At 46.7% G+C, this 109,391-nt stretch carries 85 protein-coding genes, 2 pseudogenes and 1 other annotated feature; of the genes and pseudogenes, 45 read left to right on the top strand and 42 right to left on the bottom strand.

Annotated features, from left to right (window positions below; genetic code table 11):
• Positions 1-399: 399 nt before the first annotated feature.
• From putP to MO387_RS11000, 9 genes are all read right to left on the bottom strand, one after another.
• Positions 400-1,851 carry a sodium/proline symporter PutP gene (putP, locus tag MO387_RS11040; protein WP_107950247.1) on the bottom strand — a complete coding sequence of 484 codons (1,452 nt, stop codon included), beginning with the start codon at positions 1,849-1,851 and terminating at the stop codon, positions 400-402.
• Between the two features lie 157 nt (positions 1,852-2,008).
• Entirely contained in the window at positions 2,009-2,713 is a 705-nt protein-coding gene (locus MO387_RS11035) for a DUF3379 domain-containing protein (protein WP_107948214.1), read from the bottom strand.
• Positions 2,706-3,269 (bottom strand): sigma-70 family RNA polymerase sigma factor, encoded by a 564-nt coding sequence (locus MO387_RS11030; RefSeq protein WP_006085483.1) that lies wholly within the window; start codon positions 3,267-3,269, stop codon positions 2,706-2,708. The genes MO387_RS11035 and MO387_RS11030 overlap by 8 nt, the downstream gene beginning before the upstream one ends.
• A 72-nt stretch (positions 3,270-3,341) precedes the next feature.
• Positions 3,342-5,051 carry a BatD family protein gene (locus tag MO387_RS11025; RefSeq protein WP_107948212.1) on the bottom strand — a complete coding sequence of 570 codons (1,710 nt, stop codon included), beginning with the start codon at positions 5,049-5,051 and terminating at the stop codon, positions 3,342-3,344.
• Positions 5,045-7,147 carry a VWA domain-containing protein gene (locus MO387_RS11020; protein WP_107948209.1) on the bottom strand — a complete coding sequence of 701 codons (2,103 nt, stop codon included), beginning with the start codon at positions 7,145-7,147 and terminating at the stop codon, positions 5,045-5,047. The genes MO387_RS11025 and MO387_RS11020 overlap by 7 nt, the downstream gene beginning before the upstream one ends.
• The gene (locus MO387_RS11015; protein WP_107948207.1) at positions 7,144-8,166 is read right to left on the bottom strand and encodes a VWA domain-containing protein; all 1,023 of its coding nucleotides are present in this window, start codon (positions 8,164-8,166) and stop codon (positions 7,144-7,146) included. The genes MO387_RS11020 and MO387_RS11015 overlap by 4 nt, the downstream gene beginning before the upstream one ends.
• The gene (locus MO387_RS11010; RefSeq protein ID WP_107948205.1) at positions 8,160-8,816 is read right to left on the bottom strand and encodes a DUF4381 domain-containing protein; all 657 of its coding nucleotides are present in this window, start codon (positions 8,814-8,816) and stop codon (positions 8,160-8,162) included. Before MO387_RS11010 ends, MO387_RS11015 begins: the two co-directional genes overlap by 7 nt.
• Positions 8,817-8,818: 2 nt before the next feature.
• Positions 8,819-9,772, bottom strand: a complete 954-nt coding sequence (locus tag MO387_RS11005; protein WP_107948203.1) for a DUF58 domain-containing protein — start codon at positions 9,770-9,772, stop codon at positions 8,819-8,821.
• Positions 9,773-9,796: 24 nt separating this feature from the next.
• Positions 9,797-10,753 carry a MoxR family ATPase gene (locus MO387_RS11000; protein WP_006082248.1) on the bottom strand — a complete coding sequence of 319 codons (957 nt, stop codon included), beginning with the start codon at positions 10,751-10,753 and terminating at the stop codon, positions 9,797-9,799.
• A gap of 262 nt (positions 10,754-11,015) precedes the next feature.
• Here MO387_RS11000 and fadI point away from each other — a divergent pair, with 262 nt between their 5' ends.
• From fadI to MO387_RS10985, 3 genes are all read left to right on the top strand, one after another.
• Entirely contained in the window at positions 11,016-12,326 is a 1,311-nt protein-coding gene (gene fadI / locus MO387_RS10995) for an acetyl-CoA C-acyltransferase FadI (protein WP_006082247.1), read from the top strand.
• A 5-nt stretch (positions 12,327-12,331) separates the two neighbouring features.
• Positions 12,332-14,452 carry a fatty acid oxidation complex subunit alpha FadJ gene (fadJ, locus tag MO387_RS10990; RefSeq protein WP_107948200.1) on the top strand — a complete coding sequence of 707 codons (2,121 nt, stop codon included), beginning with the start codon at positions 12,332-12,334 and terminating at the stop codon, positions 14,450-14,452.
• 377 nt (positions 14,453-14,829) lie between these two features.
• Complete coding sequence (locus tag MO387_RS10985) at positions 14,830-15,030, top strand: hypothetical protein (protein ID WP_107948198.1); 201 nt, start codon at positions 14,830-14,832, stop codon at positions 15,028-15,030.
• Between the two features lie 290 nt (positions 15,031-15,320).
• Here MO387_RS10985 and MO387_RS10980 read toward each other — a convergent pair whose 3' ends face one another.
• From MO387_RS10980 to MO387_RS10970, 3 genes are all read right to left on the bottom strand, one after another.
• The gene (locus MO387_RS10980) at positions 15,321-15,806 is read right to left on the bottom strand and encodes a hypothetical protein (RefSeq protein WP_107948196.1); all 486 of its coding nucleotides are present in this window, start codon (positions 15,804-15,806) and stop codon (positions 15,321-15,323) included.
• A 116-nt stretch (positions 15,807-15,922) separates the two neighbouring features.
• Positions 15,923-20,149, bottom strand: coding sequence for an EAL domain-containing protein (locus MO387_RS10975; protein ID WP_107948194.1), 4,227 nt, complete (start codon positions 20,147-20,149; stop codon positions 15,923-15,925).
• Positions 20,150-20,432: 283 nt separating this feature from the next.
• Entirely contained in the window at positions 20,433-23,222 is a 2,790-nt protein-coding gene (locus MO387_RS10970) for an insulinase family protein (RefSeq protein WP_107948192.1), read from the bottom strand.
• 169 nt (positions 23,223-23,391) lie between these two features.
• On the opposite strand from MO387_RS10970, the gene sixA reads away from it, so the two are divergent.
• On the top strand, positions 23,392-23,862 hold the full coding sequence (gene sixA / locus MO387_RS10965) for a phosphohistidine phosphatase SixA (RefSeq protein ID WP_006082236.1): 471 nt from the start codon (positions 23,392-23,394) through the stop codon (positions 23,860-23,862).
• A gap of 115 nt (positions 23,863-23,977) precedes the next feature.
• Here sixA and smrB read toward each other — a convergent pair whose 3' ends face one another.
• Positions 23,978-24,508, bottom strand: coding sequence for an endonuclease SmrB (smrB, locus tag MO387_RS10960; RefSeq protein ID WP_006082235.1), 531 nt, complete (start codon positions 24,506-24,508; stop codon positions 23,978-23,980).
• A gap of 80 nt (positions 24,509-24,588) precedes the next feature.
• Here smrB and prmB point away from each other — a divergent pair, with 80 nt between their 5' ends.
• From prmB to MO387_RS10930, 6 genes are all read left to right on the top strand, one after another.
• A complete protein-coding gene (gene prmB, locus MO387_RS10955; RefSeq protein ID WP_006082234.1) occupies positions 24,589-25,533 on the top strand; it encodes a 50S ribosomal protein L3 N(5)-glutamine methyltransferase in 945 nt (314 codons plus the stop codon).
• Positions 25,534-25,657: 124 nt separating this feature from the next.
• On the top strand, positions 25,658-26,752 hold the full coding sequence (gene aroC, locus MO387_RS10950) for a chorismate synthase (RefSeq protein ID WP_107948190.1): 1,095 nt from the start codon (positions 25,658-25,660) through the stop codon (positions 26,750-26,752).
• 26 nt (positions 26,753-26,778) lie between these two features.
• Positions 26,779-27,954: an MFS transporter gene (locus MO387_RS10945; RefSeq protein WP_012587326.1), complete on the top strand. Its 1,176-nt coding sequence runs from the start codon at positions 26,779-26,781 to the stop codon at positions 27,952-27,954.
• A 99-nt stretch (positions 27,955-28,053) separates the two neighbouring features.
• On the top strand, positions 28,054-29,232 hold the full coding sequence (locus MO387_RS10940) for an ATP-NAD kinase family protein (protein WP_107948188.1): 1,179 nt from the start codon (positions 28,054-28,056) through the stop codon (positions 29,230-29,232).
• A 5-nt stretch (positions 29,233-29,237) separates the two neighbouring features.
• Positions 29,238-29,522, top strand: coding sequence for a YfcL family protein (locus tag MO387_RS10935; RefSeq protein WP_006082230.1), 285 nt, complete (start codon positions 29,238-29,240; stop codon positions 29,520-29,522).
• Positions 29,512-30,276 carry an RNA methyltransferase gene (locus tag MO387_RS10930; protein ID WP_242326275.1) on the top strand — a complete coding sequence of 255 codons (765 nt, stop codon included), beginning with the start codon at positions 29,512-29,514 and terminating at the stop codon, positions 30,274-30,276. The genes MO387_RS10935 and MO387_RS10930 overlap by 11 nt, the downstream gene beginning before the upstream one ends.
• A gap of 95 nt (positions 30,277-30,371) precedes the next feature.
• Here MO387_RS10930 and mnmC read toward each other — a convergent pair whose 3' ends face one another.
• A complete protein-coding gene (gene mnmC / locus MO387_RS10925; RefSeq protein WP_242326273.1) occupies positions 30,372-32,501 on the bottom strand; it encodes an FAD-dependent 5-carboxymethylaminomethyl-2-thiouridine(34) oxidoreductase MnmC in 2,130 nt (709 codons plus the stop codon).
• A gap of 138 nt (positions 32,502-32,639) precedes the next feature.
• Between mnmC and fabB the strand changes: the two genes are divergently transcribed.
• The 9 genes from fabB (at position 32,640) to purF (ending at position 45,119) form a co-directional block, all read left to right on the top strand.
• Positions 32,640-33,851: a beta-ketoacyl-ACP synthase I gene (gene fabB, locus MO387_RS10920; RefSeq protein ID WP_037391053.1), complete on the top strand. Its 1,212-nt coding sequence runs from the start codon at positions 32,640-32,642 to the stop codon at positions 33,849-33,851.
• A 160-nt stretch (positions 33,852-34,011) separates the two neighbouring features.
• Positions 34,012-35,142, top strand: coding sequence for a 4-phosphoerythronate dehydrogenase (locus MO387_RS10915; protein ID WP_242326271.1), 1,131 nt, complete (start codon positions 34,012-34,014; stop codon positions 35,140-35,142).
• Positions 35,143-35,144: 2 nt separating this feature from the next.
• Positions 35,145-36,161: an aspartate-semialdehyde dehydrogenase gene (locus MO387_RS10910; protein ID WP_006085463.1), complete on the top strand. Its 1,017-nt coding sequence runs from the start codon at positions 35,145-35,147 to the stop codon at positions 36,159-36,161.
• A gap of 178 nt (positions 36,162-36,339) precedes the next feature.
• Positions 36,340-39,783 carry a FimV/HubP family polar landmark protein gene (locus tag MO387_RS10905; RefSeq protein ID WP_242326269.1) on the top strand — a complete coding sequence of 1,148 codons (3,444 nt, stop codon included), beginning with the start codon at positions 36,340-36,342 and terminating at the stop codon, positions 39,781-39,783.
• Positions 39,784-39,884: 101 nt separating this feature from the next.
• Complete coding sequence (gene truA / locus MO387_RS10900; protein ID WP_006085461.1) at positions 39,885-40,670, top strand: tRNA pseudouridine(38-40) synthase TruA; 786 nt, start codon at positions 39,885-39,887, stop codon at positions 40,668-40,670.
• 44 nt (positions 40,671-40,714) lie between these two features.
• Positions 40,715-41,986, top strand: coding sequence for a bifunctional tetrahydrofolate synthase/dihydrofolate synthase (gene folC, locus MO387_RS10895; protein WP_107948180.1), 1,272 nt, complete (start codon positions 40,715-40,717; stop codon positions 41,984-41,986).
• A complete protein-coding gene (dedD, locus tag MO387_RS10890; RefSeq protein ID WP_107948178.1) occupies positions 41,979-42,731 on the top strand; it encodes a cell division protein DedD in 753 nt (250 codons plus the stop codon). The genes folC and dedD overlap by 8 nt, the downstream gene beginning before the upstream one ends.
• A 115-nt stretch (positions 42,732-42,846) precedes the next feature.
• Positions 42,847-43,335: a CvpA family protein gene (locus tag MO387_RS10885; RefSeq protein ID WP_006082220.1), complete on the top strand. Its 489-nt coding sequence runs from the start codon at positions 42,847-42,849 to the stop codon at positions 43,333-43,335.
• Positions 43,336-43,604: 269 nt separating this feature from the next.
• Positions 43,605-45,119: an amidophosphoribosyltransferase gene (gene purF / locus MO387_RS10880; protein WP_006085457.1), complete on the top strand. Its 1,515-nt coding sequence runs from the start codon at positions 43,605-43,607 to the stop codon at positions 45,117-45,119.
• 185 nt (positions 45,120-45,304) lie between these two features.
• Here the strand turns inward: purF and MO387_RS10875 are convergent, their stop codons facing one another.
• A complete protein-coding gene (locus MO387_RS10875) occupies positions 45,305-45,592 on the bottom strand; it encodes a hypothetical protein (RefSeq protein ID WP_107948176.1) in 288 nt (95 codons plus the stop codon).
• Between the two features lie 166 nt (positions 45,593-45,758).
• Between MO387_RS10875 and MO387_RS10870 the strand changes: the two genes are divergently transcribed.
• On the top strand, positions 45,759-47,876 hold the full coding sequence (locus tag MO387_RS10870) for a DNA topoisomerase III (protein WP_107948173.1): 2,118 nt from the start codon (positions 45,759-45,761) through the stop codon (positions 47,874-47,876).
• Between the two features lie 205 nt (positions 47,877-48,081).
• On the opposite strand, the gene MO387_RS10865 is transcribed toward MO387_RS10870, so the two are convergent.
• Positions 48,082-49,371, bottom strand: a complete 1,290-nt coding sequence (locus tag MO387_RS10865; protein ID WP_012089581.1) for an alpha/beta fold hydrolase — start codon at positions 49,369-49,371, stop codon at positions 48,082-48,084.
• A 255-nt stretch (positions 49,372-49,626) separates the two neighbouring features.
• On the opposite strand from MO387_RS10865, the gene MO387_RS10860 reads away from it, so the two are divergent.
• The 9 genes from MO387_RS10860 to MO387_RS10820 all read left to right on the top strand — a co-directional run bounded on the left by MO387_RS10860 (position 49,627) and on the right by MO387_RS10820 (position 61,105).
• The gene (locus MO387_RS10860; RefSeq protein ID WP_107948171.1) at positions 49,627-50,271 is read left to right on the top strand and encodes an MBL fold metallo-hydrolase; all 645 of its coding nucleotides are present in this window, start codon (positions 49,627-49,629) and stop codon (positions 50,269-50,271) included.
• A 146-nt stretch (positions 50,272-50,417) separates the two neighbouring features.
• Positions 50,418-52,157, top strand: a complete 1,740-nt coding sequence (locus MO387_RS10855; RefSeq protein WP_107948169.1) for a methyl-accepting chemotaxis protein — start codon at positions 50,418-50,420, stop codon at positions 52,155-52,157.
• Between the two features lie 387 nt (positions 52,158-52,544).
• Positions 52,545-53,561, top strand: a complete 1,017-nt coding sequence (locus tag MO387_RS10850; protein ID WP_242326267.1) for an XdhC/CoxI family protein — start codon at positions 52,545-52,547, stop codon at positions 53,559-53,561.
• Complete coding sequence (locus MO387_RS10845; protein ID WP_242326265.1) at positions 53,561-54,298, top strand: nucleotidyltransferase family protein; 738 nt, start codon at positions 53,561-53,563, stop codon at positions 54,296-54,298. Before MO387_RS10850 ends, MO387_RS10845 begins: the two co-directional genes overlap by 1 nt.
• A gap of 3 nt (positions 54,299-54,301) precedes the next feature.
• The gene (locus tag MO387_RS10840; protein ID WP_107404264.1) at positions 54,302-54,820 is read left to right on the top strand and encodes a (2Fe-2S)-binding protein; all 519 of its coding nucleotides are present in this window, start codon (positions 54,302-54,304) and stop codon (positions 54,818-54,820) included.
• 1 nt (position 54,821) lies between these two features.
• A complete protein-coding gene (locus MO387_RS10835; RefSeq protein ID WP_242326264.1) occupies positions 54,822-57,068 on the top strand; it encodes a molybdopterin cofactor-binding domain-containing protein in 2,247 nt (748 codons plus the stop codon).
• Positions 57,069-57,279: 211 nt separating this feature from the next.
• Positions 57,280-57,771 carry a DUF1097 domain-containing protein gene (locus tag MO387_RS10830; RefSeq protein ID WP_012089576.1) on the top strand — a complete coding sequence of 164 codons (492 nt, stop codon included), beginning with the start codon at positions 57,280-57,282 and terminating at the stop codon, positions 57,769-57,771.
• Between the two features lie 104 nt (positions 57,772-57,875).
• Positions 57,876-59,330 (top strand): methyl-accepting chemotaxis protein, encoded by a 1,455-nt coding sequence (locus tag MO387_RS10825; protein WP_107948155.1) that lies wholly within the window; start codon positions 57,876-57,878, stop codon positions 59,328-59,330.
• Between the two features lie 848 nt (positions 59,331-60,178).
• Complete coding sequence (locus MO387_RS10820) at positions 60,179-61,105, top strand: hypothetical protein (RefSeq protein WP_107948153.1); 927 nt, start codon at positions 60,179-60,181, stop codon at positions 61,103-61,105.
• A 713-nt stretch (positions 61,106-61,818) separates the two neighbouring features.
• Here MO387_RS10820 and xthA read toward each other — a convergent pair.
• From xthA to MO387_RS21325, 10 genes and pseudogenes are all read right to left on the bottom strand, one after another.
• Complete coding sequence (xthA, locus tag MO387_RS10815; RefSeq protein ID WP_107404273.1) at positions 61,819-62,631, bottom strand: exodeoxyribonuclease III; 813 nt, start codon at positions 62,629-62,631, stop codon at positions 61,819-61,821.
• Positions 62,631-62,930, bottom strand: a complete 300-nt coding sequence (locus tag MO387_RS10810; RefSeq protein ID WP_006082200.1) for a YciI family protein — start codon at positions 62,928-62,930, stop codon at positions 62,631-62,633. Before MO387_RS10810 ends, xthA begins: the two co-directional genes overlap by 1 nt.
• Positions 62,930-63,475 (bottom strand): septation protein A, encoded by a 546-nt coding sequence (locus MO387_RS10805; RefSeq protein WP_012587356.1) that lies wholly within the window; start codon positions 63,473-63,475, stop codon positions 62,930-62,932. Before MO387_RS10805 ends, MO387_RS10810 begins: the two co-directional genes overlap by 1 nt.
• 120 nt (positions 63,476-63,595) lie before the next feature.
• Positions 63,596-64,714 (bottom strand): IucA/IucC family C-terminal-domain containing protein, encoded by a 1,119-nt coding sequence (locus tag MO387_RS10800; RefSeq protein WP_107948151.1) that lies wholly within the window; start codon positions 64,712-64,714, stop codon positions 63,596-63,598.
• 125 nt (positions 64,715-64,839) lie between these two features.
• On the bottom strand, positions 64,840-67,083 hold the full coding sequence (locus MO387_RS10795) for a TonB-dependent siderophore receptor (protein ID WP_199908731.1): 2,244 nt from the start codon (positions 67,081-67,083) through the stop codon (positions 64,840-64,842).
• Between the two features lie 78 nt (positions 67,084-67,161).
• Entirely contained in the window at positions 67,162-69,087 is a 1,926-nt protein-coding gene (locus tag MO387_RS10790; RefSeq protein WP_107948147.1) for an IucA/IucC family siderophore biosynthesis protein, read from the bottom strand.
• Positions 69,088-69,096: 9 nt separating this feature from the next.
• Positions 69,097-69,777: a GNAT family N-acetyltransferase gene (locus MO387_RS10785; RefSeq protein WP_107948144.1), complete on the bottom strand. Its 681-nt coding sequence runs from the start codon at positions 69,775-69,777 to the stop codon at positions 69,097-69,099.
• Positions 69,777-71,282, bottom strand: a complete 1,506-nt coding sequence (locus tag MO387_RS10780; protein WP_107948142.1) for a SidA/IucD/PvdA family monooxygenase — start codon at positions 71,280-71,282, stop codon at positions 69,777-69,779. The genes MO387_RS10785 and MO387_RS10780 overlap by 1 nt, the downstream gene beginning before the upstream one ends.
• 854 nt (positions 71,283-72,136) lie before the next feature.
• Complete coding sequence (locus tag MO387_RS10775; RefSeq protein WP_006082193.1) at positions 72,137-72,421, bottom strand: DUF2798 domain-containing protein; 285 nt, start codon at positions 72,419-72,421, stop codon at positions 72,137-72,139.
• 250 nt (positions 72,422-72,671) lie between these two features.
• Positions 72,672-72,899 (bottom strand): annotated as a pseudogene (locus tag MO387_RS21325) (glycerate kinase); the annotation flags it as partial.
• A gap of 227 nt (positions 72,900-73,126) precedes the next feature.
• On the opposite strand from MO387_RS21325, the gene MO387_RS10770 reads away from it, so the two are divergent.
• On the top strand, positions 73,127-74,083 hold the full coding sequence (locus MO387_RS10770) for an IS110 family transposase (protein WP_107948140.1): 957 nt from the start codon (positions 73,127-73,129) through the stop codon (positions 74,081-74,083).
• 20 nt (positions 74,084-74,103) lie between these two features.
• On the opposite strand, the pseudogene MO387_RS10765 reads toward MO387_RS10770, so the two are convergent.
• The 7 genes and pseudogenes from MO387_RS10765 to MO387_RS10735 form a co-directional block, all read right to left on the bottom strand.
• Positions 74,104-74,286, bottom strand: a pseudogene (locus MO387_RS10765) (glycerate kinase); the annotation flags it as partial.
• Between the two features lie 383 nt (positions 74,287-74,669).
• Positions 74,670-75,491, bottom strand: a complete 822-nt coding sequence (gene trpA, locus MO387_RS10760; RefSeq protein WP_107948138.1) for a tryptophan synthase subunit alpha — start codon at positions 75,489-75,491, stop codon at positions 74,670-74,672.
• 5 nt (positions 75,492-75,496) lie between these two features.
• Entirely contained in the window at positions 75,497-76,687 is a 1,191-nt protein-coding gene (gene trpB / locus MO387_RS10755) for a tryptophan synthase subunit beta (RefSeq protein ID WP_063884781.1), read from the bottom strand.
• Positions 76,688-76,883: 196 nt separating this feature from the next.
• A complete protein-coding gene (gene trpCF, locus MO387_RS10750; protein ID WP_107948136.1) occupies positions 76,884-78,371 on the bottom strand; it encodes a bifunctional indole-3-glycerol-phosphate synthase TrpC/phosphoribosylanthranilate isomerase TrpF in 1,488 nt (495 codons plus the stop codon).
• Positions 78,372-78,375: 4 nt separating this feature from the next.
• Positions 78,376-79,443: an anthranilate phosphoribosyltransferase gene (gene trpD / locus MO387_RS10745; RefSeq protein WP_107948134.1), complete on the bottom strand. Its 1,068-nt coding sequence runs from the start codon at positions 79,441-79,443 to the stop codon at positions 78,376-78,378.
• On the bottom strand, positions 79,440-80,063 hold the full coding sequence (locus MO387_RS10740; RefSeq protein WP_107948132.1) for an aminodeoxychorismate/anthranilate synthase component II: 624 nt from the start codon (positions 80,061-80,063) through the stop codon (positions 79,440-79,442). Before MO387_RS10740 ends, trpD begins: the two co-directional genes overlap by 4 nt.
• A gap of 9 nt (positions 80,064-80,072) precedes the next feature.
• The gene (locus MO387_RS10735) at positions 80,073-81,746 is read right to left on the bottom strand and encodes an anthranilate synthase component 1 (RefSeq protein ID WP_107950246.1); all 1,674 of its coding nucleotides are present in this window, start codon (positions 81,744-81,746) and stop codon (positions 80,073-80,075) included.
• A gap of 98 nt (positions 81,747-81,844) precedes the next feature.
• Positions 81,845-81,952, bottom strand: a sequence feature (Trp leader region).
• Positions 81,953-82,162: 210 nt separating this feature from the next.
• Here MO387_RS10735 and MO387_RS10730 point away from each other — a divergent pair.
• From MO387_RS10730 to MO387_RS10705, 6 genes are all read left to right on the top strand, one after another.
• Positions 82,163-83,023: a PHP domain-containing protein gene (locus MO387_RS10730; protein WP_107948129.1), complete on the top strand. Its 861-nt coding sequence runs from the start codon at positions 82,163-82,165 to the stop codon at positions 83,021-83,023.
• Complete coding sequence (locus MO387_RS10725; protein ID WP_006082184.1) at positions 83,020-83,640, top strand: L-threonylcarbamoyladenylate synthase; 621 nt, start codon at positions 83,020-83,022, stop codon at positions 83,638-83,640. Before MO387_RS10730 ends, MO387_RS10725 begins: the two co-directional genes overlap by 4 nt.
• A 159-nt stretch (positions 83,641-83,799) precedes the next feature.
• A complete protein-coding gene (locus MO387_RS10720) occupies positions 83,800-84,588 on the top strand; it encodes a ScpA family protein (protein WP_011847143.1) in 789 nt (262 codons plus the stop codon).
• Positions 84,589-84,591: 3 nt separating this feature from the next.
• Entirely contained in the window at positions 84,592-85,188 is a 597-nt protein-coding gene (scpB, locus tag MO387_RS10715; RefSeq protein ID WP_012089553.1) for an SMC-Scp complex subunit ScpB, read from the top strand.
• Positions 85,181-86,056 (top strand): 23S rRNA pseudouridine(2605) synthase RluB, encoded by an 876-nt coding sequence (gene rluB / locus MO387_RS10710; protein ID WP_006082181.1) that lies wholly within the window; start codon positions 85,181-85,183, stop codon positions 86,054-86,056. The genes scpB and rluB overlap by 8 nt, the downstream gene beginning before the upstream one ends.
• A gap of 100 nt (positions 86,057-86,156) precedes the next feature.
• A complete protein-coding gene (locus MO387_RS10705; protein WP_107948127.1) occupies positions 86,157-87,122 on the top strand; it encodes a hypothetical protein in 966 nt (321 codons plus the stop codon).
• A 143-nt stretch (positions 87,123-87,265) separates the two neighbouring features.
• On the opposite strand, the gene MO387_RS10700 is transcribed toward MO387_RS10705, so the two are convergent.
• Positions 87,266-88,003 carry a YciK family oxidoreductase gene (locus MO387_RS10700; protein WP_063884786.1) on the bottom strand — a complete coding sequence of 246 codons (738 nt, stop codon included), beginning with the start codon at positions 88,001-88,003 and terminating at the stop codon, positions 87,266-87,268.
• A 262-nt stretch (positions 88,004-88,265) separates the two neighbouring features.
• Between MO387_RS10700 and MO387_RS10695 the strand changes: the two genes are divergently transcribed.
• Together MO387_RS10695 and sohB are read left to right on the top strand one after the other, a co-directional pair.
• On the top strand, positions 88,266-90,788 hold the full coding sequence (locus tag MO387_RS10695; RefSeq protein ID WP_107948125.1) for a VolA/Pla-1 family phospholipase: 2,523 nt from the start codon (positions 88,266-88,268) through the stop codon (positions 90,786-90,788).
• Positions 90,789-90,899: 111 nt separating this feature from the next.
• The gene (gene sohB, locus MO387_RS10690) at positions 90,900-91,916 is read left to right on the top strand and encodes a protease SohB (RefSeq protein WP_012197295.1); all 1,017 of its coding nucleotides are present in this window, start codon (positions 90,900-90,902) and stop codon (positions 91,914-91,916) included.
• Positions 91,917-92,123: 207 nt separating this feature from the next.
• Here sohB and MO387_RS21320 read toward each other — a convergent pair whose 3' ends face one another.
• A complete protein-coding gene (locus MO387_RS21320; RefSeq protein ID WP_107948122.1) occupies positions 92,124-92,306 on the bottom strand; it encodes a hypothetical protein in 183 nt (60 codons plus the stop codon).
• Positions 92,307-92,515: 209 nt separating this feature from the next.
• Here MO387_RS21320 and mprF point away from each other — a divergent pair, with 209 nt between their 5' ends.
• Entirely contained in the window at positions 92,516-95,068 is a 2,553-nt protein-coding gene (mprF, locus tag MO387_RS10680; RefSeq protein WP_107948120.1) for a bifunctional lysylphosphatidylglycerol flippase/synthetase MprF, read from the top strand.
• Between the two features lie 7 nt (positions 95,069-95,075).
• Entirely contained in the window at positions 95,076-95,801 is a 726-nt protein-coding gene (locus MO387_RS10675) for an AcvB/VirJ family lysyl-phosphatidylglycerol hydrolase (protein ID WP_107948118.1), read from the top strand.
• A 90-nt stretch (positions 95,802-95,891) separates the two neighbouring features.
• Here MO387_RS10675 and MO387_RS10670 read toward each other — a convergent pair whose 3' ends face one another.
• Positions 95,892-96,959 (bottom strand): DUF3083 family protein, encoded by a 1,068-nt coding sequence (locus MO387_RS10670; RefSeq protein WP_107948116.1) that lies wholly within the window; start codon positions 96,957-96,959, stop codon positions 95,892-95,894.
• A gap of 145 nt (positions 96,960-97,104) precedes the next feature.
• A complete protein-coding gene (locus tag MO387_RS10665; RefSeq protein ID WP_014615324.1) occupies positions 97,105-97,662 on the bottom strand; it encodes an arylesterase in 558 nt (185 codons plus the stop codon).
• A 79-nt stretch (positions 97,663-97,741) separates the two neighbouring features.
• On the opposite strand from MO387_RS10665, the gene MO387_RS10660 reads away from it, so the two are divergent.
• The 3 genes from MO387_RS10660 to lepB all read left to right on the top strand — a co-directional run bounded on the left by MO387_RS10660 (position 97,742) and on the right by lepB (position 101,952).
• Positions 97,742-98,470 carry an ABC transporter ATP-binding protein gene (locus MO387_RS10660; RefSeq protein WP_006082172.1) on the top strand — a complete coding sequence of 243 codons (729 nt, stop codon included), beginning with the start codon at positions 97,742-97,744 and terminating at the stop codon, positions 98,468-98,470.
• A gap of 2 nt (positions 98,471-98,472) precedes the next feature.
• Positions 98,473-101,013: an FtsX-like permease family protein gene (locus MO387_RS10655; protein ID WP_107948114.1), complete on the top strand. Its 2,541-nt coding sequence runs from the start codon at positions 98,473-98,475 to the stop codon at positions 101,011-101,013.
• A gap of 276 nt (positions 101,014-101,289) precedes the next feature.
• Entirely contained in the window at positions 101,290-101,952 is a 663-nt protein-coding gene (gene lepB, locus MO387_RS10650) for a signal peptidase I (protein ID WP_107948112.1), read from the top strand.
• A gap of 119 nt (positions 101,953-102,071) precedes the next feature.
• On the opposite strand, the gene gltS is transcribed toward lepB, so the two are convergent.
• The 3 genes from gltS to folX all read right to left on the bottom strand — a co-directional run bounded on the left by gltS (position 102,072) and on the right by folX (position 105,167).
• On the bottom strand, positions 102,072-103,295 hold the full coding sequence (gltS, locus tag MO387_RS10645; RefSeq protein WP_006082169.1) for a sodium/glutamate symporter: 1,224 nt from the start codon (positions 103,293-103,295) through the stop codon (positions 102,072-102,074).
• A gap of 529 nt (positions 103,296-103,824) precedes the next feature.
• The gene (locus MO387_RS10640) at positions 103,825-104,718 is read right to left on the bottom strand and encodes a TIGR01777 family oxidoreductase (protein ID WP_107948109.1); all 894 of its coding nucleotides are present in this window, start codon (positions 104,716-104,718) and stop codon (positions 103,825-103,827) included.
• 86 nt (positions 104,719-104,804) lie between these two features.
• Positions 104,805-105,167, bottom strand: a complete 363-nt coding sequence (folX, locus tag MO387_RS10635; RefSeq protein ID WP_006082167.1) for a dihydroneopterin triphosphate 2'-epimerase — start codon at positions 105,165-105,167, stop codon at positions 104,805-104,807.
• A gap of 98 nt (positions 105,168-105,265) precedes the next feature.
• Between folX and MO387_RS10630 the strand changes: the two genes are divergently transcribed.
• A complete protein-coding gene (locus tag MO387_RS10630; protein ID WP_107948107.1) occupies positions 105,266-106,375 on the top strand; it encodes an AI-2E family transporter in 1,110 nt (369 codons plus the stop codon).
• 6 nt (positions 106,376-106,381) lie between these two features.
• A complete protein-coding gene (locus MO387_RS10625) occupies positions 106,382-107,299 on the top strand; it encodes a class I SAM-dependent methyltransferase (protein WP_107948104.1) in 918 nt (305 codons plus the stop codon).
• 263 nt (positions 107,300-107,562) lie between these two features.
• On the opposite strand, the gene MO387_RS10620 is transcribed toward MO387_RS10625, so the two are convergent.
• Positions 107,563-107,787, bottom strand: a complete 225-nt coding sequence (locus MO387_RS10620; protein WP_106650891.1) for a hypothetical protein — start codon at positions 107,785-107,787, stop codon at positions 107,563-107,565.
• Between the two features lie 628 nt (positions 107,788-108,415).
• A complete protein-coding gene (locus MO387_RS10615; protein WP_006082163.1) occupies positions 108,416-108,850 on the bottom strand; it encodes a hypothetical protein in 435 nt (144 codons plus the stop codon).
• Positions 108,851-109,391 lie beyond the last annotated feature (541 nt).

The following is a 109,391-nucleotide window of genomic DNA, read 5'->3' as shown; positions in this document are numbered from 1 at the left end:
ACCAGTACTCGTCTGTTAACATTGTTCTTGGCATGATGGGTTGTCATGGTTAGTTTTTGGCGAAAGTAATTATACCAGCCCATCATGCTGTCTAATAATCCATCACGAAAGATCAACAAGCCCTAGTCTTCGGCATCTTATGGACTGAATGTAGCCTCAACAAGTCCGACCAGATGTGAAAAATGTTAATTTTCAGTTAATTAAAAAACTTTAAAACAGAGGTTGAACTTTAGCATGCTTGAATGGTCTGGCCAGATGCTTGATATGAAGGGCTTTGGGTTTATCGATAGGTTTCAATTGACGTTAACGGTTTGTAATTTTGTGTTGAGTGTTTAAAAGGATACAAAATGTAAAAAGCGCACAAGTGTGCGCTTTTTAAGTGATACAAGCGTGTCAAAACTAGAGTGAAGATTTAAATTGCTCGAACTCTGTGGTTACATTTTCACTCGGTGCAGACAATTTACTCACCAAAATACCGGCAAATGTGGCGAATACAAACCCTGGGAGGATTTCGTATAGTTCGAAAATACCACCAGTGAGTTGCTTCCAAATCACGACTGTTAATGCGCCGACAATGATAGTGGCGATGGCGCCATTACGGCTATATTGCTTCCAAAACAGGGATAACAAGACTACGGGACCAAAGGCCGCACCAAAGCCTGCCCAAGCATAACTCACTAGGCTGAGCACGCTACTTTCAGGATTGAGTGCTATCACACCTGCAATCACAGCGATAGCGAGTACACCTAAACGACCTACCATCATTAGCTCGCGATCATCGGCTTTTGGGCGCAACCATTTACGGTAGAAATCTTCGGTGATGACACTTGAGCAGACTAAGAGTTGTGAGTCGATAGTACTCATGATTGCCGATAAAATAGCGGCAATTAATAGCCCACCAATCCATGGGTTAAACGCCGCTTGAGCTAAATGGATAAATACCGTTTCAGAATTGGCTAATGGCTCTTTGGCGAAATAGAGCGAGCCTGCGATACCTGTGGCTAACGCGCCAATGAGAGATAACACCATCCAGCTCATTGCAATACGGCGTGACAAGGGCAGGGCATCGGCACTGCCTATCGCCATAAAGCGCGACAAAATATGCGGCTGACCAAAATAGCCAAGACCCCATGCGAGTAAAGACAACATGCCTATCACTGTGGTTTTGTCGCTGACCAAGGCCAACATCGCAGGATCGATAGTTTCAATTCCGGCGTGGCTTTCAGGGTGAGAGAAAACGGCAAAGGGGACGATTAAGAGGGCGACAAGCATCAAACAGCCTTGAAAGAAGTCTGTCCAACACACGGCAAAGAAGCCACCAATAAAGGTATAACCGACTATGATGGCTGAGCCAATCACTAGTGCCACTGTGTAATCGAGACCAAAAACTTTTTCAAACAGAATCGCACCACCGACCATGCCTGAGGAAGCATAGAAAGTGAAAAACACTAAAATAGTGATTGCGGAGACGAGCTTGAGATAGCCCTGGGTATCGTGGAAACGTTTCTCGAAGAAATCCGGTAAGGTGAGGGCGTTATCGGCGAGTTGAGTGTAAATACGCAGTCGTCTGGCGACAAATAGCCAGTTTAGCCAAGCGCCAAAAATTAATCCTATGCCAATCCAAGCTTCACCTAAGCCGCCTAAGTAAACTGCGCCGGGTAAACCCAGTAACAGCCAACCTGACATATCGGATGCACCCACACTGAGTGCGGTCACAGCGGGGCCCATTTTGCGGCCACCTAAAATATAATCATCAACAGTATCGGTAGCACGGTAAGCCCAAAAACCTATGCCCATCATCAATACTAAGTAACCAACAAATGTGATTAAAATCGGGGTTTCAATCGTCATCTTGCCTTTTCCCATCTTGTTATTATTAAAAGTGGCAAGCATGCTACCAGATGTTTGAACAATCGCCCATTAGCAGATAGAAGTGTGATTAAAATCTAACCTCCGATTGCATTGAAATATCGGAGGTTAATTTAAAAATGGTAAATATAATATATGGTTAGATAAAGGTATTCTTGATTTCGTCTTTCACGTAGCTAAGGTCTGCTTTATCTTCACCTATGAGCAAAATAAACGCATCGGGTGTTTCAAAGCCCATTCCTTGGTATTTGCCATCGGCGAAGGTTTTGTCTAACACCATACGTTTTTCGAGTGGCACGATAAAGAGTGTAACCTTGCTTTGCTCGCCTTGTAGTACTAAGTGCAGGCTTTTCACCCCTTGAAAATCACAATAGGAGGTGTAATACACTTTGCCTGGTTGTTGGGTGAACTTTGCATTGCCAAAGTCTTTCATCGACGCGAGCTGCGCATTGACCTGATTAAAGTTGACGTTTTGATCCACCTGTAAGGCAACACCTTCATGGTAGACATGGGCCAGTGCATGTTCAGCTAAATCGATTGGCCCTAAACGCAATAGACTAAAACTGATCCCCACCACAAATGCCACCGAGGCCGCCATCGCCACTAAAAAGCCCGTTTGACGGCGGTGTTTATGGTGTTGTTGTAACTGCTGACGCAAAATCAGTTTATCGGCGAGATCGTCCGCCACTTCTACTTTCAATGCATTTGTCAGTTTGGTATCAAGGTTTTTGAGCTCATTGATTAAGGCTTGGTTTTCTGGCTTAGCATTAATTTGCGCCAGAAAATCAGCATCTTGATTATGAGGATCTTCATAAGCTTGACGTCTAAATTTAAGCTCATCCATTGGATTGACCTCTCACATCATTTTTCTCAAGTAATTCTTTCAATTGGCTCCTCGCCCGAAATAAACGCGTCATTACGGTGTTGCGATTGAGCTCCATCAGCTCGGCAATTTCATCGCCGCTAAAGCCACCAATCAGTTGCAGTAAGAGTGGCTCGCGGTATTCGATATCCAGCTTGCCAATTTGCCGACGGATCAGGTATTGCTCGGTCTGCTCTTCACTGCTATTAGAGATATTGTCCTCTAAGGTATCTTGCTCAACGTCGGAATAATCGAACTGTTTACGCTCGAAACGCCGCGCATTCTCACGCCTAAGAATCGTGATAAGCCATGCCTTCGCCGCTTTATCATCCTTAAGGGAATCCAAAGAGCGCCACGCCCGCAAGAAGGTTTCTTGGGTAATGTCTTCAGCCACGTGTTTATCGCCGCATAACCAGTAGGCGTAGCGGAAGATGTCTGCATGCAGCGCCTTGACTAGGCTGTTGTATCGTCGTTGTTTACTTAGCATGTCAGAAGAGACCGCGGGCTCGACGGATTTCTTACGCCAGTTAGCAAACATTTTTAATTTTTCGGCTTGGTGGCTGAATGTTTAGCATAGTTGAGCTCGCTTCTCTGTCATTAACCCCATAATTTACTTAGGATTCAGTGGCCTTAATGGCGCCGATTTTGGGTTTAAATGTTTATGCTCACAAGCCTTAACTGCGTTAAGCAATGCGGCGGACTCGGCGCTCAGCTTGTTAGTATTAGCATTGTTAGTATTCGCACTGTCAGTATGGCTGCTGGCATCGGCCTTCGCACTGTAGGCGGTAATTTGCAATTGCTGTATCGCCTGTGCGAGTTGCGGTGACTGCTCGGCAATCTTATCTAGTGTCATAGGCGCTTGCTGTAACTCGCTGAAGTAGCGCTGTAACTGCAACATAATGCGGCTCACATCGCCACTGGCACAGGCTTGCTCCAATCCTTGTAGCCCCGCAATATTCGCCGATGGTGCCGAACTCATTGAAGCGTTAAGCGCAGTCGAGGCGGCCGATGGTTTTTTTAAGGCGCGGCGCCAAGCGATTAAAGTGATGATCCAAGCGATGAGAGTGATCAGCCATAGCGCCGCAAACACCTTAATCATCCAGGAGCCATTGTTGTCGGCCGCTGAATTTGCTTGCCAAGCGGCTTGGGGGGGCGCATCTGTGACGGCACCGCCAGTTACCACTATGGTGCGTGCGGGGAGCGTCGCGGTTTCTTGACGTTTAAGGTGCGGATTCCACCAAGGCACTTTGACTTCGGGTAGGGTAAATGTTCCCGCTTTGCTGGGAACGATTGCCGACGTAATACTGTACTGGGAGACAATTTGTGCATCGCGCACAAAGGTTTGCCGCTGAGGTTTCTCCGGGTATGACTTCAGTTCATTAGGCAGGGTTTGCACTATATCTGGCAGGCTATTTTCATCGGCATTGGAAGCCAATAAAGTCATAGTGCGAGTAATAGGGCTACCGACGGTAAATTCTTTAATATCCTCAGGGAAGTTCTCTTTTAACACCACTAAATCGGCAACCAGCCATTGGCCTTGGAAACTTGTCGGTGCAGGATTCACTTGCACTGTGAGTGAGGGCGCGCCCGCTTGCATGGGGCGGCTTTCATTAAAGCCAAACATGCCGCCGCGGCGTTGGGATTCGACGAGCACATCGCCCGCAAAGGTTGCGCCTTTGATGTTCACTTGGCCGGGTAAGTCGGGAATGATGCCATAGGTGCGTTCAATCACGCGGTAACGACGGCCATCGACTATCTCAGAGCCATCCTTATCTTCGCCGATTTGTTTGATCTGCGCGCCTTCGATGACAGGTGCGCTCAATACGCCCCTTTGTAATTCTACCGCCAGATAGAGTTTTACCTTGTAGGTAATGAGCTGCCCGACATAGGCTTCGTCAGTTGACACTTTAGCATCGATGAATAGGTTGTTCATTTGCGCGGGCTGGCTGCCCGTTTCGACCACTTTGAGTGGGATCGGCGCCGAGCTGATGCCATCAATAGTAAAGGCTGGAATGGTTAACTGGCCTTTTTGTTTTGGCGCGAGCAACACTTGCCAGCGAGTCTCTTTGACCGCATCGAAGTTCATGATCTGTGTGCTGCGACTCACGCTAGTGCGGCCAACAATAAAGTCTTTCAGCAGGGCGGACGTGTCTAGCTTGCCGGTATCGATTTCATCATCGACGCTGATATTGAGCACAAAGTATTCGCCCTCCATCACAGGATTGCGATCGACCGATGCCTCAATTTTGCTGAGTGCAAAGGCGGGATGGGCCACTCCGATGGCAAGGAGTAGCAGGATAAAAAATTGTCTGATCACCACTGTTCGTTATCCTTTGATATTTGGCCATTTTGACGGCGTTTTTGATATTCCAACTGCATTTTATTGCGAAGTAACACTTGGGGGTCTTCACTCACGCCCCTCAGCGCTCGCTGCATTTCTGCGGGAAGCGGTTCGCTATTAGTTAGCGGCGCTTCGACAGATTCACTCATAGCGGCTTCTTGTTTATCTTGCGCATCTTTCTCAGGAGCTTCTTTGGCGCCAACGCTTTGCTTTGCTTGCTCAGCGGATTTTTGCTCCTCGGCATCGGCGTTAGCCTGCGCTTGCATCTTAGCTTCATTATCTACAGGTGAATTGTCCTTTGCATCCTGCTCGGCATTTTGCTGCTTGGCTTGTTGATCCTGTTGCGCTTTATCTTTCACGGGATCTTGCTGAGCTTCATCCTGCTTTTCCTGAGCATTGCCATTTTGCTTATCCTGCTCAGACTGTTGCTCATCCGCTTTTTGCTGCTCAGAGCTTTGATCAGAACTTTGCTCAGGATTGGCATTGTCCTGTTGATCCTGAGACTCTTGTCCCGTTTGATCTTGCTTATCTTTCTGAGCGCTATCTTGGTCAGATTGTTGTTTATCCTGCGACTGTTGATTACCGGATTGTTGGTCGCCAGACTGTTGGTCACCTGAATTGGGTTCACCGGACTGCTGATCGCCTTGTTGATCTTGGTTTTTATCCTGTTGATCGTTTTTACCTTGCTGCTTTTGCTGCTCTTTCAATTGCTTTTCAGCCAGTTCAAGGTTGGCCTTTGCCGCAGGGAAATCGGCTTGTTTTTCAAGTGCGGCTTGATAGCGCTCCTTTGCCTTATCGGGTTTACCGAGTTGCATCAACGCATTGCCTTGATTGTAGAGGCCTTGGGCTGAGCTATCTTGCTCGAAGGTTTTCAGCGCTTGCTCATAATCACCGGCCTTATATTGGGCGCTGCCACGCCACTGGGGCGACTCAAACTGCTTAGCGGCGTTGGCATAATCTTGGGATTGATAGGCCTGCATCGCTTGCTGATCTGGCGTTTTCCACACATTGTCCCAGGCATTGTCCCACACACTGGCATGGGCAGGCTGAGGCGCGGCCGCGAGCAGTAAACCGCTAATGAGAGTGGCAAATCCAACGCTTGCCACGATTCCTTGCCTAAAGCTGAAAAGGGCGGGCAGCAGTAATAGCAGGGCGAGATAAGGGCCGAGATCCTGCCAGGTTTCACCGTCAAGATCTGTGGCTTTGGCATCGCCCGTATCACTTAACCAATGTTGTAATTGGGCCAGATCATTGCCGTCGGTACGATTTTGGATTAACACGCCTTTGTTATCCGCTGCCAGTTTTTGCAGCAGGCCAAAGTCAGTGTTGGCCACAACGACCTCGTTGCTGCTGTCGCGCTGCAATTGTCCATCGGGTAGACGAATTGGCGCGCCTTGGCTGGTACCAAAAGCGACGACGGCAAGACGATATTGCGTGCCACTTAATGCCGAGTTAGCGTCATCAAATTGGGCTGCGGTTATGCCATCTGTCATCAGGATAATATCACCGCGAATATGCCCACCCTGAGCCAGTAGCGTTTTAGCTTGGGTTAAACCTGCCGCTAAGTTTGAGCCACGAACGGGCATGATTTCAGGGCTTAAGGTCGGCAATAAATTGAGTAGCGTGCCGGTATCACGCGTTAACGGGCTGATAGTAAAGGCATCGCCGGCAAAGGCGACTAAACCTGTTTCACCTTCTTTAAGATTACGCAGCAGATCCGTAGCCCTAAATTTAGCTTGGGTTAAACGGTTCGGCGCCAGATCGGTAGCGAACATAGACACAGACATGTCCATCACCAGTACGCGGCCTTGCTCGGCGGCAAACACAGGTAAGGACTGTTTATTAACCGCAGGTCCGGCGAGCGCAAAAGTCGCAATCAGCCAAGTGAAAGCTAATAAATGCAGCGGACGGCGGGATTTCTTGCTGCCTTGGGTGACCAATATTTTGGCTAAGTGCGGCGCAATATAACGATTCCACGCGCTGTGGCTCTCGTGTTGTCGCCATAAACTCAACAACACTAAAGCCAGTGGCACTAGGGCGAGTAGCCATTCTGGGCGAATAAAATGTAGGCTCATGATTTAATGTTCCCCTGTGAAGTGGTTGCGACAGAGGGTTTAACGCGGCGCGCTTCAAACAGCGGCAATTGACCTAAGGCAATCCACAGGCTCGTCAGTAACGCCAGTGCCAGCGGCCAATAGAACAAATCTGCCTGCGGACGATAGCTTAACTGATCGCGACTTACAGGTTCGAGTTTATCGATTTCTTGGTAAATCTGGTCGAGCTCCTGGCTGTTGCGGGCGCGGAAATAACGACCGTGGGTGACGTCGGCGATATGCTTAAGCTGGTTTTCATCCAGATCCATCGAGGGATTAACCCGCTCGCGGCCAAAGAGTGTGCGGCGCTCCATCACATCGGCACCGACACCGACAGTGTAAATAGTGACTTTACGATTAGCGGCAATTTGCGCCGCCTGCTCTGGCTCAATATTGCCCGCGTTGTTAGAGCCGTCGGTCAATAAAATCAACACTCTGTTACTCTCGTCCATTTTATCGAAACGCTTTACCGCCAGCGCGATAGCTTCACCTATGGCGGTTTGTTTACCGACTAAGCCGATTTGTGCTTCTTTTAAAAATTGCGCCACTGAACGTCTGTCTTGGGTGAGCGGCGCCTGCAAATAGGCGTGATCGGCAAAGAGAATTAAACCGATACGATCGCCTTTGCGGCGCTCGATAAAGTCACTGACAACGTGCTGAATTAAAGTGAAACGGTCAACGGTTTTACCATTTACCACCATGTCTTCAATCTGCATACTGCCGGATAAATCCACCGCCATCATCAGATCGCGGCCTTGGCTCGGCAGTTCGATAGGTTCGCCAAGCCATTGCGGACGAGCAATAGCGAGCACTAATAGGCACCACATCAGCCAGTAGCGTTTGCGGCTCTGACGCGTGTTGGCCGCTAAGCTTTGTTTACCTGTTTGGCTTATTCCGGGGAGTTGTAGCCGGCCACCATCCACTTGTACGGTTTGTTGGCGCCAAAAAATCAAAGGTAAAGGCAGTAATATCAATAGCCAAGGCCATGCAATTGTTAACATTGTGCCTCCGGTTGTTTGGTGTCAGCTGGCTGGATTGGCGCTTGGCTTTTAGCTTGAGCGTTGCCACTCGCTTGAACGTAGCCCTTAGCTTGAACAAGAGTCGGCTCAGGCGCACTCAGTTTTACTTTCGATGCCAACCAAGCTTTTGCGAGTTCATGTAACTCATTGGCTTCAGCTAAGGTCAACGGCGTTGGCTGATGACGTTTGGCCAACAAGGCGCCAATACGTTGGCGTTTAGGCGCGGGTAAATAGCTGTCTAGCCACGTCGCCCAAGCTTCACCATCTAAGGAGGCTATTGCATCTCTGCTGATATAACTCATGGCGGTACGCTTTAATAGGCTATTAACGTCAGAGATATAGGATGGCGCTTGTCTATCAAGCTGACTGAGTAACTGTTTCGCGGCTTTTTTCGGCGCAAAGTCACGGGCGCTTTTTTTTAGCCAGATCACTAAGAGTGTGATGAGAGCAATCACGAGCCCGAGGACTAGCCAATAACCGATTGCCCAAGGCCAAGCGCCGATTGGATCGGGATGAATAATATCCTGCAGATCCGCCAGCGCTGGGTTTGGCGCTGAAGCCATAGGGACTGCAGCCTGTGGATTTGCTATCACTGGTGTCACTATTTCTGAATTCACTGTTGCTGGATCCATAGTTAACGCAATAATTCCAATTGATGGGCTAGGGGAGCACCCGCATCGATGAGCTGGGTGCGCACGCGCAGTTGCTGCATCATGGCGATAAAGTCCCTTTGCTGACGCAGCTGGATATCAAGCCAAGCCTGATAACTGTGGCGGGTGAGCACTAAGTCTTCATCCCCATCCCGTACCGGCAAACTAAAGTTGTGCGGTAACGGCAGTGTCCCTTGGCGCAGGGGATCGGTAATCAGGTAGGCGCCCACATCGCAATGACGTTTAAGCTCGGTTAATGGCGCGATACATTGGGGGCTAAAATGGCTGCCATCGGTCACTATCCAAACCAAGGAGCCGGGTTTAGCGATACGTTGTAATCGCTGACACGCGCGCAGAATATGATTAGGATCGCGCTGGCCGCTGCCAACATGATTGAGTTGATTCTCATGTACACGGCGCAGGCCTGAGATCAATTGCAATATGCCCTGACGACGGCTGCGGGGTTTAAGCTCCAGATGCTCAGACTCGCACGCGATCAAGGCGCCGAGTCTATCGCCATGGTTAATGGCATTCCAACCTAAGGTGGTCGCAAGGTGTCCTGCTTGCACCGATTGCAGCAATAAACTTGAGCCAAAATAGAGACTTTGGCTCAAGTCGATTAACAACAGAATAGGGCGCTCACGTTCTTCGACAAATAACTTAGTGTGGGTTTTGCCCGTGCGAGCGGTGACGCGCCAATCAATGGTGCGCACATCGTCGCCCTGTTGATAGTGGCGCACCTCGGCAAACTCCATCCCGCGGCCTTTGATTAAGCTGCTGCGATGGCCCGCTAAATTAGCGCGGGCACGGCTGTAACGCTCCGGCATAGCGCGGGCGATATTTTGGCACGCCAGCAGCTCTTGCTCGGTTAAATGCAAGCCATCGGCAAACAGCGGCAAGCCATCGGCCGAGGCTGAGAGTCGCGCAGTGTCACTCATCTTATTTCACCTTTATCTTCACCGTTAAGGTACTGCTACTTGACTCAAGATGTGGTTGATCACCTGATCGCGGCTGACGCCTTCGGCTTGTGCCTGATAGCTGAGTAATAATCTGTGTCTTAACACATTCGGTGCAACGGCTTGAATGTCTTCCGGTGAAACAAAGTCTCGCTCGTGCAGCCAAGCGCGGGCGCGGGCGCAGCGTTCTAACGAAATAGTGGCGCGTGGGCTGACACCGTACTCAAGCCATTTCGCTAAGTCTTCGCTGTAACGCAAAGGCTCGCGGGTCGCCATAACGATTTCGACTATGTATTTTTCGAGTGGCTCGGCGAGATAGATTTCCATGGCTTCGTCACGGGCGGCAAACACATCGGCTTGTGCAATCGGCTCAGTGGTCGGCAATTCGTGGGTGAGTGCTTCTTTACGGGATTGGCGCAGAATTTCGATTTCAGTCTCGCCGCTCGGGTAATCAAGATTCAAGTGCATTAAAAAACGGTCAAGCTGTGCTTCGGGCAGGGGATAAGTGCCTTCGTTTTCTAATGGATTTTGGGTTGCCATCACTAAAAACAGCGGTGGCAGCTTATAACTGTGCTTACCGACGGTGACTTGACCTTCGGCCATGGCTTCTAATAAGGCTGATTGTACTTTGGCGGGGGCGCGGTTAATTTCGTCTGCCAAGATCAAATTGTGGAAAATCGGTCCGGCTTCAAACTCGAAGGTGCCGGTTTGCGAGCGATAAATATCTGTGCCGGTTAAATCGGCAGGCAGCAGATCTGGGGTAAATTGAATGCGGTGGAAATCGCCCTCAACCCCGTCACATAAGGCTTTCACCGCACGGGTCTTGGCCAGTCCCGGTGGACCTTCAACTAATAAGTGGCCATTGGCAATTAAGGCAATGAGCAGATTTTCGGTCAATACTGGCTGCCCTAAAACAACCTTATTTAGGTAAGTGCGTAATGCATGGAAGCGACTCAAAGGCATGATCCTACTCGTTTTATTATGTTGAAAATGCGTGTGTGGGCTATAGACAACGGATATGGTAAAGAATTCCCTTAGGGTTTGGCTAGTGTTAAAAAAACAAACAGGTGTTTAAAACTTGCTGACAAGAAGTTAGAATCAGATCACACTTTAATGGTCAGACCTGTTATTGGGCGTTTTTCGCCGTAAAACAATGGGTCAAACACGGAAATAGCTAGCGCCGCCTGAAATCTCTCAGCGATTGCGCACATAAAGAGGGTGACAAATGAGTGATAGACAACAGGTTACGAACGCCAAGGGTGAGCGTATCGCAATTGTAGCGGGTTTAAGAACGCCATTTGCAAAGCAAGCCACGGCATTCCACGGTGTATCGGCGCTCGATATGGGCAAAATGGTGGTCAATGAATTATTGGCGCGCTCTGAACTGGACCCTAAGCTGATTGAGCAGCTGGTCTATGGACAAGTGGTGCAAATGCCCGCTGCACCTAACATCGCCCGTGAAATCGTACTCGGTACTGGCATGAATGTGTCGACCGATGCCTATAGTGTCACTCGCGCCTGTGCGACTAGCTTTCAATCTGCCGTAAACGTGGCCGAATCTATCATGACGGGCAATATCGAAATCGGTATTGCGGGCGGCGCCGACTCTTCATCTGTCTTGCCTATCGGCGTGTCGAAAAAATTAGCCCATGCGTTAGTCGATCTGAATAAAGCCCGTAGCTTTGGGCAAAAACTACAAATTTTCCGTCGTTTAGGCATTAAGGATTTATTACCTGTACCGCCTGCCGTTGCCGAGTACTCAACGGGCTTGTCTATGGGACAAACCGCTGAGCAAATGGCAAAAACCTACAATATTAGCCGCGCCGATCAAGATGCTTTAGCGCACCGCTCGCACACCTTAGCGAGTGAAACTTGGGCTTCGGGCCATCTTCGTGACGAAGTGATGGTTGCCCATGTGCCGCCGTATAAACAGTTTATCGATCGCGATAACAATATCCGCGAAAACTCGGTACTGGAGTCATACGCTAAGCTGCGTCCTGCATTCGATAAACAACATGGTACTGTGACGGCGGCCAACAGTACGCCACTGACTGACGGTGCCTCAGCGATTATCCTGATGAGCGAAGGTCGAGCGAAAGCCTTAGGTTATCAACCAATTGGTTACATTAAGAGCTATGCCTTTAGCGCCATTGATGTGTGGCAAGACATGCTGATGGGGCCCTCTTACGCGACGCCACTGGCGCTGAAACGTGCTGGAATGGAGCTTGAAGATCTTACCCTGATTGAAATGCATGAAGCCTTTGCGGCGCAGACATTAGCGAATATGCAGATGTTTGCTTCGAAAAAATTTGCCGAAGAAAAACTCGGCCGTAACCGTGCTATTGGTGAAATCGACATGAGCAAGTTTAACGTGCTCGGCGGCTCGCTTGCCTACGGCCATCCTTTTGCAGCAACGGGAACCCGTTTGATCACACAAGTGTGTCGTGAGCTTAAGCGCCGTGGTGGTGGAACTGGCCTAACAACAGCCTGTGCGGCTGGTGGTTTGGGCGTGGCAATGATAGTGGAAGTGGAGTAATCGGCATGGAAAAGACCTTTAATTTAACCCGCCGCGACGATGGCATTGCCATCCTGACTATGGATGTTCCTGGCGAAACCATGAACACCCTAAAAGCGCAGTTTGGCCCTGAAATCAGTGAGATTCTGGCCGAGATCAAAAGTGATTCGAGCATTCGCGGTTTAGTGCTGATCTCAGGTAAAAAAGATTCTTTTGTTGCGGGCGCAGATATTTCTATGCTCGATGCCTGTAAAACGGCAGGCGATGCCAAAGCCTTATCCCAGCAAGGCCATGTGGTTTTTAATGAGCTAGAAGCCTTAACGATTCCTGTGGTTGCCGCAATCCATGGTGCCTGTTTAGGCGGTGGTTTAGAGTTAGCCTTAGCTTGTCATCAAAGGGTATGTAGCGATGATGGCAAGACTATGCTCGGCGTACCAGAAGTCCAACTTGGCTTATTGCCAGGCGGCGGCGGGACTCAACGTTTGCCTCGTTTAGTCGGCATTACCACCGCCTTAGATATGATGCTAACCGGTAAACAAATTCGTCCTAAGCAAGCCTTGAAAATGGGCTTAGTGAATGATGTTGTGCCGCAGACAATTTTGCTACAAACCGCAGTTGAGATGGCGCTTGCGGGTAAACGTGCACCAAAACCAGTTAAAAAGTCACTCGTTAATCAAGTGCTTGAAGGCACGAGTTTCGGCCGTAACATTATTTTCGATCAAGCGACTAAGCAGGTCGAAAAGAAAACCCAAGGTAATTATCCTGCGCCTGCCAAGATCATTGACTGCGTGCGTCAAGGAATTGCTAAGGGCATGCAAAAGGGTTTAGAAGTCGAAGCCAGTCATTTTGCCGAATTAGTGGTATCGAAAGAGTCTGAAGCGCTGCGCAGTATTTTCTTCGCAACCACAGAAATGAAGAAAGAAACTGGCGCTGAAGGTGCGAGCCCGCGCAAAGTGAAAAAAGCGGTGATCTTAGGTGGCGGTTTAATGGGGGGCGGTATCGCATCTGTCACAACGACCAAGGCCAAAATCCCCGTTCGTGTCAAAGACATCAGCGAAAAAGGTTTAAGCAATGCATTAGCTTACGCCTACAAGCTGTTGGATAAAGGGGTTAAGCGCCGTCATATGACGCCTGCTACCCGTGACAACTTAATGGCACTGATGACCACAACGACTGAATATAAAGGCGTTAAAGATGCCGACATCGTTGTGGAAGCGGTATTTGAAGACTTAGCGCTTAAGCATCAAATGGTGAAAGACATTGAGCGTGAGTGTGGTGAGCACACTATTTTTGCGTCAAACACCTCATCTTTGCCTATTAGCCAAATCGCCGAAGCGGCAACGCGTCCTGAGAACGTGATTGGTCTGCATTATTTCTCGCCAGTAGAGAAAATGCCGCTGGTGGAAGTGATTGCCCATGCTAAAACGTCGCCAGAAACCATTGCGACCACGGTCGCATTTGCCCGTAAGCAAGGTAAAACACCGATAGTGGTGCAAGACGGCGCGGGTTTCTACGTGAACCGTATTCTTGCGCTCTACATGAACGAGGCCGCGCAATTATTACTTGAAGGCCAAAGTGTTGAACATCTTGATAAAGCGCTGGTTAAGTTTGGTTTCCCTGTGGGCCCTATTACTTTACTCGACGAAGTGGGTATCGACGTGGGCGCTAAGATTTCACCAATCCTCGAAAAAGAATTGGGTGAACGTTTTAAAGCGCCAGCGGCTTTTGACAAGCTTTTGGGTGACGATCGTAAAGGCCGTAAAAATGGTAAAGGTTTCTATCAATACGGCGCATCGAGTAAGAAAGCTAAAGCTGTCGATGAGAGTGTTTATGGCGTGTTAGGCATTAAGCCTGGCACCAATAAAGATGCAAAAGCGGTTGCCGAGCGTTGTGTCGTACAAATGCTCAACGAAGCGGTGCGTTGTTTAGAAGACGGTATTATCGCATCGCCAAGAGATGGTGATATTGGCGCCATTTTCGGTATTGGCTTCCCGCCATTCCTCGGTGGCCCATTCCACTATATTGACACTTTGGGTGCCGCGAACTTAGTGCGAATTCTTGAAGGTTATCAAAGCCAATTGGGTAGCAGATTCGAACCTTGTGAGCGCTTAAAAACCATGGCTCAAGAAAACGCGCACTTTTTCTAAGTTTCAGTGAATCTAAGTCATAGTTAATCTAGGTCTTAGTCAATCAAGGTTGAACAAAAAACGGCAGATTATTGCCGTTTTTTTTATTGCCATAAGGCATGTTTTTGCCTAAAAAATGTTCATATTGGGATGTGGATCTTGTATAATCCGAGCCCTTTATCGAGAGTTCAGTGTTACGTGTTCTGTACTAAGAGCGTAGCGATGAATGAGTGTTGCTCGTTTATGCATAGTGCGGAAAACTTTTTATCCTGCCGTTAAAATGACGTATTTAACATGTGCATCAATCACCAAGACTACGCGAGTAGCATCCGCATTTTAATGAGGAATTAATTTCTCTACCTTTATGATTTATTTAGTTGTTTTTAAAGAGGTGGTTTGTGGTTTTGCTGGTTATCTTTATCGCATTAATCTCGGCTTGGTACTTCGGCTCAGCTGCATTTACCGTAGGCCTTTCTGTTACGTATTGGGCATTACTGGGTTTTGTGCTCGGGCCACTGGCTTACCCACTTTTTACGACACACAGTCATTTAGCCTTGAGGAAAATCCGTTGTAGTGAGGAAGGGATGTTAAATAGCTAATCTATCAGTATGTTATGACATATTTTTTCACACTTTTCATATTCATATAAAACTAAAGGGAGCCAATGCTCCCTTTAGTTTTAAAGCTGCGCTAGCTTAACTTGTTATCACTGTGCATGAGTTAGACCCATAACCACAGAATTTTAATTAATTCCACCAACCTTTCGCAGAAATAACTTCAAGGTGGTTTAAGCCTTCAGGCAACTTAACTTTTTTACGCGCTGGCTTGGATAAACCGAGTGCTTTTTTGATTGAATTTAGCATGTTAGCTCCTTAATAAAAAATTTCTATTAAGCAAAAGTTGTTTCGGTAAAACGAACATTTGGCGCTGCAGCTACTTCTAATGATTTAAAGCGGACATTAGGCGCTGCAGCCAGTTCAACAGGTTTAAAGCGGACATTAGGCGCTGCAGCCAGTTCAACAGATTTAAAGCGGACATTAGGCGCTGCAGGCAGTTCAAGAGGTTTAAAGCGGACATTAGGCGCTGCAGCCAGTTCAAGAGGTTTAAAGCGGACATTAGGCGCTGCAGCCAGTTCAACAGGTTTAAAGCGGACATTAGGCGCTGCAGCCAGTTCAACAGGTTTAAAGCGGACATTAGGCGCTGCAGCCAGTTCAAGAGGTTTAAAGCGGACATTAGGCGCTGCAGCCAGCTCAACAGGTTTAAAGCGGACATTAGGTGCTGCTGAAAGTGTATCGATGTTATTTGATGTCGTACAAGTGCTTACAGCAACAAATGACGATGTTAATGCAAAAACAGTGAATATTCCTTTAATCATTCTAAATTCTCTCTCAGGGTAAGTTAATATAATAATTTTTTGACACTGAACAAATCATTGCAGTTGTTGTGCCAATGTTTAAAATTACACCTGGAGTAGTTGTTTAAATGATATCTTTATGTTTTTATTTCCTTCAGCTTAGTCATATCTTCTTGCAATAATAAGGTAAAATCAGATTCCTTTATCGCTTTACTGAAGATGTAGCCTTGAATCTCTTCACAGTTAAGTGCTCGTAAAATGTTTAATTGCGCAGTCTGTTCTACTCCTTCACCCACAACAGAAAGCCCCATGTTATGGGCGATAGTGATAATAGAATCGACCATTTTGAGATCGCGATCAGACTTATCAATATCGTCAACAAAAGCTTTATCAATTTTTAAAGTATGAATCGGGAAACGTTTTAAGTATGAAAGGGACGAGTAGCCAGTGCCGAAATCATCGAGTGCCAAGCTGACGCCCATTTTCGCCAGTTGCTGCATGACAATAATCGCCGTTTCCGGCTGCTTAATGACGGTACCTTCAGTTATTTCTAATTCAAGATGACATGCGGGGAGTTTGGTGAGTCTTAATATTGACTCTATTCGCTGTTGAATATCGGGCAGTGCAAATTGACGTGACGATAAATTGACGGCGACTCTGCCGCTGAATATTCCTTGTTCACGCCATTTCTGCGCTGCGAAACAGGCTTTGCGTAGGACGATTTCACCAATTTCAACAATTAAACCGTTTTCTTCAGCAAGTGGAATAAAATCATTTGGGGGTATCAAGCCATGTACTGGATGATTTAATCTGACTAAAGCCTCCATGCCTGCAATTTTACCGCGTTTAAGATCAACCTTAGGCTGATAATAAACTTCAAAAAGATCATCTTTTAAGCCTTCACGTATGAGATTCTCTATTTCTAACTGCCTAATCGCATGTTGATTTAATGGCTCTGAATAAAACTGATAGCAATTACCTCCAGCAGACTTTGCATGGTACATCGCAATGTCTGCTTTCCTCAGTAATGCTTGCTCACTTTGCTCATCTTCTGGAAATAGTACTATACCTATACTTAATCCTAGGACTAGTTGTTCATTACTCACTTCAAAAGCGGGTTTTAGCCCTTCGATAATACGGTTAGCGATAGCTGCGCAGGCACTTATATCTGAGCCTTTATCTAATACAATGGCGAATTCATCTCCGCCTAGACGGTAAATACTGGTATTTTTAGGAAGTAATGACTTAATGCGGGCAGCAACGAGCTTTAATAATGTATCTCCAATCTGGTGACCTAAGGAATCATTAATACGTTTAAAATTATCAAGATCAAGTACCATTAACGCATGGGCTATTTCTCGATTCACTAGGTTACTTAAGGTCACTTGCAAGTTGGAGCGATTTGGGAGTCCAGTCAAGAGATCATTGTTGGTTAGTTTTCTAAGCTCTTCTTCTTGCTGCTTACGTCTAGATATATCTGAAAAAACCCCGACATAGTGTGACAATTCGCCTAACTCATCATAGATAGCATCGATAGTGAGCTCCATATGGAAGTGACTTTTATCTCCTCTTGCGGCTTCGACTTCATTTGCCCAGCGACCTTGTTGCTTCAACATGGTCCTGATTTGGGTGGAGAAGGTTTCAGGATATAAATCAAATGTGAGTACGTTGCCAATAAAATCAGTTCGGTTACGTAATGAAATCTTACAGCAAGCTTCATTAACTTCGACAAAACGGTATTCACTGTCTAGGATAAACATGCCTTCAGAAATATTTTCAATGGCTTTTTCAAAGAGTTTTAGTTGCTCTTCTTTTTGTTTAAATTGACTAATATTTTTAATCGTACCTGTCATACGCAGGGCATTATCTTTGTCATCCCGCTCTACAATTTTGGCGCGGTCTAAGATCCATACCCAATTTTCGTCTTTACCTTTAACTCGGTATGCTGCTTCGAAATGATCTGTTTCACCATAAAAATGCTTATTGAGCGCTTCTCGAACACGCTCTTGATCCATTGGATGTATATTACTCTCTTCATCTGATTTACCCGAGCGATGTCCATCACGGGGAAATTCAAGTGCTCCCCAGATATTGGAACGAAAAATGTTGCCGGTTTCTATATCCCAGTCCCACATTTCATCACCACTTCCCCATAGTGATAGTTTTAATCTTTCTTCACTTAGAGCAATTTGGCGTTGCACTTCTCTTTTTCGTAACACAGCTTTAATAATAAAAAAAGTTATTAGCAATGTAGTTATGAAGTAAATTAATTTTGCCCAATAAGATAGCCACCATGGAGGAGATATATAGATACTGAGTGATTTTATTGGACCTTTATCTCTTGTTATAGGATTTTCGGCATAAACGTTGAACATATAATTACCTGGAGAAAGGTTTGTATAAGTTGCCGAGTTTGTTCCTTTCGCTGTAATCCATGAGTCTGACAATCCATTAAGATTATAAAAATATTCAATGTTTTTTTGGCTTGAATGAGGAGAGTTAAATTTCAGTGTAAATGGATAGTCAGAGTATTTCAAATTTATAACATCTGATTTAGAAATGCTTTTTTCTAAAAACGCACTGTTTATTTTTACTTCTTTATTGAAAACTAAGAGTTCATTTATATTGGTTTTTATCTTGTGTTTTGTTATCTGATATTTAATTTCACTCTTGCTGGTTAGACTTATTCCTGAAATGCCACCAAATAAAAAATTTTGTTGCCAATATATTCCGCTTTGAGTGTTGTATTCCTCTTGGCTACCATAGTTTGTGGGTATTCGATATATTGCACCGTTATCACTTAATATTAGTTCGTTAATTGATGATGCAGCGAATTCACCTTTGAGGTCTGTAGCGATGGAATAAAAAGGTTTATTTGTGTTGTAAATTTCAGTAGTTATGTAATTTATTTTATTAAGAGAGTATATAGATGTTCTTGTTCCAAATATGTAAGATTCAGGTGTATCTGCAACACAGTAAACAAAATCTTTATTGAACAGTGTTATTTCTTCGCCGCTAGGCGTTATTTTTATTAATCCACCTTGTGTGGCAAGAAGTATGCTACTATCTACCGTTAATAATATTTTAAACAATGGGTTTTCATTCTTTAGTTGAATGGTTTGTATTTTTTCATTTGTGCGCAGGTCTATTTTATATATGGTTGAGTTATTGCTGCCAACAACTATTTGGTCATCGGCTGGATTCTTATAAAGTGCAACGATATTATCATTTAGCAGCTTTTCACTTTTAGTAGTTCCCAATATGTACAAACCATTTTTTCCTCCGACCACTAAGGAATCTTTATATTTTGCTACATATTTAGGGCCCGTCATGCCTGTATCTATTTTTCGAACCAAATTAAAGTTTGAATTGTATATTTCAATTTCATTGGTGTCATCGGATGTTACTATTTCTGTTTCATCTAGAATATTTATTGACCAAATGTTTCCAGCGGGATTTATTAATGATTTTACAATATTGCTACTATCTCTGATTAGAATAAACCCCATATTTAATGAAGGTATTATTGTATAGTTATTCGTTCTGTAGGCTTGAACCTGATTCGTGATTTCTTTCTTTTCTAATACATAACCTTTTGATGTTATCTCTGATGATTCAAGGTTTGTTTGTATTACTTGACCATCAATCACGGCTAGAGCTGTATACTCACCAGCAAGAGACTTCGGTATGTCTTCAGATATTTTTTTATAAATACCATCTGATGTTAAAATGTAAATTCCACTTCTGCCTTTTACTATGTCTACAGATTGTAGGGATAAAATAGTAGCTGTTGAATCTTCGCGATAATGAATGATTTTACCATCATGATTTCTTATAATATAGCCGTTGTTGGTCTTTATTGCTTTCTTTATGAAGCTAAAGCTTTCATCTTGATATGTTTTTATTGTTTCTAAATTATCTTTTCTAATATCAATTATCTTGTTTTTAGTACCTATTGTATAAACTTCACCATTGTCATTTATAGACCATATGGCTTCATTTATTTTTTTTTGTTTTTTGAAGGATTCAAGTTCTGAGTCGTAAACATTTAAACCATTGTCAGTTCCAACTAACATTTTTTTATTGTCAAATAATAGGCTTTGAATAAATGAACTAGATAGACCTGAGTGATCATGTGCAAAAAAATGCTTAAATTCTTCACCGTCGAATCGATTTAATCCGTTCAAAGTACCAATCCAGATGTAACCATCATTATCTTCAATGACCGATGTGACTGTACTTTGGGATAGGCCTTCTGGAACGCCATAGGACTCAGTTTTTAAAGCTATTGGTAATTGTTGCGCTTCTGCAGTCGATAGGAAAATAGCTAGAAGAAAAATAATTTTAAAGAGTGCTTTAGGCATAGTGTTTATTCTTATTATCCGAGGATGCCATGAAACAATTGTGTTACATCACTTTTCCAGAAAGTGCGGGGTTTGTCAAAGCGGTATCGGTAAAAAATCCTTTTAACAGCATGTAGATGCAGTAAAATTGTGCGTTGTAGAAGGGGGAGAACATGGACTCGCCATGTTTTACATCAGTATTAGGCCCAACCGTGATAGATACAACTATAGTTGGGCCAATTTGTAGCGGTTTTGTTTGTTTGTCCAACTTTACGAACAAATGTGTGTGTAAAAGTGTTTTTGTTTAGAAATTAAACTTCTCTGCCGTTTGCTTAAAGGTTTTGAGATCTGTGATCATCTTTTCTGACAGCAACACCGCCTGGGTTCTGTGCTGTTCACCCGTGCTAAATAAGACTAAGCGGTCACTGTGTTTGGTGCGCATTTTACGCATCATGAATTTGAGTAAATCAGTGCGGGTGAGCTTAGTGATTTCGTCTACGACGAGTTCTCTTTGATTAAATTGATAATCTCTGTTGCCGACACTGACCCAATATCGTTGGCTGCGAGTTTTGAGGTTCGCATCGTGCTCCATGATTTGACTAATAAGACCGACCTTAGTGCTTTCCCATTCTTCGTTGGTGATTTGCATCACGGCATAATTAAAGTCGGCAATAAACTCGTCTATCGCCTCTAATAAATGCAGTGGTCCAGTCGTAGGTGACTGGATATAAAAAATGAGTCCTGGATGGCGATTGAGCGGCAGATAACCTGTGCCGACCATGTAGCCCAACTGTTTTTCAGTGCGCAGTTCATGGAAAAAGGTGGACGACATAGTGTGATTTAGTAAGCTAAACAGAGCCATTTTTTCTGGCGTTGCTACTGCAGATTGGTAATACACAATGATCGCGCTATCTTGATGATCTATTGCAAGTTCTCTAAGTAAGGTGCCTTGACCCGTTAAATTGACTAATTCTCTGGTGGACTCTGCGCTTGGCGTCGAAACCAAGGATAAAATGTGCTCTAAGCGTTTACCGAGAGCTTGTGCTTCAGAGACTAACCAATCCCCGTAGACTAACCCTTCAAGATAGATCTTCTCGTAAAAGGCGCGTACATGGTTATGCAAATCTTCAAGGCTTATGTTTTCGAGCATTTGAGCCATGCGGGTAGGCTCATAACTGCTTTTTTGTAGCGTGACAGTCAGACTAGTAAACAATTGTGAAATAGGTTTAGCCTGCGCTAGATTCTGCCAACTGCGCAGTAGTTGAGATTTAATTAGGGCAAAACGTTCTTCAGTAAAATTACGCTCTCTGGCTTTGTGGATTAACAAGGCCAACAGGGTTTCTTGATTACCGGTAAAGCCCGATAAATGCAGGGTTATACCACCTTGATGTGGATAAATATTGTAGCTTAAGCCCGCAACTTCGGCCTGATAGGTTGGTTCTGTCAGATAATCGAGCAGCATTTCAACATACAGGCGGGTGAGGGCGGCATGTTTTGGTGTTTTACTCGCCTGCTCTGAGTCCAGCGACAAATACATGTGGCCTTTGGGCACATTAAACTCATCATCTTTCTTGTGCCAAATACGGTATCCCGTCGATTCTGCAACGATCACTGGTACCTCGACATCGCTCTTATCTGGTCGAGGAATGGAGTCGGCGACGATAAATGGGTTTGCTGCAGGTAGTTGTAATTCTGGGCGAATACTGCTCACTTGCCAACGAGCAAGTGATTGAGGTGCAATAGGGCGCACTTTATAGGGCGTGTGATACCAGTTGGCTTTACGATCCGTTTTAACCGATTGCGCGATAAGCTGCAGACGCATATTGTGGGGTGTCATTAGCTCGAGTAGGGCTATGGTTTCTGGAATATCCAGCCCATCCATTCGATAGTCACCAAAGACCAAATCTTCGACTTCATAATGATGCATATTGATGCTGAGATGACTGGCTAAATCGAGTGATTTAACTTGCTCTTGGTAGCGAAATGCCATTTTGAGCAGGTTTGCGCGCTCTAAATAACGCCATTCATCTAAGCCTTGGGTTTTGATGAGCTCAATATACTCAAAACAGCAGCTGATAATCTCATCAAGATTCGCTAGTCCCTTATCGGTTAACTGTAAACCGATACTGTAATCTTTGAAGTTATAACCATTTACGCCGCCGCCCGCAGACAAGTTATTCACCAGTCCCTGCTCTTTAAGATAGGACAACAGGCTGCCATGGCTCTCATTGCCTAAAATATGGCTGATATAAGTCAAAGGTTTACGTTTGTAGTAGTGGTCAATGCCTGGGAAATTAAAGCTGATGCTTAAGCGTTTTTGCTCCTTAAGCGGCACGATATCGATTTGGGTTAACAGCTCATTTTCCGAAAACAGCGGCACTTGAGGATAATTTTTCACTAAGTTCAAGTTTCGGATCCCGCTAAAATAATGGCTGGCTAACTCTTCTAATTCGTCGAGGGAAAGCGGCGCGACTAAGCACAGGGTCATTAAGTTGGCGCTGTAGTGGCTTTGATAGAAATCGAGTAATTCGCTACGTACCTGTGCTTGCTCTCCGCCTAAGGTCACTAAGTTACCGACTGAAAATTTTGAGAAAGGATGCAGTGGATTAACTGTCTCTTTGAGCACTTGATAGGTACGGCGGATATCGTCTTTCAGTTTTAAACTAAATTCAGATTCAATGGCTTGGCGCTCTCTGTCGACTAAATCTAAATCAAATTTAGGGGCGATAAAAAATTGGCTGAATCTGTCTAAGGAGTCGGCAAATACGTCTTCATTGATGGTGAAAAAGAAGTTAGTGTGTTCAGTGCCCGTCCAAGCGTTATTGCTGCCGCCATGTTGGTTGATAAAGGCGTGGTACTCGCCTGAGTCGGGAAATTTTTCGGTACCAAGAAAGAGCATATGCTCTAAAAAGTGCGCCATGCCGGGTCTATCTGCTGGATCATCAAAATGACCCACGCCTACAGCCATAGATGCGGCCGCTTGGCTGGCATCTTGATCTTCAACCAATAACACCCTAAGCGCGTTATCTAACACAAGATAACGATACTTGCGGTGATCGTTTGGACTTTTATAAATAGACTGAGAGGCTTGCAAAGAGACACTCCGATAACGATAGCTTGTTATATATTGATAGTCTTAATGGTTTTTAGCAAATATCTCTTGTGTTTATCGACTAAAGATTAAGCCTTACATGGTTTGTTGAAATGAATTTTAGGGCTACAATTGGGATAAAACAAAAACAAGTTTGAGTCGCGAGAGAAGTATGCAGCTATTTTTGATGAGACATGGTGACGCCGGATTTAATGCTCAGTCTGATAGAGACAGAACACTGACCGATGTTGGAAGGCACCATACTGTGTTGATGAGCAACTGGTTGGCTCGCAGTGTGACTGATTTCGATCTTGTTTTGGTGAGTCCTTACTTACGTGCACAGCAAACTTGGCAGGAGTTGAGTCAGCATTTTCCGGAACCGCGTAAGTGGTTAGTCGCTGATGATCTTGTTCCCTCAGGCGATCCCGCCAATGTAGCCGCGTTAGTTGTAGCCTACGCTGAGTTATACAAGGCGGATAAAGTGCTAGTGATTGCTCACATGCCGTTATTGGGCTATTTAGTCAGTGAGTTAGTGGCGGGTGTTGAGCCGCCGTTATTTGCCACTTCGGGCATTACGCTCATTGATAAACATGCCGAGCAAGCCTCAATCGTGTGGCAGCACGCACCCCACAGCATTAGCTAGTCTTGATTTATATCCCTTTTACAAACGAAACGGCCCACTGAATGTGGGCCGTTTGTTTTCGGTAAATCACTAAATCACTAAATCGGAAACGTTAATGTTTAAAGCCGATAGCGAGTTAACGTCTATGCGGCTGCTCACCAATATCAATCAGCACTAATAATGCCGCATCGCCGCCCCATTCTTTAGGAGCCTGATGGAAAGCCTTCACCATAGGATGCTGCACTAACCACATGGGGACTTGTTGTTTCAATATGCCACTGCCGTAACCATGCATAATGCAGCAACACAGGCTTTGCTGTTTAACGCAGGCTTGGATCAGTGCCGCTAGCTCAAGTTTGGCTTCCGATTGGCGATAGCCGTGCAAATCCAGCAGCAAATCTGGCTGGTAATCTCCACGTCGCAGGCGTTTGAGTTCTAGGCTATCAACACCTTCCTCCAACCAACGCATCGGCCCTTGTACTGGCAGTAGTGGCTGATAAGTATCTGAGAAATAACTGTTAGCATGCAGTTGCTGCTCTTTCAGTTCTATTTCCTGTTTGGTTTTTAAGGGCGTGCGAAAGTGTCGCTTATTTTGCGTGATGGGTTTAATACCATCGATAAGCGCTGAGAACATCGCCAAGCCTTCTTTGTCGTCGTCTTTATTCATGGCGGGTATTCTATTGAATCCTATGGTTTCTGAATAGAGTTCAGTTACAATGTTCGCGAACAAACTAGCGGGAGCACGTTTTGGATAAGATCTTTGTAGATGAAGCTGTGACAGAATTACGCACTATTGGCGATATGTTACGTTGGGCCGTGAGCCGTTTTAACGACGCCAATGTGTATTATGGTCATGGTACTGATAACGCGTGGGATGAAGCCATCGCCTTAGTTTTCCATGCTTTACACTTACCCGAAGAAATCGGCCAGCAAGTGATTTTAAGCAACTTGACCAGCAGTGAAAAGCATAAAATTGTCGAGTTGATTATTCGCCGTGTCAGAGAGCGCCTACCTGTGCCTTACCTGACCAACAAAGCGCGTTTTGCCGGACTTGAATTTTACGTCGATGAGCGTGTGTTAGTGCCACGTTCACCGATTGCCGAAATGATCGCCAATCGTTTTAGCCCTTGGTTATATGGCAAACCAGTAACGCGTATTTTAGATTTATGTACTGGCAGCGCTTGTATCGCCATTGCCTGTGCCTACGAATTTGAAGATGCCGAAGTTGACGCGCTGGACATCAGCGAAGATGCCTTAGATGTGGCGCAAATCAATATCGAAACCTTAGGTGTGATGGACCGAGTATTCCCGATGCAATCGGATTTGTTCTCGGCAATCCCAGAAGGTCCACAGTATGATTTGATTGTTTCAAACCCACCTTATGTGGATGCTGAAGACATTGGCGACATGCCAGATGAATATCATCATGAGCCAGCCATCGGTTTAGCCTCTGGTCGCGACGGCTTAGATTTAACCAAACGCATACTGGCCAATGCCGCGCAATACCTCACGCCAACGGGTTTACTCGTAGTTGAAGTCGGTAATTCTATGGTGCATTTGATTGAGCAATTCCCAGAAGTGCCATTCACTTGGATTAACTTTGAAAATGGCGGCGATGGCGTATTTGTATTGACCCGCGATCAACTGGTCGAAAATCAGTCAGTGTTCGGCATTTATCGCGACGCAGAATAACCTAAGATAGCAAATTAGGTTGAGACTTTTCCCGCTGCCAGTTAGGCTTGCAGCGGGAAAATAAATTGTCCAGTGGTCGCTGGACACGGAGCGATGAAAAAATAACCTAAGGTGTACAAAGCGGATGTCTGGAAACAGTATTGGTCAAAATTTTGTAGTGACGACGTTTGGTGAGAGTCACGGTGTTGCACTGGGTTGCATTATTGATGGTTGCCCACCAGGGCTTGAATTAACCGAAGCCGATATGCAGCATGATCTTGACCGCCGTCGCCCAGGGACATCCCGATATACCACGGCCCGCCGTGAGCCAGACGACGTGCGGATTTTATCCGGCGTTTTCGAAGGTAAAACCACGGGTACCTCAATTGGACTCTTGATCGAAAATACCGATCAACGCAGTCAAGATTACTCTAATATCAAAGATTTATTCCGTCCAGGGCACGCAGATTATACCTACCAGCAAAAGTACGGTATGCGTGACTATCGTGGTGGTGGCCGCTCGTCTGCCCGTGAAACGGCGATGCGCGTTGCGGCAGGTGCTGTGGCTAAAAAGTATTTGAAGCAAGTTCATGGTATCGAGATCTATGGGTTTATGTCCCAGCTGGGTCCTATTTGTGCGCAGACTATTGATCTTGACCAAATTGAGCAAAATGCCTTTTTCTTCCCCGATGCCAGCAAGCTTGAAGCGCTTGATGAATACATGCGTGAGCTGAAAAAATCCGGTGACTCCATTGGCGCTAAAATCTCCGTTATCGCGACAGGCGTGCCAGTAGGTTTAGGTGAGCCAGTATTTGATAGACTCGATGCCGATATTGCCCACGCGCTGATGGGCATCAATGCCGTCAAAGGCGTTGAGATTGGTGATGGTTTTGGCGTAGTGACTCAAAAGGGCTCCGAAGGTCGTGACTTAATGTCACCTCAAGGCTTTGAATCTAACCATGCGGGCGGTGTGCTCGGTGGGATTTCGTCGGGTCAGCCGATCATTGCCCATATTGCCTTAAAACCCACATCAAGCATCAGTGTGCCGGGCCAAAGTATGACGGCGCAGGGTGAAATGGCCGAAGTTGTCACTAAAGGTCGTCACGATCCCTGTGTTGGGATCCGCGCGGTACCGATTGCCGAAGCTATGCTTGCCATTGTGTTGATTGATCACTTGCTAAGACACAGAGCGCAAAATCAGGATGTACGCAGTCACACGCCTGTGCTTGGTATGCGATAGGCGCATGAGATAAAGGGAATGCGTTAATGTCAACTTCTTCTAGCACAAGCCGGCAATTACGCTGGCTTTGTGCCTGCTATTTTTTCTTCTTTTCTATTCTTGGTACTATGGTCCCTTATCTTGGGGTCTTCTTCGAAAATCGCGGTTTTAATCCTCAAGAAATTGGCTTTTTACTCGCCATCCTGATGGCGACGCGCATCGTTGCCCCGAATGTGTGGGCCAAAGTGGCTGACCGAACGGGGATGCGTGCTGAGCTGATAAAGATGGGCGCGGGAGCCGCCGCGCTGGCGTATTTGAGTTTCTTCTACCATGGCGGTTTTGTGTATATGGCGCTGAGTCTGGCCCTCTATACCTTCTTTTGGAATGCGATCCTCGCCCAGCTTGAAGTGATTACCTTAGAAACCTTAGGCGAGAATGCCAGCCGCTACGGTCAAATTCGCAGTTGGGGCAGTGTCGGTTATATCTGCTTGGTTGTCGGTGCGGGCTTTGCGATTGGTCAGTGGGGCACTGAAGTGCTGCCTTATATTGGTTTCTCATTATTTATTGGTATGTTAGCCAGTGCGTTGCCATTACCAGCAAATCGCTTAGTGCGTGACACCAGTCAAGTGCGGCCGCCATTACAATGGAATCGGGCAATTATTTGGTTCTTACTCTCGGCGATGTTGCTGCAAATGAGCGCAGGGCCTTTCTACGGCTTCTTCGTCTTATATTTAAAACAAGCGGGTTACTCAGAATCTTCAGCGGGGATATTTGTGGCCCTTGGCGCCATGGCCGAAATCGTAATGTTTATGTTCGCGCCGCGTTTACTGGGTCGCTATGGCGTTAACACTCTATTGATAGTCAGTATCGGCATGACTTGCTTGCGTTGGTTGTTGGTCGCCTTTGGGGTTGATAGCGTGTTGTGGCTAGGTTTTAGTCAATTATTACATGCCTTTACCTTTGGCTTAACCCACGCGGCATCGATTCAATTTGTGCACAGGCATTTCGATGCGAGTCACAGAAGCCAAGGTCAAGCCCTTTACGCCAGCTTAAGTTTTGGAGTTGGCGGCGCGCTCGGCACTTGGATTTGCGGCTATATTTGGGGCGATGGTAGCGGGGCGGTTTGGTCTTGGGTATTTGCAGCCGGATGCGCCTTTGCCGCTATGCTGGCGGTATTCTTTATTCCTAGGGATAAACCTGGCGTTGCCGCCCATGCGGCCTAGCAATGTCAATCTAGCAATATCAATCACGATTAAAAGCATCTATTAAGATACTAAAATATAAAGATAAAAACTCCAAGATTGCGTTAAGTGAGGTAAGAGGTGATTCGGTTTCGTTTAGGGTTAGTGATCAATCCACTGGCTGGCTTAGGTGGCAGTGTTGGCCTTAAAGGCAGCGATGGCGTTGCCGAAGAGGCGCTTGCATTAGGCGCCGAACCCAAAGCCGCTTTGCGTATGATGCAGGCACTTGAGGTTATCCGTGATTATGCCGATGACATCGAGGTTATTACCGCCTCAGGAATCATGGGTGAAGATGCGGCTAAGTCACTGGGTTTTACCACGCGAGTGGTGTATCAAACCCCAGATAAAACGCAGGCACTGGATACGCAGGCCGTTGTGCGTGCGCTGCTGGATGAACCTCTGGATTTACTGCTTTTTGCCGGTGGTGATGGCACGGCACGCGACGTTTACTCCGTGTTTGAGCAAGCCACTATCGATGACAAATTACCCGTGCTTGGTGTGCCCGCTGGCGTGAAAATTCATTCCGGCGTTTACGGTATTACGCCCCATGCCTCTGGCATGGTGGTCAAAATGTTGCTCGATGGTGAGCTCGTTAGTTTGATGTCAGCCGATGTTATGGATATCGACGAAGTGGCTTTTCGCCAAGGCACAGTGCGCGCCAAACGATTTGGCGAGCTTTTAGTGCCCGCCGAACCGCGTTATGTGCAAGCGGTGAAGATGGGCGGTAAGGAAGTCGATGAACTCGTGCTGGCCGATATCGCCGCCGATGTGATTAATCAAATGGAAGATGAGCTTTACATCATGGGCTCTGGCAGTACGGTTGCCTTTGTGATGGAAGAGTTAGCTCTGGACAATACCCTGCTCGGTGTTGATCTCATTCAAGATAAAAACCTTGTTGGCAGTGACTTAACCGCGAATGAATTGCTTGAACTGACCCAAGATAAGCCGACAAAGTTGGTGATCACTCTGATTGGCGGCCAAGGCCATATCTTAGGGCGCGGCAATCAACAGTTGTCGCCTGAGCTCATTCGGCGCATCGGAAAAGACAATATTATTATCCTCGCCACAAAAACTAAGCTAAAAGCACTTGATGGACGACCACTAATTGTGGATAGTGGCGACCCTAAATTAGATAGCGAGCTTGGCGGCTATTATAAAGTGACGACGGGCTACCATGATTACGTCATGTATCAGGTGGCCAATCCAGATTTATTGGTCGCAGCAGATGTGTCGGCCAATCCAGTATTAATGGAGAGTTAGACCCAATGTTAGAGCATTACGAAGACGCATTAGAACAGTGGATCGCCAGTGTAGTCAGCCATGGTGATGACGATGCTTTGTTTGCCTGTGGCTATTTACAGGGTCATGTCGCCGTTGTGTTATCGCAACTTGAAGCGCAGGGTGCAACCGATCTCGATGCCCTTATGTTGAAAATGACCGATTGTTTAGCACTCGCGCGCCAAGAATTAAATGATGCCGATTATGCCTTGGTTGAACAGGCATGGGCACAGCTGCATGCAAGGATTGTAGGCGAATTTGATGTTGCCTAGCGTTATGCCTATGACTGACAACGAGCAAGTGACTAATACTGCAGTGACTAATACCGAAGAAACGAGTACCGAAGTAACGAGTACAGAAATGCCGAGTGCTGAATTAGCCAGTGAGCAAACGCTCGATGCCAGCGCGGTATTTATCGGCTTAGTGAATCCTAAAACGCCCGTTAATGTCGGCGGTATTATGCGCGCATCGGGTTGTTATGGCGTTGACGGCGTATTTTATACCGGTAGGCGCTACGAGTTAGCCGCGCGTTCGGGTGCTGTGCAATACCATGTCGATACTAAGGATGCTGGAGAGCGCATTCCGCTTACGGGCGTGACTTCATTACTCGCCTCTATTCCGGTGGACACTAAGCTCATCTGTGTGGATTTGGTAGTTGGCGCGACGCCGCTGCCGGATTTTGTCCATCCCGCGAAAGCCTTTTATGTGTTTGGTCCTGAAGATGGCACCATTGGCCAAGAGATTATCGATAAAGCCGATGCGGTAGTGTATGTGCCTACGGTCGGTTGTATGAATCTTGCTGCGTCGGTCAATGTGCTGTTATACGACAGATTAGCGAAATCTCACCGTGAGGCTGCAAGCCTAGCATCGAGCATAAGCGGCGATGCGCTGATCCGTCAGAGTCGCGATAACAACAATCGTACTCGGGTAAAAGTGCCCAGAGCACCGCGAAAACCTCGACATGTTAAATCCAGTAGTGTTGATCCTAGCTGCAGTGACAACGCAATAGTCATCACAGCCGCTTAAGTGGTTTACAGAAAACATTTAAAAAAGGGATTAAGCCATGGCTTAATCCCTTTTTTATAGTGCTCAAAAACGTTATTTTTCTAGCGATTGATTGCCTAGAGCGCTTTACCCTTGAGCAATTTTCGCAGCCACATGCGATTGGGGTTGAGTTTACACAGGGTTTCTTTATCGAGCGGTATTGGTTCGCCGCAAAGCTGCGCCGCAAGACATTCGGCGGCCAGTGGCCCAGAACTGAGTCCCCGTGAGCCTAACCCACCAAGAATATACAGTCCTTGATGCACCGGCGCTGGCGTGGTTTGCCAGTAGTGGCGACTCTCTTTAGTGAGTTGATGTTGCTCATAATCCTCAAGGATTTTCGCCACGTCTGGCGCGCAGCCCATCATAGGGAAATGATCCCGAGTCACCATACGCACGCCGACGCGGGCATTGTTGCCACTCATGTCGATATCTTCAAGCCAGCTTTGGTTCGGATAACTCTCGTGCATTTTCATGAGGTTTTCTTGTTGTTCCTGCCGGCAAAAATCTAAATGCTCGGGTTCTTTAACGTAACTCGCGCCAAGGCAGTGGAGTCCTTGGTGACTTGGCGTTAAATAACCGTTGGCGCACAGCACAGTTGCGAGCTGACTCAATTGAAATTGAGCGGGCACATGGCTGACTTGGCCGCGAAAGGGGCTAATTTGTAATTTGTGGCTGGCATCAAATTGTGTCAATTCTGCGCCATTGGCGAATACCAGTTGTGCAAATGGCCCGAAACGTTCCTTTTCAGTCAACAAAACCCAGCCATCGGCTTGGCGTTCAATGGCAAGGATGTCGGTATTGAGCGAGACGCTTACATCGGCCAGTTGCATCGCTTTTTGTATCGCAGCGTCGGCATATTCAAATGGGCAAACCCAGCCACCTAAGGGATAAAAAAAACCTGGTTTATCGAGATTGATTTTGGCAATTGCATTGGCTTGCTCAGCATCGACGGCGTAGGCTATTTCACTTGGCCAGAGTTGGCCTTGAATGATTTTATCGAGTCGAAATTGGCTGCGTTCATCGTGGGCGGTTTGCAATACGCCGCAAAAATCATGGGAAATCGGCGTCTGATTATCGGCTGGGGCGGATGTCAGCGCCTGCACTCGACGTCGGCTAAATAAAAATGCCTGTTGGAAAAAACGGCTTAATTCGTCATTTTCTGGGGTCAGCAGCGGATAAATAGCTCCTTGGCGATTGCCCGATGCGCCTTGGCCTAGCTCTGCATCTTTACAAAATATCTGTGCACCTTGGCCGCGCTCAGCCAAAGAAAGCGCCAAATGCGCCGAGGCTAAGCCGCCGCCTATGATGGCAATCGAGCTTTGCGCCGCCGAGGATAAGATTGCAGCCATAGGATTAAAAGCATAGGCTTTAGCGTCTTGCTGACGTAAGACTTGGCGTTCGTGTAGCAGTACGGCGTCAGGCTGGTGATTAATCAATGTGACTGGCTGATGGATACCCAGCTCATTGATATCGCTCACAGTAAAGCCACAGGCTTGGAAACGGTTGACTGTTGTTTCACTTAATCCGCTTGATTCGCTCGATTCGCTTAATTCAATAGTGGCAATAGTGGCAATGGTCGCGCTATCGTCACTGAGTTTTGCCATCTGCCAGTGGCTTTGATGATGTAGCGCCTGTAGCAGATGGGGCAATACCAGCCAGTGCTGAACGGGGTGAAGTGGAGAATGGATGAGTGAACTGAGCTGGGTTTGAATATCACCAAAGTGCAGGTCGATAGTGGTACGACCGTCATCAAAAATTAATCTCTGGCAACCTATAATAGCCGTCGGCTCAGCATCGAGTAAGGTTTGAGCAAGCTGGCTGAGCTCAGGTTTACACTCCAACGCTGACGCTTGCTTTGATTCAAGATGTGGCTCGAATGGGGTTTCTTTCACAAGAGTGAGTGATTGATCCCAAAGTGATTTAAGTTCGTACGCATTAATCGGATTGGGTTCGAACACCTTAAGGAGTAAACGTTGGCTAGGATTCGCCTGAGTGCGCCACCAAGATAAGAGTTCAAGCCCGTTACCTAAACCAATTTGGCCTAATATTAAGAGTTTTTGCTGTGAATGAGCCTCAAATACCCGCTGCTGATAAATGCTCAACTTGCTGAGATAGTGTGCATCAGTGTGAGCTGTTGCGGGATAAAGGTTGATTAATTGCGGGTAATCACGCTTAATTTGGCAAGGTTTATTGGGCTCTGCAGTCAAAGAAATTTACTCTCGGTCTCATAATTGGCATTATTTTACTCGCCTTTATGGAAAGCTGACCACTTAATTGAGTCAAAACAGATACTATTGGCTCAGCGAAAAGTAGGTACTGACATGTACACAATGGATAGCAATAAAATGAAAAGAGTCGTGATCACCGGAATGGGTGTTGTTTCAAGTATCGGTAATAACAAGCAAGAAGTGACCGAGTCACTGAAAGCGGGCCGCAGTGGTATTACGCATTCAGCTCAGTTTGAAGAGATGCAATTACGTAGTCATGTATGGGGTGACATCAAGTTAAACCCAGCTGAGCATATCGATCGTAAGGCATTGCGTTTTATGGGCGATGCCGCTGCCTATGCTTACATAGCCATGCAAGAAGCCGTTAGCGATGCCAATTTAACTGAAGAGCAATATTCAGATCCGCGCGTCGGTTTGATTGTCGGTACAGGCGGTGCATCATCGTCTAACCAAGTGCAATCTGCCGATACACTGCGTGAAAAAGGCGTTAAACGTGTTGGTCCGTATATTGTGCCTCGCATCATGTCGAGCACGGCCAGCGCTTGTTTAGCCACGCCATTTAAAATTAAAGGCATGAACTATTCTATCAGTTCAGCCTGTGCAACCAGCGCTCACTGTATTGGTCACGCCGTTGAACTTATCCAAATGGGTAAGCAAGACATGGTGTTTGCCGGTGGTGCAGAAGAAGTGGATTGGACACTGACCATGGGCTTCGACGCTATGGGTGCACTGTCAACTAAGTATAATGCCACACCCGAAAAAGCCTCTCGTACCTATGATGCAGACCGTGATGGTTTTGTGATCTCTGGCGGCGGCGGTATTTTAGTGGTTGAAGAGTTAGAGCATGCTCTGGCTCGCGGCGCAAAAATTTACGCTGAAGTGATTGGTTATGGCGCGTCTTCAGACGGTTATGACATGGTAGCGCCATCAGGCGAAGGCGCAGTGCGTTGTATGCAAATGGCGATGATGGATGTCGATACCCCAATCGATTACATCAACACTCACGGCACTTCAACGCCAGTGGGCGACGTGCGCGAATTAGAAGCGCTACGTGAAGTCTTCAAAGACAAGTGCCCACCGATTGCATCGACTAAGTCTATGACAGGTCATGCATTAGGCGCCGCAGGCGTACATGAAGCGATTTACAGCTTAATCATGATGGAAAACAGCTTTATTGCCCCAAGCATCAATATCGAAAATCTGGACGACGCGGCGAAAGATATGCCTATCGTTCGTGAATATCGCGATGCTGAGCTGAATACAGTCATGAGTAACAGCTTTGGTTTTGGCGGTACAAACGCCACGCTAGTGATGCGTAAATTCAAATAAGTTTGTTTATCAAACGCGATAGAAGGGAAGCTTAGGCTTCCCTTTTTTATGGGCGATTTTTGTAAACCTGTTGCATCGACAAGGATTTATCCCATTAGTCTTGTTAGAATACCGAGCATCTTGATGCCTTCCATTCCCACTTTTATCCGATCAGGTGCCCATGAAGATTTTAGTCGATGAAAATATGCCCTATGTTGAACCGCTATTTGGCGATCTCGGGGACATTATTCCTGTTAACGGCCGCACGTTAACCGCCGAGCAAGTGCGCGAGGCCGATGTGCTATTAGTGCGCTCGGTCACCAAAGTGAATGCCGAGTTGCTCTCAGGCAATAATAAGCTGAAATTTGTCGGCAGTGCCACCATAGGCACAGATCATGTGGATTTAGCCTATCTTACCGAGCGGAACATTCCCTTTTCAAATGCGCCAGGTTGCAATGCGACTGCGGTCGGGGAGTTTGCTTTTATCGCTATGCTGGAGCTAGCGCAGCGGTTTAATTCGCCGCTTAAGGGCAAAGTTGTCGGCATAGTGGGCGCGGGCAACACTGGCACTGCAACGGCTAAATGCTTGCAAGCCTATGGTATTAAAGTACTGCTTAACGATCCGATTAAAGCTGCAGAGGGCGATCCGCGCAGTTTTGTGAGCTTAGATACCATCATGGCGCAGGCCGATATCATTAGTTTGCATGTGCCCATCACGCGCACGGGCGAGCATAAAACCAAGCATTTGTTCGATGAGGCGCGCTTAAAGGCACTCAAACCCAATACATGGTTAGTGAATTGCTGCCGCGGTGATGTGATAGATAATCAGGCGCTTATTAAAGTGAAGCAGCAACGTGACGATCTTAAATTAGTGCTCGATGTGTGGGAAGGCGAGCCAACACCTCTGCCCGAGTTGGTACCATTGGCAGAGTTTGCTACGCCGCATATCGCAGGTTACAGTTTAGAAGGTAAGGCGCGCGGCACTTTTATGCTCTACCAAAACCTGTGTCAGTTGTTGAATATTACTGCCGATAAAAGCCTGCTGGATCTCTTGCCAACCTTTAACATTAAGGCGGTCGAACTTGCGACAGCGCCGAATGAAAAAGCGTTATTGCAGCTCGCGCGTTTTGTCTATGATTTGCGCGATGATGACAAGATGTTCAGAAATACATTCTTAAATGAGAATGGCTTCGACACTATGAGAAAAAATCACCAACATAGACGCGAATTTAGTGCATTGGCGCTGGCTTATGACGGTCAATCTGAGGTAGATTGGTTGTCCAATTTAGGTTTTTCAGGAGTCGGTCAGTAGCTATGTCACAGGAATTTAATGTTGTCGTTTTAGGTGCATCGGGCGCAGTGGGTCAAACAATGATAGAGATCCTCGAAGAGCGTAATTTCCCGGTTGCCAATTTGTACCCTTTAGCCAGTAGCCGCAGTGCCGGTGAAACGGTCAGCTTTCATGGCAAACAAATTACCATTCTCGACGTAGAAACCTTCGATTGGACCCAAGCTCAAATTGGTTTCTTCTCCGCAGGGGGTGATGTTTCCGCCAAATGGGCACCGATTGCGGCTGAAGCGGGTTGTGTTGTTATCGATAACACCTCGCACTTTAGATACGACATCGATATTCCTTTGGTCGTACCCGAAGTGAATCCGCATGCTATCGCCGATTTCCGCAATCGCAATATCATTGCCAACCCAAATTGCTCAACCATTCAAATGCTGGTGGCGCTTAAGCCTATTTATGATGCCTATGGTATCAGCCGCATTAACGTGGCAACGTACCAGTCAGTTTCGGGTACAGGTAAAAAAGCCATTGAAGAGTTAGCGCATCAGTGCACTAAACTGCTGCAAGGTTTGCCTGCTGAAGCCGAAGTTTATCCAAAGCAAATTGCTTTTAACGTATTGCCGCAAATCGATAAATTTATGGATAACGGCTATACCAAAGAAGAAATGAAAATGGTCTGGGAAACCCAGAAAATTTTCGGTGACGATGAGATCTTAGTGAATGCAACCGCGGTACGTGTACCTGTGTTTTATGGTCACTCGGAAGCCATTAATATCGAAACTCGTCAACCTGTCGATGCAGAAGACGTTAAAGCTTTACTGCGTAATGCCGAAGGAGTGGTATTGTTTGAGTCAGATGATGACTATCCAACGGCTGTAACCGATGGTGCTGGTACCGATCCGGTTTATGTTGGCCGCATTCGTAAGGATATCTCTCATTCTCACGGGATTAACCTGTGGGTGGTGTCAGACAATATTCGTAAGGGCGCAGCCTTGAACAGTGTGCAAATTGCCGAGATCTTAGTGAGAGATTATTACTAAGCACGAGATTGCATTTCATGCCCATTGAAAAAGCCTGCTGTCAGCAGGCTTTTTTTGTTTTACAATTGTGAACAGTAGCAGGGCAGGGATTTCTGGTTTATAGTAATCTCAATAAATACAATTGCCTAAAGCCTGTTATCAGCGAGATAACTTTATAGCGCTTCAAAGGGAAGGATTGATGAAATTTCGCACTTCGTATCTTGTGGGTCTAATGGCCACTGTTTTAGCTGTTTCTTCTACCGCTTATTTTATTGATCCCGCCGTTGCAGCAGATACGCCAAGATTAAAACCCTTAAAAATCATGGGTCCAGACGGACAGATCCGTCAAGTTAATCATCAATATGGCCCAACGACATCTAGAGACACTTTTTGGAGCATAGCGCAAAAAGTCCGTCCCGATGCCAGTGTCAGCGTCTATCAAGTGATGGCCGCGCTATATGATGCTAACCCCCATGCGTTTAACTCTGCCAGCTACAACAGTTTAGAACGTGGCATGATCCTGCTGATCCCGTCTAAAGAAGTCATGCTGTCGATTCCCAATAGTATGGCGATAGCAAGAGCAGAGCAAAGCGACAGACAATCCCGTGCGCCAGCGAAAGCGACGCAGAAACCAGCTGCTAAAGTGACCACGCAAGCCCCTGTTACTGCTCCTGTCGTGATTGCTGAAACCAAAGTGATCACTGAAACCAAAGTGACGCCGCCCAAAGTGCCAGTGGTAGAAACACCGGCGCCAGACAAGCCTAAGATGCTGAGCTCTGATGTAACCTCGCGCTTAGAAGCAGCTGAAAGTAAAAATCTGTCATTAACCGATGAATTAGCTCGCACCCAAGATCAACTCACTGTCCGAACTTCAGATGTTGAAGCGCTAAAAGTGAAAGTTGAAGAATTGAATCAACGCATTGCCGTGCTAGAAGAAACCCTGCAAGCCAGCAAACTGCAAAATCAAGCTTTGAAAGCTGAAGTTGAAGCTGCCCAAACGCCAGAGATGGCAACGGGAACGGCTGAAGCTGAGACTCAGGCTCCCGCTGAGCCCGATGATTTATGGCGTAATATCCTTAATAGTCCAGTGTTAATGATTGCTGCCGCTGTGATCCCTGCCTTGTTCTTGTTACTGGCGGTGTTCTGGTTGCTGCGCCGTAAGCGTAATAAAGAACGTCGTGAAATGCAGGCGCAAGAAGCGGTTATGGCCGCGGGTGCTGCTGGCGTTGCCGGTACTGCCATCATGGACATGGATTATGACGACTTAGATGATATGGCGGTGCATTTAGATACCGACCATGCCGACTCTATCGATAGCCTACTTGATATGGGCAGCGTCGATTTACAGCCTGAGCAAGATTTGACTGACTCAAACGATCAGATGGATATGGCGTCTGAAATGTTTGTCGATCCGGGTCTCTCTGCCGAACCTGAGGTTGAAGACGAAGGGCAATCTCTTGATGACCTGTGGGCCGAAGCCATGGGCGATCAGGAAGAGGATATTGTTGAGGAAAAACCTAAATCTGACAATATTCTTGAGGAAGCCGATCTCGATGCGCTATTAGCGGGCCTAGATTCAGAAGACAACACTGAAGCTGAAGACGATTTAAGTGAATTAGAGCGAAACTTTGCTAGCGATTTAGCTGAAGAAGACGACGTTGAAGTAGAAGATACTCAACCTGCCAACGAAGCCGTCGCCGATGACGATGATCTTGATGCCTTACTTGCCGAGTTTAGTGTTCCTGCTGAAGATCCAGAAACGGCAAAAGAACCTGCAACAGAATCTATTGATTCTGACGATGAAGATCTCAGTGCCGCCATCGCCGCAGAACTCGATGATGAGCTAGATGATGAACTGGGCGGAGAAGAGGTTGATGATATCGATGCCCTATTGGCCGATTTCGATAAACCAACGCCAGCCGCTGAACCTGAAGTCGAGTCTGATATTGGCGCTGAAATTGCTGCCGAGTTAGATGCCGAACTTGATGAGCTGGGCGTAGAAGATACCGACGACATCGATGCCTTGTTAGCAGATTTCGATAAACCAGCAGAACCTGAAGTTGAGCCTGATCTTGGCGCTGAAATTGCCGCCGAGTTAGACGCAGAGCTGGATGAACTGGGCGTAGAAGACACTGACGATATCGATGCGCTGTTAGCGGATTTTGATAAACCAGCAGAGCCCGAAGTGGAGCCTGATCTGGGTGCTGAGATTGCCGCCGAGTTAGATGCAGAGCTTGATGAGCTTGGCGTAGAAGACACTGACGATATCGATGCGCTGTTAGCCGATTTCGATAAACCAGCAGAACCCGAAGCTGAACCTGATCTTGGTGCTGAAATCGCCGCCGAGTTAGACGATGAACTGGATGAATTAGGCGTAGATGAATCCGATGATATTGATTCGTTGCTGGCGAGTTTTGATGCTGAGCCTGAAATCAAAGTTGATGCTGAAGACAATGCCGAAAACGATACCGAAGATGATGCGATCAGTGCAGAAATTGCCGCAGAGCTAGAAGCTTCGTTACCGGAAGATATCAAGGGCGAAGCGTCAGGCGATGAAGATTTAGATGCGCTGTTAGCTGAATTTGATGTGCCAGAGCAACTCGATGCCGATGAAGATGAATTCGACTTCGATATGGAAACGGCGCAGCTTGATGCGGACGATAACGCCACAGATGAAGACAATTTACTCAAAGGTATTGGTGCGTCTCACTCGATTGACGGCACTGATGATACTTTCTCGTTAGTCGAAGAGTTGGGTGAAGATGATGATTCTGACGCCCTGACTACGGCTGCAGCCACTTTGGCCGCCGCTACCGCGGCAGCGAGTGTTAAGGAAAAAGAGTCTTCTTTCTTTAATGATTTAAAAGCCAATAAGAGCAAAGATCCCCACGTGCTCGATTGGGACTCAGAGCTTGATTTTGCGCCTAAGGCCAAACCTGCTGCGACGCCAGCCGATGCCGCCGCTGAAACGGATGTCTATAATGTCGAGCCTAATGCCGATGCTTCGCGAGCTGATACGCCGGCTCCGGATGATGCGATTCAAGAGAAGCCGATTAAGGCGACGCGTAACGATGTTGATTTTATTGAAGATTTTAAACTCGATACCCAAGAGGATGCTGACGATTCTGAGCAAGGCCTCGATTTAAGCGACGACAATGTACTCGCTGCTTTCACGGCCAATACCGATTTTGATGACGATGAAGATGTGTTGACATCAGAAGACAGTTTCTCACTCGTCGATGATCTCACTGTCGATGAAGCGTTAGCTGCACTCGATGCCCAAGAGTCGCGTAAAGCGCAGAAGAAGTTTGTTCCTGAGCATGATTTAACGAATTTCCAAAATGAAAACGGCTTTATCGACATCGACAAGTTGTTGAATGATGCCGATGAAGACGGCACTGATACCGATTTGTATTCGGAAGTCGACGTGGAAATGAGTGATGTCGGAGCCTTAATCGGCGATGCCGCGATGATTGATGTCGATGATGAAGAAAACTCAGTCAACGCTAAGCTGGATTTAGCCCGCGCTTATATCGAAATTGACGACAGCGACAGCGCCAAAGCCCTGCTCAAAGAAGTGCAAATTGACGGTAACGAGCGCCAGCAAGATGAAGCTGGACGTTTACTCAAAGAGATGAGTTAATCCCGATTGAGAGAGTTTCAACCTAACGGCGCCTTCAGCGCCGTTTTTTTATGGGCTGCTGTGATAAAATGCGCCGCTAAATCAATTGTGAGGAAAAGTGGATGCGGATTGCATTAGGTATTGAATATGACGGCAATGGTTATTTTGGCTGGCAACGTCAGGCCGAAGTCGATTCAGTACAAGCGCAATTAGAACGGGCGTTATCGATAGTGGCCAACGAGCCTATCGGCGTCTTCTGCGCTGGCCGTACCGATGCGGGCGTGCATGCCACGGGCCAAGTGGTTCATTTTGAAACCAATGCCATTCGTAATGAAGGCGCATGGACCTTAGGGGTGAATGCCAATTTACCCGACAATATTGCGGTGCGTTGGGTTAAAGAAGTCGACGACAGTTTTCACGCGCGCTTTTCGGCCACAGCCAGACGCTACCGTTATGTGATTTATAATCACAGTTTTCGCCCTGGGATTTTACGCCATGGTGTCAGCCATTATCACGGCGATATTGATGCAGACAGAATGCACCAAGCGGCGCAGGCACTCTTAGGTGAGCAAGATTTTACCAGCTTTCGCGCAGTCCAGTGCCAGTCAAAAACGCCGTTTCGTAATGTACATTGCGTCAATGTCACGCGCCAAGGCATGTATGTGATTGTTGATATCGCCGCCAACGCCTTTTTACATCACATGGTGCGCAATATCGTCGGTTCATTATTAGAAATCGGTTTAGGCAATCAGCCGCTGACGTGGATGGGTGATTTGCTCGCGTTAAAAGACAGAAACCAAGCCGCAGCAACGGCTAAACCCCATGGGCTTTATTTGGTTGATGTGACTTATCCAGAACAATATCAATTGCCTAAGCTCGCCCTTGGGCCATTATTCATGTTGGATTGAAAAGATCTTATTTGAGAGATTATCGAATACGAGGATGTACGGACATGCTAACAGCGCCAGCGTCAAATGCAGCATTGGAACAGTGGTTGGATTATTTGTTATCCATACATCCAACCGAAATCGATATGGGATTAACCCGTGTTTCTAAGGTCGCGCAAACCCTTGGCCTATTAGATTTAGGCCAAAGCAAGATAGTCACAGTGGCAGGGACGAATGGTAAAGGCACGACTTGCGCCATGCTGGAAAATATTCTGCGATTATCGGGTTTGACTGTGGGCGTATACAGCTCGCCGCACATGCTGAAATACAACGAGCGAGTGCGTATTAATGGCAGCGACGCCAGTGATAGCGCCTTTGTCGCCGCCTTTGAACAAATTGAAGCGGCGCGCGCCGAGATTTCCCTGACCTTTTTTGAATACGCCACGCTTGCGGGCCTGATACTGTTTAAAGCCGCCAAGCTGGATGTAGTCATCTTAGAAGTCGGTTTAGGTGGACGGTTAGACGCCACCAATATTATCGATGCCGATATCAGCGTGGTGACGTCGGTCGATTTAGATCATGAAAGTTATCTGGGGAATACCCGTGAACTCGTCGGCCGAGAAAAGGCGGGTATTTTCCGTCACGGTAAAGCTGCGATTGTCGGCGAGCCCAACTTGCCGCATACAGTCAATGATGTTGCTAATGAGGTTGGCGCCATCTTGTATCGCGTCGGCAACGAATTCAGTTACCAAGTCCATGGCAATCTGTGGGACTTTCAAGGCCAAGTGCTCAAACTACACGATTTAGCGTTACCGACCTTGCCGCTACCTAATGCGGCCACGGTATTGGCCGTAATTGAACAGGGTTGGCCGGATATCGCGCCCGCTATTATTGCCGAGGGTATTAGCACGGCTCGGTTAACCGGTCGATTAGAGCGGGTGAGTGAGCAGCCGTTAGTACTACTCGATGTGGCGCATAATCCCCATGCGGCGCGTTTTTTGGTGCTGCAATTAGCGCCAATGGTTGTAGGTAAACGCGTATTTGCCCTTTGTGGCATGTTGAAGGATAAAGATATTGCGGGCGTGTTGCCTGTGATCCATCCTCTGGTCGACACTTGGTATTTAGTGAGCCTTCATGGTGAGCGTGGCGCGAGTTCTGCCATGCTACGCAAAACCTTAGCACCCGAGGCCAGCGCATTTGAGTTTGAGGGCATAGCTGAGGCATGGTCGGCATTAAAAGCGCAAATTAACCCAGATGATGTGGTAATTGTGTTTGGCTCCTTTTACACTGTGGCAGGTTTTAAGTCTCAATTTATGCAGGAAGTCCGTTTTGTCTAGCCAGTTTCATAATCGTTTAGTCGGCACTGTGGTGCTGGTTGCGCTTGGAGTGATTTTTTTGCCGGATATTTTGGATGGCAAAAAAGATCGCCAAGAAGAGCAGTTTTCCGAAATACCTTTGCGTCCGACTATGATTGAGCAGCAAAAAGCCGACGATGATATGTTTGAAGTCTTGTCGGCCGAAGATGCTGCTGCGCTGAGTGGGGCTGATGTTGCCTTAGCTGAGACAGGCAATAATGCCGACAGTGACAAGTCAGCTGCCATCGCTAAGCAAGACGTTAAGGCGGATGTTAAACCCGAGGTGAAGAAGCCAGAGGTTAAGCAAGCAGAAGTTAAAAAGCCGGAAGCGAAACCAGAACCTAAAAAAGAGCCACCTAAGGCGACGGTAAAAACGGAGCCCGCTAAAAAAGCTGAGACTAAAGCGCCAACCGTCGCTAAGACTGAAAAGCCCAAAGCAGAAACGCCAAAAGCCAGTGCTGCCCGCCGTGACAGCTTAAAAAGTGGCTTTACCTTGCAGCTTGGCAGTTTTAACAATGCAACCAATGTTAAAGCCTTGATTGCACAGCTACGTAAGAGTGGTTTTAAAGCGTACACTATCCCTGAAAATCCTAAAGATGGCGTATTAACCAAAGTGTTTGTCGGGCCAGATGTGTCTGAGGCAAAGCTGAAGAAAATACAAGTTGAGGTGGAAAACCTCACGCGTCTTAAGGGCTGGATTGTTCCTTTTAATCCCTTAGAATCTTAATGGTGATATAAGATCAGCGACTGAAAATGATTTATTTACCTCTCTAGGGGTGAGAATCGTTTCAGTCTCTGGTAGAATCGCGCCGTCTTAAAGCCCATGTCGGAAAGCCATCTCAATGGTTTGGATTGATTACGCTATCATATTCGTCATCGGATTATCGACTCTCATCAGTCTAATCCGCGGATTCGCCAAAGAAGCCATGTCCTTAGTGGTATGGTTCGCGGCTTTCTTTGTTGCCAGCCAATTTTACCAAGATCTTGCCGTTCACTTAACTCAAATGAACGATGAGATGCTGCGTAATGGCGTTTCTATTGCCATCCTCTTTATTACCACTTTGGTACTCGGCGCCTTAGTTAACTATATTCTCGGACAACTTGTTGTCAAAACCGGATTATCTGGCACTGATAGGCTCTTGGGCCTGTGTTTCGGTGCTATTCGAGGCGCGCTAATTGTGAGCGCCTTGCTGTTTTTTATGGATGCTTTCACAGGTTCGCCCAACACCCAATGGTGGAAGGACTCTGTGCTAGTGCCCGAATTTGGCGTTGTCATTCAATGGTTTTTTGACTATTTGGAAAACACCTCCAGCTTTGTACCCAAACTATAAGAAAGAAAATTAATTAATCCTAAGTGATGGAAAGTAGCAATCGCTTAGGTATGTACGTCACTCCTGTTCAAGGGTTTATGCCTAAAAACAGGGTAACTGTGAGCGCAATAGCAAGTTTAGGCGTGCGATTGCGATTAACAGGTCAGTGACGGGATACCTTGGCGACCGATAGGTAGCACTTAAGCCGAAAGGCTAGAGGTTTACTTTATCATTTGCTTATATTTCAACATGAAAGGGCATAGAACATCTTACAATGAGGAAGCTTACCCATGTGTGGTATCGTCGGAATAGTTGGCCAATCATCGGTTAATCAGACCATTTATGATGCACTGACAGTGTTGCAGCACAGAGGTCAGGATGCGGCAGGTATTGTGACCATTGATCGTGGTGCTTTCAGACTGCGTAAAGCCAATGGTCTGGTCAAAGACGTTTTTGAAGTCAAACACATGCAACGCCTACAAGGTAATGCAGGTATTGGCCATGTGCGTTATCCAACTGCGGGCAGTTCAAGCGCATCTGAAGCGCAGCCTTTCTATGTTAACTCGCCATTTGGGATCTCTTTAGCCCACAACGGCAACTTAACCAATACAGTCGAATTAGCCGAAGGGCTGATCAAAAAACGTCGCCATGTGAACACCACTTCGGATTCTGAAGTGTTGCTCAACCTGTTGGCTGACGAACTGCAAAAAACCACTAGTTTGACCCTGACGTCGGAAGAAGTGTTCGATGCGGTTGCTAACGTACACCAGCAAGCTCGTGGTGCCTACGCGGTTGTGGCTATGATTATCGGTCAAGGCCTAGTCGCGTTCCGTGACCCATTTGGTATTCGTCCTCTGGTGTTAGGTAAGCACGAAACGCCAACGGGTACTGAATATATGGTCGCTTCTGAAAGCGTGGCACTCGATGCCGTCGGTTTTGAAGTGATGCGTGATGTGGCGCCAGGTGAAGCGATTTACGTGTCAATTGATGGTCAGCTGTATACCCGTCAATGTGCAGCAGAACCTAGCTACGCCCCTTGTATCTTCGAATTCGTTTATTTTGCCCGTCCAGATTCGACGATCGATAAAGTGTCTGTTTATGCCAGTCGCGTAAACATGGGCGCTAAGCTTGGCGAGAAGATTAAGAAAGAATGGTACGATCACGATATCGATGTGGTGATCCCTATTCCTGAAACTTCTTGCGATATCGCGCTAGAAATTGCCCGTTGCATGGACTTACCGTACCGCCAAGGTTTTGTGAAAAACCGTTATATTGGCCGTACTTTTATCATGCCGGGTCAACAGGAACGTAAGAAGTCAGTGCGTCGCAAGTTGAATGCGATTAACACTGAATTCAAAGGCAAAAATGTCTTGCTGGTGGACGACTCTATCGTTCGCGGTACGACGTCTGAGCAAATCATCGAAATGGCCCGTGAAGCGGGTGCCAAGAAAGTGTACTTTGCCTCTGCCGCGCCGGAAATTCGTTTCCCGAACGTATATGGTATCGACATGCCAACGTCAAACGAGTTGATCGCCCATGGCCGTGATGCCGATGAAATCGCCAAGTTAATTGGTGCCGATGGCATTATTTTCCAAGACTTACCTGATTTAATCGAAGCAGTAAGAATGGAAAATCCAGCGATTAAACGTTTCGAAACCTCAGTTTTTGATGGTCATTACATCACTAACGATGTAGATCAAGCGTATTTAGATCACTTGACGCAACTGCGTAATGACGATGCTAAAGCGGATCGTAACAAAGATATCGGTACTAATTTAGAGCTGCATAACGTTTGTCACCCATAAGGTGAAACGTTAGGCGGATAAAAAGCCAGTGGTAATGTCACTGGCTTTTTTTATGGATTTTTTCTGAATTGGTAACCGCCACTTGGGAAAGGTGCCGCGATTAGGCGAGGGGAAACTTTTCTGAGTGTTAGTTCTCGACATCCGCATGCGAGGCTGCAGATTTTTTTAAGACATAGGTTCGTTGCTTATCCCCAGATCCACAGCAGCATCCACACCCCGAATAAGCTGCTTAAGCTATGGCGGGTGACTTGGTGTTTTAGCAGTAGCGATAAGCTCACCGCAATGGGCATTACTAGCATGAATCCCCAAGCTAAAGGCATGTCGATGATTTTCATTTGTCCCAGCCAAGTGTTGGTGAGCATACTTATGGCGAGTAACATTAGACTATGAAATAGCACTAACTGATTAAATCTTAATATCAATGCCGGACTGATTGTCATCGTCTGCCGTGCATTTATTGCAAACTGCCTCATAGCTACTCCTCTAAAATTTAGTGTATTCTAGTAGTTGTTGAGAACTATTCGCAATTGAATTTACACTTTAGCTTTGGTATTTAAGCTCGGTTTGTCACAGAAATTTGCACTCAACGGGCGTTTGGGCTAAATTATACTGTAATTATATCCAGTGCTTGGTGTTTGTATGATCCTCTATATCGCTGAAAAACCTAGCCTAGGGCGGGCCATTGCCGATGTATTGCCTAAACCCCATAAAAAAGGCGATGGATTTATCGAAGCCGCCAATGGCGATTGTGTGTCTTGGTGCGTAGGTCACTTGCTCGAACAAGCAGAACCTGATGCCTATAATCCTGAATTTAAGTCTTGGAAATTCGAGCACTTGCCAATAGTGCCGGACAAGTGGCAACTAAAACCTAAGGCCGCAACCCGTAGCCAACTCACAGTGCTGAAACGATTAGTCAAACAAGCCAACACGTTGGTCAATGCGGGCGATCCCGATCGTGAAGGGCAGTTACTTGTGGATGAAGTGATTGCCTATCTTGGCGTGACGGGGGATAAGCTACATCAAACTCAGCGTTTACTGATCAGCGACTTAAACCCACAAGCCGTAAAACGGGCGCTAACGCAGCTACGCAGTAATCGCGAGTTTATTCCTTTGTCCACATCGGCCTTAGCCCGTAGCCGCGCCGATTGGCTCTACGGCATGAATATGACCCGCGCTTATACCATCCAAGGTAAAAAGGTTGGTTATCAAGGCGTATTGTCCGTCGGGCGAGTGCAAACTCCTTTACTCGGGCTAGTGGTGCGCCGTGATGAAGAGATTGCCAATTTTCAATCTAAACCTTTCTATGAAGTGCTAGCGCATTTGGCGACCGAAAAGCAGGAAACCTTCAGCGCTAAGTGGCAACCCAGCGAAGCTTGTCAGCCGTATATGGACGAAGAAGGGCGAGTACTAGCCAGAGGGTTAGCACAAAATGTGGTGAGTCGCATCAGTGATAAACCTGCCTTAGTGACTCAATTAGTGGCTAAGGACAAGAAACAGAATCCGCCTTTGCCCTATAGCTTATCCGCGTTGCAGATTGATGCGGCAAAACGGTTTGGCATGAGTGCTAAGGATGTGCTCGATACCTGCCAGAGTTTGTATGAACGCCATAAACTCATTACTTATCCCCGCTCCGACAGCCGTTATTTACCCGTCGAGCAACATAGTCTAGCGCCGTCGGTTCTTAAGGCGATTAGCAGCGGTGCCGCTGAGTTACTGCAAGGCGCCGATGCCCCCGATCCACGGCTTAAATCCAAGGCATGGGATGATAAAAAAGTGGATGCCCACCACGCCATTGTTCCAACCGAGAAGACGGCTAACTTATCCAGTTTGAGTCAGCGTGAGAGGCAGTTATATCTTCATGTGGCCCGCCAGTACTTAGCCCAGTTTTATCCGGCCTATTGTTACAGTGAAACCACGGTACAAGTGACAATTGAGGGCGGCTTATTTAATACCAAGGCGCGTCAGGATAAATCTCTTGGCTGGAAGCAGCTCTTTGCCCGCCAAGAGCCAAATGGTAGTAAGGCGAGTGGTAACAAGTCGACTGAAGAAAGCGCGGGTAAGGATGATGAGGAGAATGACGAGTTTATCGGCCAATTACCGCCTCTGAAACTAGGGCAGGCTTTGCATTGTACTCGAGGCGAGTTACTTGAGAAAAATACTCAGCCGCCAAAGGCCTTTACCGATGCCACTTTACTCGGTGCTATGACGGGGATTAGCCGTTACGTAACCGACCCTGAGATCCGTAAAATTCTCAAAGAAACTGATGGCTTAGGTACTGAAGCCACCCGTGCAGGCATTATTGAATTACTGTTTAAACGCGGTTTTTTACAACGCTTAGGTAAATCTATCGTTTCGACGGATGTGGGTAAGGGATTAATTAACAGCTTACCCGCGAGTGCAACAACGCCTGACATGACAGCCCTGTGGGAAGCTAGCTTGAACGGTATTTGTCATAAAGAAACCTCCTATCAAGCCTTTATGCAACCGCTGCTAGGCACCTTGTCCACGCTTATTCACAATGCAGGAGCACAACTGCCCACCGCGCTTAATGGTTTAAAAGGCCAAGGTTATCGTAAAACGGCTGGGAATAAATCTGGTTATCGCAAGTCGCCTTATCGTAAAGCCTCTAGCTCTGCAAAACGCACTGGCACGGTAAGTACCGCTAAAACAAGTACAACGACAAGTAGCAGTGCGAAAAAGTCGAGTGCGAGTTCAGGGACTCGGAGTCGAACACGCAAAGTGGCTGCTGAGGTTTGATAGGCACGAGTGTCATTGGTTTTAGGGGCATTTCCGGCCATTAAACAATGGCAGGAAATAGCTCTAAATTTTGGCAAAAAAAAGAGTAAACCAAAATGGTTTACTCATACGGAAATAGGTCGTTGAAACTTGCCAAAATCACTCAATAGATGAGGAGCAGGTTTATAATGTCAGCGTTAACTTAATTAGCCCTTAAAATTAACCTTTATCTTAAGGTATCGCCTCGGTTTAAGCTGATGAGCTTATCCAGTATGTGCTCACCATCCATGCGAATGCCGTTGTGTTCATATTCTGACGTTAGCCAATACTTTAGCCTGCCGACCTGTTGCGCGGTTTCTAGGCTGTATTGCATCTCGACAAACATATCTTCACTGTAAATGGCTGCGGCAACGGGGACGCGGTTTTGCGCCAGTTGTTCAAGATTATATAGTGCAGGCCAATCTGATTTATGGGCAAGGATTTCTGCCGCGGCTTTAAGCGGTACTAAATGACTGAATTGGTCAAACATCCAAGGGTAAATCATCTCGCCGGTGAATAAAAATGGTTTACCTTGCTGATAATTAAAGGCGGGGAATTGTTGTCTTACTCTGTGTGCCGCCCATTGTGAAGCCGAGTGTTGGCAGTAAATGGCCTCATGCAGCAGGGCAAAAATCGGGTTAGTGTTGTAATCGAGCATTTGACCGAAATGATTTAAAAATAACGGATTAACGACTGCCCCTGAAGCTGTGTTGATTAAGGCCTGCTCAAGTAAATAATAAACCGATTCAGGCCCTTGCTCCATTCCGATATTAATACCCAGCAGCTGCAACATTTCAACCGTGAGGCGTTCTCCCGTTGCTAAATACACTTCATTTTCAAGCAAATGTTTTGCTAAGCGAGTGACTAAATGTTGGGCATCGTGGAAGCGTTGGAAAAATTGTTTATTCTTCGCCAGTACGCGTTGATAAGTCGCAAGATAGACATCATCGGCGCTGCGGATTAATGACGGTATGCCACCGGTGATATAGGCTTCGCTGACACCTTGAGGGGCGGCGCTTAAATAATGTAATACGCAAAACCCCCCGAAACTTTGGCCAAGAATTGCCCATTTATCGGCGGGGCAAAGCTGGGCACGAATCGTCTCGGCATCTCGAATAATATTGTCAGCCCTGAAATGGCTTAGATACTCAGCTTGAGCTGCGGGCTCTAAGTGTTGCAGGCTTTGGTAATTAATAGGTGTTGATAAGCCTGTGCCGCGTTGATCGAGTAATAATACCCGATATTCTTTTAATGCGCGGCGGATCCAGCCGCTGTTGCTGGCGGGGCGCATGGCCGCAAATCCCGGGCCGCCTTGGAAAAACACGATATAAGGTAGCTTTTTATCTTTGTTTTCTGGGCTACAGAGTTCTCTGGCAAACACTTGGATTTGCTCTGCAATCGGATTTTGATAGTTGAGGGGCAAGGTAAAAGTATGTTTCTTCGCCAGCACTCCGGCGAGAATAATATCGGGTTTCATCAAACAACCTTAATGGCAGAGGATCATGTTATTGTGATTGGCAGATTGTATACCCAAATAACCTGAAGATGCAGCAACCTAGGCGAGTTGAAACACGTATCTTCAACTACCTTGGGTATAGACCAAATAGTTTATGCAGCAGGCTAGGATTATTTGATTAGCTTTTGGTGAAGATCAATTTTTCCATTTTAAATTTGAGCCATGATGAGTTTCTTAGCGTAATCTATCGCTTATGGATAACACGAGATTGAAGCTATGAAGTATCAGATTATTCCAGTGACACCCTTTCAGCAAAATTGCAGCCTGATCTGGTGTGAGAAAACCAAGCGAGCTGCGGTCGTGGATCCTGGTGGCAATATTGACAGGATCCAAAACGAAGTAACAAAACTTGGACTCGTTCTCGACAAAATTATCCTTACCCATGGACATATCGATCATGTTGGTGGGGCAAAAGCTTTGGCACAAGCGGCCAATGTGCCGATTATCGGTCCACATATTGCCGATAAATTCTGGATTGAAAACTTACCTAAGCAAAGCCAAAACTTCGGTTTTCCCCATTGCGATGCCTTTGAACCGGATCAATACCTGCAGGACGGCGATAACGTGCAAGTGGGTGAACAAAGTTTGTCTGTGCTGCATTGCCCTGGGCATACGCCGGGACACATTGCCCTTTTCTCTGCCCAATCTAAGTTAGCGTGGGTGGGGGATATATTGTTTAGAAGTTCAATCGGCCGCACCGATTTTCCTCAATCAAATCATCAGGATTTAATTCACTCGATCACCGAAAAACTGTGGCCCTTAGGCGTCGAAGTCGAATTTATTCCGGGGCATGGTCCTATATCAACCTTTGGTGAAGAGCGCGAGCATAATCCCTTTGTCGCGGATCAACTTTTACTCTAAGTGTCACGTTATTAAGAACTGTTTGATTTGTGAGCGATAATCACTCGCAAATCAAACGATTATTTCCACGAATTGCGCCACTTTTACCGACGTTTTCTGATTTTCCTTCTAGACTTAAAGCAGTTCTTCCGTCTATTGGGGTAAGTATGAAAACAAAAACGATGATGAGTGTGGTATTTTCGACCATAGTCGCGAGTGCCGTCATTTCTGCGGCTCTGAGCTTCAATGTGAAGTCTAAAATCGATCTCTTTAATGATGCCGCCAGCATCCGATATCAGTCCTATCAACTTGCCGATGAATTAAGGCAAGGTTCCGATGACTTAACACGTCTCGCCCGTACCTACGCCGTCACAGGCGATGAAAAATACGAAAAAATGTATATGGATATTTTGGCTATCCGTAATGGTGAGAAACCCAGACCCGAAAAATATCATCAGATTTATTGGGATTTGGTGCTGAGTTATGGCGATAAGCCAAAGCCAGACGGCGCGAGAATTGCTATAAAAGCGCAAATGAAGTCCCTTGGTTTTTCCGATGAAGAATTTCGTTACCTCGAACAAGCCCAAAAAAACTCAGATGCGTTAGTCGCCCTCGAAGTGAAAGCCATGAATGCCGTCAAAGGTATCTTTATGGACCCCAACACCCAAACCTACACGATAAAAGGCGAGCCTAACTTAACCATGGCGAGGGAGTTATTGCATAGCGACCAATACCATAGAGAAAAAGCCAAGATCATGCAGCCGATTGATGAGTTCTTTACGGCGTTGGATAAACGTACCGATGGAGAAGTTAATGGTCGTCTCGACTCCTTACATGCGGCATTAAACTGGTCTCAGTTCGTGTTATTTATCGTGATTTTAGCGGCCGTTGGTGGATTCATTATCGTTAAGAGCCGGATTGTGACTCCATTAGTGCAGACCTGTAGTGAGTTGCTCGACATTCAGCACTCTAAAAACCTTGCGCGGCGGATTTCTGTCACCACTCAGGGAGAGATTGGCGAAATCGTTAATCAAATCAACTTGTTTATCTCTTCCCTTGCCAGTTCCTTATCGACAACGGATGGTATTGCAAAAGAGGTCGCTGATTTAGCGAAGCAAACCAAGGCATCTATTCAAGTTTCGCGTGAAAGCTCAAATCGGGTGGCGAGAGAACTGGATGCCAGCGCCAGTGCGATGGAAGAAATGACCACGACGTTAGTGCATGTGAGTGAGAGCACGTCGAACGCTGAAAGTCGCGCCGCTGAAAATGAAGCGCATGTCACTGTGGGTAAACAGACGGTATCGGAAGCGTTGAAAGCCATGTCGGTATTGGAAACTGAGTTTACCAATACTCAAGACTCTATGTCGCATTTAGTGAACGAAAGCACCCAAGTTAGTAATGTGTTGAGTGTGATTAAGGCGATTGCAGAGCAGACTAATTTGCTGGCACTGAATGCCGCGATTGAAGCCGCAAGGGCCGGTGAGCAAGGGCGAGGCTTCGCTGTGGTGGCCGATGAGGTTCGATCATTAGCCCAGCGAACCCAAGATTCCACTAAGGAAATCGATGATATTGTCGCAAGCCTTCAGAGTCGTACAAATCAAGTGGGTACATCTGTGACTCAAGCGGCGACGCTCATGCAAAAGGCGGGGGTAGAGCTGCAACGTATCGTGGCTGTATTTGAGGATATTCGTCACAGTACGGAAGCGATTCATGGGATCAATACTCAGGTTGCCGCTTCAACTGAGGAACAGTCCTTGGTTTCTAAAGAAATCGCTTCGAGTATGATGGTGATCCGCGATAATTCCCGTGAAGTATCACAGATTATCGAGCAGATAGAATCGACCTCTATTAGCCTAGATAATCAATCCCAGATACTGCGCACTAAGGCGGGGGAATATCAGTTTTAGATGAGATGTGGTTGATTTACGAACGAACGCCACTCAAGACATGGACGTCAATCCTTCCTCTTCGAATCCTCTCCTGAACATATTTTCTGCTTCGACACTTTTTGACATCTATTACTCCTTTCAATACGTACACGCCTTTGCTAACTTGGTTGCCCAAGTGTTTAATGCCGAGCGTTTGGCGATGCTTTTTTATCGACAACTGAAACTCGCATCAAACCTTGATAACAAAATAGACGTCGATAGCTGTGATATTCATCAGCGATCTTAACCAGCGATTTTTTAGTTTTGACAGTTTGTAGTTTCGACGGTTATTTGTTTCGATAGTGTCGACAGTAAAAAGTGCATTAAGTCTTTTCAAATATCCCTAACCCAATGGAGTCCTTGCGGATGGATCACCAAATCGAAGATTTACTAGAGCATTGGTTACCGCTGGCGGATGACGCTTGGGTGCTTGCGGTGATCACCCAAATTCAAGGCTCGGCCTATCGCAAACCTGGCGCCATGATGTTGTTCCATGAGTTCGGTCAAGGCGTGGGTATGTTAAGTGGCGGCTGTTTAGAAGCCGATCTCCGCCGTCATGCCCAAAAGGCCATGCAGACAAAGCAAGTCACGTGCGTGACCTATGACGCGAGCGATGAGTCCGATGCCAGCTATCGACTAGGCTGTGGCGGCATAGTAGATATCATGTTGATCCCACTTTTAAAAGAGAATCATGATCTTGGTTTGGTTGAGCTAGTACAGGCATTTCGCCACGGTCGGTCGGGTTTTTATCAACTGCCATTAGTCAAAGCGGGGACGGATGCGCGCCAATATCAAGCCGCTTTCTACCCCGAAGCGTTGACACCGTTCCCCGCCAGCGATTTTGTCCGCACAGGCGTCTTCACCCAAGAGGCGGGAGAATCGCTGATTATTCCGCTGAGACCGAGATTCCATCTTGGGATTTTTGGCGGAGGCATCGACGCTAAGCCTATTGCCGCCATGGCCGATACCTTAGGCTGGCAAGTGACAGTTTTTGATGGTCGTACCGCCTATGCCAGAGCGGCGGATTTCCCCCATGCCCATGTAGTGAAACTTGCCGCTGGGGAATTAACCTCGAATCATATCGCTCAATTGGATTGTGCTGTGGTGATGAATCATAACTTGGGCTTAGATGCTGCGGCATTGAAGGCCATTCAAGCCCACCCACTCGCCTATGTCGCCTTGCTTGGCCCAGCCCATCGACGGGATAAAGTGCTGGGGATGGCAGGGCTGAGTACTGAATCTTTTTCTGGGGTGTTTTCTGCCCCCGCAGGGCTTGCCCTTGGCGGCGAGTTACCGAGCGCAGTGGCGTTAAGTATTTTGGCCCAATGCCACGGCGTACTCCATGGTGCGACCTTAAAACATCTCGATGAGATAATGCGTTGATGACATTGCCGCCAGTGCCAAAGTCTGCAGCGCTAACGTTGGCAGAGCAAACGCCACGTTCATCCAAGCGGCTGTTGATCGTGGTACTTGCGGCGGGTGAAAGTAAGCGCTTTGAGGGGGTTAAGTTAGCGCAGCTTATACCATCACTTAGCGCTACAGAAACTCGCGAACAAGCCATTATTTGCACCCATGTTGAGCTTTTACAACAGCTTCATTGCCAAGATTTAGATTTGGAGCGCCAAGACACACATTCGCCCCAATATGCGCCTTTGTTAGTCATACTCGGTGCTCACCAGCACATACTGCAACCATTATTAGCCGAACTTAACTCCCGCCAACCCTTTGATATTTTGATTAATCCGCATTGGCACACGGGTTTGGCCTCCTCTGTGAGTTTGGCGGCAAGTTATGCCAAGGAGCAAGGCTTTGATGCCATGCTGCTAACGCTCGCTGACCAAGTGGCTCTGAGCGCCGATGATTATCGCCAACTGATTTTGGCATGGCATGAAACGGGTAAAGACGTTGCCGCCCATTATTTGGATGATTTAGGTGTACCTGCTATTTTTAATGCCTCTACATTGCCTTTGTTCACTCACTTGAGTGGTGATCGCGGGGCGAAATCTATTTTAAAACAACAAGCACAGCAGGGAGCGTTAGTCGCTATAACACTACCCCGCGCCGCAATTGATATTGATACCCAAGCCGATCTTGCGTCGTGGTTGGCACTTAAGGAGTGAGTTATGGCAGAAGTTTTATCAACCAAAGCAGTCGTCAAGGAAGCGAATACCGCCGCTTCCACCCAGACACTTTCCGCTCAGACACTGACCATCAACGGTAAATCATTTACCTTAGATGCCGATCCTAAAATGCCAATCCTGTGGGCACTACGGGATATTTTAGGGCTCACGGGCACTAAATATGGCTGCGGTGCAGGGCTATGCGGTGCTTGCACAGTGCATTTAGACGGCCAACCCGTACGCGCCTGTTTAACCAGTTTGGGGCAGGCACAGGGAAAACGACTTACAACAATTGAAGGGCTGGATAATCAAAAGCTTAAAAATGCTTGGGCCGAACATAACGTGCCCCAGTGCGGCTATTGTCAGGCGGGCCAATTGATGTCGGCTGCGGCGTTAGTGGCGCAGCATCCGAAACCTTCTGAAGAACAAATTAACTCGGCCATGTCGGGTAATATCTGCCGCTGCGGAACATACCCGCGGATTAAAGCGGCACTGCAAAACTATGCCAAACAGGAGGGCTAATATGAGTACTTTTACTGCCGTAGAAAATATCAGCCGCCGCGACGTGTTAAAACTGTTTGGCGCAGTGGGTGGCGGATTAGCATTAGGGGCGAGTGGATTAACTTGGAGCCCCATGGCGCTGGCGCAGGATAAAGAAGCGCGGCTGAATCTGTTTATTGCCATTGGTGAAGACGATAAAGTGTACCTCACTTGCCATCGCTCCGAGATGGGACAAGGGATCAGAACCGGTATTCTGCAAGTCTTAGCCGAAGAGTTAGAAGCGGATTGGGATAAAATCGTCCCCATTCAAGGCTTAGCCGATAAACGTTATGCCAGCCAAAACACTGACGGTAGCCGCAGTATTCGCGAAAATTACGACCGCATGCGTCAGATGGGGGCGATGGCAAGAACCATGCTAGAGCAAGCCGCCGCTGCGCGCTGGAAAGTCCCCGTGAGCGAGGTGCATACCGCCGACCATAAAGTGTTGCATGCTAAATCTGGCCGCTCGGCCAAGTTCGGCGAGTTAGCGTTAGCCGCATCAAAGCAGCCCGTACCCGCCGTTGAGTCGTTAACCTTTAAAGAGGTTAAAGATTTCAAGCAGATTGGCGCATCACGCCAAATCGTTGATATGGATGCCATGTTAAGCGGCAGCGCGATTTATGGTTACGATATCAAACTCGACGGTATGCTCTACGCCAGCATCATGCGCCCGCCCGTGCTTGGCAGCGATGTGGCAAGCTTGGACGATACTGCGGCGCGCAAAGTGGCCGGTGTATTAGATGTGTATCGTTTGCCCGCCGCTAAGGGCGCACCCGCGTTTCAGGCTTTGGGCGGCGTTGCTGTTATCGCCACAAACACTTGGAGTGCCCTCGAAGGCCGCAAAGCCTTAAAAGCCACTTGGACTCAGCCCGACAACAGTCAGCATGATTCAAGTCTTTATTTAAAGGAGCTTGTCGAGCGGGTACAGCAAAGCGGTAACGTTGTGCGCCAAGCTGGTGATGAAATCAAAAACTGGCCCGAGGCGAATACGTTAAAGGCGGTTTATACCGTGCCTTATTTAATTCATTCTTCTATCGAGCCGCCCGTTGCCACCGCCCATGTGACTGAAAAGGGCTGTGAAATCTGGGCGTCGACCCAAACGCCGCAAAGTACCCAGCAAAATGTGGCCGCTGCGTTGGGTATGGAAGAAGATGCGATTAAAGTGAATGTTACCCTATTGGGTGGCGGTTTTGGGCGTAAATCTAAACCAGATTTTAGCGTTGAAGCCGCGCTGTTATCGAAGCAATTCAAGCGTCCAATTAAAGTGAGTTGGAGCCGCGAGGATGAGATCCAAAACGGTTACTACCACGCTATCAGCGCCCAGTCCTATCAGGCGCTGTTCGATGCCAATAACAAACCGACCGCGCTTTTAGCCCGTACGGGATTCCCATCAATCAGTTCAACCTTTGCCGAAGGGGTGGAATATCCCTCTGGCGGTGAGTTGGATTTAGGCTTTGTGGATGTGCCCTTTGCTTTGCCGAATTTAAGATACGAAGCGGTAAAAGCGCAGGCGCATAGCCGTATTGGTTGGATGCGCTCTGTGTGTAACATTCAGCACGGTTTTAGTGTCGGCAGTTTTGTCGATGAAATGGCTCATCGTTCTCAGGTTTCTTGCCCTGCAATGTGGCGTAGCCTGTTAGGTGAAGCAAGGCGTGAGACCTTTACCGACCAACAGTTTAAATATGGCAACTATGGCGAAGATCTTGATCGTCATCCCGTGGACGTGAGCCGCTATTTTGGGGTAATTGACGCGGTCGAAAAAGCCCAAGCTATGGCGCCCAAGGCAGGTAAAAATCAGGGCTGGGGTTTTGCCGTGCATCGTAGTTTTGTCAGTTATGTCGCCGTGGCCATGCTGGTGGAGGTGAGCGAGGATAAACAGCTTAAAGTGCTGAATGCCATCGCTGCTATCGATGCGGGCACGATCGTTAACCCAGATAGGGTAAAAGCCCAGACTGAAGGCGCGATTGTGTTTGGCCTGAGTTTAGCCTTGATGGGGGAAATTACTTACAAAGAGGGCAAAGTACAGCAATCGAATTTCCACGATTATCCTTTGCTGCGGATCCCCCAAACCCCCGATATTGGGGTAGTCATTATCGAGTCCGATGCTGCGCCTGCAGGCGTAGGTGAGCCGGGTGTGCCGCCCGTTGCCCCAAGTTTAACCAATGCAATTTTTGCGGCGACGGGGCAGAGGATCCGCGACCTTCCCGTGAACAAACTATTGCGAGTGTAAGTGACGGCAAGAGGGTTAACTGAACGCCGTTTGAACAAAAAAGCGCCTAATAAGCGCTTTTTTCGTTTTTTTACCACAAAAAAATTGCTTGTTAGCGATTTTACGGGCATTAATGCCGAAAATTAGCAATAGATCAGGTTTTTGTTACCAGAATAGAGGTAATTTAACTAACAGATAAACTTCCGTGAATAGAATTATAAAGGGGTCATCCATGGAAAATCGTTGGCAAGTCGCTATTTCTGCCGGCCTATTGGCGGCTATTTGGTGTGGCGTCGCAGATGCCTTTCATCTGGTCACTTGGATTGGCTTTTTAGGTTGCAGCACTTTTTTCGCTCAACCTAAGGCTGGTTTTCAAGGCGTGATGATGGCGTGGTGCACGAATCTGTCCGGTGTGTTTTGGGCTTGGCTCATTATCTCGGGTAGCAGCTTTTTTATTTCGCCCGTATTTGGGTATATTTTTACCGGCATAGCCACTTCGGCCATGTGTTTACAGGCAAGTTATCAAAAGCTTAGCTTTATTCCCGGCGCATTTATTGGCTGTTGCACTACCTTTGCCATGGCGGGTGATGTGGCCAATGTCGTGCCGTCGTTGATCATTGGTGGCTTATTAGGTTTTAGCATGAGCCTGTTAACGGGGCAGTTGGTTACCTTGACACAAAAGTGGTCTGCCGCCACGCGCAGTCAAGTGGCTAGCGCGGATTAGCATAATATCTGCTCAGATCTTATGACTGACATAGCTGTCTTAGCGATCTGAGCTATACTGCTGATTTAGTGCCAAATAGCATTTTGTTCTTAGGAATTATCAAGATGAAACAAATCCAGTTTCGCACCATTGATGCCATATTGATCAAGTTCAGTCTCAACGGAAAGTTTTGGGTAGTCTGTTCTATGGTGGCGTTGATCACGGCCTCCGTGGCACTCGTCAACTATCAACACGCGCACCGAAACGTCGAGCAAGCGTCTATTGCCCGCGTTCAAGCGAGTGTCGATACCTTAGCGCAAGTTGCCACGGCGCAAAAGCTAGAGGCTGATGCTCTGTCACAATTTGCCAGTCAATACGGTTTAACAGTGACCTCAAAGCAAAGTGAAGCACAGCGTCAAGGGGATAAAGTGACGGCCAGCGCCAGCGTGTCAGGCATGCAAGCCTTACAACTGACGCAGAATGTCCATGAGTGGGAAGTCGATGCGCGTAGCGATGCTAACTTTATGTTTTGGTTAGCGTTAGTGGGCTTGTTGCCCTTATTCCAACTGAGTTACTGGATTTCGACCTCGCTCGGCGGTGGCTTGTGGGACATGTACTTAGCCATCAAACGCTTAGCTGATGGTGATTTGAGCTTTAGATTAAACTTCTTTGGCACTGACGATTTCAGTTTGATTGCCCGCGAAATCGACCGCTGCGCCGATAATATGAGTGAAATGGTGTCGGCGATTGGCAAAAATGCACAAACCTTGTCATTAGCATCCGATGAATTTAATCAACAGGCGGCCACCAGTGATGAGCTGATTGGGTTCCAACATCAATTCCTCGATTCCGTTGCCGTGGCGATGGCGCAAATGACTTCAGCAATTGAAGAAGTTTCTATCAACGCGAGCAACACTTCGCTGCAGACTAAAGAAAACTCAACCCAAATGTCGGCTAGCCAAGGGCGAATTAGCCAGACAGTTGAAAGTATTGGCTTACTTTCAACTAAGATTGGCGCAGCGTTTTCATCGGTTGAACAACTGTCTAAGGATGCGGCGAGTATCGATGCCGTGGTTACGACAATTAACAGTATTTCGCAGCAAACCAACTTGTTAGCCCTAAATGCGGCCATTGAAGCGGCGCGTGCCGGTGAGCAGGGGCGTGGCTTTGCTGTGGTGGCCGATGAAGTTCGCACCTTAGCGGGTCGAACTCAACAGGCCACGGTAGAAATTCAGGCCATGATTGAAGGCTTACAGTCTGGCACGAGTCGTTTATCTAGCATTACCATGGAGATAGTCGATCAGGCAGATGAAGGCCGCAGCGCGATTATCGCCGTCGGTGACGATGTTCAAGGTATGGCGCAATCGGTGAATGCGGTATTTGATATGAGCAGCCAAATTGCCGCCTCGGCGGAAGAGCAGAGTGTCGCCGCGCGCGACATTGCCGGACAATTGAATGAAATCCGCCATCAGTCGGAAACCATCAAACAAACGGCCCAGCGCAGTGTGACCTTAGCCAATGATCTGCACCATGCCTCGGTCGAGTTAGATGGCATTTTAAAGCAGTACCGCACGAGCTAATGTGTCACCTTTAATGTGAGTCGTCGGCATGGGTTGTTGAGTAATAACGCCCGATACTGAGTCTCATGTTAAGTCGTAACGTATCATCCGACAATGGCGGAAATCGTAGATTTCCGCCATTTCATTCTCTAAATACCTCAAAGCAGATAACTGAGTTGCTTAGCATTAATTGTCACTATTTCCTCAATATCACTACCTCCTTTTATTACTTAAATGTCCCTATTTTAGAGGGGCACTGGTGCAACAATGCCAATCTTAACTAACCCTTTCGCTGTTCGTTTAGCTAAAAAGATATTGCCCCAAAGCAAGATAATTGTATCGTCAGTTGTGCAGCATGAATTGTCATTGTTTCCCCAGTGACTCGCCATAAACTCGTCCCTGAGGGCTCGACGGCTGCATCCATGCCGCCAACGGTCACTGTTGCAACAATGCCAATCTTAACTAACACTTCTGCTGTTCGTTCAGCTAAAAAGCTATTGCCCCGAAGTGAGTTAGCAAGTTGTCAGTGGCGTCGCAACAAACAGACTTTGTGCTCTAAAAATTCTCATCTATATTTCTCGCTTGACGCAAGTCACCTGCGATTTGTCAAAACTGTACAAGTATACAGTCGTATTTAAATCATAAGTATTTTGAGCGATTTTGAACTCATTTGTTTACGCGTTCATCCAGCCTAAAATTAATAAAATCTATTAAAATAAACGGCATATACATTTGCCAAATTAGATAATAGGTTTGGGAAACGCGCACGCGCGTTTTATCCAGATGGTGTATTGGATAAAAACCTGATAAATTCTTTGCATACAAATAGTTAACAGTGCGCGTTTTTACTGGTCTAATGAGGAAATAACATGGCAATTTTTGAGTTGTTTTCAAAACGACAGAAAAAGATAAGAGGGGAAGTAGAGGATGTCTACGTATACGAAGACATACCGCAATCTTTACGTGTTCAAATAATCCACATTATTCGCGATACTATTGGTCAAGATAAGTACGAGGATCGTGCTCGTGGTGCTTATGAGTTTATACACAAAGCGCTCTGTAAAGAGTACGGGGTGTTTACCTTAAAGCAGCACGCCAGAAGTGATGATAATGCAATTTTTGATTGTTTTCTAAACTGTGATGATTACGAAAGATGCTTAGATATTATCGAAATCACCTTCAGAATTATTAATAACTACGTAGATGAGAACTATTACAACTACAAGCAATACACCACTTCTAGCCAAGAACCTGAAGATGCTATTAATGAATTAAATTCTAGATTTAAGGAGTGTGGCGTCGGGTATCAATTTGAGTCAGGAGAGCTGATACGCGTAGATTCTCAATATTTGCATTCAGAATCTGTTAAACCTGTTCTTCATCTCCTTGGTTCAGCTAAAGAATATCAAGGCGCAAATGATGAGTTTCTTTCTGCTCACGAGCATTACAGGCATAAGCGCTACAAAGAGTGCCTTAATGACTGTTTGAAGTCATTTGAAAGCTTAATGAAAGCGATTCATGAAAAACATTCATGGTCATATGGTCAGAATGATACAGCGAAAAAGCTAATAAATAGCTGTTTAGCCAACAATCTAGTTCCTGAGTACCTACAAAATCAGTTTTCTTCAGTCAGAATATTACTGGAGAGTGGCATACCTACTGTTAGAAACAAGGAAGGAGGGCATGGTCAAGGAGCTGAGATATCAACAGTGCCAGAGCACCTTGCTAGCTACACCTTACATTTAACAGCAACAAATTTATTATTTCTTGCCAACTGTGAAGAAAAATTCAGTTAACAAGGCTCTCAAGCCAGGACGTGCTAACGTACGCCGCTTAGCTTGGCGTTACCCGATAGAAATTTTTATCCGAAACTCACCCGATACAGTCGACGTCCTGACACGCTTTTGTCCAAAAGTATGCTGCGTATATCTTGTAAATCTACAGATTACGCGAATGCTCGAAAGGTGTGCCATGGTGATTGGCGAGACGACCGTCCGCCCCATGGACGGGGCGATCGAGCATCCAAGGATGGACTTGCTGCGAGTCGACGAGCGAATGCCATGGCAAGCCTGTGCGAGTGGATACCCGTAAACGCTAAACTTCTAACAACTGAAATTACTGCTCCCCAAACACTACTTTCCAACGCATTTCTGTCCAAAAGCTTGCTATGTATTTCTGTAAAATAAACAGGCTTCGCCGATGCTAAACAGGTGAGCCTTGGTGATTTGCGAGACGACCGTCCGCCCCATGGCCGCTCTTTGGCGTTCATGCCATCGCGGCATTTGTGAATCCTTTCACATCAGATGGGGCACTCGCTGTGTATCGTAGAGTGAATGCCATGGCTCACGAGTAATCTGTGGCTGAAGCTAAGCTCACAACTTTTCTGCGATGTATGCTATTCATTTTTAACTTACTTGTGCCAATCTCATTCTGTTTAAGTCACTCTCAAACAAAAACATCGGCCTAAGCCGATGTTTTATATCTACTAAGATGGTCGAACTTCAGCGGATTAGGCCTCTTTGAACGTGCTCCAAATGGGCGCGTGATCTGAGGGTTTATCTATGCCGCGCAGATCGTAATCGACATCGGATTCGACTAAACGTGCAGCCAGTGAAGGTGTTGCTAAAATCACATCAATACGTAGGCCGCGGTTGTCATCGAACCCTTTGCTGCGGTAATCGAACCAAGAATAACGTTCGATGCGTTCTGGGTGTAATTGACGGAAAGTGTCGACTAAACCCCAGTCTTGCAAGGTTTTTAACCACTCACGTTCTTCCGGTTGGAAGCTACATTTACCGGTTTTCAGCCAACGCTTACGATTGACTTCACCTATGCCTATGTCTAAATCGGTCGGTGAAATATTGATGTCACCTATGATGGCGATATCTTCATCGTTGCTGTGGTTTGTCTGCAAGTAGTGCATTAAATCCTGATAAAACTTACGTTTAGCAGGATATTTTGTTGGGTGATCTATGCTTTCGCCCTGGGGGAAATAGCCGTTGAATACGGTTAACGGACGACCATTCGCTTGGGTAAATGTGCCGATAATCATCCGGCGCTGGGCATCTTCGTCATCGGTTGGAAAACCTTTTTGCAGCTTTTCTGGCGCGACTTTAGACAACATGGCAACGCCATAGTGGGCCTTGCCGCCGTGGTAATGCACTTGATATCCCATGGCTTCGACGTCGGCTAATGGAAACGCTTCGTCGTGCACTTTGGTTTCTTGCAGGCCGATAATGTCGGGCTGGTGGCTGTCGATTAAGGCTTGTAATTGATGCAAGCGCGCGCGCAGACCATTGATGTTAAAGGACACTATTTTCATTAGGGCAGGACTCGTTTGAAAGGTTTAACGACCACGCTTTTATACACGCCCGCTTCGATATAAGGATCGGCATCGGCCCAGTGTTTTGCTGCCACTAAGGATTCAAAATCGGCGACAACCAGTGAACCACTAAAGCCAGCATCACCTGGGTTTTCGCTGTCAATGGCTGGATGTGGGCCAGCGATCAGTAAACGACCTTCATCGGCGAGGGCTTGCAGGCGAGCTAAATGGGCAGGGCGAGCGGCTAAACGTTTTTCTAAACTGTTCTCAAAATCTTGAGCTGAAATCATATACCACATTATTTGAGTTCCTTGCGTTGATCTTCGGGAAGGTGTTTATAAAGATAAAATACGGTCAGGACAGTATTAATTAAGGTTAAAGCGGTTAAGCCAAACACTTTAAAATTGACCCAAGTTTCTAATGGCAAACTAAAGGCGACATAGATATTGACTAGGCCGCAGCTGGCGAAGAAGACGACCCAATACCAAGTTACGCGGGCCCAAATCTTGTCTTCTACTTGCATTTCTTTGCCTAACATCGACTTTAATATCGATTTATTGAGCAATTGGCTGACACCTAAGGCGATGGCAAACAAGCTGTAGATGATGGTCACTTTCCACTTGATAAAAGAATCATCGTGGAACACTAAAGTGAGTGTGCCAAACACTGTCACCATAGCAAAGGTGATTAAGTGCATCTTTTCAAGTTTCTTATATAGCGCATAGGTCACGATCAATTGAAGCGCGGTGGCTGCGATCAATGCGCCGCTGGCGATATAAATATCGAAAAATTTATAGACAGCAAAAAAGATGACGAGGGGCAGGAAATCAAGCAGTTGTTTCATAATTAATCGTGTTAAAGAGACATGGGCTTGAGTGTAGCATGTGCAACATAAGGGCAAAAGCATCATGGGCCTAGGATTGCGATCTTGCCCATTAAACCGATTTAATCTTATAAGCTAGCTTCACGTTTGCTTGGTGGCGTTGACGTTAACCTTTGCACGACTTAACAGCGGGCAATCGTGGCATTGGCCTGTGTTGGCGAGTTGATACCTTAAGCAGCAAGTACGGCGAATGCAGTGGATTTTGGGGCTCGGTTTTGAGCGCGATGCTGTACTCGTTACTATTCTCGCAACTGTGTTCGGTGTTGCGCTATCTTGCTCTGGTTCGATGAGTAAGTTAATGCTGTTATACAGCGGATTTGTGCTGCCATCTAAAAAGGTCGTGCGGCGAAACAGGGCTTGTTTCAATTGCTGGCTGTACTGCTCGGTAAGTCCCAGTTCCCCAAGATACCAGTGGATCAGATAGCCTAAGTGGCTCCAATATAACTTGGCGGGTACAGGGCTTAAAGTGAGCAGGCGCTCAACACTCGGCTGCAGTAAGTTTAAGATAAAACCTTGTAGGACAAGTTCTTTATCAACTGGCGGCTTATATGGGTTTAATGGCGAGTGTACCTCAGTGTCTATCTTGATACTTGGCTTAGTGTTGGTTTGGGAAAGTGGCTCGATGCCGTGATGTTTTTTAAAGGTCAAAGCGGTAATTGGCTGATGTTTTGCGATGTTAAATTCAAATTTGGCCACTCGGCCACTGGGGTGTACCTGCATAAACACGGATTGTGGCTGCCAGTGAAGAGTCTCTACATCGGTTTTTGGGGCGTTGAAAATCCACTCCATCATAGGCGGAACTAAGAGGCCGAAATACCATTGGCTCCAAAGTGAATGCAGTGCTTTGCGAGTGTCTTTTCTACTGGGCACAGCGCTTTTACTGGCGAAAGCAGGCGTTCGGCTGGTTGCAGCTGTTTTATCCGTCTCGGTTTCGTTTTCGGTTTTAGTTTCAGTCTGATTTTCGGCGCTAGGGTGCGCTATAGCAAAACGCGCTAGCAGTGTTTGATAGGTATCGGCGCAGCTCCATTCATCGAAACTGAGTCCTGTGGGTGAGGTCGTTGCGCTAAAGTGCTCGCCATAGAAGGGCGCCCGCTCATGTAACAGCTGATTGAGTGTCAAAATGGTGTGATTCAAACCGTCTTGGCTTGGCGAGGTCTCACGTAATAGTTGCAGCCTGGTGTCTCCCCGTTGGCTTGCCATAATGACTCCTTAATGGCTGTGATTGATAAGCCCCGCTATTATTGATAAGTCCAATAGTTGAGGACCTTGTGAGCCCAAGATTTGGGCTCACAAGGTTTTTCGAACTATCTCAATAAAAGTCTGACTTAGAAGCGATAGTCCAAGGTTAAGCTGGCACTGCGCGGCGTACCGTATTGGAACTGGCTGTATTGACCGACTTGGCTGTAGTAGGTTTTATCTAAGGCGTTGTTCAGGTTGGCGCTGAGCTTAAGTTGCTCGGTGAAGGCGTAACTTGCCATCAAACTTGCCAGTGCATAGGAGCCTTGCTCGACTTCGACTCTAATCTTGTCTATACCATTGCCTACAGGTTTATCAGCCTCTTGGTAGACGCGGCTCTGCCAGTTAACCCCTGCACCAATTTGCAATTTATGCCAATCACCACCAAAGGTATAAGTGGTGAAGAGTTTTAACTGCTGACGTGGTGATGTGGTATTGATGCGTTTGCCCTTAGGATCTTCGGTGGTGAACTGGGTGTAGCCTAAGTAAACATTCCAGTCATCAGTGATTTTACCCGTTGACTCAAATTCGAATCCCTGTGTTTTTGTACCGTTTACGCCTTCATACACTTGTGTTGTGGTACCAGGGATCACATCGCCAGTGCTGATTCCAAGATTGTCTTGCCTGATCTCAAACACCGATAGCGACATATCTAAAGCCTCATCGAACAGGCTCGCCTTAATCCCACCTTCGTAGTTTTTCCCTTTGACCGGATCTAGATAGCTTTTATCGATTCTTTGTTTAGTTTGCGGCGCAAAAATGTCGGTATAGCTGGCATAAAGCGAATATTGCTCGGTCAGAGCGTATGTGAGGCCGAAGTAAGTAGTGAGTTCGTTGCTGATGTTGAAATTGTATAGGCTTTTAAAGTTATCTTGGTCGGTTTCCCACTCATTGAGGCGTAATCCGACGAGGACTGCTAAAGCGTCGCTGAGATTGAGCTGCGTCGTCACATAGGCGGCACTCTGCTTGGTTTCGCCAGATGAGCCAATGTCTGAGGTATCTTGCCATTGAGGTTTAGGGTACTGGAAGTTCGGATCGCGAAAATCTCCCAGTGGTGGCGCCTTTACTGTGGGATTATAGTAGGGATTGGCGAACTCTTGGCGTTGGCCATTCCAGCCAAACATCAATTGATGTTCCTGACCAAAGAGCTGGAATTGTCCTTCGGCGCGCAAATCCACATTGTGTTGGGTGCGACTGCCGTCGACATAGGCGATAGAGCCTGCAGTTGCGCCGATATTGGTTACAGGATCGGGATAGCCCGTGGCCCATAGCACATCGAACTCCAACGAGTTGTCTCCATAAGTGTAAGTCCCTTTTAGGTTCCAGCCATTATCAAATCTGTGTTCTAGACTGGCAAAGGTATTGAGGCCTTGGGTATGCGCCGAGCCCCAATCGGGCGCCGTTGAAGTGGCGCGATCATAGTTAGTGCGGCTGCCATCACTGTAAAATAGTGGTAAGCCGCCCGACATAGTGCCGCTCGGAGTGGCATCTTGGTAATCAACCCCTAGGGTGAACAAGGTGCTATCGCCAATATCGGTTTCGACTATGCCGTATAAGGTGGTGCGCTGCTGCTCGTACCTGTCTTGAAACGAATCTCTATCCTGATAGGCGGCCACCACGCGACCGCGCACAGAACCTGAATCATTTAAGCCGCTGGAAACATCGACCATACCACGCACATTATTCCATGAGCCCACACTTAACGAGGTGTTGCCCATAAACTCTTGAGTCGGGCGTTTACGGATAAGGTTAATGGCCGCCGAGGGGTTACCAGCTCCCGTCATGAGGCCAGTCGCGCCGCGTACCACTTCTACTCGCTCGTAGATGGCGGTGTCGATCAGATTATCCCCATAGTTGAAGCGGGTGTCGTAGGTGGTGGGTACGCCATCGTACAAAATGCTGGTTACGGCAATGCCGCGGGCACTAATACTGTATCTGTCGTTATCCATTGGGCGGGCATTGATCCCCGCAACGCTGGTCATGGCATCAATCACGCTATTAAGCTGTTGATCATTCATCATTTGGCGGGTGATAGACGTGACCGACTGCGGCGTTTCTAGATAGGATAAATCGAGCCCAGTTGCCGTGTTCATTGCTTGGGTTTTATAACGGTTGTCGTGTAAATCCTTAGCGCCAATGACATTGATGACTTCAATTTCTTTCTGGTGCTTTTTAGTTTTACTATCCGCATCGACAGTGTCAGCTGTGGCATGGGGAACCGTGGCTAACATGGCTGAGCACAGCAATAGCTTTGGGTTAACGATGGCTTGTCTGCAGACGAGTGCGATGCTGGAGAGAGGGAAAGTCTTCATAATGGTGATCTTTAATTCCATTTAGGTTGGGGTTAAATAAAGTGGGCCAATTAGTAGCCCACACAAACATTTCGTAAAGTTTCAGGTCTGAGCTGCGTGTTAACGTGTTTTCGGCTCAGCGCTGCCAAGTTTGGGACGCTTAAAGGCATGGCTTTGCCTAAAGGCCGCCAAGGGATTGTCGATACCGCCGGCGAAACGCAGGTTTTTCTCCCTGTCGGCGAGGTCTATCATTTGTTGGTTATTATTCAATTGGATACGATTGAGGCACGTGCGTACAAAGCTGTCCTTAAACAGATCGTATTGGGCAAATTTGTTGGCCAAATGTGGATGCTGGGTTTGGTAATCACGTACATTGTCCGCCACTAACTCCCAGAATTGGCTTTCACTGACACTGGTTTGCTCATCGAGCAGCGGTGCTAAATAGCGGAAAATACAGTCAAAAATATCCAGTAAGATGTAGTTAAGCTTCATCTCTTCTTCAAGGCTTACCACAAGGCGTTTTACATCATCAGGCAGCGGCGAGGTGCCATTCAGTACCGCGACTTCTTCGCCTATGTCTTTCATTAAAATCTTGACTGGCACATATTCATCCAGCACTAAGATCAGGTTTTCACCGTGGGGCATAAAGACCAGATCGTAGGCAAAAAACGCGTGCAATAAGGGCGACAGATACAAGTTGAGGTAACGGCTCAACCAGTCTTTTGCTGGCAAGCCAGAGGCCGTTATCAAGGCCGAAATCAGCGCTTTATCTTCATGATCCGTATGCAGTAGCGCAGCCATGGTCATCAGATTTTGCTTAGGCGCAATGTGCGGCAGTGGGCTTTCGCGCCACAGGGCAGAGAGCATTTTTTTGTACGCGCTATCTTGGGTAAGCGCCTGCTCGTAATAATGGTGGTGGTAACCTATGGCGGCAATTTCCTTAAGGATCACAAAGCCTTGTTGGGCAAAGTAAGGATCGTTTTCAACCAAGTTTGCAACCCACGCATTAATTTGCGGTGTGCAGCTCATGTAAAGAGGCGATAGACCACGCATAAAGCCCATGTTTAAGATGGAAAGCGCGGTTTTGACATAGCACTTTTGTGGCGATGAAAGATTGAAGAAAGTGCGTATCGATTGCTGTACTTGGTACTGTTCACTGCCTTCGCCAAGGTAAACCAGATCGCCGCGGGCGATGTCGCCGGCAAAGACGCGGGCGATTTTTTCACGCCATTGCCAAGGATGCACAGGCATAAAGTAGAAGTCCTGCGGATCATGCTGCTGGGTTTTAAGACGTTGTTGGAAGTCAGTGAACTGCTGGCCAAGCTCCTCCTTAAGTAATGAGTCGTGACTCAAGTTTTCGAGGGCGGCAAATGTGGTCTTACTCTTGCGCACGCCTAGCCAGACTAACTGCATCGGCATCGCACTTTCTGGGGCAAATTGACGATAATCCTGCATATCAAAACCAATCCGACCGTTATTGGCAATAAACACCGGATGGCCTTCAGTCATACCCGCTTCTATGCTCTGATAATCGGCTCGCGCCAGCGTGGCGGCGGGGATCGCCTGATGCGCTAACTTGTACGCCTTGCTGTAGAGGGTGCTAGTGATTTCCTCTAAATACGTGGGCAGTAAGGTTTCACTGATCCCTAAGTCACTTTTAAGGGAAATGATCAGCGACATCGCATCGAGGGCTTGCTCTTGACCTGCGACTGAAACGCGGATGGAGTCAGCATCAATCGCAAGATGATCTAGCTGATAATGTCGTGCACTAAAATAATAAGTGCTGTCTTTGAGCCTGAGTTCATAGTGGTTAAGCCCCGCTTTTTGCCCGTATAGGGTCGGCGTAATGAGCTTCTCGTGGGTGAATTCGCAGAGAATTTTCTTCACTAAATGCCGATTAGCCGCTTGCCAATAGGCGGGAGTCAAATGCTCTGGCATAGAAGTCGAGGTTGACGACAGCGTTGGCTCGAGTTGAGCCGCTGCGTGAGTTGGATGATCCTGCGTTGTCAATGGATCCATTAGTAAGGCTTTTGTGGGTAAGTTCATCTAGTTCACCTAAAGAGTCGATAATGTCATGGGAGAGGTTACGGGCGCCGCGAGCGAGCTTGGCAGCGCTGAGCTTGTCTTGACTAAGCCCGTCGAAGAGGGCGTGTTTGATGCCAGCTGGCGTTCGGCCGCAGTGCAAAATCCGAGGTAAGCTGCTTTAGTACTTAATTGAATCGCTTTTTCATAGCGAATGCCCACTCGGCTATTTAAGCGATGAATTTTGCCATTGAGTTGATCGGGTTCAACCACAAGGCGGCTAAAGGCCAATTTTTCAAGCACAAGCTGCGCTATCGCATCCATCACTTTGAAAGATAAGCCGCTGATTGGGCAGCCATCGGGCGGCGCGATAATCAGGTGCATACCGCAATCCCCCTTCGCAACAGGATAGTGGTGACCGATTTCATCGTGGGCGGGATCGTAGAGCTCCGCCATAAAGAGCGCTTTGCCCTGCCACTCACCTATCAAGGCAAACTTGTGCTGCGTGGTTGCCATAAGGTTCTCTATGGCGGTGAGACTCAAGCCTTGCATGCCCCAAAACTGCGCGTACTCTTGGTTAAACCAAGACTGGAGTGTTGGTGTGTCTTGCTTAAGATCTAACGCTCTGAACTGGAAACCATTGATACTTGTCATCGCTGATAGCTGCGTTAAACATAGCTGCGTTAAACAATGGTCACTGAAATGACTCGCCATTATTGCGCCTCCTTGTTTGGCGCCATCAAGACCGACATCTTGGTTCCCGCGCCTGCGCTCATACTCGAAGTCGGCGTTTGGGTTGGATAGATATGCGGCGATGCATCAGCGGTATTGTTGTGCGGCGACGTCTTAGGGAAATGTTTAGGGTTAAGATTCAGTGTGTTAATTGCATTGCTGCCGCAGGGCTGATGCTTGGCAAGTTTGGCCGGATCGAAGGTTTGAAAGGCGATATGTTCTTCAATATGGTAGGGCGCATAACCAAGCACGGCCTTTAAGATAATACCGTTGCGATAACAGCCCATACCCAGATCCGGGGAACTTATTCCATGGGTATGTAAACCGACATTTTGGACAAAAATATCCCCGCGAATATCTATGCTGTAGTCGCGTTGCACGCTGAGTTGTCCCGCATCATCGAACTCGATCTGTTGCTTTATCTCTTTGATAAATTCAGGTAAACGGTAGTGATAGCCAGTGCCTAACACCACTGCACCCGTGGTTTGGCTCAAAGGGGTATTTTGCTCTTGATGCTGGAAATGTAACTTGAGTGCATCTGGATCAGTTTGAATACGGGTTAACGCCACATTGGTCATCAATTGGCATTGGAAATCCGCAATCAAGCGCTTTTGATATAACAAGTCATAGATGTCGTTGATAAGCTCGGCATTAATGCCCTTGTAGAGCGATTTTTGACTAGCTATCAAAGCACAGCGTTTTTCCGGTGTTAGTTCGTGGAAGTAATCGACATAATCTGGCGAGGTCATCTCCAACGTTAGCTTGGTATATTCCAATGGATAGAAACGTGCTGATCGCGTCATCCAATTCAGTTGATAGCCATAGGTATCAATGTCTTGTAGTAGATCGTAAAACACTTCAGCCGCACTTTGGCCACTGCCAATCACAGTGATGGCTCTCTGACTCTGCAGGTAGGTTTTTTGCTGCATATAGCTGGCGGTATGCATGACCCGCGCATCTTGAATGGGGCAATCCTTTGGCAGATAAGGCTCTGTTCCTGTGCCTAGTACTAGCTTTCGGCATTGATAGGTATGGGTTTTACCACTGTGTTTATCAAAACCTGTGACGCGATAAATCCCTTCACCGGCGTTGTAATCCACTTGAGTGACCTTAAAACCAAATTTAAGGTTACTGAGTTGTTGGCTCACCCATTGGCAATACAAGTTGTATTCGTGGCGGGGTAAAAAGAAATTTTCGCGAATGTAAAAGGGATAGAGTCTGCCTGTCTGTTTGGCAAAATTAAGGTAACTGTAACGGCTGGTGGGATCGGCCATAGTCACCAGATCCGACATAAAGGGGGTTTGCAGTCTTGAGGATTTGAGTAGCATGCCCGGATGCCAGTCAAAGCTGGTTTTAGCATCTAAAAATAAGCAGTTAAAGCCGTCGATAGGTTCTGATAAGGCGGCGAGGCCAAGATTGAATGGGCCAATACCGATACCGAGTAGATCAAAGATTTCGCGATCCATTTCCCTTTGTTGAGTAGTCACTTACGCCTCCTTTGGCAGCATGCTGTTGCGTGTTGCCGATCCAGTAATCAGTTACCTAAGGACGCAAACCAAGTTAATGCGGCTGTCAAAATAGCCTGTTTGGCTATCTATTTTGCTGTGGTTAATTCGCTATGTTTAGCGCAGTCCTTAGGCTATTTCCCTGCTGCCTCTGTCCCGACAACGGCGAGTAAATTAGCACGTGAAAATATTCAAATGCAAACCATTCTCATTTGAGTGGTGGTGAGGGTTAATACTTTTAACTTACGGATAAGCGGGCTAAGTACGGTTAATAACGTATGTGACGGCAAGATAATTGGCTGGCAAAAAGGCTAAACTTAAGGGGTGTATATTCGAGTTGATTACGAGTAATTTGACTTTTAAGGCTATAAATACAGTTGGTTATATCGATATTTGTGTTGGTTTATTAATCGAGGGGAATTGATTTAGATTGCGGCAATGTCGGCTGAGTCCAATGGGGATAGGTGCCGCTAAACAGTCAGTGTAAATCCATTGTAAAGCGCAGGCTGGAGCTTCGTTCAAGGCATTGGTTAAAATGAGTCGGGCGTGGGTTAAGTTTAAATGGATTGGCTCAGATACATTGGCCCAGATGTATTGGCTCTGATAAATGAGTTCAGAGGCATTGCCCAGATGTATTCGCTTAGCTTGGTATTTTCTCAGAGAGCTATTCGCTTAAAACTGCTATTGGCTGGAGCTGTAAATAGGGCGGTTATCTCGGTATGGTAGCGGCAGTGCGTGTTTATTAAGGGCATGAACTTAAGCTAAAGCCGTCCTAAGACGGCTTTGAAATGTGGCTGTTAACTCAGAATGCGAGTTCGAAAGGCTAAATCGTAAATCTAGCGTAAATCGACAAAGTGTCCGGTAATTTTTCGTACTAATGGCAACACCATCAGCAGTGTCGGGAAGGCGACCACCCATGAGATCAGCCAAGCACCGAGCCAGAGTTCGATAAACTGCGGTGAAGCGCCAACGCCATTGAAAGTGCTAATTCCAGACACGATACAACTCATTAGAATAGAAAGAAAAAATGGCATTACAACCGTGGCGTACTTGGCTGGTAATTTAGGCGTGCCCAAAAAAGTACGAGGTTTGTCATCGGGCAAAGATTTAGAAATAGTCATCGGATCCTCTATTGGAAATTCATCAGGCGAATGATTTGTCACAGGCTAACACTGTCAATTCCGCTATCGACTTCATTTGCTCTCCCCATTGGGTTCAAAAGAGGAAGCAAGGTATTTAAGCGATTGATGAAGTTTAGCCTGCGCGGCGACATTCTAGGTATTGCACCGATAAAGCGCAATCATTAAAGCCCAATCATTAAAGCCAAAGCTAGCCTATCTGTACGTTCACAGTTAGCGCAAGGATCAAGACTCAGTTCATTCCATTTATTACCCAAAGCTCGCCCGTCACATTGACCCAGTGACCGAGCGAAATAGGGGATTTGCCAAGTTCAGTATCAAAAGGGAGTGCAAGGTTTGATTGCAACAGGTAAATCGTATCTTCGGGTGTTTGGCTGATGTCGACGATTTGTCCTGAAGTTTCAACGTTCAATTGAATTGGTAGGCGTGGAGCTTGCTCAATGATGTCAACTTGAACACTTGTATGGATAATAAACTCACCTGATTACAAATAATTTCCAGTTTCGGGTAATGTGAGACCCAGGCTTTAGCTGCAACTAAAGCTTTCCTTGTCGTAGTTCGATTGAACGCTGGCTCCTCTATTGAGAGACCGATAACAAGAAAGAACGCGACAAAGGACTCCAAGCAAAATACTCGAATAGTCTACAGGGTCTCGAACCCGCATTTGCAAGCAAGAGTTAGCTTATTATGAAAACAACTTCTAATCAAAACATTAACGTAGGTGTTGATACTGGCAAGTTTCAACTCGACATTTATATCCGCCCTCTCAATATCTATTTCACTGTATCGAACGATGAAAAAGGGATTAAAGAGGCCGTCAAAACTATTAAAAAATACACTCCTGAGCGCATCGTTATCGAAGCGACAGGTCGTCTTGAAATGCCCTTCATTATGGCCTGCGCTGAGGCAAACTTACCTTTTGTCATCGCAAACCCTGTTCACATAAAACGCTTTGCTGGTGCCATTGGTCAACGGGCAAAAACTGACAAGCTTGATGCGCAACTTATAGCGCATTACAGCGAAGCGATTAAGCCGACCTTATCAACTTTAAAACCTGATGTAATGCGTGCTATGAGTGATTTAGTCGCAAGACGAAATCAACTATTGGTGATGCAGACGATGGAAAAAAACCGCCTTCAAATATTGCCAAAAGAACTTGAAATGACCATTAAACCTATTTTAACGGCGTTCAAAAATCAGATTGAAAAGATTGAAATAAAAATCGTTAAACTCATTGAGTCAAACCCTGATTATCAAGCGAAAAATATACTGCTTCAGAGTATGAAAGGTATCGGTAAAATCGCCGCAGCTTCCATCATCAGTAACTTACCAGAATTGGGTTATATCAGTAACAAGGAAGCAAGCGCATTGGTCGGTGTGGCACCGATGAATAAAGAAAGCGGGCGCTTTAAAGGCATGCGAAAAATACAAGGAGGAAGGCATCAAGTGAGAACGGTTTTATATATGGCAATGATGTCAGCCATACAATCTAACCCGGTTTTTAAGAGCACCTATCAGCGATTAGTTGCCACAGGGAAACCTAAAAAAGTGGCTATCATTGCCTGTATTAGGAAGATGGTGGTGACGTTAAATTCGATGTTGAGAGACGGTGCCCTATGGGAAGCGCCAAAAGCGATAAATTAGTTATTGACGCCATAGTCTCTTGCTAGTTGGCCTAGTAATTCAACCGTCACCCATTGGTTAACCGGAAAGCGCATTCTTGCCTGTTGAGCGCTGCCTTGGTAATAAAACCAAATCGGTGCGCCATTGTCGCATTTGCCTGCGACTTCACCTTCAACATCACAACCCCATGGTGTTAGCTCGAGTATATAGATCCGATACTGCATATAAAGTCCATTTCATTTCGATACTGACATGCTATCGAGGAACTGTGACTAAATAACTGTGACTAAATAACCGTTAAGCTATCAGTTTGATTTCTTGTCTCGGTAGGGGTGGTGTTTGAGGCGTGATTGTTGAGAAAGATAAGAGCCGTAAAAGAACACCAACAATGAGGTGAGCAAGGCAGGGTAAACATAGGAGTCGGTCAATCTAAAGCAAAATAAGTGAGGCTGCGAATGTGCCTCACTTATTTTGTTGATTTTTCTCTTTCTTCGCGTCTTAAGCACTAGCTATTTAGGCTAGTGCTTAAGGTTATCAATTTAAATCAGTGATTTAGTTTATCAATATCAATCAGTGATTTATCTCAGAGATTGTAATCTTGATTAACTTAGGTCGCCGCTTTCATGGCGCGAGTAAAATCGCCAAGTGTCGCCAGTAGCTTAGCTTCATCGTGCTGGTGGGTTTCGATGATTTTTACTACGGCAGAGCCAGAAATCGCCCCCGCAGCACCTGCTTTGATGGCGGCAGTTACTTGAGCGGGTTCGGCAATGCCAAAGCCGAGTAGCGGTGGCGGCGCGTTAAAAGTTTTCAATTTGGATAGAATTTCTTCCACCGGAACGCCAGCTTTAGTGTCTGTGCCTGTCACCCCTGCGCGGGATAAGAGATAGGTGTAACCTTCACCGCTGGCGCTAACCAGTGCAAGGGTTTCACTGTCGGCATTGGGCGGCGCGATAAAAATGGGTGCGATACCATGGGCTTTAGCGGCTTCGCTAAAGGGCGCCGATTCTTCTACGGGTACGTCGGCAATAAGCACTGAATCCACACCCGCTTGCTGCGCTTTGGCGTAAAATGCATCTATGCCATTAGCAAACACCAAGTTCGCATACAGCAGCAAACCGATTGGCAGTTCAGGATATTTAGCACGCACTTGCGCCAGTAATTCAAAACACGCCGTTGGAGTCGTGCCCGCGGCTAAAGAACGCAGGTTAGCACCTTGGATCACTGGGCCATCGGCCAAGGGATCGGAAAACGGAAAGCCCAGTTCTAAGGCATCGGCACCGTTTTGCACTAAGGTATCGATAATTTTCAGCGATAACTCAGGGCTAGGATCACCAAGGGTGACGAAGGGGACAAAAGCACCACGACCTTCGGTTTTGAGTTTGGCAAAGGTGGCTTGGTAACGGCCAGTGTTGATAGACGTGTCACTCATTTTTATTATTCCTCTTTACCATTCAAAATGTCAGAAACGGTGAAAATATCTTTGTCGCCACGACCGGAAAGATTGACCACTAAAATGGTTTCTTTGGTGCACTCGCGCGCCATTTTCACGGCATAGGCGATAGCATGTGCCGATTCCAATGCGGGGATAATCCCTTCACAGCGCGCCAGTTGTTGGAAGGCTTCTAAGGCTTCATCGTCGGTAGCCGATTCATAACGGGCGCGGCCTGTGGCATTAAGATGCGCGTGCTGCGGGCCAACGGAGGGGAAGTCCAATCCTGCTGAAATCGAGTAGGATTCTTCGATTTGGCCTTCGCTATCTTGCATCAAAGGCGCTTTCATACCGAAGAAAATACCTGTCTTACCGTGTTTAAGCGGCGCGCCGTGCATTGGCGTGTCTATGCCTTTACCCGCAGGTTCGACGCCAATCAGTTCGACACTCGGCTCGTCAATAAAGTCAGCAAACATGCCGATAGCGTTAGAGCCGCCACCCACACAGGCGATAACCGCATCGGGCAGACGACCTTCACGTTCCAGCATTTGCTTCTTGGTTTCTTCGCCAATAATGCGTTGAAATTCACGCACTATGGTTGGGAACGGATGTGGTCCCGCGGCTGTGCCCAGTAAATAGTGGGCTTTTTCGTAGCTGCCAGACCAGTCGCGCATCGCCTCGTTACAGGCATCTTTTAAGGTGGCAGAACCTGAGGTGACAGGAATGACTTCCGCGCCCATCAAACGCATTCTAAATACGTTCGGTGATTGGCGCGCAACGTCTTTAGCACCCATATAGACTTTACATTTTAAGCCTAATAGCGCGCAGGCAAGGGCGGTGGCAACGCCGTGTTGTCCTGCGCCAGTTTCAGCAATGATTTCCTTTTTGCCCATGCGTTTAGCAAGCAGGGCTTGGCCTAACACTTGGTTAGTTTTATGGGCGCCGCCGTGGAGTAAATCTTCCCGTTTGAGGTAGATTTTCACCATAGGGTTGGGGCTTAAATTGCGGGTTAAGGTCAGTGCTGTAGGGCGGCCCGCGTAGTTTTTCAGTAAATCGGTAAATTCGGCTTTAAAGTCGTCATCTTCCTGCGCTTCCACAAAGGCAGTTTCTAATTGCTTAAGGGCTGGCACTAAAATCTGTGGCACATACATGCCGCCGTATTCGCCGAAATAAGGGTTAAGCTTTAACTTTGACATACCTTTTTCCTTATCTTATCAATCAGTTTGTCAGTGGCTTCGATTGTGCTAACCGCGTTTTGGTGTTAACCGCATCATAGTGTTAACTGAGCCGTTATCTATTTGGCCACTGGCATTAATAGGTTCATATTGTTTGTCGAGCATCACGCTTGTCGAGCACCAACTGCATCTAGGGCTTCTTGCTTAGCGCGATAGGCTAGAGACGTAAATGGGTAAAAGCCGTTTGGATCAGTTGCGCCGATTTAATTCCTGCGGCGGTTTCTAGGCCAGAATTAAAATCTAAACCGTAAAATCCTTGGGCATTGGCACTTGCCGCATTGTCGGCGTTGAGTCCGCCCGCCAACATGGCATGGGCCTTTTGCTGGCCTAAGGACTTCACATCAATATTTTGCCAATTAAAGGCTTGGCCTGAGCCGCCAAATTGACCTGCCGTTTTACTATCAAAGAGATATCGCGATGCTCCCTGAGGCAAGTTGCCAAGTTCACCCGTTTGAGCATCGACGCTCACGGCTTTCCAAATTTGGGTGGTGAGTCCCGCTTGCTCAAGTCGCTCAGCGAGCTGTGCGATTTCAAGTTCAGTCTCAGTGCCGTGCAGTTGTACGGCAGATAACTGCAAACTGGCGGCGATATCGGTGATGGTGCTTGGCGCTGCATTAACAAACACACCGACAAATTCAATGGCGGGGGCATCGGATGCGCGATACGCCCTGAGCAGTTGTTCTGCTGTATCAAGGGCTAACGCGCGTGGGGATTTTTCAGCAAAAATCAGTCCGCCATAGACAGCGCCTGCTGTTGCTGCGGCGCGGATATCTTCCACACGGGTGAGGCCGCAGACTTTATTGTGACCGAAGATCAGTTTACGGCAGGCCAAGTCGATATCAGCCTCAGCCATAATCGAGCTGCCAACGAGGAAGCCATCAACCAGCGGACTCAGGCGGCGTACTTGCTCATTGTTGTAGATGCCAGATTCGCTGATCACCACGCGGTCGCTGCCAATGTGTGGCGCCAGCGCTTCTGTGGTAGCGAGATCGGTACTCAAATCCCTTAAATTACGGTTATTGATGCCGATAATCGGCGCATCTAATGCGATGGCGCGCTTAAGTTCTTCTTCGTTACTGACTTCGGTCAGTACATCGAGTTGATAATTAGCCGCTTCTTTCGCTAGATGTTGATATTGTTCATCATCAAGCACGGACAGCATCAACAGAATCGCATCGGCGCCTTGGTGGGCGGCGAGTTTGATTTGGTATTCGTCCACAAAAAAATCTTTGCACAGAATTGGTTGGTTGACCCGAGCGCGCACCTTAGGGATATAGTCCATATCCCCTTGGAAAAATTGCTCGTCGGTTAATACCGAAATGCCCGCCGCATATTTACCGTAAATATCGGCGATGGCTTCTACATCAAACACATCGCGGATAAGCCCTTTGGACGGACTGGCTTTTTTGCATTCTAAAATGTAACCCGCCTTGGGTGTCTTGAGTGCGGAAAATAAACTGCGGTCAGAGATTTTTGGCGACAGACTCGCCTCAGGGAAACGCAGCTTCAGGGCGGCAATATGGGCCGCTTTGGTATCGACAATACGGGTTAACACATTACTTTTTGGCATAGCGTTTGTGGCTGCCTCTGGCTGAGTACGCAGGTCTTGAGTCATTGCTGTTGGAGTCACTTCTACTTGAGACATTCGCTTATCTTCCTCTTTCTTGACCGTTGACATGGGCTTCACCGCTGACTTTTGCGAGCTGGCTTAATAACTCAAATGCTTTGCCGCTTTGAATGGTAGCGAGCGCAAGTAAGGTTCCGGCTTTGACTGAATCAGTAATTCCACAGACATATAAAGCACAACCGGCATTGATGGCGACCGCATTGGCGTGTGCTTCAGTACCGTGACCTTTTAAAATTGCCTCGGTAATCAAGGCATTCTGCGCGGGTTCGCCACCTTCTAAGTCTGATATTTGCGCTAAAGGCACGCCTAAATCGGCGGGCGTGAGTTGATACTCAATAATGTCGCCGTCTTTTAACTCAGCAACTTGGGTGTTGCCGTGCAGCGCGACTTCATCTAAACCGCTGCCGTGCACTACCATAGCGCGTTTTGTGCCAAGCGCCTTTAATACTTTCGCTATCGGTAAGACTAACTCAGGGCTATACACGCCAAGTAACATAAATTCAGGTCGTGCGGGGTTAATTAGCGGCCCTAACACGTTAAATAAGGTGCGCGTTTTCAGTGCTTGTCTTACGGGCACCGCATGTTTTACCCCGCCATGGTAGTGGGGCGCAAACAAAAAGCACAGATTCAATGTGTTAAGGCAACGACTGGCGGTCTCTGGCGACATAGTTAGGTCTATGCCAAATTGCGCCAAAAGATCCGATGAACCCGATTTACTCGACACGCTACGATTGCCGTGTTTGGCGACCTTAGCGCCTGCCGCTGCGGCAACAAAGGCCGCTGTGGTGGAAATATTAATGGTATTAAAGCCATCGCCACCCGTGCCAACTATGTCAACGATGCCATTGTTAATGCTATCGCCATTCGAGTAGGGAAAAGCCTTGGCAGCGGCGCGCATGGCATCGGCGGCGCCACTGATCTCATCAATAGTCTCGCCGCGCATTTTCAGCGCAACTAACATTCCCGCCATCGCGGCTTCACTCATTTCTCCGCGAATTAACGCGCTAAAAATCTCAAAGGTTTGCTCGCGGCTTAAACTTTTACCTTGGTATAAAATGTCGAGTAAAGGCTGAATAGGGTTGGTACTCATGCGCTTACTCCTGTTTTCATCTCTTGGGGTAGAAATGTCATCTCTTGGGTAAGAAAGGCTAAGGTTTGAATGAGCAGTGTGCTGCCCAACGTTGTTAGAATCGATTCTGGGTGGAACTGAAAGCCAACGGCTCTGTGCTCAGGGTGCAGAATCGCCATCGGCATAGCGTCAGTCGTTGCGATTACTTGTAAGCAATCAGGCACGTGAGTGGCGACCAGACTGTGATAACGGGCAACGGGCAGGGGAGAGGGCAAACCAGCAAATACGCCAGTACCATCATGGAAGGTTGGGCTTGCCTTGCCGTGCACCACAAAAGGCGCGCGCGCCACTTTGCCGCCGTAATATTCCACCATAGCTTGATGCCCAAGGCAGATGCCCAGCATAGGGACTTTACCGGCGACTTTGGCGATAAGCGCCATCATAGAGCCTGCTTCATGGGGCGCACCAGGACCGGGTGATAACACTAGGGCTGCGGGTTCTTGTTCGTTAAGCAATTTTTCAGCGATAAAGTCGGCGGCAACATCGTTGCGGTAAATCACCACTTCACAGCCTAGGCTGCGAAATTGATCCACTAAGTTGTAGGTAAAGGAGTCAAAGTTATCGAGTAGATAGAGTTTCATGTTTGGCTCCTATTTAGATGGTACTGAAGTGGATTGCACAAAAGTCGATTGAGCCGACGCGTCATTTACTGGCGATTCATTGACTCGCAGTCCAGCGCCCATTTTGATGGCCGAAATCACAGCTTGGGCTTTTTGACGGGTTTCGTCAGCCTCACTTTGGGGATCCGAATCAAACACGACGCCCGCGCCCGCTTGAATAAAGGCGGTGCCATTTTTGACAAAGGCCGAGCGGATCACAATACAGGTGTCCATATCCCCAAGGGCATTAAGGTAACCGACAGCGCCGCCGTAGCTGCCGCGGCGGGCTTTTTCCGCTTGGCGAACCAGTTGTGATGCGCTTACTTTTGGCGCGCCAACTAAAGTGCCCATATTCATACAGGCCTGATAAGCATGCAGCGCATCTAAATCTTGGCGCAATTGACCCGTTACGCGACTGACGAGGTGCATCACGTGAGAATAGCGATCCACTTTCAATAATTCAGCGACTTTACGGCTGCCGCTTTGGCTGATGCGCGCGATATCGTTGCGTGCTAAATCGACCAACATTAAGTGTTCTGACAGTTCTTTTTTATCTAAACGCAGTTCAAGTTCAATGCGGCTGTCTAAGTCAAAATCAATCTCGCCCGTGGCGGTTTTGCCGCGTTTGCGGGTGCCAGCAATCGGGTAGACTTCGACTTGATTACTGCTGGCCTCGTACTTAAGCGCACTTTCTGGTGAAGCACCAAAAAGCGTGAAATCTTGGCCTCTGAAATAAAACATGTAAGGGCTTGGGTTAGTCAGGCGCAGGGCGCGATAAGCCCCTAAGGTATTCGGGCAAGGCAAACTAAAGCTACGCGATGGCACCACTTGAAAAATATCGCCCGCAATAATGTGTTCTTTCAAATCGATAACGGTTTGTTTGAACACCTCATCGGAAATATTGACTTGCTCAGTCGCGTCGATGGCGACCAGTGTCGGCACATCGGCAGGTGAATTACCGAGAGTTTTACATTGTGTGCTTAACTGCTGTACTCGCTCGCTCAGCGCTGCGGTGATGGCGGCATACTGGACTGAATCACGGCTGAAATTATGGGTAATGATGTCGGCTTGTTTCAGTTTATGGTCGATAAGGATTAAGGTTTCCGCGAGGTAAAATAAGTAGTCTGGGCAATCATTATCGCGGTTCGGTACGGCTGGCAGCGGTTCGACGGTATCAATCAAGTCGTAGGCCAACACGCCACCTAAAAACAGATCTTCAAAGGGGGGTTTACTTTGGCTGTCAGTATGAGTGCCACAATCAATTTGCTGGATAAACATCCGCAGGCCATCGAGTGGCGAAGTTGATTTTAAGCGTGCATCTTCATCCTGCAGCTGAGTGTCTTTTTGCAGTGTGACCACTAAGGTCAAGTTATCTCTGGCGACATTGACAGCAGTACTGAAAAAGAGCGCGATTGGGGCAAGTAAGCTCGCGCCATTGTCGGTCAATGCGGTGAAGGTCAGTTGATAACCGTCGCAGCGGATCATCATGGCGGCATGGGTCATCACCATGCTTTTTAAGTGATCTTTACTGTCGATTTCGGCCGACTCCAACAACATAGTATGGGGCGCATCTTGGGTAATGTGCTGATACAAGCGCAGTGGATCGCTGTGGTAGGTTAATGCCGCCTTGAATGTGCTTGAGCGTGCGAATGTCTGTTTGGGCATGTTCATACTCCAGCTACCTTATAAAATGTCTTTAACATCATGAGTTATCTCGCTTTCTTAATCTTGTTACCCGAGTCTGCCGACATTTTTCGCACCTAACAAAAAAGCCCGCATTTCTGCGGGCTTCTTGTTGATTCTGGTCACTTTCAAATGAGCACAGAGCTTCACACCACCCGCTAAGTTGGGAAGTGCCACCACCAAATGATGTTTAATGAAGCATTAATGTGTGTCATTCAAAAGGGTCTCGCTAATTCAGTAATTGGTGTATAGAAAACCTTAGCTGGGGTCTAATGTCAATTGAATATTTTTCATTTTCTATGATTTATTCACTTTAATGACGCAGAAAATTTAAGTCACACAGCCACAAAATGCGAGATAGCAGCGCATTTATTAACAAATTCACGTACAATAGCCCCATGAATACTCAAAGCATATTGGCTGATCTGCACAGCCACACGACCGCATCCGACGGTCAGTTAACTCCGTCTGAATTGGTGGCTAGAGCCCTTGAAAAGGGCGTGCAGTTATTTGCGATTACTGACCACGACACGGTAGCAGGTTTACCCGAAGCCCGTGCCTTTAATCAATCGCAAGCAGAACCGTTGAAATTGATCTCTGGCGTAGAAATCTCTACTCGCTGGAACAGTTATGATATCCACATAGTTGCGCTTAACTTCGATGCGGATAACCCAGCTTTATTAGCATTTTTAGAAAACCAGCGTGAGTTACGTGAATTACGCGCTCAAGAAATTGGCCATAGATTAGCCAAGGCTGGTATTGAAGGCGCTTACGAAGGTGCCAAGGCGTTGGCGGGTGAAGCGGCATTGAGCCGTGGACATTACGCCCGTTGGATGGCTGAAAATGGTCATGCTGTGGATATGCCGAGCGTATTTAAACGCTATCTTGCCCGCGGTAAAACCGGCTATGTCCCCAATAATTGGGGTGATATGGCCAGCGCCATCGATATCATTCATAACGCGGGTGGATTAGCTGTGTTGGCGCATCCCAGTGGTTATAAGTTATCGGCAAAGTGGCTTAAGCGCTTAGTGCGCGAATATAAAGAAGCGGGTGGAGATGCCATGGAAGTGGTACTTGGCCAGCAAACATTAGACGACAGGGCCAACCTTGTGGCCTTGAGCTTACAAAATCAATTGCTTGCATCGATAGGGAGTGATTTTCACTTTCCAAGTAATTGGATCGAATTAGGTAAAAATCTGTATCAGCCCCAAGGTATTGATTGGGTCTGGCAATCGGAATCTTGGGTGGAACGACCATGAGTCAGTTTTTTTATGTACATGAAGTAAATCCGCAAACACGCCTTATCAGTCAAGCTGTTGCCGCCTTAAAAGCGGGCGGTGTGATTGTTTATCCCACCGATTCGGGCTATGCCTTAGGCTGCTTGATTGGTGAGAAAGACGCGATGACGCGGATGGCGAGAATTCGTCAAATCGAGAACGATCATAACTTTTCATTGATGTGCCGCGATTTATCTGAGCTTGCGACCTACGCCAAAGTGGATAATCAGGCGTATCGCATTCTAAAAAGTTGCACGCCTGGGCCTTATACGTTCATTTTTAAAGCGACCAAAGAAGTGCCGCGTCGTCTGCAAAATGACAAGAAAAAGACCATAGGTATTCGCGTGCCCGACAATGTGATCGCACTAGCGTTGCTTGAAGCCTTAGATGCGCCGCTGATGTCGACCAGTTTGGTGATGCCAAATGCAGAATTTGCCGAGTCTGATCCTGAACAAATTCGCGACTTGCTCGAGCATCAAGTGGATGTGATTATCCATGGCGGTTATTTAGGCGAAAAGCCGACGACAGTGATTGATATGTCTGAAGATGGCGCCGAAATTTTGCGTGAAGGCGCGGGTGATATCACGCCTTTCCTCTAAATCTGCCGTATTAGATTTATCGCTAATGGATACGAGTGAGTGATGCGGCGAGTGGCTGTGCACATTTGGCAGTTTTATCGCAGCAGATTTACAGGTATAATCGCGCGTTTGGCGTTAGCCTAAGTTGGGTAGCGCAGCGTTAACGGAGCAAGATAGCGGATGCAGGGCACGCAACAGAGTTTACCCTTAGCCGTTATTCGTGGTCAGGCAATGACCGAAATGCCGCTGGATTTGTTTATTCCGCCAGAGGCATTAGAAGTATTCCTTGAGTCCTTTGAAGGCCCATTGGATTTACTTTTATATTTGATCCGTAAGCAGAAATTAGACGTTGTCGATTTACCCATTCAGCAAATCACCGCGCAGTATTTAGAATATATTACGTTGCTGACTCAGGCTCGAATTGAACTCGCTGCCGATTACTTAGTGATGGCGGCAACGCTTGCCGAGATTAAATCCCGTTTGCTGCTGCCGCGTATGGTGGCTGAAGATGAGGTTGAGGAAGATCCTCGGGCTCAATTGATCCGTCAGTTGAAAGCCTATGAAGTGATTAAAGAAGCGTCGCAAAAACTCGATGATTTGCCGCGGCTCGAGCGGGATGTGTTTCAAGCCAAAGCAGTGGCAGCACCTGACATTAAGCCGTTAATGATCCCGCCAGAAGTCTCGTTGTTTGAAATTGCCCGCGCCTTTGGCGATGTGCTCAAACGTATCGATGCCAATGAAGATCATCACGTTAAGCGTGAACAGTTATCGACGCGTGAGCGCATGAGCCAGATTTTAGCCATGCTGAACTCGGAAGATTTTACGGCATTTGAACGTTTATTTACCGTAGCTGAAGGCCGTGCAGGCGTGGTCGTGACCTTCTTAGCACTGATGGAATTAGTCAAAGAATTATTGGTTGAATTGTACCAAACAGAACCGTTTTCAACTATTTACGTTAAGGCCTATTAATTGATGCAGATAAATCCGACTCAATTAAAACAGCTTATTGAAGCGAGTTTGTTTGTATTGGGGAAACCCTTGTCGGCGAAAATGCTGAAAGACACTGTATTGGTGGATTTCACGGTTTCCAGAGACAAAATAAAAGCTGCATTGGATGAGCTGCAGCAGGATTATCAAGACAGAGGTGTACAACTTGTGAAAGTCGCTGGAGGTTATCGCTTCCAGACCTTGGAAGTCTTGAGTCCTTTTTTGCAGCCCCTGTGGCAAGAAAAGGCGCCTAAATATTCGCGTGCGACATTAGAAACCTTGGCGGTGATTGCTTATCGTCAACCTGTGACTCGCGGCGATATTGAACAGGTGCGCGGTGTGGCCATTAGTAGTCACATCATAAAAAGTTTGTCAGATAGACATTGGATTAAAGTAGTTGGCCATAAAGAAGTACCGGGGCGACCCGCGTTGTATGCCACTACCTTAGAATTTTTAGCATATTTTGGCTTAGACACCTTAGCGGATTTACCGCCGCTGTCGGATACTGAGTCATTGCAGGCGGTTTTTTCAAGTGTGAAATTAACGCCGGAACAGTCAGAAGAGCAAAATACTAATGAGTGAAAAATTGCAGAAAGTCTTGGCCCGTGCAGGCCATGGCTCCCGTCGTGAGATGGAGGCATGGATTGCTGCAGGCCGAGTTAGTATTGATGGTGAAATTGCTAGCCTTGGGGATCGGATTGAAGCCGATGCCAAAGTGCGTATCGATGGGAGATCGATTTCGTTAAAGTCTGCCGAAGACGTGATCTGTCGAGTATTGGCATACCATAAACCCGAAGGCGAAATTTGTAGTCGTAAAGATCCTGAAGGCCGTCCAACGGTATTCGATCGCTTACCTAAAGTGCGTGATTCGCGCTGGGTTGCGGTAGGTCGTTTAGACATCAACACCTCAGGTTTATTGTTGTTTACCTCAGATGGTGAATTAGCGAACCGCTTAATGCATCCATCGAACGAAGTCGACCGCGAATACGCAGTGCGTACCTTCGGTGAAATCCCTGAAGCGACAGTGCAACGTTTGCGTACTGGCGTAATGTTAGAGGACGGCCCTGCGCAGTTTGATAGCATCAAGCCAGCGGGCGGCGAAGGCATGAACCAGTGGTGGCATGTGTGTTTACGCGAAGGTCGTAACCGCGAAGTGCGCCGTCTTTGGGAATCCCAAGAAGTGCAAGTGAGCCGTTTGATCCGTATTCGTTACGGTATGGTTGAATTGCCAAAATCACTGCCACGGGGTGGCTGGGTTGAATTGCCAATGGAGCAAGTTAACTACTTGCGTAAACTGGCAGGTTTAGAGCCTGAAACCCGCACTATGCTTGCTGCCGATAAACACAGCGTAGCCCGTGCACAGGTGAAGAGTGCCAAAATTCGCCGCGCTGTGCGTAAGCATAAAGTGACAGGTTCGGGAAAACCTAAGCCATCGCGTCAGCGCAGCTAAGTTGTTTTATTCCCATGAAAAGGCCGCTTAGCGGCCTTTTTGCTTTCTGTTATTTGCAGCTATGTTATAACAAGAGTCAGCTGAATTGAGGAGTGAATGGATGAAGCTAATGTCAGTGCGACGGATTTGGGAGCAGGCTGCCCATAATGCGTTTACCGATTTAATCGCGTTTCAGGAAGCACTTTTTTGTGTTTTCCGTGAAGGGACTGCCCATGTGTCACCCGATGGCGCTTTGCGTATTCTACGTTCAGTTGATGGCGGCGAGACGTGGCAGAGCGTGGCGTTTATTCGTTCGGAAGAGGCTGATTTACGCGACGGTAAACTGATTGAATATCAAGGGGAATTGCTTTTACTCGGTGGCGGGACCTTACATGATAAGTCGGGTCTTCAATCACATCTTTGGCGCTCAGCCGATGGGCTAGTGTGGTCGGATGCGCTAAAGATAGCTGATAAGGGCTATTGGTTATGGCGTTTAACCGAGCATCAAAATACGCTCTATGGTGTGGGCTATCGCCCAGGACCTGATGGTGACACTCGGTTGTATAAGAGTGATGATGGCGTGCAGTTCAAGACTTGGCTAAAGGTGTTTAATAATCAAGGTTATGTCAACGAAACAGCCATTGTTTTTGATCAAGACAGCGGCTTTTGTCTCTTGAGGCGCGATCCCGTTTGGGGCCCTGAATTTGTTGGTTTACTCGGTCACAGTCGCGCGCCATTCACCGATTGGCAATGGCAAGAACTCGATAAGCGCATTGGTGGGCCAGTGATGTTGATGTATCAATCCCGCCTGTTGGCTGTGGTGCGCTTATACGATGAACAAGTTCGAACGGCTTTAGTTGAAATTCATCCTGATACTGGCGTGGTTCAAGAACTACTGACACTGCCATCGAAGGGCGATACCAGTTATGCGGGCGTTGTGATTGACGGAAATGAGTTGTGGGTAAGTTATTACTCAAGCCATGAGTTAGCTGACTCACCGCTAGATACGCAGAATTTGCTTGATGAATCAAGCAGAGCCGCTAAAGCTAAAACGATGATTTATTTTGCAAAAATTCAGTTAAGTTAAGATTGGTGGTGCAGCGTTTTTATGCTGTTTATTCCCATGGATTAATACAGAGATCCATCTTGCGAATATCTAAAATAATAAAGGGCCATCAATAGGCCCTTTATTATTGCTGAATCATACTGCTAAACCGATAAGCGATGCGATTACTGAGCGTTGAACTGCTGACCGTTCACTGCGCTAGCATCTTGACCCATTAAATATAAATAGGTCGGCATGATCTCTTCTGCGGTTTTGAGATCCAGTGGATTCTCAGCTGGGTAGGCTTTAGCGCGCATCTCAGTGCGGGTTGCACCTGGATTGATACTGTTGACGCGAACCGAGGTGCCATCGCACTCATGGGCGAGGACTTGCATCATGCCTTCGGTGGCAAACTTAGAGAAGGCATAAGGTCCCCAGTAGGCGCGGCCTTGACGACCCACACTGCTCGACGTAAAGATAATCGATGCACTGGGTGCTTGGCGCATCACAGGTAGTAATGCTTTAGTTAGCATAACTTGGGCCGTGACGTTCACTTTGAGTATGTCTTCGAGTGATGGAATATCTATGTGTTCAAACGGGCCTAGGGCACCGAGCAGGCTCGCGTTATGTAATAAGCCGTCTAAATGATCGAATTGCTCGGCTATGGTATCGGCCATATCGCGATAATTTTGCTCCGTCGCGCCCTTAAGATCTAATGGCACTATGGCAGGTTTTGGATAACCGGCTTGTTCGATGACATCGTAAACCGCTTCTAGTTTTTTCACTGTTTTACCGAGTAAAATCACAGTGGCGCCGTGCTTTGCAAACTCAATGGCAGCGGTGCGACCTATACCTGCGCCAGCGCCTGTCACTAAAATTGTTTTGCCTTTGAGTAAATCTTTTGCTGCTTGATATTCCAACATGAGTCTCTTTTTCCTCTTGGCGAGAATGCCCGCCACTTCTAGAGTCGCCGAAGTGATAAACGCATGTTTCAAACAAATGAATGAAACTTTGTTATAAATAGCTAAAATGTTTGTGACAAACTTGTGGCTAACTCAATATTTTTACGTTAACTTGAAATGAGTTAGGGGCTAACATAAGCCCTATTGGTCACAGATTTAAAAGCTATTGTGACTAATTTCTTGGGGAAAACAAAACTATTACAACAAGATTTGGGGAAAAAAGATGAAAAGACTCATTTTGGGTGTTGCGATTGCATCTGCACTGGGCCTCACAGGATGTGGTGAGGACAGTTTTAACGAACTCAAGGATAAGACAGAACCGCTCGTCCCTGAATCGCGTATAACGATTGGATTTGATCCAGGTAATAAGGTTTCACCAGTTTTATCGACTCCGAATGATCTAATATTTAATGGTACTGTTGATGGTACATTAAATATGCCTAAGGAAAAGGCTGATGGCACAACTGATTACACTGATCCTCAAATGGCTTTGGGTGCTTTAGATGGTTGGTCTACGACTTCACCCATTACAATTCCAATTGATGACGTGACGCTTGTCCATAAGGGCGTTGAACTGTCATTAGATGAAGCCACGGTTGGATTACCCGGTGCAGTAAGAATGTTTGAAGCCACTGTCGGTGGTCCTTTATCATCTGATCCAGAATGTAAGCAAAAACCATCGGTTTCGGCTTGTAAAGTCGGTAGCGAATTACAATATGGCGTAGACTTTGTTTCTAAAGCTGTCGGTAAACAGATTGTCATCATTCCAATTAAGCCGTTGAAAGCAGGTCAATCGTATATTTATGCAACAACTAATGTCATACGAGATTCTGAAGGCGAGTCATTGGTTACATCTAGCACTTATAAAGCGGTTCGAATGGATTCTGATACATTAGGCTTACCGTTACCAGAACAAAAGTCCCTACAGATTTTGATTAATAGTTATGAGAAAGGCATAGCTGCGGCTCATAATGTTGATTTATCGACTATAAGCTTTACCGGCTTATTCACCACACAATCTGTCGCTAATGTATATGAAACCACTAAACTATTGATGGTACAACCAGGGTCTCCCTATGCGCCAAGTTTTGCCCAGATGCCAACGCCTTTAGGCATAACTGTTGCACAAGCGGCGGGATTAACTGACTCAAATAGTGCTGCCTTTAAAGCCGCTGATTTAGCCGATGTGTATAGCGCTAAAATCAAACTGCCGATATATGGTGACTGTTCTTCGGTCAGTTGTTTATCAACAGAAGGCAAACCATTAATTAATGGCCATTGGAAAGCACAAGGCGATAGTCCAGTCTCCGTACTATTAGCTTTGCAAGCGGGCACACTCAGCCAGAATAATTTTGGTATGCAAGCCGTGGCCAATAGTATTGCGAACCCCGCCGATGCGTTAGCTAATCCGTCTCTAATGGCGGGTAAAACTTGGTTGTTAGACGATGGTACAGCGGTAGATAAAACTAAGCATCTGACTAAGTTCAACCCAATTCCAGCGATTAAAGGATATGAAACCGTACCTGTACTGATTTCAATCCCTAATGCAGCTAAATTAGCAGCGCTGTACAATAATCCTGATCTAGCGACTGCGCCATTGGCTGGTTGGCCAACAACAATCGCACTGCACGGTTTAGGTGGCGGTAAAGAAATGTCACTAGCCTATGCGGGTACGTATGCGGCCATGGGCGTTGCAACTATTGCTATTGATATGCCACTGCATGGGGCGCGTTCATTCGATGCTAACAACGATGGGATTTATGACGTCTCTGCGACAGATCCCTCGTTCCCTGCTCCTTCAGATAAACCTGATGCCTATAAAAATGGTAATCCGTTGGTGTTCGTGAATATCTCTAGCACTTTGTCGGTGCGTGATAACTTCCGTCAAGCGACGATGGATCATCTAGGTGTTCGATTTGCACTAAATAAATTAGCTACCGATTTAGCTAAGGATAATGAAGCACAATTATTTGACGTGTCTAAAATCAGTGCTCAAGGTCTGAGTTTAGGCGCGATTGTCGGCACCGATTTTGCGACCTATGCCAGCACTGGCATGAAGAACCCTGCAACGGGTGATGCCTTGCCAAATGCATATGGCATCAAGGCTCTATCCTTAGCAGCGCCTGCAGGGGGATTAGCAGGATCATTTGCGGGTTCAGCAACCTTTGGTCCAGTGCTGTTTAGCAATATCAAGGCATCTGCGACTTTCCAAGCACTGGTCGATAAGGCTAATACTGCAGGGTACGAGGTGGGTAGTCCTGAATATGCGGCACTGGTGCAGGCAGTATATGCTCAGTTTATTCCAACGTTTGCCTTTGCGGTTCAAACGGCTGTGGATTCTGCGGATCCAATTAACCATGCCGCTATGTTAAAGGCGACGGACTTACCTGTTCATTTGATTGAAATAGCCGGTGATGGCAACGGTAACTTACCTGATCAAGTGTTACCGAACCGTGTAGATAACTTCCCGTTATCGGGCACTGAGCCGCTGATCTCTGCTATTGGCCTACCTTGTGTCGATAGTACGAGTAAAGGTCATGGCGTTGTGCGTTTCTCTAAAGGTCACCATAGTTCGATTGTGAGCCCAAGTGAAACGGACGCTACATATGGTATGGCTGCTGGTATGGCTGCCGCTGCTACCGTTGAAATGCAGACTCAAGTAGCAACCTATGCTGCGACTGCAGGTAAAGGAGATGCGACGATTTTAGTGACAAACAGCGATGTCATTGCGACTTGTCCTAACTAATCTGCGCTTAATCTGAAAAACCCAGCGAATGCTGGGTTTTTTTATGGGCCTTTAGGCTGTTAGAATAGCGCGCAATTGACTGATTGATGTAACGCCCTAACGGAGAGCACTTTGGAATTTTTATACGAGTATGGAATGTTTTTGGCGAAAGCCGTCACGATAGTGGTCGCAATCGTTGCGGTTATTATTGTGGTGTTGGCTTCCACTGTTAAACATAAGTCAGATAAGGGCGAGCTGAGGATCACTAACCTGTCTGAAGAGTTAGAAGAACTGAAGCATGGCTTAAAAGAAGAACTCCTTTCAAAGAAGCAATTCAAAGCCTATGAGAAGCAATTAAAGGCCGAAGAAAAGGCGAAAGACAAAGCTGCTGATGATGCCAGCACGGGCAAAGTGTTCGTGATCGATTTCAAGGGCAGTATCGATGCCGCTGAGGTTGCGTCACTGCGTGAAGAAATCAGTGCCATTTTAGCTATCGCGGAAAAAGGCGATGAAGTGGTTGTTAATGTCGAGAGTGGTGGCGGGATGGTGCATGGCTATGGTTTAGCCTCCAGCCAGCTTGACCGTTTACGCCAAGCCGATATTCCACTAACAGTCTGCGTTGATAAAGTGGCTGCCAGTGGCGGTTATATGATGGCCTGTGTTGCGAATAAAATTTATGCGGCGCCTTTTGCAATTGTTGGTTCAATTGGTGTTGTTGCTCAACTGCCGAACTTTAATCGTTTGCTGAAAAAGCATGAAATTGATTATGAGCAACATACGGCCGGTAATTTTAAACGTACCTTGACAGTGTTTGGTGAAAACTCCGATGAGGGAAGACAGAAGTTTCAAGAAGAACTCGAAGAAACCCACGTCTTATTCAAAGCGTTTGTCGGTAAATATCGCCCTGAGTTGGATTTAGTGAAAGTAGCCACGGGCGAGCATTGGTATGGCCAGCAAGCCATTGAATTAGGGTTAGTCGATGCGATTTCGACTAGTGATGATGTGATTATGTCACTTGCCGCAGAGCGCACTGTGTATAAGATGCGTTATCAGGTGAGAAAGAAACTTGCCGATAAAATTGCCCATGGCGCATCTTTATCTGTGAATGCCATTTTTAATCGTCTTATCGAGAAAAACCGTCCAATGTAACGGAATCTAGTGTGAATACTTTTTGAGTATTCACACTTTTTTGTTTGGCTTAACGCCCAAAGCTGCGTATCTATTGCAGATTTTTTTGGCTTTTATTTTATTCCCCCTCTATTTAAAATCATTCACTCACTATTGCTATCAGCTTGTTAAGCACATTAATAAAACGTCATGCAGCAAATGCGTAAATCCATTGCGAATGAAAAATCCCTATGTTAAAAATCCCGTCGATAAAGTGGTGTTAAAAATAATACCAATCGTATTAAATATCTGTTCATTCAGCGGGAGTTCAACGCACTTTAGACAAGGCGAAGGCTTGAAGGCATAGTGGTGCTCTGTCGAAAGCCTTAAACGCAGTATAAAGTGCGTTGAAACCCGCCCTTTGGGAGCCACACAGGCATCCCACTCCGGTGTTGCATTGACTTAAAAGGGAATAACCATTTCTGCGTCAATGCGCCTTGGATTGAGATGCCTGTGAGGTTCTGAACTGATTAGATATTTAATGTGACTGGTATTAAACTAAGTTAATTAATTTTTAATGCTGTTTCAATGTTGACGTTAAATAACCTTAGCTGAATCAGTCTTAGGTGCTGGAGATTAACATGGGGAGACGAGTGCGGGTGTTTATTAGCCTTATAATATTCACTGTCTCATTACTCTTGCTTTATAATTTAGAGCAAGAATATCAATTAAGTGACATTATTAAAGAGGTTAAAGGATTTTCATTTGTTGAGTTGTTATGTGCAGCGCTACTCACAGTGGGCAGTTACTCTTTATTAACCTTGTACGATTTTATTGCCGTTCGAAATGTCGAGAAGGAGATACCTTATCGTAAAATAGTCCCTATTTCCTTTCTGGGTTTTACGTTCTCCAATACCATAGGTTTCTCGCTGTTAACGGGGACGTCGATAAGATATAAGTTTTATTCCGAACTCGGCTTAAGTGGTAATAAAATCACTCAAATAGTCATTTCATGTTCAGTGACATTCTTCCTCGGACTCTTTTTTATTTGTGGTATTGCACTGGTATGCTTTCCCTCTGAACAATTATCAGCCTTACCTTTGCCAACATGGCTATTTTCATTAACGACAGTGATCGGTATTGGCATGCTGCTCAGTGTATTGGGTTATTTACTGATGAGTGTGCTGCGGAAAAAGCCATTTAACTTTCGTGGCTTTGAAATTACGCCACCTCTGTTATCTGTATCTTTAAGACAGTTGCTGGTGTCTTCACTTGATTGGATTGTCGTAGGAACCTTGTTTTATAGCTTACTGCCCACGGTAGAAAATTTGGGCTATATACAGGTCTTAAGTATTTTCTTTGTTGCGAATGCGCTTGGGGTGCTTGCCCATGTGCCGGGTGGTATTGGGGTGTTCGAGTCCGTCGTGACTGTGGCCTTATCGCAATATTTACCGGTTGAGCAAATCCTCGGCGCCATTATTGTCTATCGGATCATTTATTACATTATTCCATTTTTAATTTCTTTGGCATACTTTGTTATTACGATCGCACTGTCAAATAAAGATAAGATTGTAAAATTAAATACTCGAATTATATTTATCCGCCAACTGTTACCACCGCTACTGAGTATCAGTGTATTTAGCTCAGGTTTGTTATTACTCTTGTCAGTGGTTAACCCTTCTATTATTCATAAGTATCACTGGTTAGGCGAGTTAGTCCCGCTGCCGATCATCGAAATATCGAGCATCATTTTGAGTGTGAGTGGTGTCTTGCTATTGTTGTTATCCCATGGGTTATTTAAACGCTACCATAATGCCTTTGAGTTAACGAAAAAACTGCTGCTGGTGGGCATGTTATTTATTATACTTAAGGGCGCGGAATGGGAAATATCACTCGCGATCGGATTAGTTTACGCATTGATGTTTCCATGTGAGAATTTGTTTTATCGAAAGGGTTCAGTCGTCGGGATTAAATACTCTTTGGGTTGGCTGTTATCACTTTCTGCTGCCTTGTTCTTGATGATTTGGGTATTATTTTTCTCCTATCAAGATGTTGATTATGATCATTCACTCTGGTTTACCTTCTCCCCCGATAGCCATGTATCGCGAGCATTGCGAGGAGGAGCGATTGCTATCTTTATCGTGCTTACCTTTGCCGTGCGCTATTTTTCGTCTCGTACTCAGCTTAAATCACCACAACTGGACACGCCTTCATTAAAACAGGCGATGGAGATTGTCACGCAGTCGCCGAGCAGTCATGGCTATTTAGCCTTAGTGCAAGATAAATCAATCCTATTTAACGAGGATAAAGACGCCTTTCTTATGTATGCAAGGGCTGGACATTGCTGGGTGGTAATGGGCGATCCAATTGGTAATCAACATAAATTTGATGATTTATTGTGGCAGTTTAGGGAGTTATGCGATGCCTACGACGGTTGGCCGGTGTTTTATCAAGTGACGCAAAAATACCTGCCGAGCTTTTTAGAGCAAGGATTAGGTTTATATAAGCTAGGCGAGGAGGCAATTGTTCAGCTTGACCAATTTGACTTAACGTCGAGTCGCTACAAAAGTTTGCGCCAGAGCCATGCTAAGGCGCAGCGTGAAGGCTTAAGTTTTGCTGTGATTGAGGCGAGCCAAGTGAGGGCCATACTGCCGCAATTAGAAGCCATATCATCGACTTGGCTGAAGGCGAAGCAAGGGCGTGAAAAGGGGTTTTCTGTCGGCTATTTCTCTGCAGCCTATCTGTGTTCGACACCTATGGCATTAGTGTATGCAAACGGTGAACTCGTGGCGTTTTCAAATATTTGGGCGAGTGCCGCTCAGGTTGAATTTTCTGTCGATCTGATGCGTTACGAGCCTAAATTATCGAGCAGTAATATCATGGATTTTCTGTTTACTGAGCTATTGCTATGGGGAAAACAGCAAGGCTATCAGAGGTTTAATCTCGGGATGGCGCCTATGTCAGGCTTGACTGACAGAGCGTTGGTGCCATTTTGGACTAAGCTAGCGAAGGTTGTGTATAAGAAGGGTAATAAGTTTTATAACTTTCAGGGGCTTAGAAGATACAAGGATAAGTTTAATCCAACGTGGGAGGCCAAGTATTTGATTTGTTATGGCGGATTATCTCTGCCAATTGTGGTGGGCAGTTTAGTGACATTAACGAGTCGTGGTGCAACCGGTGTATTTAAAAAGTAGGTGAACGATGAATAAATCCTTTGTGAAAATACTCAGCCTTATGATGATGTTTTGCAGTAGCTTTAGTGTCTTAGCCGATGACTTTGCTGACTCACTCGGCCTGACACTTCTGCCGGTCGCTAATAGCGCAAATGATAAAGCGAGTGCGAAAAAGCCGCCCTTAGTCATCTTTATGAGTGGCGATGGTGGCTGGGCTAATTTAGATCAAGGTGTGAGCCAGTTATTGCAACAGCAGGGCTGGCCAGTGGTGGGGTGGAGTTCGCTAAAATACTACTGGAAACAAAAAGATCCCAAGGATGTGACTCAAGATACTATGGCCATTATCGATAAGTACGAGGCCGAATTTGGCACACAAAAGGTGGTATTGGTTGGCTATTCCTTTGGCGCCGAAATCATTCCTTTTGTACTTAATGATCTGCCACTCAAGTATCGACATAAGATCCTCGGCGGGGTGTTATTGTCACCTTCACAGACGTCGGATTTTGAAGTGCATGTGAGTGAAATCGTCACGTCTAGCAATGAGTCCGCAAGTTATCTTACGTTGCCCGAGGTAAATAAACAGAAGACAGTGCCTATGCTGTGCTTATACGGCAAAGACGATGATGCCCCTAAGCATTTGTGCCCAGTAGTAAAACAGCCGAATGTGACAGTGATGGAGTTAGACGGTGGCCATAGTTTTGATGATGATTACGACAAAGTGGTGACTATCATAAAGCATTGGTTGAAAAGTTAAGTTATCACCCGATATCAGCTTGAATACATTCAGAAAGAAAAGGGCGCTGAATGCGCCCTTTGGGTTTTAGCGAATTGAATGTCGCGTTAATCAGATTTGATAGCTGATATGTTGATGGAAGCGTACGACGAGATCTTCACGCTCTGGGTCTACACCGATATCTGCTGCGAAGGCCTTCAGGGCTGTTTCGACATTGTTCATAAAGCGTCCGAAGCCTGAATCATCACAGTTTTTGGTGCCCGCGACTATGGTGAAGTGCGCGGCTTCGACTAAGTTATCGGCATTCCAGCGACGGATCACTTGTTGCTCAGTCGCATTAGGATCGAACCCTATCATTTGTACTTCGGCTTTGCTGTCGAGTTTTTCAAACTTACTGTTACGCACCAGCTGGGTTAAGCCGTTTGCTATCATGGCAAGACGCGTCAATTGTCTGTTGGCTGCCGCTTTGAGGAAGCAATCTTCAAGGTGTTGATATAAAGGCGTAAAGTCGGTTGCCGAGTCAGGTAATAAACCCTGCTTAAGTTTACGACTCAGTGGCAAGCTTACTGTTACATAAGTGAGAGAGCTGACGTTCTCTGGTAATTCGCACTTTCTGGCTTTATATCTTGGGCCGATGGCACGCAGTTTATAGCCATAGGTTTCTTTATAGCCCTTGGCTTTTGCGAACAGATCATAGGATAAATGCTGATGGTCGCGGACCTTAACTTTAAGATCGCTTATCGGCATTAAAGGCATCAATTCTGTCAGTAATTCGCGCACTCTAATGTGGAAACTGGCGGAATTACTGCGGATATCTTCACCCGTGGCAAGGAAGACAATGCGCAGTTTACGGGCGCGATAGTTTTCTTGCGAGAATAAATTTTGGGCTTCGTGGTAGGCTGGATTATAAAAAAATAGAATTTGTTCAGTGGTTTGGAAGCAATAGGCTTCGGTATGGTAACGGACAACAGGCAGTTTATCGTTAGTGATCACGTGGACATTACGCAGATCGTGTTGTTCTGCCAAATTAAATATCAAACGGCTTAAGGTTTGATAACAGCTTTGATAATCAGGATATTGACTCAGTAGTTCATCCGTCACCTTGATTTCGGCTGTGATGTATTGGTTGGTACGGGCTTCCTTGGGTATGTACACTTTTTGCTGATGGCTAAGGGACATATTGACTCCTTGTTTGAGTTAACCATTTGCTAACACGAATTTTACTGTTTATCTATAGGGTTAATCTTGCGTTAGAACACGTTTTTATCCGTTGAGCATGAGTTTAGCTAAGTAAGCGGTTCGACAGCTTAAAATAGCAGCTATTTTATTGGGTTAACGCATCTTCTATCCATGGTTGCATCCAAGTTGCTATCTGCGCCTGCGCCTTTTCGTTGGGGTGAATGCCATCCCGTTGCATTAATTCTGGATGGGGCGCGATATCCTGCATAAAGAAGGGGATCAACACGATATCCTGTGTTTTGGATATGTCTTGATACACTTGGGTGAACTTTTGGGTGTAGCGAGGGCCATAGTTAGGCGGTACCATGATCTCGGTCAGCAGCACTTTTGCGCCGCTATCTTTGGCTAGGGTAATGATTTGGATTAGATTATTTTCAAGTTGCGTTGGGGGGAATCCACGTAAACCATCATTACCACCCAGTTCAACGACCACAAGGTCGGGGGCGACGGAATCGAGTAAGGCGGGTAATCGGCGTAAGCCGCCCGCTGTGGTTTCGCCACTCACTGAGCCATTAGTAAATTGATGTTCGGGCAGATTTTTTTGCAGCAGCGCCACCCAGCCTGACTGCTCTGCCATGCCATAGCTAGCGCCTAAGCTGTCGCCGAGGATCAACACCTTTGCCGCGTGAGCTGGCGTGGCCATGAATACACTCAATAGGATGAATGCCCCCAGGGTCTTCGCTCTCGATTGATACCAGAACGATTTATATAAGAAGGATCCTATGTCTAACGTCATCTTAAAAAACAGTGCCATCAATGTTGTTAACCTCGAAAAATCAGTGACTACTCAGGAAGGAACGCTCACTATCCTCAAGGGCATTAACTTAGATGTCAAGCAAGGTGAGAGTGTGGCCATTCTTGGCCCGTCGGGTTCGGGCAAGTCTACCCTGCTTGGGCTGCTTGCGGCACTTGATACGCCTACCTCTGGCGAAATTTGGCTCGATGGTGTGGCGTTATCCCCATTGAATGAAGAGCAAAAAGCCGCGCTGCGTAAGCAGAAGGTCAGCTTTATTTTTCAATCCTTTATGTTAGTGGATACCTTAACTGCGCTGGAGAACGTCATGTTACCCGCCGAGCTTGCGGGCGTGAGCAATGCTAAGGAAAAAGCCCAAGCCATGCTGGTGCGGGTCGGTTTATCCCATCGTTTGACCCATTTACCCAAACAATTATCGGGCGGAGAACAGCAAAGGGTGGCGATTGCCCGTGCCTTTATTTGTGAGCCCACAGTGCTGTTTGCCGATGAACCCACGGGTAACTTGGACAGCGTTAACGGCCATAAAATTGCCGATATGTTGTTTGAGCTGAATCAAGAAAGCCACACCACTCTTATCCTCGTCACTCACGATTTACTATTGGCCAAGCGTTGTGAGCGGCAGCTGGTTATGGATAACGGCCATTTACAGGAAGATACGGCGCATACAGCACCGCTCGCCGATGCTAAGGAGGCTTAACAATGGAGTTAAGTCTGGCATGGCGCCTGTTTAAGCGCGAGTTACAGCAAGGGCAATTGTTATTGATTATCCTCGCTATTACGCTCGCGGTATTGTCTGTTAGTGGGTTGGCGCGGGTAAGTGAACGGCTGCAAGTGGCTATTTCAGGCCAAGCTTCACAGTTTATTGCCGCCGATCGGATTATCGATTCGCCGGTTAAAATTGATGCGGCGATTTTAACCAAAGCCGAAGCGCTTGGGCTTAAGCATGTGACGAACATGCAATTTAATTCCATGGTCTATTCGGGTGATAAGTTTCAGTTAGTCACAGTTCGCGCTGTAGAGACGGGTTATCCACTCAAGGGCGACATTGAACTCACCAGCGGTAAAACCAAGGCTTTACCTCAAGCGGGTGAAATCTGGTTTGAGACTCGCTTAGGTGGACTCCTCGGTTATCCCAAATCCATCGAACTAGGTAATAGCGAATTTGTGCTCAGCAATGAAATAAGCCGCTTACCCGACGCGGGCTTTAATCCTTTTGCTTCATCGCCCGTGGTATTGATGCGCATGGAAGATGTCGCCAAAACGGGAGTGATTCAACCGGGCAGCCGCGTGACCTATCTGTATCAATTTGCTGGCGATGAAGCCTCGCTTACGGCCTTTGAGCAAAGTGTTAAACCGCTTCTCAATAGCACCCAGCGCTGGGTCGATGTGCAATCCGGTGATTCGCCGATAGCGGGAGCCGTTAAGCGAGCTGAGCGCTTCCTACTGCTAGCAAGTTTGATGGGCATTGCACTGGCCTGCGCCGCGATAGGCATTGCCGCCCAGCGTTATTGTCAGCGCCATTACGATGTGGTGGCCATGCTGAAAACCTTTGGCGCCTCAGCAAAGCAAATTCGGTTGTTGTTCGGCACTCACTTATTGTTAGTGACGTTAATGGGGATTGTGCTTGGCCTTGTCGGTGGTGTGTTACTCGATTTTGGGATCAGTTATCTATTGCCGCCCGAAATTGCCGCCTATTCGCCGCCACTCACTCGGCCATTACTGCTTGGTGTAAGCACAGGGCTTATCAGCGCCTTTATGTTTTCGGCTTATCCATTGATGCGCTTACTGGCTATTCCGCCACTACGAGTGCTACAGCGTCAGTTAGAGGGCCTGCAACTTGGGATGTGGCTGCATCTGCTTTTGAGCTTAGGGGCGATGGCGTTACTGGGCTATTTGTATTCCCAAAGTTGGGCTTTGACCCTGACTGTGGTCGCGGCCGTGTTGCTGCTCGGTGTGCTGTTAAGTGTGCTTGGCTTTGTGATGATACGTTTAGGCCACAGTGTCGGCATGAAGACCACCAATCCCTTACAGTTGGCCCTTGCAGGGCTCAGACGTCGTGCGCGGCAAAATGCGGTGCAATTGGTGGGATTTAGCGCCGCACTGGTATTGTTATTGACGATTCTGGCATTAAGACAAGATTTGCTCAACGAGTGGCAAAAACAGTTGCCCGAAAATGCACCTAACTATTTCCTCGTTAATATCGCCCCCGACGATGCTAAGCCCTTAAATGATTTTATGACGGCTAAGGGCATTGTCGCGACGGACATTTATCCTGTGATCCGTGGCCGTTTAACTCAAATTAACGGTGAAGCGCTGATTTCGAATGAACAGTCTGAAGCGGGTGAAAAGGGCCGAGTGGGTATTTCCCGCGAGTTAAACCTAACGTGGCGCAATACGCTACCAGCCAATAACGAACTGTTAGAGGGGCATTTTAATCAAGCGGCCGATGAAGTGTCGGTGGAATCTGGCGTGGCGGACCGTTTGGGTATTGCCATTGGCGATAAGTTGACTTATGTGATTGATAATCAAGAGCTCACAGTTAAAGTTGCCAGTATTCGTGCCGTGCACTGGGAAACGCTGCAGCCGAACTTCTTTATGATTTTCACCCAAGAAGCTCTCGCGCCCTTTGCTTATACCTCGATGGCGAGTTTTTATCTGAACGATCAAACTACTAATAGCCAAGCGACGAATGACCAGTCAACAAATGACCCAGCAACAAGCGGGCAAGCGCTGAGTGCCCATGGTACGCCTAAGGATGCTGTGATCCTTGCGCTTATTCAGCAATTCCCGACCATATCGATCATCGATGTGGGCGCTATGGTAGGGCAGTTGCGGCAGATCATAGAGCAAGTGTCGCTGTCGCTCACCTTAGTGCTGGCCTTAGTTTTACTGGCCAGTGCCTTAGTCTTGATTGCACAGACTGAAGCCGGCATGGCAACTCGGCAGCGCGAACTGGCGGTGCTGCGTACCTTTGGCGCTTCGGGATGGCTATTGCGCAGTGCAACGGGTTTAGAGTTTGCCTTGCTTGGCGGTATTGCAGGCGTGTTAGCCGTCATAGTGGCCGAATTTGCGTTATATCTACTTAAGACGCAAGTGTTTGAGCTTAATGTGTATATGCACTGGCCTTGGTGGGGAATAGCCCCTTTTTCTGGCGCCTTAATCGTTGCCTTACTTGGGGTGTGGCGTTGCCGACAATTGCTCAGCCAATCTTGCTCTGAGCTATTAAAGGCGGGTAGCTAATGGTTGCTTGCACGGGCTAAAACTTGAGTTTATGGCGTAAATAGACAGCGTTAATAATTAAAAGCACTGATGCTGCCTAAGCTCAGTGCTTTTTTATTGTCTGGCTGAATCTGCTGAGTTTGAGCATGACTCGAATATGAATATGAACATGCGTTTTTACATTGGCTTACAAATTGATCTGTGCCTAAGCTGGTAGCAACAGAACTTAGTGCAACGCAATGGGTCTATCTAACTGAGAACAGCGACTAGCTTATACATGCCATAGAGAGGGAATATATGTTCAAAGGAATAACAAAACTACTTAAGGATAACCGCTCCTTTTTTTTGTTTATCAGTTTAATGTTAGTGTTCAGGAGCGCTGTGGCTGATTGGAATACCGTGCCATCGGGTTCTATGTTGCCGACTATCGTCGAGGGCGATCGCATTCTGGTGAACAAGATGGCCTACGATCTTAGGGTGCCATTTACCCATATCGCCTTAGTCAAACTGGCGGATCCCGCCCGCGGTGATATCGTGGTGTTCGACTCGAAAAAGGCCGATAAAAAACTCATTAAGCGGGTGATTGCTGTGCCAGGCGATACTGTGATGATGCGGGATAATTGTTTGTATTTAAATGGCGAACCCCTTGGCTACGCATCCCAAGCATTGAGTCCTTATGCTCACGCTGATGTCACAGAAATGCAGGAGAACTTACTCGGTATGGCCCACAGTATTCGCCTTAATCCTGTCCCCTCAAGGCTCGCCAATTTTGGGCCAGTCACTGTGCCAGACGCGCATTATCTTGCGCTGGGTGATAATCGAGATAATAGCGCAGACTCTCGGGTCATTGGTTTTGTGCCACGCAATGAGATTGTTGGCCGTTCAAGCTCAGTGGTTTTCTCCCTTGACTATGATGATCATTACTTGCCTCGATCTGAGCGTCTCATGCGCGAGTTTTAGCATGCGCGGATTCTAGTCTACGTGATGTTGTACCATAAAGAAGGGCGCCGAATGAGGCGCCCTTTTGTTAGCTGATTGATTCAGCAATGATTGATTTAAAAATGATTACTTGAAAGCTACTACTTCATAAAGCTCAAATAGCCCTGCAAGACAATCAAGTTAACGATGTCGATAAAGAAAGCGCCGACGATAGGCACAACCATAAAGGCTTGGGGCGACGGCCCTGTGCGCGAGACGAGCGCGCCCATGTTCATTACCGCCGTTGGCGTTGCACCCATACCAAAGCCACAGTGGCCACCGGTGATCACCGCCGCATCGTAATTACTGCCCATTACTTTGAACGTCACGAAATAGGCGAACACCGCCAGTACTGCGGTTTGCACCAGTAAGATGACTAGCAGCGGGATGGCTAAATCAAAAATCTCCCATAGCTTTAGGGTCATCAAAGCCATAGAAAGGAACAGTGACAAAGCGACTGTGCCTATGACATCGATACTTTCAGTATGGGGCTTATAGCCGCGGGTGAGTTCAGTGATATTGGCGATGATAACGCCAAGGAAGAGAGCATAAACAAAGTCGGGCATTTTGAGCCATGCTATGCCCGATTGGCTGATCCACAGCGTGAGCCATTTTGAGCCTGCAACACACAGCAGCAGTACAAACAGGGTTTCTAATATGGTTTTAGCTGTAACTTGATCTTCTTCTAACTGATCGTAAGTCACTAAATGCGGATGTTCACTGTGATGCTTGCGACCAATTCCATAGCGAGAAACAAGATTATGTTTACCGATTAATCGCTGCGCAACGGGGCCACCTATAATTCCGCCCATGATTAAACCAAAGGTTGCCGCAGCCATGGCAAACTCTAAAGTATTGATACCGTAGTTTTCCGCAAAGGTTTGTGACCAAGCGACGCCCGTTCCATGGCCACCCGACAGGGTAATTGACCCTGCGATAAGGCCCATAATCGGGTCGAGCCCTAACAGATTGGCTAAACTGACGCCGACGGCGTTTTGGATAACAATATAAATCGAGGCAACACCCAGAAAGATAAAGACTTTTTTACCACCGCTGAGTAACAGCTTGTAGTTTGCCGAGAGGCCAATCGTGCTGAAAAACATCAGCATTAAGGTATTTTGCAGCGATAAGCTGAAGTCGAGACTGATATTTTGAAAGTGAAGAAATGCGACACCCGCAGCGACAACGAGGCCACCCACTATGGGTTCGGGGATATTATATTGCCTAAAGACACGTACATGGCGATTGATGGAGTGGCCGATAAACAGCACGAAAATGGCAATTAAAAATGATTCTAGCTCGCCAATCGTATAGGTCGTGTGCATGAAAATTCCTTACAAACTGTCTTAGTGTGGGCATTTCAGTGAGCACAATGCCCATTGAGGAGTCACCCATCTTGTTATTAAGTACCTGCTAATGCTGGATGTTAAGCGCTTGATGTCGAGGACAGATCAGTGTCAATCCGATAAAAATTTAAAGGATGAGTGAGCGCGAGTGTGTATCGTTTTATGGTTTACAGGCCAAAAACAGCAGATTAAATAGCCTGTTCTTGAGCATAAATAACTGTCTATTTATGAGGTGTTGCTGAGTCTATCTGTGGTCAAGGTTGAGGCGATTAATGCGTGCCTCCTATGACCGAATGGAGGCGAGTTTAGCAGAAAAGTGTCGCGCTGTCGCTAAATCACATTACAAATCATGATGTTATGATATTGTTTTTCTAGTGTTGCTAAAGTGGCGCTTGTGCTTACGTCAACATCTAGCCAGCCTTAGCACCGAAATTCGTGCGCATTAGCGCCCGAATATGTCGATGTTTACAGCAAGATTCCGCGGGATTGTTAGCATCAGCGTGCTAGCCTATTTGGCTAACACGTCGGTTAAGGCATTGTCGAGGTCACTGAATTGAAACTGAAAACCGGCTTCGAGGGCGCGTTTAGGATAAACAAACTGTCCTTCGGTCAGCAGCTCTGACATTTCACCCATAGCCAAGCGTAACGCAAGTGGTGGGGTCGTGATAAGGGCGGGGCGATTGAGTGCTTTTCCAAGCGCTTTGGTAAACACAGCGTTACTGACTGGGTTGGGAGCTGTGGCGTTGAATATGCCTTTGCAATGTTCTTGGCTGAGTAAAAAGTCGATAAGGGAAATGAGATCTTGCACATGGATCCAGCTCATGCCTTGACGTCCATGACCAATTGGGCCACCGAGTCCGAGCTTAAAGGGCGGTAACATTTTCTCTAATGCGCCGCCTTTTCCTAACACAATCCCGATACGGATAATGCAGACGCGGGTTTGCTCAGTATTTGCATTAAGCGCTTCTTGCTCCCATTTTCGGCAGATGTCATGGCTAAACTCAACATGGGCACCACTGGATTCATCAAGCAATTTATCATCATGACGACCGTAATAACCCACGGCCGAACCACTCACCATGATCTTAGGCGGATTACTACTCTGCTGTATGAGCTGAGTTAATCTTGCCGTGATATCCCAACGACTATCACAAATCCGCTGTTTCTGGTTTTTGCTCCAGCGCTTAGCGACGATCGGCTCGCCCGCAAGATTCACTATGGCGTCGATATGATTCAGGTCGCTCAGCGCATCGAGGCTCTCAAGGTAATGGTGCTGATTACCGAGAATTCTTTGCGTTTGTTGCACTGAACGCGTTAATAACGTCAGTTGATGATGGGGCGCCAATCGTTCGACTAATTGGCGGCCAATAAAGCCGCTTGCGCCAGTGATCAGTATATTCATGGAACCTCTCTTATCGGTTGAGCTCTGAGGATATATACCGAAATACGGTGTGCAACGATCACTTAGTCTGGGTATTTCTAGCGAGATTATTTCTGATAACACAACTCCATAGAGACTGAATCGGCAAAGCGCAGGGCATGGGGTTTGTCGATTTCAACACTTGCAAATTCAACCCAAGGATGCTCACTGGCGATGGCCAGCGTTTGGCTGGTGAGATTTTCGAGTAATGAGAAACGGTTATTCTCGATCAGCTCAATGATCTTTTTGGTGATAGTGCGGTAATTGAGTGCATCCTCAACATTATCACTGTTACGGGCACGCTCGGCACAATAATGGATCACGACATTGATGATCACGTCTTGGCGATTTTGAATTTCATCTTCTTTAATGCCGATAAAAGTACGAAGTCTTAAGTTTTTAATGCGTATAATCGCGGTTTCTGGTTTCATAATGGCAAATGGCTATCTTAAGCTAAGGTTTCTGAGGTTAAGTGTGTTCTCGGGTTAGCCTAACAATTTTATCTAAGATCAAGAAGGATTTTTAATAAATGACGCGACCTAATGCGCCCTCCGCTGCTTACCGTGGCTTTGCGGTTATGGCCTTTGTAGTGATTATTTTGGCAGGGATTAAGGCGGCGAGCCCGATTGTGGTGCCGTTTGTGCTATCCAGTTTTCTGGCGGTGATTTGTAATCCCGCGATTGGTTTAATGACCAAATTCCGTGTGCCTAAATGGCTGGCGGTGATCCTCTTGATGGGATTTATTGTGTTGATGGGCCTCTGGTTAGCCTCGGTTGTCGGCAGTTCAGTCAATGAGTTCTCCAAGCAATTACCCCAATATCGGGTGCAGTTAGTTGAGCAATTTGCTTGGATATTAAATAAGTTACATTCCTTCAATATTCAGATTTCGAAGGATCAAGTGTTAGCGTATTTTGACCCTGGCATGGCCTTGTCTATGACCACTAATATGTTGTCGGGTGTTGGTAACGTGATGGCGAATTTATTTCTGATCATCTTAACCATCGTCTTTATGCTGTTTGAAGCCCAATCGTTGCCAAAGAAATTGCATCTGGCGCTGGACGATCCCGATATGCGCCTCAAGCAGATTGACCGCTTTTTGCAATCGGTTAATCAGTACATGGTGATCAAGACGCTAGTGAGTTTAGCGACCGGGGTTATCGTCGGTGTCGGTTTAACCATTATTGGTGTGGATTACGCCATGCTGTGGGCGGTGATCGCCTTCCTATTTAATTACATTCCCAATATCGGTTCTATCATCGCTGCCATTCCTGCGGTGTTATTAGCCTTTATTCAGCTTGGTCCTGCGGCTGCTGGCGGTACTGCACTTTTATATGTCGGTGCCAACATGGTGATGGGCAATATGATTGAACCTAAATTTATGGGCCGCGGCTTAGGCTTATCGACCTTAGTGGTGTTTTTATCGTTAATTTTTTGGGGCTGGTTGCTAGGTTCTGTCGGCATGTTGCTGTCGGTGCCGCTGACTATGGTGGTTAAAATTGCCCTCGAATCGAGTAAAAGTGGTAACTGGTTAGCCATATTATTATCGGACGATGTTGAAGATAAGTTCGTGGCCAACAACACGGAAAACTCAAGTTCCGATGGCGATGAAGCCGATACAAGTACAACAGAGAGTAAGTAATAGAAGATGCAAAGTTTTATACAAGCGCTAGCGACAATTGAATTAGGTGATGATGCAGTGCGGTTATTCCATGGCCGCGGAGGACACTTCGCGGGTTGTGAACACCTATGTTTAGATTGGTTTGCGCCAGTGCTGTTGCTGACCAGTTTCACTCCCTTAGCCGATGACGATTTAGCCACATGCCAGCAGGCCATTGCGGAGCGTTGGCAGGTCATTTGTCCCGGTAGCCAACTGAATTTAGTCTATCAATACCGCAGTGCGGGGGAGACCTTTACACAAGTGCTGCAAGGCGAAGTGCCTGAGCCGCATATCGTTAGCGAAAATGGCGCACGCTTTCAGGTGCATTTAATGCGCGGACAAAATCACGGTTTATTCCTCGATATGGCTAACGGCCGAGAGTGGGTGAGAGCAAATGCCCGCTATAAAAAAGTGCTTAATTTATTTGCCTATACCTGTGGTTTCTCGGTTGCGGCATTACAAGGCGGCGCCGATGAAGTGGTCAATATGGACATGAGCAAAGGCGCATTAGGCATAGGCAAACAGAATCATTTGCTGAATGGTTTTAGTGTGGGAGCACGTTTTTTAGGTCATGATATTTTTAAATCTTGGGGCAAACTGAAAAAGCTTGGTCCCTACGACATTATTGTGGCCGATCCACCGAGTAATCAAAAGGGCAGTTTTGTCGCGACTAAGGATTATGTACGTTTAATCAGGCGTTTACCTGAGTTACTTGCCGATAATGGTGAAGTGTTACTCTGCCTCAATGCACCCGAGCTCGATACCACTTTCCTACGCCAGCAGGTCGCAGATGCGGCGCCAGCACTCGAATACATAGAGCGCTTAGTCAATCCGCCAGCGTTTATGGATGTGTCTGAAGAGAAGTCGCTTAAGGTGCTGCGTTACCGTTTATCGACTCGAGCCTAGTCTTGATTTAGCTTAACAGGCCAGTATTAACTGGCCTTTTTTGTCGGTTTTTAATGAAGCTAAATGGAAAATTTAATTGCTGATTTTAAAAGTGCAACAAATATGGATATGTAAACTCAAGGCAAGCTTGCAGTTAGATTAGGTTAAGTGTTTAGCTTTCTACGCGGTCACTTGTTTATGAGCAAATTGTTACTGAGCAAATGGCTACTCAGTAAATTATCACTCAGTTATATAATCGCCCAATCATTCGCTTAAACGCTCCGTCAGTAGCTTAATCGCTCAGAGAGCTGCGATTGTCCAAAGGTTTCAATCACTTTGCTCACTTGATGATGGTTTAAGTGTTTGAGGGCGGAAATTTCATCATAAAGCCTGTCCTGAACATCTAATGGCATATTCATGTGTTCCATAAACATGCGGATCCCTAATACATCGCCGTGGCTAAATAATGTCGTTAGTGTGGTGGCTTCAAGCTCAATAAGTGCGTTCATATCTTACCTCCTACTCGCGTCATTACTTAATTGATAGCAGCTAGCGTCACACTTCCCTAGATTCATTGTTTGTAAGCGATTTCTGTTAATAGCGTTTGTGTATATAGGGCTGCATCAAATGGCGTCATGGGCGGCTAAATATCATCGTCAAAGATGAAAGGCTTTCAGCTCTCGGCACAGAATTTAAGCTTTAAAAGTGATAAGTTGCCTTTGGTGCCACTGGTGAGGAAACAAAACTGAAAGTTTTCTGTAATTATGGTTTTGGCTTTGTTATACTCCTGCCCACGGAATATATCCCTTTCCTCATAGGCAAAATGTCAGCATAGAATGACATGCCTCTGCGACCTTACCCAATCAAGCAGGAGTTGTTATGGAAGTTCATGAATACGAAAATGCTTATTATCAAGTGAAAGACGATGTACTGACGTCTTTACCTGCTGAAAGCGAAGAAGAAGTGATCCAGGCCTAATCGATAACGATTACACTGATGGTACTTATGAGTCGGACGTAACAAAACAAGCACATTGAAATAGCAACCTTAGGGTTGCTATTTTTTTGGCTGAAATCGGCGCTAGAATTGAGCGCATGAGAAGACATGCGCAATAAAAGTGGCGAGCGGGAAGGGAGATTAGCCGTTTACTTTGCGCTTTTCTGGCATCAGCTCGACGATAGTCCACTTACTGCCAATCTTGTGAAGGCGTATGGTCCTGTCATCAATCCACGGCTGGCCGCCTTTCAGGCCTTTCATTTTGATCACGACAATGACGTCTTTGGTAAATTTACGGAAGAAGTCGATATCGATATCATCAATTTCCATTTCAACATTGGTCATCGACAGGCCGAGCATATTGCGCTGCACCGCGGCGGCAATATAGTAATGGGTGAGCACTTGTTTAATTGGCTCATCGACAAATTGCTTGGCTTGTTCAACATCGCGATCGACATAAATCGCTTTAAAAAAACCTAAGCTCACTTCTTCGGGCGATAACTGGCGTTGATCTTCCGTCGAGGGATCGCCACAACCAAAGAGGAACAGCAGGGAGATAAAAAATAGAGTTCGCATAAGTTTTAGTTATTGGAATTTGTTCTGAGTATCGCGATTTTAGCCTTAATACACAAGTTTTGTCGTTATTTGCAATCTATTGGGAAATGCGTTGACTCAAGCCTATTGAGTGTGGCATATAGTTAGGAGGCATATAAAAAGGTTATCCACAGAAACTGTGGAAAACTATGTTGAAGACTTCAGTGATACTTTGTAAGTCACTGATATTGTCTTGCTTTATCTGCTGGTTAAAAAGTGACGCTTTTCAGTTTCCCGCCATGTTCCACTTTCACTTGTGGATATTTTTCGCAGTTTACTCACCTTATTCACACCGCTTAATTCGTTTCTCCTCGTATTTAGTATGCTTATTTTGCCATATTGACTTTGCTATTGAGCCATTGTCGCAGCGCGATAGCCTTGCTTAAGCTAAATTTGATGTCCCGTCCTAAGATAGGTTGACAGTTTTTAGGCCAGCTCCAGTAGCTGGCCTTTTCTATTGTGCACCTGATTAGGGGTTGCCATATTCAAACTCAGATGCGGTCTCATATCGTTGTATATTGCT

It is taken from the genome of Shewanella sp. N2AIL (genome assembly GCF_022690845.1).
Taxonomy (GTDB): domain Bacteria; phylum Pseudomonadota; class Gammaproteobacteria; order Enterobacterales; family Shewanellaceae; genus Shewanella; species Shewanella baltica.
The sequence above is the reverse complement of the archived record's forward strand: the minus strand, read 5'-3'. Positions and strand labels throughout refer to the sequence as shown.

Coding starts and splice junctions, on each gene's coding strand:
- trpA (WP_107948138.1), bottom strand. CDS start 75,491: ATGAGTGACACGTCTATCAACACTGGCCGTTACCAAGCCACCTTTGCC.
- MO387_RS10730 (WP_107948129.1), top strand. CDS start 82,163: ATGAATACTCAAAGCATATTGGCTGATCTGCACAGCCACACGACCGCA.
- sixA (WP_006082236.1), top strand. CDS start 23,392: ATGCAGCTATTTTTGATGAGACATGGTGACGCCGGATTTAATGCTCAG.
- MO387_RS11000 (WP_006082248.1), bottom strand. CDS start 10,753: ATGCCTTTGAGTCGCTTCCATGCATTACGCACTTACCTAAATAAGGTT.
- MO387_RS10720 (WP_011847143.1), top strand. CDS start 83,800: ATGCAGGGCACGCAACAGAGTTTACCCTTAGCCGTTATTCGTGGTCAG.
- MO387_RS10790 (WP_107948147.1), bottom strand. CDS start 69,087: ATGAACTTACCCACAAAAGCCTTACTAATGGATCCATTGACAACGCAG.
- MO387_RS10810 (WP_006082200.1), bottom strand. CDS start 62,930: ATGTGGTATATGATTTCAGCTCAAGATTTTGAGAACAGTTTAGAAAAA.
- MO387_RS10735 (WP_107950246.1), bottom strand. CDS start 81,746: ATGCCCAAACAGACATTCGCACGCTCAAGCACATTCAAGGCGGCATTA.
- MO387_RS10865 (WP_012089581.1), bottom strand. CDS start 49,371: ATGAAACCCGATATTATTCTCGCCGGAGTGCTGGCGAAGAAACATACT.
- trpCF (WP_107948136.1), bottom strand. CDS start 78,371: ATGTCTCAAGTAGAAGTGACTCCAACAGCAATGACTCAAGACCTGCGT.
- rluB (WP_006082181.1), top strand. CDS start 85,181: ATGAGTGAAAAATTGCAGAAAGTCTTGGCCCGTGCAGGCCATGGCTCC.
- MO387_RS10885 (WP_006082220.1), top strand. CDS start 42,847: ATGGTTTGGATTGATTACGCTATCATATTCGTCATCGGATTATCGACT.
- MO387_RS10945 (WP_012587326.1), top strand. CDS start 26,779: ATGTCAACTTCTTCTAGCACAAGCCGGCAATTACGCTGGCTTTGTGCC.
- truA (WP_006085461.1), top strand. CDS start 39,885: ATGCGGATTGCATTAGGTATTGAATATGACGGCAATGGTTATTTTGGC.
- MO387_RS10875 (WP_107948176.1), bottom strand. CDS start 45,592: ATGAGGCAGTTTGCAATAAATGCACGGCAGACGATGACAATCAGTCCG.
- MO387_RS10665 (WP_014615324.1), bottom strand. CDS start 97,662: ATGGCCACGCCAGCTCACGCGGCAAAGGTGTTGATCCTCGGCGACAGC.
- MO387_RS10625 (WP_107948104.1), top strand. CDS start 106,382: ATGCAAAGTTTTATACAAGCGCTAGCGACAATTGAATTAGGTGATGAT.
- MO387_RS11015 (WP_107948207.1), bottom strand. CDS start 8,166: ATGTTAACAATTGCATGGCCTTGGCTATTGATATTACTGCCTTTACCT.
- MO387_RS10695 (WP_107948125.1), top strand. CDS start 88,266: ATGAAAAGACTCATTTTGGGTGTTGCGATTGCATCTGCACTGGGCCTC.
- fadI (WP_006082247.1), top strand. CDS start 11,016: ATGAGTGATAGACAACAGGTTACGAACGCCAAGGGTGAGCGTATCGCA.
- mprF (WP_107948120.1), top strand. CDS start 92,516: ATGGGGAGACGAGTGCGGGTGTTTATTAGCCTTATAATATTCACTGTC.
- MO387_RS10640 (WP_107948109.1), bottom strand. CDS start 104,718: ATGAATATACTGATCACTGGCGCAAGCGGCTTTATTGGCCGCCAATTA.
- MO387_RS10975 (WP_107948194.1), bottom strand. CDS start 20,149: ATGCCTAAAGCACTCTTTAAAATTATTTTTCTTCTAGCTATTTTCCTA.
- smrB (WP_006082235.1), bottom strand. CDS start 24,508: ATGAATAAAGACGACGACAAAGAAGGCTTGGCGATGTTCTCAGCGCTT.
- folX (WP_006082167.1), bottom strand. CDS start 105,167: ATGAAACCAGAAACCGCGATTATACGCATTAAAAACTTAAGACTTCGT.
- MO387_RS10930 (WP_242326275.1), top strand. CDS start 29,512: ATGTTGCCTAGCGTTATGCCTATGACTGACAACGAGCAAGTGACTAAT.
- xthA (WP_107404273.1), bottom strand. CDS start 62,631: ATGAAAATAGTGTCCTTTAACATCAATGGTCTGCGCGCGCGCTTGCAT.
- MO387_RS10775 (WP_006082193.1), bottom strand. CDS start 72,421: ATGACTATTTCTAAATCTTTGCCCGATGACAAACCTCGTACTTTTTTG.
- MO387_RS10860 (WP_107948171.1), top strand. CDS start 49,627: ATGAAGTATCAGATTATTCCAGTGACACCCTTTCAGCAAAATTGCAGC.
- MO387_RS10675 (WP_107948118.1), top strand. CDS start 95,076: ATGAATAAATCCTTTGTGAAAATACTCAGCCTTATGATGATGTTTTGC.
- scpB (WP_012089553.1), top strand. CDS start 84,592: ATGCAGATAAATCCGACTCAATTAAAACAGCTTATTGAAGCGAGTTTG.
- MO387_RS10830 (WP_012089576.1), top strand. CDS start 57,280: ATGGAAAATCGTTGGCAAGTCGCTATTTCTGCCGGCCTATTGGCGGCT.
- MO387_RS10700 (WP_063884786.1), bottom strand. CDS start 88,003: ATGTTGGAATATCAAGCAGCAAAAGATTTACTCAAAGGCAAAACAATT.
- MO387_RS11020 (WP_107948209.1), bottom strand. CDS start 7,147: ATGAGCCTACATTTTATTCGCCCAGAATGGCTACTCGCCCTAGTGCCA.
- MO387_RS11010 (WP_107948205.1), bottom strand. CDS start 8,816: ATGGATCCAGCAACAGTGAATTCAGAAATAGTGACACCAGTGATAGCA.
- trpB (WP_063884781.1), bottom strand. CDS start 76,687: ATGTCAAAGTTAAAGCTTAACCCTTATTTCGGCGAATACGGCGGCATG.
- MO387_RS10845 (WP_242326265.1), top strand. CDS start 53,561: ATGACATTGCCGCCAGTGCCAAAGTCTGCAGCGCTAACGTTGGCAGAG.
- MO387_RS10915 (WP_242326271.1), top strand. CDS start 34,012: ATGAAGATTTTAGTCGATGAAAATATGCCCTATGTTGAACCGCTATTT.
- MO387_RS10705 (WP_107948127.1), top strand. CDS start 86,157: ATGAAGCTAATGTCAGTGCGACGGATTTGGGAGCAGGCTGCCCATAAT.
- MO387_RS10905 (WP_242326269.1), top strand. CDS start 36,340: ATGAAATTTCGCACTTCGTATCTTGTGGGTCTAATGGCCACTGTTTTA.
- MO387_RS11005 (WP_107948203.1), bottom strand. CDS start 9,772: ATGAGTGACACTGCGCGACTCTCAGCCTCGGCCGATGGCTTGCCGCTG.
- MO387_RS10785 (WP_107948144.1), bottom strand. CDS start 69,777: ATGGCGAGTCATTTCAGTGACCATTGTTTAACGCAGCTATGTTTAACG.
- MO387_RS10825 (WP_107948155.1), top strand. CDS start 57,876: ATGAAACAAATCCAGTTTCGCACCATTGATGCCATATTGATCAAGTTC.
- MO387_RS10935 (WP_006082230.1), top strand. CDS start 29,238: ATGTTAGAGCATTACGAAGACGCATTAGAACAGTGGATCGCCAGTGTA.
- MO387_RS10770 (WP_107948140.1), top strand. CDS start 73,127: ATGAAAACAACTTCTAATCAAAACATTAACGTAGGTGTTGATACTGGC.
- purF (WP_006085457.1), top strand. CDS start 43,605: ATGTGTGGTATCGTCGGAATAGTTGGCCAATCATCGGTTAATCAGACC.
- MO387_RS10655 (WP_107948114.1), top strand. CDS start 98,473: ATGGAGTTAAGTCTGGCATGGCGCCTGTTTAAGCGCGAGTTACAGCAA.
- MO387_RS10740 (WP_107948132.1), bottom strand. CDS start 80,063: ATGAAACTCTATCTACTCGATAACTTTGACTCCTTTACCTACAACTTA.
- putP (WP_107950247.1), bottom strand. CDS start 1,851: ATGACGATTGAAACCCCGATTTTAATCACATTTGTTGGTTACTTAGTA.
- MO387_RS10615 (WP_006082163.1), bottom strand. CDS start 108,850: ATGCGAACTCTATTTTTTATCTCCCTGCTGTTCCTCTTTGGTTGTGGC.
- MO387_RS10670 (WP_107948116.1), bottom strand. CDS start 96,959: ATGTCCCTTAGCCATCAGCAAAAAGTGTACATACCCAAGGAAGCCCGT.
- MO387_RS10795 (WP_199908731.1), bottom strand. CDS start 67,083: ATGGAATTAAAGATCACCATTATGAAGACTTTCCCTCTCTCCAGCATC.
- gltS (WP_006082169.1), bottom strand. CDS start 103,295: ATGCACACGACCTATACGATTGGCGAGCTAGAATCATTTTTAATTGCC.
- MO387_RS10820 (WP_107948153.1), top strand. CDS start 60,179: ATGGCAATTTTTGAGTTGTTTTCAAAACGACAGAAAAAGATAAGAGGG.
- fabB (WP_037391053.1), top strand. CDS start 32,640: ATGAAAAGAGTCGTGATCACCGGAATGGGTGTTGTTTCAAGTATCGGT.
- MO387_RS10725 (WP_006082184.1), top strand. CDS start 83,020: ATGAGTCAGTTTTTTTATGTACATGAAGTAAATCCGCAAACACGCCTT.
- MO387_RS11035 (WP_107948214.1), bottom strand. CDS start 2,713: ATGGATGAGCTTAAATTTAGACGTCAAGCTTATGAAGATCCTCATAAT.
- MO387_RS10980 (WP_107948196.1), bottom strand. CDS start 15,806: ATGATTAAAGGAATATTCACTGTTTTTGCATTAACATCGTCATTTGTT.
- MO387_RS10630 (WP_107948107.1), top strand. CDS start 105,266: ATGACGCGACCTAATGCGCCCTCCGCTGCTTACCGTGGCTTTGCGGTT.
- fadJ (WP_107948200.1), top strand. CDS start 12,332: ATGGAAAAGACCTTTAATTTAACCCGCCGCGACGATGGCATTGCCATC.
- MO387_RS10800 (WP_107948151.1), bottom strand. CDS start 64,714: ATGGCAAGCCAACGGGGAGACACCAGGCTGCAACTATTACGTGAGACC.
- lepB (WP_107948112.1), top strand. CDS start 101,290: ATGTTCAAAGGAATAACAAAACTACTTAAGGATAACCGCTCCTTTTTT.
- MO387_RS10805 (WP_012587356.1), bottom strand. CDS start 63,475: ATGAAACAACTGCTTGATTTCCTGCCCCTCGTCATCTTTTTTGCTGTC.
- MO387_RS10840 (WP_107404264.1), top strand. CDS start 54,302: ATGGCAGAAGTTTTATCAACCAAAGCAGTCGTCAAGGAAGCGAATACC.
- MO387_RS10835 (WP_242326264.1), top strand. CDS start 54,822: ATGAGTACTTTTACTGCCGTAGAAAATATCAGCCGCCGCGACGTGTTA.
- aroC (WP_107948190.1), top strand. CDS start 25,658: ATGTCTGGAAACAGTATTGGTCAAAATTTTGTAGTGACGACGTTTGGT.
- MO387_RS10870 (WP_107948173.1), top strand. CDS start 45,759: ATGATCCTCTATATCGCTGAAAAACCTAGCCTAGGGCGGGCCATTGCC.
- MO387_RS10850 (WP_242326267.1), top strand. CDS start 52,545: ATGGATCACCAAATCGAAGATTTACTAGAGCATTGGTTACCGCTGGCG.
- MO387_RS10910 (WP_006085463.1), top strand. CDS start 35,145: ATGTCACAGGAATTTAATGTTGTCGTTTTAGGTGCATCGGGCGCAGTG.
- MO387_RS10855 (WP_107948169.1), top strand. CDS start 50,418: ATGAAAACAAAAACGATGATGAGTGTGGTATTTTCGACCATAGTCGCG.
- trpD (WP_107948134.1), bottom strand. CDS start 79,443: ATGAGTACCAACCCTATTCAGCCTTTACTCGACATTTTATACCAAGGT.
- folC (WP_107948180.1), top strand. CDS start 40,715: ATGCTAACAGCGCCAGCGTCAAATGCAGCATTGGAACAGTGGTTGGAT.
- MO387_RS10620 (WP_106650891.1), bottom strand. CDS start 107,787: ATGAACGCACTTATTGAGCTTGAAGCCACCACACTAACGACATTATTT.
- MO387_RS11030 (WP_006085483.1), bottom strand. CDS start 3,269: ATGTTTGCTAACTGGCGTAAGAAATCCGTCGAGCCCGCGGTCTCTTCT.
- MO387_RS10660 (WP_006082172.1), top strand. CDS start 97,742: ATGTCTAACGTCATCTTAAAAAACAGTGCCATCAATGTTGTTAACCTC.